This window comes from Klebsiella sp. SWET4, assembly GCF_024296565.1.
GTDB lineage: Bacteria > Pseudomonadota > Gammaproteobacteria > Enterobacterales > Enterobacteriaceae > Klebsiella > Klebsiella variicola.
In genome coordinates, this window is record NZ_JANCOB010000002.1 from 328,513 (window position 1) to 442,468 (window position 113,956).

Annotated in this window: 106 protein-coding genes, 1 tRNA gene and 2 pseudogenes; 61 read left to right on the forward strand and 48 right to left on the reverse strand. The window is 58.0% G+C overall.

The window, feature by feature from the left end; all coding sequences use genetic code 11:
- Positions 1–214: 214 nt before the first annotated feature.
- Entirely contained in the window at positions 215–1,198 is a 984-nt protein-coding gene (ygfZ, locus tag NKJ21_RS08410; RefSeq protein ID WP_008806428.1) for a tRNA-modifying protein YgfZ, read from the reverse strand.
- Positions 1,199–1,443: 245 nt separating this feature from the next.
- On the opposite strand from ygfZ, the gene sdhE reads away from it, so the two are divergent.
- Both sdhE and NKJ21_RS08420 read left to right on the forward strand, forming a co-directional pair.
- On the forward strand, positions 1,444–1,710 hold the full coding sequence (gene sdhE, locus NKJ21_RS08415) for an FAD assembly factor SdhE (RefSeq protein WP_002916312.1): 267 nt from the start codon (positions 1,444–1,446) through the stop codon (positions 1,708–1,710).
- The gene (locus tag NKJ21_RS08420) at positions 1,691–2,101 is read left to right on the forward strand and encodes a protein YgfX (RefSeq protein WP_002916310.1); all 411 of its coding nucleotides are present in this window, start codon (positions 1,691–1,693) and stop codon (positions 2,099–2,101) included. The genes sdhE and NKJ21_RS08420 overlap by 20 nt, the downstream gene beginning before the upstream one ends.
- A gap of 6 nt (positions 2,102–2,107) precedes the next feature.
- On the opposite strand, the gene fldB is transcribed toward NKJ21_RS08420, so the two are convergent.
- A complete protein-coding gene (fldB, locus tag NKJ21_RS08425; protein ID WP_008806427.1) occupies positions 2,108–2,629 on the reverse strand; it encodes a flavodoxin FldB in 522 nt (173 codons plus the stop codon).
- Between the two features lie 100 nt (positions 2,630–2,729).
- Between fldB and xerD the strand changes: the two genes are divergently transcribed.
- From xerD to lysS, 5 genes are all read left to right on the forward strand, one after another.
- The gene (xerD, locus tag NKJ21_RS08430) at positions 2,730–3,626 is read left to right on the forward strand and encodes a site-specific tyrosine recombinase XerD (protein WP_008806426.1); all 897 of its coding nucleotides are present in this window, start codon (positions 2,730–2,732) and stop codon (positions 3,624–3,626) included.
- Between the two features lie 22 nt (positions 3,627–3,648).
- Positions 3,649–4,362 carry a bifunctional protein-disulfide isomerase/oxidoreductase DsbC gene (gene dsbC / locus NKJ21_RS08435; protein ID WP_008806425.1) on the forward strand — a complete coding sequence of 238 codons (714 nt, stop codon included), beginning with the start codon at positions 3,649–3,651 and terminating at the stop codon, positions 4,360–4,362.
- A gap of 5 nt (positions 4,363–4,367) precedes the next feature.
- Positions 4,368–6,101: a single-stranded-DNA-specific exonuclease RecJ gene (recJ, locus tag NKJ21_RS08440; RefSeq protein ID WP_111460188.1), complete on the forward strand. Its 1,734-nt coding sequence runs from the start codon at positions 4,368–4,370 to the stop codon at positions 6,099–6,101.
- An 85-nt stretch (positions 6,102–6,186) separates the two neighbouring features.
- A protein-coding gene (prfB, locus tag NKJ21_RS08445; protein ID WP_012540595.1) for a peptide chain release factor 2 occupies positions 6,187–7,285 on the forward strand; the annotation gives its coding sequence in 2 pieces (ribosomal slippage) (positions 6,187–6,261 and positions 6,263–7,285; 1,098 coding nt in all).
- A 9-nt stretch (positions 7,286–7,294) separates the two neighbouring features.
- A complete protein-coding gene (gene lysS / locus NKJ21_RS08450) occupies positions 7,295–8,812 on the forward strand; it encodes a lysine--tRNA ligase (RefSeq protein WP_008806422.1) in 1,518 nt (505 codons plus the stop codon).
- Positions 8,813–9,047: 235 nt separating this feature from the next.
- Here the strand turns inward: lysS and idi are convergent, their stop codons facing one another.
- Entirely contained in the window at positions 9,048–9,602 is a 555-nt protein-coding gene (gene idi / locus NKJ21_RS08455; protein ID WP_032733796.1) for an isopentenyl-diphosphate Delta-isomerase, read from the reverse strand.
- Positions 9,603–9,915: 313 nt separating this feature from the next.
- Between idi and actS the strand changes: the two genes are divergently transcribed.
- Positions 9,916–10,629 (forward strand): amidase activator ActS, encoded by a 714-nt coding sequence (actS, locus tag NKJ21_RS08460; protein ID WP_072125660.1) that lies wholly within the window; start codon positions 9,916–9,918, stop codon positions 10,627–10,629.
- An 80-nt stretch (positions 10,630–10,709) separates the two neighbouring features.
- A tRNA-Gly gene (locus NKJ21_RS08465) sits at positions 10,710–10,783 on the forward strand.
- A 167-nt stretch (positions 10,784–10,950) separates the two neighbouring features.
- Here the strand turns inward: NKJ21_RS08465 and NKJ21_RS08470 are convergent.
- A complete protein-coding gene (locus tag NKJ21_RS08470) occupies positions 10,951–12,339 on the reverse strand; it encodes an MFS transporter (RefSeq protein ID WP_254732861.1) in 1,389 nt (462 codons plus the stop codon).
- 129 nt (positions 12,340–12,468) lie between these two features.
- Between NKJ21_RS08470 and NKJ21_RS08475 the strand changes: the two genes are divergently transcribed.
- The gene (locus NKJ21_RS08475; protein WP_110197622.1) at positions 12,469–13,398 is read left to right on the forward strand and encodes a LysR family transcriptional regulator; all 930 of its coding nucleotides are present in this window, start codon (positions 12,469–12,471) and stop codon (positions 13,396–13,398) included.
- 360 nt (positions 13,399–13,758) lie between these two features.
- On the opposite strand, the gene NKJ21_RS08480 is transcribed toward NKJ21_RS08475, so the two are convergent.
- From NKJ21_RS08480 to NKJ21_RS08495, 4 genes are read right to left on the reverse strand one after another with little or no spacing between them, the layout of a single operon-like run.
- Positions 13,759–14,562 carry a carboxymuconolactone decarboxylase family protein gene (locus NKJ21_RS08480; RefSeq protein WP_094917347.1) on the reverse strand — a complete coding sequence of 268 codons (804 nt, stop codon included), beginning with the start codon at positions 14,560–14,562 and terminating at the stop codon, positions 13,759–13,761.
- A gap of 32 nt (positions 14,563–14,594) precedes the next feature.
- Positions 14,595–15,614, reverse strand: a complete 1,020-nt coding sequence (locus NKJ21_RS08485) for an aldo/keto reductase (RefSeq protein WP_008806403.1) — start codon at positions 15,612–15,614, stop codon at positions 14,595–14,597.
- Between the two features lie 20 nt (positions 15,615–15,634).
- Positions 15,635–16,198: an NAD(P)H-dependent oxidoreductase gene (locus tag NKJ21_RS08490; protein WP_022064931.1), complete on the reverse strand. Its 564-nt coding sequence runs from the start codon at positions 16,196–16,198 to the stop codon at positions 15,635–15,637.
- A 2-nt stretch (positions 16,199–16,200) separates the two neighbouring features.
- Positions 16,201–16,509, reverse strand: a complete 309-nt coding sequence (locus NKJ21_RS08495; RefSeq protein ID WP_004151785.1) for a superoxide dismutase — start codon at positions 16,507–16,509, stop codon at positions 16,201–16,203.
- A gap of 138 nt (positions 16,510–16,647) precedes the next feature.
- Between NKJ21_RS08495 and NKJ21_RS08500 the strand changes: the two genes are divergently transcribed.
- On the forward strand, positions 16,648–17,547 hold the full coding sequence (locus NKJ21_RS08500) for a LysR family transcriptional regulator (RefSeq protein ID WP_086631382.1): 900 nt from the start codon (positions 16,648–16,650) through the stop codon (positions 17,545–17,547).
- Positions 17,548–17,716: 169 nt separating this feature from the next.
- Complete coding sequence (locus NKJ21_RS08505) at positions 17,717–17,992, forward strand: hypothetical protein (protein ID WP_008806400.1); 276 nt, start codon at positions 17,717–17,719, stop codon at positions 17,990–17,992.
- A gap of 3 nt (positions 17,993–17,995) precedes the next feature.
- Here the strand turns inward: NKJ21_RS08505 and NKJ21_RS08510 are convergent, their stop codons facing one another.
- Together NKJ21_RS08510 and NKJ21_RS08515 are read right to left on the reverse strand one after the other, a co-directional pair.
- Positions 17,996–18,568, reverse strand: a complete 573-nt coding sequence (locus NKJ21_RS08510) for a DUF1349 domain-containing protein (RefSeq protein ID WP_254732836.1) — start codon at positions 18,566–18,568, stop codon at positions 17,996–17,998.
- A gap of 18 nt (positions 18,569–18,586) precedes the next feature.
- Positions 18,587–18,880, reverse strand: coding sequence for a YciI family protein (locus tag NKJ21_RS08515; RefSeq protein ID WP_012967252.1), 294 nt, complete (start codon positions 18,878–18,880; stop codon positions 18,587–18,589).
- A gap of 219 nt (positions 18,881–19,099) precedes the next feature.
- On the opposite strand from NKJ21_RS08515, the gene NKJ21_RS08520 reads away from it, so the two are divergent.
- From NKJ21_RS08520 to NKJ21_RS08540, 5 genes are all read left to right on the forward strand, one after another.
- Positions 19,100–19,429, forward strand: a complete 330-nt coding sequence (locus NKJ21_RS08520; protein ID WP_008806397.1) for a metalloregulator ArsR/SmtB family transcription factor — start codon at positions 19,100–19,102, stop codon at positions 19,427–19,429.
- 52 nt (positions 19,430–19,481) lie between these two features.
- Positions 19,482–20,774: an arsenic transporter gene (locus tag NKJ21_RS08525; protein ID WP_008806396.1), complete on the forward strand. Its 1,293-nt coding sequence runs from the start codon at positions 19,482–19,484 to the stop codon at positions 20,772–20,774.
- A 9-nt stretch (positions 20,775–20,783) separates the two neighbouring features.
- On the forward strand, positions 20,784–21,206 hold the full coding sequence (gene arsC / locus NKJ21_RS08530; RefSeq protein WP_072125665.1) for a glutaredoxin-dependent arsenate reductase: 423 nt from the start codon (positions 20,784–20,786) through the stop codon (positions 21,204–21,206).
- 476 nt (positions 21,207–21,682) lie between these two features.
- On the forward strand, positions 21,683–23,236 hold the full coding sequence (locus NKJ21_RS08535) for a peptide MFS transporter (protein WP_008806394.1): 1,554 nt from the start codon (positions 21,683–21,685) through the stop codon (positions 23,234–23,236).
- Positions 23,237–23,419: 183 nt separating this feature from the next.
- Positions 23,420–23,719, forward strand: coding sequence for a DUF1889 family protein (locus NKJ21_RS08540; RefSeq protein ID WP_008806393.1), 300 nt, complete (start codon positions 23,420–23,422; stop codon positions 23,717–23,719).
- Positions 23,720–23,781: 62 nt separating this feature from the next.
- Here NKJ21_RS08540 and NKJ21_RS08545 read toward each other — a convergent pair whose 3' ends face one another.
- The 4 genes from NKJ21_RS08545 to NKJ21_RS08560 are packed head-to-tail and all read right to left on the reverse strand — an operon-like array spanning position 23,782 to position 28,481.
- Positions 23,782–25,230, reverse strand: coding sequence for an MdtP family multidrug efflux transporter outer membrane subunit (locus tag NKJ21_RS08545; protein ID WP_254732838.1), 1,449 nt, complete (start codon positions 25,228–25,230; stop codon positions 23,782–23,784).
- The gene (gene mdtO / locus NKJ21_RS08550) at positions 25,227–27,164 is read right to left on the reverse strand and encodes a multidrug efflux transporter permease subunit MdtO (RefSeq protein ID WP_032736393.1); all 1,938 of its coding nucleotides are present in this window, start codon (positions 27,162–27,164) and stop codon (positions 25,227–25,229) included. The genes NKJ21_RS08545 and mdtO overlap by 4 nt, the downstream gene beginning before the upstream one ends.
- Positions 27,165–27,176: 12 nt before the next feature.
- A complete protein-coding gene (gene mdtN, locus NKJ21_RS08555; RefSeq protein WP_008806390.1) occupies positions 27,177–28,202 on the reverse strand; it encodes a multidrug transporter subunit MdtN in 1,026 nt (341 codons plus the stop codon).
- Positions 28,203–28,208: 6 nt separating this feature from the next.
- A complete protein-coding gene (locus NKJ21_RS08560; protein WP_008806389.1) occupies positions 28,209–28,481 on the reverse strand; it encodes a YtcA family lipoprotein in 273 nt (90 codons plus the stop codon).
- A 206-nt stretch (positions 28,482–28,687) separates the two neighbouring features.
- On the opposite strand from NKJ21_RS08560, the gene yjdI reads away from it, so the two are divergent.
- Positions 28,688–28,918, forward strand: a complete 231-nt coding sequence (gene yjdI / locus NKJ21_RS08565) for a 4Fe-4S mono-cluster protein YjdI (protein WP_012540613.1) — start codon at positions 28,688–28,690, stop codon at positions 28,916–28,918.
- Positions 28,919–28,929: 11 nt separating this feature from the next.
- Positions 28,930–29,202 carry a GNAT family N-acetyltransferase gene (locus NKJ21_RS08570; RefSeq protein WP_008806388.1) on the forward strand — a complete coding sequence of 91 codons (273 nt, stop codon included), beginning with the start codon at positions 28,930–28,932 and terminating at the stop codon, positions 29,200–29,202.
- A 42-nt stretch (positions 29,203–29,244) separates the two neighbouring features.
- On the opposite strand, the pseudogene NKJ21_RS08575 reads toward NKJ21_RS08570, so the two are convergent.
- The 10 genes and pseudogenes from NKJ21_RS08575 to fimB form a co-directional block, all read right to left on the reverse strand.
- Positions 29,245–30,657, reverse strand: a pseudogene (locus NKJ21_RS08575) (cyclic diguanylate phosphodiesterase).
- Positions 30,654–31,559, reverse strand: a complete 906-nt coding sequence (locus NKJ21_RS08580) for a fimbrial protein (RefSeq protein ID WP_012540615.1) — start codon at positions 31,557–31,559, stop codon at positions 30,654–30,656. The pseudogene NKJ21_RS08575 and the gene NKJ21_RS08580 overlap by 4 nt, the downstream one beginning before the upstream one ends.
- A 17-nt stretch (positions 31,560–31,576) precedes the next feature.
- Positions 31,577–32,062, reverse strand: a complete 486-nt coding sequence (locus NKJ21_RS08585; RefSeq protein ID WP_074194464.1) for a fimbrial protein — start codon at positions 32,060–32,062, stop codon at positions 31,577–31,579.
- Between the two features lie 27 nt (positions 32,063–32,089).
- Positions 32,090–32,617: a fimbrial protein gene (locus NKJ21_RS08590; RefSeq protein ID WP_040968854.1), complete on the reverse strand. Its 528-nt coding sequence runs from the start codon at positions 32,615–32,617 to the stop codon at positions 32,090–32,092.
- Between the two features lie 10 nt (positions 32,618–32,627).
- The gene (locus tag NKJ21_RS08595; RefSeq protein WP_254732840.1) at positions 32,628–35,243 is read right to left on the reverse strand and encodes a fimbrial biogenesis usher protein; all 2,616 of its coding nucleotides are present in this window, start codon (positions 35,241–35,243) and stop codon (positions 32,628–32,630) included.
- An 80-nt stretch (positions 35,244–35,323) separates the two neighbouring features.
- Entirely contained in the window at positions 35,324–36,028 is a 705-nt protein-coding gene (locus tag NKJ21_RS08600) for a fimbria/pilus periplasmic chaperone (RefSeq protein WP_012540619.1), read from the reverse strand.
- A gap of 49 nt (positions 36,029–36,077) precedes the next feature.
- Positions 36,078–36,614, reverse strand: a complete 537-nt coding sequence (locus NKJ21_RS08605) for a fimbrial protein (protein WP_012967260.1) — start codon at positions 36,612–36,614, stop codon at positions 36,078–36,080.
- A 70-nt stretch (positions 36,615–36,684) separates the two neighbouring features.
- Complete coding sequence (fimA, locus tag NKJ21_RS08610) at positions 36,685–37,233, reverse strand: type 1 fimbrial major subunit FimA (protein ID WP_008806380.1); 549 nt, start codon at positions 37,231–37,233, stop codon at positions 36,685–36,687.
- A 480-nt stretch (positions 37,234–37,713) separates the two neighbouring features.
- Positions 37,714–38,322, reverse strand: coding sequence for a type 1 fimbria switch DNA invertase FimE (gene fimE / locus NKJ21_RS08615; RefSeq protein WP_012540621.1), 609 nt, complete (start codon positions 38,320–38,322; stop codon positions 37,714–37,716).
- A 463-nt stretch (positions 38,323–38,785) separates the two neighbouring features.
- Positions 38,786–39,391, reverse strand: coding sequence for a type 1 fimbria switch DNA invertase FimB (gene fimB / locus NKJ21_RS08620; RefSeq protein WP_012967261.1), 606 nt, complete (start codon positions 39,389–39,391; stop codon positions 38,786–38,788).
- A gap of 244 nt (positions 39,392–39,635) precedes the next feature.
- Between fimB and NKJ21_RS08625 the strand changes: the two genes are divergently transcribed.
- Complete coding sequence (locus NKJ21_RS08625) at positions 39,636–39,833, forward strand: hypothetical protein (protein ID WP_153242724.1); 198 nt, start codon at positions 39,636–39,638, stop codon at positions 39,831–39,833.
- 409 nt (positions 39,834–40,242) lie between these two features.
- Here NKJ21_RS08625 and NKJ21_RS08630 read toward each other — a convergent pair whose 3' ends face one another.
- Entirely contained in the window at positions 40,243–40,488 is a 246-nt protein-coding gene (locus NKJ21_RS08630) for a hypothetical protein (protein WP_008806377.1), read from the reverse strand.
- A 349-nt stretch (positions 40,489–40,837) separates the two neighbouring features.
- On the opposite strand from NKJ21_RS08630, the gene yehD reads away from it, so the two are divergent.
- The 5 genes from yehD (at position 40,838) to NKJ21_RS08655 (ending at position 46,714) form a co-directional block, all read left to right on the forward strand.
- Positions 40,838–41,380 carry a fimbrial protein YehD gene (gene yehD, locus NKJ21_RS08635; RefSeq protein ID WP_008806376.1) on the forward strand — a complete coding sequence of 181 codons (543 nt, stop codon included), beginning with the start codon at positions 40,838–40,840 and terminating at the stop codon, positions 41,378–41,380.
- Between the two features lie 61 nt (positions 41,381–41,441).
- Positions 41,442–42,125: a fimbria/pilus periplasmic chaperone gene (locus NKJ21_RS08640; RefSeq protein ID WP_254732842.1), complete on the forward strand. Its 684-nt coding sequence runs from the start codon at positions 41,442–41,444 to the stop codon at positions 42,123–42,125.
- A gap of 12 nt (positions 42,126–42,137) precedes the next feature.
- Positions 42,138–44,618: a fimbrial biogenesis outer membrane usher protein gene (locus NKJ21_RS08645; RefSeq protein ID WP_254732844.1), complete on the forward strand. Its 2,481-nt coding sequence runs from the start codon at positions 42,138–42,140 to the stop codon at positions 44,616–44,618.
- A 12-nt stretch (positions 44,619–44,630) separates the two neighbouring features.
- Positions 44,631–45,620, forward strand: coding sequence for a fimbrial protein (locus NKJ21_RS08650; protein WP_012967263.1), 990 nt, complete (start codon positions 44,631–44,633; stop codon positions 45,618–45,620).
- Between the two features lie 137 nt (positions 45,621–45,757).
- Positions 45,758–46,714: a nickel/cobalt transporter gene (locus NKJ21_RS08655; RefSeq protein ID WP_032691458.1), complete on the forward strand. Its 957-nt coding sequence runs from the start codon at positions 45,758–45,760 to the stop codon at positions 46,712–46,714.
- On the opposite strand, the gene NKJ21_RS08660 is transcribed toward NKJ21_RS08655, so the two are convergent.
- Positions 46,711–47,217 (reverse strand): MarR family winged helix-turn-helix transcriptional regulator, encoded by a 507-nt coding sequence (locus NKJ21_RS08660; RefSeq protein ID WP_012540630.1) that lies wholly within the window; start codon positions 47,215–47,217, stop codon positions 46,711–46,713. The genes NKJ21_RS08655 and NKJ21_RS08660 overlap by 4 nt on opposite strands.
- 81 nt (positions 47,218–47,298) lie before the next feature.
- Between NKJ21_RS08660 and NKJ21_RS08665 the strand changes: the two genes are divergently transcribed.
- Positions 47,299–48,195: an EamA family transporter gene (locus NKJ21_RS08665; RefSeq protein WP_012540631.1), complete on the forward strand. Its 897-nt coding sequence runs from the start codon at positions 47,299–47,301 to the stop codon at positions 48,193–48,195.
- A 95-nt stretch (positions 48,196–48,290) separates the two neighbouring features.
- Here the strand turns inward: NKJ21_RS08665 and NKJ21_RS08670 are convergent, their stop codons facing one another.
- Positions 48,291–48,500 (reverse strand): DUF1471 domain-containing protein, encoded by a 210-nt coding sequence (locus NKJ21_RS08670; protein WP_002916131.1) that lies wholly within the window; start codon positions 48,498–48,500, stop codon positions 48,291–48,293.
- Positions 48,501–49,205: 705 nt separating this feature from the next.
- On the opposite strand from NKJ21_RS08670, the gene mrkA reads away from it, so the two are divergent.
- The 5 genes from mrkA to mrkF all read left to right on the forward strand — a co-directional run bounded on the left by mrkA (position 49,206) and on the right by mrkF (position 54,744).
- Complete coding sequence (gene mrkA, locus NKJ21_RS08675; RefSeq protein WP_008806369.1) at positions 49,206–49,814, forward strand: type 3 fimbria major subunit MrkA; 609 nt, start codon at positions 49,206–49,208, stop codon at positions 49,812–49,814.
- Positions 49,815–49,909: 95 nt separating this feature from the next.
- The gene (gene mrkB, locus NKJ21_RS08680) at positions 49,910–50,611 is read left to right on the forward strand and encodes a type 3 fimbria chaperone MrkB (protein WP_012967265.1); all 702 of its coding nucleotides are present in this window, start codon (positions 49,910–49,912) and stop codon (positions 50,609–50,611) included.
- An 11-nt stretch (positions 50,612–50,622) separates the two neighbouring features.
- Entirely contained in the window at positions 50,623–53,109 is a 2,487-nt protein-coding gene (mrkC, locus tag NKJ21_RS08685; RefSeq protein ID WP_218809487.1) for a type 3 fimbria usher protein MrkC, read from the forward strand.
- Positions 53,100–54,095, forward strand: coding sequence for a type 3 fimbria adhesin subunit MrkD (gene mrkD / locus NKJ21_RS08690; RefSeq protein ID WP_012540632.1), 996 nt, complete (start codon positions 53,100–53,102; stop codon positions 54,093–54,095). Before mrkC ends, mrkD begins: the two co-directional genes overlap by 10 nt.
- A 13-nt stretch (positions 54,096–54,108) precedes the next feature.
- Positions 54,109–54,744, forward strand: a complete 636-nt coding sequence (mrkF, locus tag NKJ21_RS08695) for a type 3 fimbria minor subunit MrkF (RefSeq protein ID WP_012540633.1) — start codon at positions 54,109–54,111, stop codon at positions 54,742–54,744.
- Between the two features lie 35 nt (positions 54,745–54,779).
- Here the strand turns inward: mrkF and NKJ21_RS08700 are convergent, their stop codons facing one another.
- The 6 genes from NKJ21_RS08700 to NKJ21_RS08725 form a co-directional block, all read right to left on the reverse strand.
- On the reverse strand, positions 54,780–55,496 hold the full coding sequence (locus NKJ21_RS08700) for an EAL domain-containing protein (protein WP_022064923.1): 717 nt from the start codon (positions 55,494–55,496) through the stop codon (positions 54,780–54,782).
- Positions 55,497–55,639: 143 nt separating this feature from the next.
- Positions 55,640–56,212 (reverse strand): LuxR C-terminal-related transcriptional regulator, encoded by a 573-nt coding sequence (locus tag NKJ21_RS08705; RefSeq protein ID WP_171004555.1) that lies wholly within the window; start codon positions 56,210–56,212, stop codon positions 55,640–55,642.
- A gap of 17 nt (positions 56,213–56,229) precedes the next feature.
- Complete coding sequence (mrkH, locus tag NKJ21_RS08710; protein ID WP_008806362.1) at positions 56,230–56,934, reverse strand: transcriptional activator MrkH; 705 nt, start codon at positions 56,932–56,934, stop codon at positions 56,230–56,232.
- 382 nt (positions 56,935–57,316) lie between these two features.
- Positions 57,317–58,195: an aldo/keto reductase family oxidoreductase gene (locus tag NKJ21_RS08715; RefSeq protein ID WP_032733782.1), complete on the reverse strand. Its 879-nt coding sequence runs from the start codon at positions 58,193–58,195 to the stop codon at positions 57,317–57,319.
- Between the two features lie 119 nt (positions 58,196–58,314).
- Positions 58,315–59,544, reverse strand: a complete 1,230-nt coding sequence (locus NKJ21_RS08720; RefSeq protein WP_254732846.1) for an amino acid permease — start codon at positions 59,542–59,544, stop codon at positions 58,315–58,317.
- A gap of 124 nt (positions 59,545–59,668) precedes the next feature.
- A complete protein-coding gene (locus tag NKJ21_RS08725) occupies positions 59,669–60,127 on the reverse strand; it encodes a multidrug/biocide efflux PACE transporter (protein WP_043876102.1) in 459 nt (152 codons plus the stop codon).
- A gap of 102 nt (positions 60,128–60,229) precedes the next feature.
- Between NKJ21_RS08725 and NKJ21_RS08730 the strand changes: the two genes are divergently transcribed.
- From NKJ21_RS08730 to ompK26, 3 genes are all read left to right on the forward strand, one after another.
- Complete coding sequence (locus NKJ21_RS08730; RefSeq protein ID WP_008806358.1) at positions 60,230–61,099, forward strand: LysR family transcriptional regulator; 870 nt, start codon at positions 60,230–60,232, stop codon at positions 61,097–61,099.
- A gap of 118 nt (positions 61,100–61,217) precedes the next feature.
- Positions 61,218–62,396 (forward strand): acetyl-CoA C-acetyltransferase, encoded by a 1,179-nt coding sequence (locus NKJ21_RS08735; protein ID WP_008806357.1) that lies wholly within the window; start codon positions 61,218–61,220, stop codon positions 62,394–62,396.
- A 249-nt stretch (positions 62,397–62,645) separates the two neighbouring features.
- Positions 62,646–63,341, forward strand: coding sequence for a KdgM family porin OmpK26 (ompK26, locus tag NKJ21_RS08740; RefSeq protein WP_012967271.1), 696 nt, complete (start codon positions 62,646–62,648; stop codon positions 63,339–63,341).
- 134 nt (positions 63,342–63,475) lie between these two features.
- Here the strand turns inward: ompK26 and NKJ21_RS08745 are convergent, their stop codons facing one another.
- Complete coding sequence (locus tag NKJ21_RS08745) at positions 63,476–64,651, reverse strand: oligogalacturonate lyase family protein (protein WP_008806355.1); 1,176 nt, start codon at positions 64,649–64,651, stop codon at positions 63,476–63,478.
- Positions 64,652–65,138: 487 nt separating this feature from the next.
- Between NKJ21_RS08745 and kduD the strand changes: the two genes are divergently transcribed.
- Positions 65,139–65,900: a 2-dehydro-3-deoxy-D-gluconate 5-dehydrogenase KduD gene (gene kduD / locus NKJ21_RS08750; RefSeq protein ID WP_012540639.1), complete on the forward strand. Its 762-nt coding sequence runs from the start codon at positions 65,139–65,141 to the stop codon at positions 65,898–65,900.
- Between the two features lie 298 nt (positions 65,901–66,198).
- Positions 66,199–67,620: a sugar porter family MFS transporter gene (locus tag NKJ21_RS08755; protein ID WP_008806353.1), complete on the forward strand. Its 1,422-nt coding sequence runs from the start codon at positions 66,199–66,201 to the stop codon at positions 67,618–67,620.
- Here the strand turns inward: NKJ21_RS08755 and NKJ21_RS08760 are convergent.
- Positions 67,617–68,612, reverse strand: coding sequence for a LacI family DNA-binding transcriptional regulator (locus NKJ21_RS08760; protein WP_008806352.1), 996 nt, complete (start codon positions 68,610–68,612; stop codon positions 67,617–67,619). The two genes, NKJ21_RS08755 and NKJ21_RS08760, sit on opposite strands and share 4 nt — an antisense overlap.
- Positions 68,613–68,706: 94 nt before the next feature.
- Here NKJ21_RS08760 and NKJ21_RS08765 point away from each other — a divergent pair, with 94 nt between their 5' ends.
- The 4 genes from NKJ21_RS08765 (at position 68,707) to NKJ21_RS08780 (ending at position 73,013) form a co-directional block, all read left to right on the forward strand.
- The gene (locus NKJ21_RS08765; RefSeq protein WP_046621754.1) at positions 68,707–68,841 is read left to right on the forward strand and encodes a hypothetical protein; all 135 of its coding nucleotides are present in this window, start codon (positions 68,707–68,709) and stop codon (positions 68,839–68,841) included.
- A gap of 12 nt (positions 68,842–68,853) precedes the next feature.
- Positions 68,854–70,095, forward strand: coding sequence for an MFS transporter (locus tag NKJ21_RS08770; protein WP_012540640.1), 1,242 nt, complete (start codon positions 68,854–68,856; stop codon positions 70,093–70,095).
- A 19-nt stretch (positions 70,096–70,114) separates the two neighbouring features.
- The gene (locus NKJ21_RS08775; RefSeq protein ID WP_254732863.1) at positions 70,115–71,548 is read left to right on the forward strand and encodes a glycoside hydrolase family 32 protein; all 1,434 of its coding nucleotides are present in this window, start codon (positions 70,115–70,117) and stop codon (positions 71,546–71,548) included.
- Positions 71,549–71,669: 121 nt separating this feature from the next.
- A complete protein-coding gene (locus NKJ21_RS08780) occupies positions 71,670–73,013 on the forward strand; it encodes a carbohydrate porin (RefSeq protein ID WP_022064921.1) in 1,344 nt (447 codons plus the stop codon).
- A 59-nt stretch (positions 73,014–73,072) separates the two neighbouring features.
- On the opposite strand, the gene NKJ21_RS08785 is transcribed toward NKJ21_RS08780, so the two are convergent.
- The 5 genes from NKJ21_RS08785 to NKJ21_RS08805 all read right to left on the reverse strand — a co-directional run bounded on the left by NKJ21_RS08785 (position 73,073) and on the right by NKJ21_RS08805 (position 78,081).
- The gene (locus NKJ21_RS08785) at positions 73,073–74,359 is read right to left on the reverse strand and encodes an ABC transporter substrate-binding protein (protein ID WP_008806348.1); all 1,287 of its coding nucleotides are present in this window, start codon (positions 74,357–74,359) and stop codon (positions 73,073–73,075) included.
- A 16-nt stretch (positions 74,360–74,375) separates the two neighbouring features.
- Positions 74,376–75,503 carry an ABC transporter ATP-binding protein gene (locus tag NKJ21_RS08790; protein WP_008806347.1) on the reverse strand — a complete coding sequence of 376 codons (1,128 nt, stop codon included), beginning with the start codon at positions 75,501–75,503 and terminating at the stop codon, positions 74,376–74,378.
- Between the two features lie 12 nt (positions 75,504–75,515).
- Positions 75,516–76,418, reverse strand: a complete 903-nt coding sequence (locus tag NKJ21_RS08795) for a carbohydrate ABC transporter permease (RefSeq protein ID WP_008806346.1) — start codon at positions 76,416–76,418, stop codon at positions 75,516–75,518.
- Positions 76,411–77,301 (reverse strand): carbohydrate ABC transporter permease, encoded by an 891-nt coding sequence (locus NKJ21_RS08800; protein WP_254732848.1) that lies wholly within the window; start codon positions 77,299–77,301, stop codon positions 76,411–76,413. Before NKJ21_RS08800 ends, NKJ21_RS08795 begins: the two co-directional genes overlap by 8 nt.
- A gap of 453 nt (positions 77,302–77,754) precedes the next feature.
- Complete coding sequence (locus NKJ21_RS08805) at positions 77,755–78,081, reverse strand: cupin domain-containing protein (RefSeq protein ID WP_012540645.1); 327 nt, start codon at positions 78,079–78,081, stop codon at positions 77,755–77,757.
- Between the two features lie 139 nt (positions 78,082–78,220).
- On the opposite strand from NKJ21_RS08805, the gene NKJ21_RS08810 reads away from it, so the two are divergent.
- Positions 78,221–78,934 (forward strand): aspartate/glutamate racemase, encoded by a 714-nt coding sequence (locus tag NKJ21_RS08810; protein ID WP_008806343.1) that lies wholly within the window; start codon positions 78,221–78,223, stop codon positions 78,932–78,934.
- On the opposite strand, the gene NKJ21_RS08815 is transcribed toward NKJ21_RS08810, so the two are convergent.
- Positions 78,900–79,826, reverse strand: a complete 927-nt coding sequence (locus tag NKJ21_RS08815) for a LysR family transcriptional regulator (RefSeq protein ID WP_008806342.1) — start codon at positions 79,824–79,826, stop codon at positions 78,900–78,902. The two genes, NKJ21_RS08810 and NKJ21_RS08815, sit on opposite strands and share 35 nt — an antisense overlap.
- A 137-nt stretch (positions 79,827–79,963) precedes the next feature.
- Between NKJ21_RS08815 and lysA the strand changes: the two genes are divergently transcribed.
- Positions 79,964–81,226 (forward strand): diaminopimelate decarboxylase, encoded by a 1,263-nt coding sequence (gene lysA / locus NKJ21_RS08820; protein ID WP_008806341.1) that lies wholly within the window; start codon positions 79,964–79,966, stop codon positions 81,224–81,226.
- Here lysA and NKJ21_RS08825 read toward each other — a convergent pair.
- Positions 81,212–82,219, reverse strand: a complete 1,008-nt coding sequence (locus NKJ21_RS08825) for a LacI family DNA-binding transcriptional regulator (RefSeq protein WP_162708846.1) — start codon at positions 82,217–82,219, stop codon at positions 81,212–81,214. The two genes, lysA and NKJ21_RS08825, sit on opposite strands and share 15 nt — an antisense overlap.
- 299 nt (positions 82,220–82,518) lie before the next feature.
- Here NKJ21_RS08825 and NKJ21_RS08830 point away from each other — a divergent pair, with 299 nt between their 5' ends.
- The 4 genes from NKJ21_RS08830 to NKJ21_RS08845 all read left to right on the forward strand — a co-directional run bounded on the left by NKJ21_RS08830 (position 82,519) and on the right by NKJ21_RS08845 (position 86,608).
- Entirely contained in the window at positions 82,519–83,856 is a 1,338-nt protein-coding gene (locus NKJ21_RS08830) for a PTS sugar transporter subunit IIC (RefSeq protein ID WP_094285025.1), read from the forward strand.
- A 7-nt stretch (positions 83,857–83,863) separates the two neighbouring features.
- Positions 83,864–85,291, forward strand: a complete 1,428-nt coding sequence (locus NKJ21_RS08835; protein ID WP_254732850.1) for a glycoside hydrolase family 1 protein — start codon at positions 83,864–83,866, stop codon at positions 85,289–85,291.
- A 67-nt stretch (positions 85,292–85,358) separates the two neighbouring features.
- Complete coding sequence (locus NKJ21_RS08840) at positions 85,359–86,132, forward strand: GntR family transcriptional regulator (protein ID WP_063266656.1); 774 nt, start codon at positions 85,359–85,361, stop codon at positions 86,130–86,132.
- Positions 86,129–86,608, forward strand: a complete 480-nt coding sequence (locus NKJ21_RS08845; RefSeq protein ID WP_012540650.1) for a GNAT family N-acetyltransferase — start codon at positions 86,129–86,131, stop codon at positions 86,606–86,608. The genes NKJ21_RS08840 and NKJ21_RS08845 overlap by 4 nt, the downstream gene beginning before the upstream one ends.
- On the opposite strand, the gene galR is transcribed toward NKJ21_RS08845, so the two are convergent.
- Positions 86,569–87,585: an HTH-type transcriptional regulator GalR gene (gene galR, locus NKJ21_RS08850; RefSeq protein WP_008806335.1), complete on the reverse strand. Its 1,017-nt coding sequence runs from the start codon at positions 87,583–87,585 to the stop codon at positions 86,569–86,571. The genes NKJ21_RS08845 and galR overlap by 40 nt on opposite strands.
- 93 nt (positions 87,586–87,678) lie before the next feature.
- Between galR and NKJ21_RS08855 the strand changes: the two are divergent.
- The 3 genes and pseudogenes from NKJ21_RS08855 (at position 87,679) to lplT (ending at position 91,551) form a co-directional block, all read left to right on the forward strand.
- Positions 87,679–87,943 (forward strand): annotated as a pseudogene (locus NKJ21_RS08855) (hypothetical protein).
- Positions 87,944–88,205: 262 nt separating this feature from the next.
- Complete coding sequence (gene aas, locus NKJ21_RS08860; RefSeq protein WP_063105718.1) at positions 88,206–90,365, forward strand: bifunctional acyl-ACP--phospholipid O-acyltransferase/long-chain-fatty-acid--ACP ligase; 2,160 nt, start codon at positions 88,206–88,208, stop codon at positions 90,363–90,365.
- On the forward strand, positions 90,358–91,551 hold the full coding sequence (gene lplT / locus NKJ21_RS08865; protein WP_039102525.1) for a lysophospholipid transporter LplT: 1,194 nt from the start codon (positions 90,358–90,360) through the stop codon (positions 91,549–91,551). Before aas ends, lplT begins: the two co-directional genes overlap by 8 nt.
- A gap of 103 nt (positions 91,552–91,654) precedes the next feature.
- On the opposite strand, the gene NKJ21_RS08870 is transcribed toward lplT, so the two are convergent.
- From NKJ21_RS08870 to NKJ21_RS27775, 5 genes are all read right to left on the reverse strand, one after another.
- Positions 91,655–92,695, reverse strand: a complete 1,041-nt coding sequence (locus NKJ21_RS08870) for an NADP(H)-dependent aldo-keto reductase (RefSeq protein WP_002915975.1) — start codon at positions 92,693–92,695, stop codon at positions 91,655–91,657.
- A 220-nt stretch (positions 92,696–92,915) separates the two neighbouring features.
- A complete protein-coding gene (locus NKJ21_RS08875) occupies positions 92,916–93,134 on the reverse strand; it encodes a YgdI/YgdR family lipoprotein (RefSeq protein WP_002915974.1) in 219 nt (72 codons plus the stop codon).
- A gap of 123 nt (positions 93,135–93,257) precedes the next feature.
- Entirely contained in the window at positions 93,258–93,971 is a 714-nt protein-coding gene (locus tag NKJ21_RS08880) for a TerC family protein (protein WP_004205441.1), read from the reverse strand.
- A 63-nt stretch (positions 93,972–94,034) separates the two neighbouring features.
- Positions 94,035–94,730, reverse strand: a complete 696-nt coding sequence (gene mutH, locus NKJ21_RS08885) for a DNA mismatch repair endonuclease MutH (RefSeq protein WP_008806331.1) — start codon at positions 94,728–94,730, stop codon at positions 94,035–94,037.
- 85 nt (positions 94,731–94,815) lie between these two features.
- The gene (locus NKJ21_RS27775; RefSeq protein ID WP_012540652.1) at positions 94,816–94,959 is read right to left on the reverse strand and encodes a hypothetical protein; all 144 of its coding nucleotides are present in this window, start codon (positions 94,957–94,959) and stop codon (positions 94,816–94,818) included.
- A gap of 453 nt (positions 94,960–95,412) precedes the next feature.
- Here NKJ21_RS27775 and rppH point away from each other — a divergent pair, with 453 nt between their 5' ends.
- The 12 genes from rppH (at position 95,413) to recD (ending at position 113,900) form a co-directional block, all read left to right on the forward strand.
- Positions 95,413–95,943 (forward strand): RNA pyrophosphohydrolase, encoded by a 531-nt coding sequence (rppH, locus tag NKJ21_RS08890; protein WP_004205443.1) that lies wholly within the window; start codon positions 95,413–95,415, stop codon positions 95,941–95,943.
- A 12-nt stretch (positions 95,944–95,955) separates the two neighbouring features.
- Positions 95,956–98,202, forward strand: coding sequence for a phosphoenolpyruvate--protein phosphotransferase (gene ptsP, locus NKJ21_RS08895; RefSeq protein WP_008806330.1), 2,247 nt, complete (start codon positions 95,956–95,958; stop codon positions 98,200–98,202).
- Positions 98,203–98,447: 245 nt separating this feature from the next.
- Positions 98,448–99,323, forward strand: coding sequence for a prolipoprotein diacylglyceryl transferase (gene lgt, locus NKJ21_RS08900; RefSeq protein ID WP_002915934.1), 876 nt, complete (start codon positions 98,448–98,450; stop codon positions 99,321–99,323).
- A gap of 6 nt (positions 99,324–99,329) precedes the next feature.
- Positions 99,330–100,124, forward strand: a complete 795-nt coding sequence (gene thyA, locus NKJ21_RS08905; RefSeq protein ID WP_008806329.1) for a thymidylate synthase — start codon at positions 99,330–99,332, stop codon at positions 100,122–100,124.
- A gap of 188 nt (positions 100,125–100,312) precedes the next feature.
- Positions 100,313–100,864 carry a prepilin peptidase-dependent protein gene (locus tag NKJ21_RS08910; RefSeq protein WP_016161770.1) on the forward strand — a complete coding sequence of 184 codons (552 nt, stop codon included), beginning with the start codon at positions 100,313–100,315 and terminating at the stop codon, positions 100,862–100,864.
- The gene (locus NKJ21_RS08915; protein WP_023298179.1) at positions 100,861–101,418 is read left to right on the forward strand and encodes a prepilin peptidase-dependent protein; all 558 of its coding nucleotides are present in this window, start codon (positions 100,861–100,863) and stop codon (positions 101,416–101,418) included. The genes NKJ21_RS08910 and NKJ21_RS08915 overlap by 4 nt, the downstream gene beginning before the upstream one ends.
- Positions 101,415–101,822 (forward strand): DUF2509 family protein, encoded by a 408-nt coding sequence (locus NKJ21_RS08920; protein ID WP_012967286.1) that lies wholly within the window; start codon positions 101,415–101,417, stop codon positions 101,820–101,822. Before NKJ21_RS08915 ends, NKJ21_RS08920 begins: the two co-directional genes overlap by 4 nt.
- Positions 101,807–102,130, forward strand: a complete 324-nt coding sequence (locus tag NKJ21_RS08925; protein ID WP_008806325.1) for a prepilin-type N-terminal cleavage/methylation domain-containing protein — start codon at positions 101,807–101,809, stop codon at positions 102,128–102,130. The genes NKJ21_RS08920 and NKJ21_RS08925 overlap by 16 nt, the downstream gene beginning before the upstream one ends.
- A 12-nt stretch (positions 102,131–102,142) precedes the next feature.
- Positions 102,143–105,520, forward strand: a complete 3,378-nt coding sequence (recC, locus tag NKJ21_RS08930) for an exodeoxyribonuclease V subunit gamma (RefSeq protein ID WP_040968848.1) — start codon at positions 102,143–102,145, stop codon at positions 105,518–105,520.
- 120 nt (positions 105,521–105,640) lie between these two features.
- Positions 105,641–108,526, forward strand: coding sequence for a pitrilysin (ptrA, locus tag NKJ21_RS08935; protein ID WP_008806323.1), 2,886 nt, complete (start codon positions 105,641–105,643; stop codon positions 108,524–108,526).
- Positions 108,523–112,059, forward strand: a complete 3,537-nt coding sequence (recB, locus tag NKJ21_RS08940) for an exodeoxyribonuclease V subunit beta (protein ID WP_131002436.1) — start codon at positions 108,523–108,525, stop codon at positions 112,057–112,059. Before ptrA ends, recB begins: the two co-directional genes overlap by 4 nt.
- Positions 112,056–113,900, forward strand: a complete 1,845-nt coding sequence (gene recD / locus NKJ21_RS08945; protein ID WP_008806321.1) for an exodeoxyribonuclease V subunit alpha — start codon at positions 112,056–112,058, stop codon at positions 113,898–113,900. The genes recB and recD overlap by 4 nt, the downstream gene beginning before the upstream one ends.
- Positions 113,901–113,956 lie beyond the last annotated feature (56 nt).

Sequence of the window (113,956 nt, forward strand, 5' to 3'; positions counted from 1 at the left end):
TGCCGCCTGGAAATCCCACGGTGGCGCTGCGCTTACTGTGGCTACGGTTATCTGCCGCCTGGAAATCCCACGGTGGCGCTGCGCTTACTGTGGCTACGGTTATCTGCGGCCTGGAAATCCCACGGTGGCGCTACGCTTACCGTGGCTACGGTATTTGCAGTCAAGTAGCCCGGCTAAGGCGCGAGCGCCGCAAGCCGGGAGTCATAACGCTTTATTACACGTCTTCCAGCGAATAGGGCAGCGGTTCGATGCGCAGGCTTCCGGCATCGTCGCGCACGCGGAAGATGCTGTCCGGCTCCATATCGTTATTCATCACCACCTGCACCAGCAACTGGCCATCATCCAGCTGAACCGCCGCAAGCACCGTCCCGGTGCGGCGCCAGTTGTCGCCCATTTTCAGCTCCAGATCTTCCCCCGCTTCCGGCACCCGGCTGGCGGTCCCTGACAGCGTCCACAGCGCACGCTTATTGGCGCCGCGGAATTTCGCCCGCGCCACCATCTCCTGACCGGTGTAGCAGCCTTTCCTGAAGCTGATACCGCCCAGCGCCTGCAGGTTGGTCGCCTGCGGAATGAACTGCCCGCTGTTGGCGCTGTCGATAACCGGCAGACCGGCTTCAATATTCAGCGCCAGCCACTGCTGGCTGTTATTGAGCTGCGCTTCGCCGCGCAGCGCATCGGTAACGCGATTGGCGGTGTCGACATCAGTCACCAGCAGGAAGCGTTCACCTGGATGTTCAAACCACAGCAGGCTGGTGGCGCCTTCGCTGACCACCGGGGCGGCCGCGTCGGGCAGGGCAGCGAACAGCGGCGCCAGCGCGGCGCGCGCCTGGAAGCCGGCCACCCCCAACAGAACCAGATCGTCGTTGGCGGCGATGGTGACTTTAGAGAAGACGGCATATTTTTTCAGTTCGGTCAGCTGTACGTCGCGCAGGCTGCGGCGCTCGATCCATGCGAAGCCGCCGTCGCGGCGGAATACGCGCAGATTGCTCCACATCTTGCCTTTGGCGTCACAGTGGGCGGCAAGCAGATGCTGAGCATCGGTGAGATTGCTCACATCGGCGGTAATCTGCCCCTGCAGATATTTTTCGCTATCCGGCCCGCTAATCGTCGCCAGCGCCCAGTCATCCAGGGTCATCAGCGTTAACGGCAGACGAGCGGAAGAGGAAGGCTGACGCGGAGGAAAAGGTGTAAAAGCCATAGTCATATCCTGAATCGCTTAACGCAGTGTGTGTGACCAATGGTAAAAGAGCTATAGTGCATTGCAAGTGCTTTCAACAGGCCATTTGTGCGCTGGCGTGAGACAGCCGCCTGACGCAGGGAATCAATAAGCCCATCATTATTTTATGGTTTTTATGGAAGGATGCTCGCATTCAGCGATATTCCTGTAAAGTTACGGCAGAAAACGGGTTAAACTAACCTATATTTTGCTGCTGGAAGGTCAACATGGACATTAACAATAAAGCACGTATCCACTGGGCATGCCGCCGCGGGATGCGCGAACTCGACATCTCCATCATGCCGTTCTTTGAGTATGAGTACGATACCCTCAGCGACGCTGACAAACAGCTGTTCATTCGCCTGCTGGAAAACGACGATCCGGATCTGTTCAACTGGCTGATGAACCACGGCAAACCGGCCGATGCGGAGCTGCAGCGGATGGTAACCTTAATTCAGACACGGAATCGGGAACGTGGTCCTGTGGCAATCTGATCTCCGTATCTCCTGGCGCGCGCAGTGGTTTTCCCTGCTGCTCCACGGCGTTGTGGCGGCGCTGGTGCTGTTGGTTCCCTGGCCGCTAAGCTACACCCCGATCTGGCTGCTGCTGTTGTCGCTGGTAGTGTTTGACTGCGTACGCAGCCAGCGGCGGATCCATGCCCGTCGCGGAGAGATAAAACTGCTCACCGATTCCCGTCTTCGCTGGCAAAACGCCGAATGGGAGATCCTCGGGACGCCGTGGGTCATCAATAGCGGTATGCTGCTGCGTTTACGCCATGTCGATACCCGGCGCGGGCAGCATCTGTGGCTGGCGGCGGATAGCATGGATGCCGGAGAATGGCGCGATCTGCGCCGGCTGGTGCTGCAAAAACCGGCGCAGGAGTAAGCGGCGTCAGGAGAAGTGTTCGGCCATTTCGCCGAGGATCTGCTCGCACCAGCTCTGGATGCGCTCGTCGCTCAGGTCGTACTGATTGGTTTCATCCAGCGCCAGGCCAACGAACAGTTGGCCATCGGCGATAACCGGTTTTGGACTGGTGAACTCATAGCCTTCGGTTGGCCAGTAGCCGACAAACTTCACGCCTTTGGTCGCCAGCTTGTCGTGCAGCATGCCCAGTGCGTCAAGGAACCATTCGCCATAGCCCAGCTGATCGCCCATGCCGTACAGTGCGACGATTTTGCCTTCCAGGTCCAGGGTATCCAGTTGCTCCCAGACCGCCTCCCAGTCTTCCTGAATTTCGCCGAAATCCCAGGTCGGGATGCCGAGGATCAGTACGTCGTACTGGCTCATCAGCGCGGGGGAATCGTCTTTCAGATTGTGCAGCGTCACCAGCTCAGGGCCGATGATATCGCGGATTTTCTCCGCAGCCATTTCGGTATAGCAGGTACTGGAGCCGTAAAAAAGACCTATATTCATCGCGTAAACGTCTCAATTCTTGCCGTGAATTGCGCCTAGTGTACCAGAAAGGCGGCCTCTTAAGGCATAATGAGACCCTATAACGAACAAAGAGGCCGATGTGAAACAGGATCTGGCACAAATCGAACAGTTTCTCGATGCCCTTTGGCTGGAGCGGAATCTGGCGGAGAATACGCTCAGCGCTTACCGTCGCGATCTGACGATGTTAGTCGAGTGGCTGCACCATCGCGGCCTGTCGCTGGCCAGCGTCGGCAGCGACGATCTGCAGGCGCTGCTGGCTGAGCGGCAAACCGGCGGCTACAAAGCAACGAGCACCGCACGTCTGCTCAGCGCCGTGCGCCGGTTCTTCCAGCATCTGTACCGGGAAAAAATTCGCCCGGACGATCCCAGCGCGCTGCTGGCTTCGCCGAAGCTACCGCAGCGGTTGCCGAAGGATCTCAGCGAGGCGCAGGTTGAACGTCTGCTGCAGGCGCCGCTGGTGGAGCAGCCGCTGGAGTTACGCGATAAGGCGATGCTGGAAGTGCTGTATGCCACCGGCCTGCGCGTCTCGGAACTGGTTGGCCTGACGATGAGCGATATCAGCCTGCGTCAGGGCGTGTTACGGGTCATTGGTAAAGGCAACAAAGAACGGCTGGTGCCGCTGGGTGAAGAGGCGGTAATGTGGGTAGAAAATTACCTCGAATATGGTCGCCCGTGGCTACTGAATGGCGTGGCGTCGGATGTCTTATTTCCCAGCCAGCGCGCACAGCAGATGACGCGTCAGACCTTCTGGCACCGCATTAAACACTATGCCGTCCTGGCGGGGATCGACAGCGCGAAACTCTCCCCGCACGTATTACGCCATGCCTTCGCCACGCATTTGCTCAATCACGGCGCCGACCTGCGCGTGGTGCAGATGCTGTTAGGACACAGCGATCTCTCCACCACGCAGATCTACACCCACGTGGCGACCGAGCGTCTGCGACAACTTCATCAACAGCACCACCCGCGGGCGTGAGTGCTGAACAAAAGGACTGAGTATGAAAAAAGGTTTATTGATGTTCACTCTGCTGGCAGCCTCGCTTTCCGGCGCGGCGCATGCCGATAGCGCGGCGATCAAACAGTCGCTGGCGAAGCTGGGTGTGCAGAGTACCGATATCCAACCGTCGCCGGTTTCCGGGATGAGCACGGTGCTGACCGACAGCGGCGTCCTGTACGTTACCGACGATGGCAAACACATCATCCAGGGGCCGATGTACGATGTGAGCGGCGCGCAGCCGGTCAACGTCACCAACCAGTTGCTGGTCGGTAAGCTGAACGCGCTGAGCAACGAGATGATTGTCTATAAAGCGCCGAAGGAGCAGCACGTCATCACCGTCTTCACCGATATCACCTGCGGCTACTGCCATAAATTGCACGAGCAGATGAGCGACTACAACGCGCTGGGCATCACCGTGCGCTATCTGGCCTTCCCGCGCCAGGGGCTGCAGAGCCAGGCCGAGCAGGACATGAAGGCCATCTGGTGTGCGAAAGATCGCAACAAAGCGCTGGATGACGCCATGAACGGCAAAGGCGTGCAGCCGGCAAGCTGCAATGTGGATATCGCCAAACATTACACCCTCGGCGTGCAAATGGGCGTCAACGGCACCCCGGCGATGGTTCTCAGCAACGGTATGGTGTTGCCGGGCTATCAGGGGCCGAAAGAGCTGAAAGCGTTCCTCGACGAGCATAAAAAACAGACAAGCGGTAACTGATTCGCGTGAAACAACAGATACAACTACGCCGCCGCGAGGCGGTTGACGGCGTCGATCTCCCTGCCGACCTGCCGCCGCTGCTGCAGCGGCTGTATGCCAACCGCGGCGTGCGCAGCGCGCAGGAGCTGGAGCGCAGCGTCAAAGGCATGCTGCCGTGGACGCAGCTCACCGGCGTTGAAAAAGCGGTTGAAATGCTGCATGAGGCTTTCGAGAAAGGGTTACATATTGTGGTGGTCGGCGATTTTGATGCCGACGGCGCCACCAGTACCGCCCTTAGCGTGCTGGCGCTACGCGCGCTGGGCTACGGTAACGTCTCCTATCTGGTGCCCAACCGTTTTGAAGACGGCTACGGTTTAAGCCCGGAAGTGGTCGATCAGGCGCACGCTCGCGGCGCGCAGATGATCATGACCGTTGATAACGGCATTTCGTCACATGCCGGTGTCGATCACGCCCATGCGTTGGGCATTCCGGTGCTGGTGACCGATCACCACCTGCCGGGCGAGACGCTACCGGCGGCCGAGGCCATCGTTAACCCTAACCTGCGCGATTGTGACTTCCCGTCGAAATCACTGGCCGGGGTGGGGGTGGCGTTTTATCTGATGCTGGCGCTGCGTACTTTCCTGCGCGATAAAGGCTGGTTCGACGCCCGCGGCATAGCCGCGCCGAACCTTGCCGAGCTGCTGGATCTGGTGGCGCTGGGCACCGTCGCGGACGTCGTGCCGCTGGATGCCAACAACCGCATCCTGACCTGGCAGGGGTTAAGCCGCATTCGCGCCGGCAAATGTCGGCCAGGCATTAAAGCGCTGCTGGAAATTGCCAACCGTGACCCGCAAAAACTGGCGGCCAGCGACCTCGGTTTCGCCCTTGGGCCGCGCCTCAATGCGGCGGGGCGGCTGGATGATATGTCCGTCGGCGTGGCGCTGCTGCTGTGCGATAACATCGGCGAAGCGCGCGTGTTAGCCAATGAGCTTGATGCGCTCAACCAGACGCGTAAAGAGATTGAACAGGGGATGCAGGCCGAAGCGTTGACCCTGTGTCAGCAACTGGAACGTAGCAGCGACACCCTGCCTGGCGGGCTGGCGATGTACCATCCGCAGTGGCATCAGGGGGTGGTCGGCATTCTGGCATCACGCATTAAGGAGCGCTTCCATCGCCCGGTTATCGCTTTTGCGCCGACCGGCGACGGCACGCTGAAAGGTTCCGGCCGCTCTATTCAGGGGCTGCACATGCGCGATGCGCTGGAGCGCCTGGATACGCTCTATCCGGGACTGATCCTGAAGTTCGGCGGCCATGCTATGGCGGCGGGTTTATCGCTGGAAGAGGCGCGCTTTGAGGAGTTTCAACAGCGCTTCGGCGAACTGGTGACTGAGTGGCTGGATCCCGCATTATTGCAGGGCGAGGTGGTCTCCGACGGCCCGCTGGCGGCGACGGAGATGAGCATGGAAGTGGCGCAGATGCTGCGCGATGCCGGACCATGGGGGCAGATGTTCCCGGAACCGTTGTTTGATGGCCGTTTTCGCCTGCTGCAGCAGCGGCTGGTGGGCGAGCGTCACCTGAAAGTGATGGTCGAACCGGTTGGCGGCGGCCCGCTGCTGGACGGTATTGCTTTCAACGTTGATACTTCCATTTGGCCGGACAACGGCGTGCGCGAAGTGCAGTTAGCCTACAAGCTCGACATCAACGAGTTCCGCGGCAACCGCAGCCTGCAGCTGATCATCGATCACCTCTGGCCAAATTGACAACAGTGTATGAATAAGGGCGCGAATCCGGTAGAATTCCGCTCTTATCACCGCATTTTGACAAATCCATTAAAAGAAACCGACCATGTTTGAAATAAATCCGGTAAAAAACCGCATTCAGGACCTCACGGAGCGCTCCGACGTTCTTAGGGGGTATCTTTGACTACGATGCCAAGAAAGAGCGTCTCGAAGAAGTAAACGCCGAGCTGGAACAGCCGGACGTCTGGAACGAACCTGAACGCGCCCAGGCGCTGGGTAAAGAGCGTTCTTCTCTGGAAGCCATTGTGGATACCCTGGATCAGATGTCCCAGGGGCTGGAAGACGTGGCTGGTCTGCTGGAGCTGGCGGTTGAAGCCGAAGACGAAGAGACCTTCAACGAAGCGGTTGCTGAGCTGGACGGGCTGGAAGAGAAGCTGGCACAGCTTGAGTTCCGCCGCATGTTCTCCGGCGAATACGACAGCGCCGACTGCTACCTCGATATTCAGGCCGGTTCCGGCGGCACCGAAGCCCAGGACTGGGCCAGCATGCTGATGCGCATGTACCTGCGCTGGGCGGAAGCCCGCGGCTTTAAGACCGAAATCATCGAAGAATCCGAAGGTGAAGTTGCGGGCATTAAATCCGTGACCATCAAAATCATTGGCGATTACGCCTACGGCTGGCTGCGTACGGAAACCGGCGTTCACCGCCTGGTGCGTAAGAGCCCGTTCGATTCCGGTGGCCGTCGTCATACCTCCTTTAGCTCGGCGTTCGTTTATCCGGAAGTGGATGACGATATCGATATCGAAATTAACCCGGCCGATCTGCGTATCGACGTTTATCGCGCATCCGGCGCCGGTGGACAGCACGTTAACCGTACGGAATCCGCGGTGCGTATTACCCACATTCCGACCGGGTTGGTGACACAGTGCCAGAACGACCGTTCGCAGCACAAGAACAAAGACCAGGCCATGAAGCAGATGAAAGCGAAGCTTTATGAGCTGGAAATGCAGAAGAAAAATGCCGAGAAGCAGGCGATGGAAGACAACAAGTCCGACATCGGCTGGGGCAGCCAGATCCGCTCTTACGTGCTGGACGACTCGCGTATTAAAGATCTGCGTACCGGGGTGGAAACCCGCAACACTCAGGCGGTGCTCGACGGCAGCCTGGACCAATTTATCGAAGCAAGTTTGAAAGCAGGGTTATGAGGAACCAACATGTCTGAACAACAAGCACAGGGCGCTGACGCGGCAATTGACCTTAATAATGAACTGAAAACCCGCCGTGAGAAGCTGGCCGCGCTGCGTGAGCAGGGCGTCGCTTTCCCGAACGATTTCCGTCGTGACCATACCTCTGACCAACTGCACGCTGACTTCGATGCGAAAGAAAACGAAGAGCTGGAAGCGCTGAACGTTGAAGTGGCCGTTGCTGGCCGCATGATGACCCGTCGTATTATGGGTAAAGCGTCTTTCGTTACCCTGCAGGACGTTGGCGGCCGCATTCAGCTATACGTCGCGCGTGATGACCTGGCGGAAGGCGTTTATAACGACCAGTTCAAAAAATGGGATCTTGGCGACATCATCGCCGCCCGCGGTAAGCTGTTCAAGACTAAAACCGGCGAGCTGTCCATCCACTGCACCGAGCTGCGTCTGCTGACCAAAGCCCTGCGTCCGCTGCCGGACAAATTCCACGGCCTGCAGGATCAGGAAGCGCGCTATCGTCAGCGTTACCTCGATCTGATCTCCAACGATGAATCTCGCAACACTTTCAAAGTGCGTTCGCAGATCCTGGCGGGTATTCGTCAGTTCATGGTTGGCCGCGGCTTTATGGAAGTGGAAACCCCGATGATGCAGGTGATCCCGGGCGGTGCTTCCGCGCGTCCGTTCATCACCCATCACAATGCGCTGGATCTGGACATGTACCTGCGTATCGCGCCGGAACTGTACCTCAAGCGTCTGGTGGTTGGCGGCTTCGAACGCGTCTTCGAGATCAACCGTAACTTCCGTAACGAAGGGATCTCCGTTCGTCATAACCCAGAGTTCACCATGATGGAACTCTATATGGCATACGCGGATTACAAAGATCTGATCGAGCTGACCGAATCCCTGTTCCGCACCCTGGCGCAGGACATCCTCGGCAACACTGAAGTGCCTTACGGCGACCAGGTGTTCGACTTCGGCAAGCCGTTTGAAAAACTGACCATGCGTGAAGCTATCAAGAAATACCGTCCGGAAACCGAGATGGCGGATCTGGATAACTTCGATTCCGCGAAAGCGATCGCTGAGTCCATCGGCATAAAAGTTGAGAAGAGCTGGGGTCTGGGCCGTATCGTGACCGAGATCTTCGAAGAAGTGGCGGAAGCGCATCTGATTCAGCCGACCTTCATCACCGAATACCCGGCGGAAGTTTCTCCGCTGGCGCGCCGTAACGACGTGAATCCGGAAATCACCGACCGTTTCGAGTTCTTTATCGGCGGCCGTGAAATCGGTAACGGCTTTAGCGAGCTGAACGACGCTGAAGATCAGGCGCAGCGCTTCCAGGATCAGGTTGATGCGAAAGCCGCCGGCGACGACGAAGCGATGTTCTACGACGAAGACTACGTCACCGCGCTGGAACACGGCCTGCCGCCGACCGCTGGTCTGGGTATCGGTATCGACCGTATGGTCATGCTGTTCACTAACAGCCACACCATCCGCGACGTGATCCTGTTCCCGGCGATGCGTCCGCAGAAATAATCGCCCTTCGCGAAATACAAAAAACCCGGCTTGCCGGGTTTTTTTATGTCTGATGTGAGGGCCGAAGCCTGACGTAGTCCGGCTCAGTGCAGCGCAAGCCAGGGGATCCCGGATAGCGGTATAAACGCCTTATCCGGGCTACGCAATGGCGCAGAACCGTAGGCCTGTGCAAGCGTAGCGCCGCCAGGCATTAATGACAGGCACAGGGCTGCGCCTGGCCTGGAGAATAGTCAGCTTACCCGCGCAGACGCGCAACGAAATCGATCAGCGCCTGGCGGGCGTCCTGGTTTTCCGCTTCCAGTACCATCCACGGGCTAAACGCCCACGGCGTGGCGGCCAGCGCGCTTAACATCGTTGCCAGGTCAACCCACTGATAATCCATGACTTCATCGTCGTTAGGCTGCACTTGGCTGACCACGCGCGCGGCATACACCGGGCACACTTCGTTCTCAACGATGCCGTTGGGGGCGACCGCCCGGTAGCGGAAGGCCGGGTGAACCGGCGCGATATCGGCGATCTCCACGCCGAGCTCGAAGCGGCAGCGGCGCGTGACGGCCTGCTCGAAGGTCTCGCCCTGCTGGGGGTGTCCGCAGACCGAGTTAGTCCACACCCCGGGCCAGGCTTTTTTGCCCAGCGAACGACGGGTGACCAGAAACTGACCCTGCTGATTAAACAACCAGCAGGAAAACGCGAGATGTAAAGGGGTATCAAGCGTGTGGGCGGCATACTTCTCCAGCATACCGGCAGGTTGATCCTGCTCATCCAGTAAAATGACGTGTTCCCCGGCCATGACGACTCCTGAAAATAAAAAATGACCCGGCACAAACCCGCCGGGTCATGTACTCAGGCCACTAGGGTAGCCCATAAATGGGAGAAAGGCATTACCAAAACAAGCCCTGGAGGCTGGTCTGCGAGCGGCAGCCTGGGACTGCGGGGCGTGCCCTCCACGACGTGCGGTATGAACGTGAATCTTTCCGTCGCTGGCCGAACGTGATGCCAGAGGGTCATCTGTTAGCCTTCAGGGATGACGCCCTGCGCCGCGGGCTGGTATGATATTCGCCCTGATTGCGAGGTAAGTGGTTGTGTTAAGTGCAGGATGCCTGATGATGAAACGCTTTTATATGACACTGATGCTGGCGACAAGCCTGGTGCTGGCCGGTTGCTCCAGCACCTCCGACTCCGGTGCCACCTACACCGTCAAACGTGGCGATACCCTGTACGGCATCTCGCGCACCACCGGCACCAGCGTTCGCGATCTGGCTCGTCTGAATAACATCTCCCCGCCTTACACCATCGAAGTGGGGCAGAAGCTGAAGCTTAACGGCAGCAGTTCGTCAAAGACGACGAAGAAAAAATCTTCCTCTACGCGCACGGCGGCGGTCACCCCTTCATCTGCGGTACCTCAATCCTCCTGGCCGCCGGTGGGACAGCGCTGCTGGCGCTGGCCGACCAGTGGCAAAGTGGTCCTGCCTTATTCCACCGCCGATGGCGGCAATAAGGGCATTGATATTGCCGGGACCCGCGGGCAGCCGGTGTATGCCGCCGGGGCGGGCAAGGTGGTGTATGTCGGCAACCAGCTGCGCGGCTATGGCAACCTGATCATGATTAAGCACAGCGAGGATTACATCACCGCCTACGCCCACAACGATAAGCTGATGGTGAATAATGGCCAGAGCGTGAAGGCCGGCCAGCAAATTGCCACCATGGGCAGTACGGATGCCGACTCTGTGCGCCTGCATTTCCAGATCCGCTATCGGGCCACGGCCATCGATCCGCTGCGCTATCTGCCGCCGCAGGGCAGTAAACCTAAGTGCTAAAAGGTTATTTTATCGCCAGTCAGCATCTGGCAGGCTTGTCACAGGGTGCGTAAGGGCTATAATGCTTCTCGCACCTCTTCGCGGGCGTAGTTCAATGGTAGAACGAGAGCTTCCCAAGCTCTATACGAGGGTTCGATTCCCTTCGCCCGCTCCAAACTCCAGTCTCCTGAAGTCTACCCAACTCAATTTTCCCTTGAAAAATCAGCGGTTATAGCTTTCTGTCAGTCTATTGAACTCCGACGGAGGACTCCACTTTGGTTGCGGGATCAGCGTTTTGCGCTGCTGGCGCTGGAGTAGTCGCGTTTAGTGATATTTTCGCATTTATCCTGTTTCCGCAGGATGAGTAATTTTACGCAACCGGCTCGCGCTGACGATGACCGATACCGCAGAGGCCGCGGCAGCGCTCCACAGCGCAACATGAATTGACCTTTCATCTGCTGCCAGCAGAACGGCTACGGCGGCGGCTCCCAGGCACTGCCCGAAAGTGCGCATAATGGATAAAACACCGGACGCATAACTCGCGTGCTCACGAATAACGTTTGAGAGCATTTCCCGGTTATTGGGACTCTGAAAGCAGCCAAACCCTATTCCGCACACCAGACTTCGCAGGCATATATCCCACATTGAAGGGCCGGCGGGTAACGTCGCCAGCAGGATCAAACCGACGACAAAAATCACCAGCCCCAGGGTGGATATCGCCGGGGCTGATATCGTGTCCGCCCAACGGCCTGCATGCGGCGCAATCAGCACGATCCCTAACGGCCACGGCGTAAACAGCAGGGCAGACACTACCGGACTGTAGCCGTATTCGCTCTGAAACAGGAAGGGCAGCGCAATAAAGGTGATCCCCTGGCTGACAAAAGCAATCATCGACGTGAAGGCCGCGAGGGTAAAACGTTCATTTTTAAACATGGTCGGCGGCAGTAAGGGATGATCCGTGCGGCGGATTTGCCAGATAAAAGCCATGCCGCTCAGCGCAGCGAGAGCCATCCAGCAAAGGCTGCCGAATTGATAAGTAGCGTCCTGTAGGCTGTTCGCCGCCATGATCGTCGAACCCAACAGCAGCGCCGACAATATGGCGCCCACGGTGTCGAAGGGCGCCTGCATACGGATCGCATCCCGCGGCAGCGCTCTGACCGCCAGCAGTAAGGCGAGGGTGCCGGGAAGAACGTTTATCGCAAACAGCCATTGCCAGCTAAGGGTGTGAAGGATCGTACCGCCCAAAACCGGGCCGATAGCGGAGCTGGAGGCAATGAGCAGGGCATGGAACCCCAGAATGCGGCCAAGTAATCGTCCGGGAAATACGGACCTGAGTATTGCGGGGGCAATACTCAGCGTCGCCGCGCCGCCGATCCCCTGAAGCACGCGCATACCGATAAGCACTTCGGGCTTATTCGCCAGCGCGCAACCCAGTGATGTCAGGGTAAAGGTCGTCAGGCCCGCCAGAAATACGGGGCGATAACCCAGACGGGCCGCAAGCGCCGCGAATATCGCCAGCGTCATCGCAGCCGCCAGCAGATACCCGTTGGCGAACCAGACGGCAATACTGGCAGGTACCTGCATCTCCTGAGCCATTGAGGGCAGGGCAATGTTGATCATGGTGCCATCAAACACGCCCATTAAGGTGGTGGTCATTATTGCGGCCATCACCCGTGCACGCGCCGGGCCAGGCAGTCCTTCGTCGCCGGGTTGGCTGGAAAAGAGCGTCATCATTTGTCCTCTGAGAAGAGTGTATGGATGACAAAACTATAAAGATGGCTTTTACTGGGCGGAAGGCGCACTACTTTCACTTTATTGTTGCATCAAACGCCTTATCTTAATGTGCTGGGAGGAAGGGTAATGTCTGATCCCGATTTTAATTTGCTGGTAGCACTCGACATATTGCTGAGTGAAGCGAGTGTCGCAGGTGCGGCACGTCGTCTGAACCTCAGCACCTCGGCCATGAGCCGGACGTTAAGCAGGTTACGCGATGTCACAGGAGACCCGATCCTGGTGCGCGCCGGGCGTAACATGGTACTGACCCCGTGGGCCGAAGCGACCCGGGATCGCGCCAGGCGTGCAGTGCACGAGGCCAGGGCGGTATTGCAGCCCTCAATGGAAACGTTCAGCGCGAGAAGTCTGGCGCGTCTTTTTACCATCAGGGCAAACGATGGTTTTGTGGTGGCGTTTGGGCCTGCGCTCATAGCAGCGGTTGCCGACGCCGCGCCGGACGTCTGTATACGCTTCGCGCCTAAGCCGGAAAAAACGTCGCGCTATCTTCGGGAAGGGCTGGTTGATCTGGAGATTGGCGTTCAGAGTAATATGGGGCCAGAAATACGGCTGCAACGACTGTTTGAGGATCGGTTTGTTGGCGTCGTGCGTAAAGGGCACCCGCTGGCTAAGCAGGCAGAAATAGGCGTGGGTGATTATGTCGCCTGGGGCCATGTGGTAGCGTCACCCGATGGCGCGTTGCACGGATCCGTCGACGATGCGCTGGCCGAACTGGGGACAAAACGTAAAATTGCGAGCGTCGTACCGGGATTTCCGACAGCCCTGTCCGTGGCGCTGGAATCGGATCTTATCGCCATGATACCCGCACTCTATTTACTCAATCAGCAGGTAACGGACCAGGTACATGTTTTCGAGCTGCCGTTCAAAAGCCGTCGTATTACGGTATCGCAGATGTGGCACCCCAGAATGGAACGCGACCCCGGTCACCGCTGGCTGAGAGAGCAAATTCTTGCGATATGCGGTGTGGGGAGGTCAGTCATGACTAAGGAGCCTGTATAGCGATTGCTATAACATCAATTTATATTAAATGAATAATTCAAATTATTGATATTTAATATAAAAAATAAAGCGAAGTAGCGGTGTAGTAGCTAAATTGAGATGTCCATCTCTGACCAAATAGACATGTCCGCGCTACCGTCTCGCCACAGCGATCGCTGCTTTCAAAGGATGAGACTCATGACGGCATACGGAACGGAAATTTTCTCAATGAGCGATGTGAACAGACTCACTATCGAAGTCTCCATACTTCGATAGACCGTTTATGTTCTTTCCGCGAGACCTAATCGAAAGCCCTCCTGGTACCTTTAAATTAACAGTTAACGATAAATAAAGGACAGCTTCCCTGTCCTTTATTCTTTTTTATTCAGTTTTGCTTTCGCGCGATCGCAATACCTCGCCGACCACCGGGGCGGCGGTAAACGCATTTGGCCATCCCGCGTAGAACGCCGCCTGGGCGACTACTTCTCCGGCCTCTTCAGCCGAAAGCCCATTATCCATGGCTCTGTTCAGGTGGTAGCCAATCTGCGCGCTCTGTCCGGCGGCGATTAACGCGCTGACCGTCACCAGACTTCTGTCGCGGGGCGTAAGCGCGGGCCGTTGCCAGAGGTCGAGAAACAGCGGGTCGGCGGTAAATTTAACCAGGCCAGGCGAAATGGGGCCGACATTTTTTTCCACGGTCTCTGCACGCTGTTTCTCTACCTGTTCATTGAGTGGCAGCAGCGTTGGCGAGGCGGCGGGCAGGGCCTCTGCCGTGATGCCGCGGGCTGCAAAGATCGCTTTGGTCACGCTGACGGCTGACATTGCATTGGGCCAACCTGAGTAGAACGCCAGATGGGTAATGATCTCTGATACTTCCGCTGGCGTCACGCCGCTATCGAGAGCGACTTCAATATAGTGCTTCAGCTCGCCTGGCTGGTTGCGGGCAATCAGCATGGCCACAGTCACGATGCTGCGGTCGCGGGTGGACAGGGCGTCACGTTGCCAGAGGTCGTTGCTGATGGCCTCGCGGCCGAAGCGCGCCAGCGCCGGTGAGACCGCGTGAATATCAGCGTCCACAAGGGTGGAGGGGGGAATTTTCATCATAGCTTCATCTCTTTGTTCGTTGGCATAAGTAAAATCAGACAGCACAAGCGACAAGGCTGCCGCGGCAATCACGTTTTTCATGTTTTATTCTCCCTGCTGAACAGGACAGAGGGTTACCGCGTCCACACCTGAGGATGGTCTTTGGCTTGCGGCGTGTTTTGCGCCATCACGCCTGTGAGAACGTGCGGCTGGTAGGCCTCTTCCAGATAGCGGATCTCCTCAGAACTGAGCCGCAGGTTCACGGCGCTGACCGCACCGTCAACATGGTGCTTTTGCGTGGCGCCGACCACCGGGGCGGTGACTTTAGTCAGCAGCCAGGCCAGCGAGATTTCGGTCATGGAGACCTGATGCCGTTCGGCAAGTTCGGCGACGCGGGCAATAATGATCCGGTCCTGTTCTGCCGTGCCGTCGTATTTGCCCCGGGCATAATCATCTTCCACCGCTCGCCGCGTGTAGCCTTCTAAACGCGAGAGACGGCCGCTGGCCAGCGCGCTATAGGGGGTCATGGCGATATTATCTTCTGCGCACAGCCCGAAGAGTTCTCGTTCGTCTTCACGCATAATCAGGTTGTAATGGCTTTGCATGGAGACAAAGGGCGTCAGCCCTTCGCGTTCAGCAAGGGCGTTCGCCTTCGCCAGCTGCCAGGCATAGCAATTGGAAATGCCAATCGCGCGCACCTTGCCGGCGGTCACGGCGGTGTGCAGCGCCTCCAGCACGTCGATAACCGGGGTGTTGTGATCCCAGATGTGGTAGATGTAGAGGTCGATGTAGTCCATCCCGAGGTTTCGCAGGCTCTGGTCGAGCGAGCGGGCTATCGCCTCTTTTCCGCTGATCCCCTCGGCTATCTGGGCAGCGGTTCGTGGCAGAAACTTGGTGGCCAGCACCACCTCCTCGCGTTTTGCCATCTCCCGCAGCGCCCGGCCAACGTACCGCTCACTGGAGCCGTTCTGATAGGCGATAGCGGTATCGTAAAAATTGATGCCCTTTTCGAGGCCGTAGCGAATGATGTCCCGGCTTGCTGTTTCGTCCAGCGTCCAGCGATGCTGACCCGTCAACGGATCGCCAAACCCCATACATCCCATGCAGATGCGGGAGACCAGTAAGTCACTTTTACCGAGCCGGGTATACTGCATCGTTATTTTCTCCCTTTGGATTATTCCACCAGAGTTTTCAGCTGCGCGATCAGTCTGGCCGCGTGCTCCCGGGCACGCGCTTTTTGCTGGGCGATTTTGTCGGCATCCCGGTCGGCGTAGCTGATGCCGCAGGTATAAACTGGCGCCAGCAGCTCAAGATTGCACAGCCTGGCCGTGGTCTCGAAAGGAAGGAGGTACTCTTCAATGGCGTGGCCAAAGAAACCGTCAGTGGTGTAGAGCGCTTGCGGCGCCCCGGTGGTGAAAGAGAGAAGCAGTTTTTTACCGCCCAGTTTCGCCGTTGAGCCGTGAGCGAAGCCGTGAACAAAGACCTCGTCCAGCCATTGTTTCATTAACCCGGGCAGCCCATACCAGGAAAAAGGGAACTGCCAGACAATCACATCGGCCCTGAGCAGGCTTTCCTGCTCTGCGCTGATGTTGATGTTGCCGTGCGGATAGAGCCTGTCCAGACGGCGGATTTCCGCGTCGGGCAGGGCGGTCTCTACCTCGTCGAGGATGGTGGCGTTGGCGATGGAATGGTTGAGGTCCGGATGTCCGGAAACGATAAGGATATGAGGCGTTCCCATCGTTACTCCTGATGTTTAAATTCGGCTGAGAAGAGATTTTCCCAGCTAATAAACGAGCCGAGTGGAATACACTCGAAGGTTAATAAGCCCGCTTTTGCCAGCGGAAATTCGGCCATGACGTTATTCGCCTCTTCCACGGTGTCGCATTCGAGGAAAATAGCGACGCCGGGTCGGTCCTGACGGAAATAGATGTCGCGGATAAAGCCAGACTTATACAGTCCCCAGGCATGCAGGGCTTCCGCGGTAAGGTGCGGCGCATAGTGTTCCAGCGTCGCGCCGGGCGCAGGGATATCCAGACATAAAATTCGCATCGTTGTCTCCGGAAAGTCGTTATCAGCGGGAAGAGACAAAAGTATACGAGCCCCTGGTGGCGAAGATTAGGCGGTCATTGACTTAAGAATATTTAGCCTGTACTTAATAATCAGGCGAGGTTGGCTTAAGGAGATGCTATGAATAACGCGCTTTATAATCAGATACGCATTTTTCAGAGCATTGCGCGCGAAGGCACTATCTCGGCCGCCGCAAGGAAATTAGAAATCACACCGCCGTCGGTCAGCAATGCGCTCAAGCTGCTGGAAGAGCACATTGGTCATCCGCTTTTTGTGCGTACGACCCGGCGAATCGAGCTGACGGAAACCGGGCAACAGCTGCTGGAGCAGACTGCGGCGGCGGTGGAGGTTCTGGAAACATCGCTGGAGAGCCTCCGCGACCAGAATCAGGAACCCTCCGGAGCAGTGAGAATAACCCTCTCGCGCTTTGCCTACCTGCTTATTTTGAAACCGGCGATGGCGGCATTTTGTCAGCAATATCCGGGGATCCAGCTGGAAATATCGGTCTATGACGGTACCGTCAATATTATTGAAGAACGATTCGACCTGGGGATCCGCTTTGGCGATATTCTCGAAGGCGGAGTGGTCGCCCGCCCGTTAATGAAGCCGTTTCGGGAAGGGTTATATGCCTCCTCAGCCTATCTGGCCGAATATGGCGTGCCTGCGGTGCCCGCCGATCTTAACCATCACCGGTTGATTGGCTATCGCTTTATTACCAACAACCGCATCCTGCCGCTGATCCTCAATGACCACGGCGAGCAGCTCACCGTCGAGATGCCGGGGCAGTTAATCAGCAATGATATTGACGTCATGGCCGACGGTATCCGCCATGGACTGGGGATTGGCCGCTTGTTTGAACCCATCTGGCGGCTACAGCCCGATCGTGAACAGTTTCTACCGGTGATGGAGGACTACTGGAAAACCTATCCGCCGGTTTATCTCTATTACCCGAAAAACGCGGGCAGAACGAAAAGGGTGAAAGCCATGATTGATTTTCTGATAGCGCATACCGCGGAATAGAGGTTATTTGCGTGCGAAATGTCTGAAGGCACCGGCCCTGTCTTTCTCTCAGCCTTAATCCTATACTCCCTGCGGATAACGCGTTTTTATCGCGGTGCATTTTGCCGTGCAACGGCTCATCCCATCGTCAACGCGATGGACGGGGAATATCAATAAGGGAGAGGCAGCAATGGGCAGACGCTTCATGGTCTGTATGTTCGCGCTGGTGGCGTTTTCGGCCAGTGCAGCGCAGGGCGTTCACGGTGGCCATAACGGGCAGTCGGTAATAGCTGGCGCCGACGGCGGCAACGGTTCGAACGGCGGCGATAGCGATAATTCCTCGGGTCGGGCAGGGTGCCCGGGCGGCACCGATCCTGATAAGCACGGCCATTTTTACCTGCCCGGCACCCGCGAACCCTGCAATCCTGGCCCTCAGGATGCAGAGAAAGTCGGGTCTTCCCGCTAGCATTCAGCTCAGATCGTGCAGCGCTTTGTCTGATGGCGGGGAAAGCTGAATATCCTGAAACTCAACCGCCAGTCCCCCGCACTCCGGTGAGCAGCACATGACGCCCGCTTTCACCGGGCCTGGCGGAAAGTAGCCGAGCCGCAGCAGCGGCCAGCGCTCGCCGTCGGTCGAATACTGCAGCCTTAACGCATCGCCCTTGCGGGTCAGCCGCAGCCAGAAGGTGCGCGGGTCGCCGGGAAAAAGCCCGGTGGCCCAGTCGGAGTGGGTTAGCGTCAGTACGCTGCCGATGGCCGGGGCATCGTCATTGAATTCAATCCCCGCCTTCAGCCAGGTCTGCTCGTCCGCCATCATCATTAGTCCAGCCTGGTCGTAAAGCGTGGTGAAATCGGCACATATTTTTGCCTGCAGGGTAAAATCACCTTCCACCTCAGTAGCATAAAGATGCCCAGAGAAACGCTCGAAGCCATACCAGGTATGGCGCCAGAAGTCGGTATGCTTATCGGTGACCACCGTCAGGCCGTCAGTATCGCGGCGCCACTCGGCAGGTTCATTGATCCAGTGAAAGGACGGCTGCATTTTTCCTCCGGGATACGCTTATAACAGCGACTGCAGTACGGGTGACGCCATGCTGGCCTCAAAGGGAATAATCTCGGTACGGGCGAGACCCAACTGCTGGAAGGGATCCTGACTCAGACGCGATTCCAGCATTTCCTGGCTGGCGCATTTCGCCAGAATCACCCCGCCGGTGCGGGGAAGGCGGCGGCCGGAGGCGAGAAAGAGGCCGTCAGCATAGCCTTTTTTGAGCCATTCGACGTGGGCGGGAATGGCGTCGTCCACCTCTTCGAGCGGTTTTATATACGTTAAAACAACCACATAAATCGTACTCATCCTGAAAACCCTGTCAATCCGATGGGATAGCCAGCCTGACACATTTCGATGAGGGATAAAAGAAAGCGCGGCATTTTTCCGTGCTATTGCGCAAGGGAGGGCGTGTAGCCACTCAACGGGGGCTTATCGCAGGCGTGAAATAACACATATGTTTTTACGAATGTATATTGATCTTTATTGGTGGTTCCGTATGCTGTCCGTCACGCTTGAGGAGAAATCATGTCTTTATTGCCCCTGCAACTGTTCAAAAACCTCGCCGATGAAACCCGGCTGGGGATCGTATTGCTGCTCAAGGCGCGTGGAGAGCTGTGTGTTTGCGATCTCTGTACGGCGCTCGCCCAGTCCCAGCCCAAGATCTCCCGCCATCTGGCGATGCTGCGGGAAAGCGGGCTGCTGCTGGATCGTAAACAGGGTAAATGGGTCCATTACCGCCTCTCTCCGCAGATGCCGGCCTGGGCGGCGCAGGTGATTGAGCAGGCCTGGCTCAGTCAGCAGGACGATGTGCGGATGATGGTTTGCAGACTGGCTGACGGGGCGGGTTGTCAGTAAAAATTTTATCTAAACATATCTGTTTTTTCGAATGTGATTGACGGGGGTAATCATGTTGCTGGCAGGCGCGATTTTTGTCCTGACCCTGGTGCTGGTGATCTGGCAGCCGCGGGGTTTAGGGATCGGCTGGAGCGCGGCCTTTGGCGCGGCGCTGGCGCTGGCCACCGGTGGAGTACAACTAGCCGATATCCCGGTGGTGTGGCATATCGTCTGGAATGCGACCGCCACCTTTATCGCCGTTATCATTATCAGCCTGCTGCTTGATGAGTCTGGCTTTTTTGAATGGGCCGCGCTGCACGTTTCCCGCTGGGGAAGAGGGCGGGGTCGTCTGCTATTTACCTGGATTATCCTGCTCGGCGCCGCGGTGGCGGCGCTGTTTGCCAACGACGGCGCGGCGCTGATCCTCACCCCCATCGTGATTGCCATGCTGCGAGCGCTGGGATTCAGCAAGGGAACGATGCTGGCCTTTGTCATGGCCGCCGGATTTATTGCCGATACCGCCAGCCTGCCGCTGGTGGTGTCGAATCTGGTGAATATCGTTTCGGCAGATTTCTTTGCCATCGGCTTCAGGGAGTACGCTTCGGTGATGGTGCCGGTCGATCTCGCGGCGATCCTCACCACCCTGGCGATGCTGCACCTGTTCTTTCGCCGGGATATCCCGCCGGCCTGGGATATGGCGTTACTGAAAGCGCCGGTCACGGCGATAAAAGATCCGGCGACGTTCCGCACCGGCTGGGGCGTGCTGCTGCTGTTGCTGGTCGGCTTTTTCGTTCTTGACCCGCTGGGGATCCCGGTCAGCGCCATCGCGGCGCCGGGAGCGGGGATCCTGTTTGCTGTCGCGAAGCGCGGGCGGGTGATTAACACCGGCAAGGTGCTGCGCGGCGCCCCGTGGCAGATCGTGATCTTCTCGCTGGGAATGTATCTGGTGGTGTATGGCCTGCGAAACGCCGGGTTAACGGATTATCTGACCACGGTGCTGAACATGCTGGCGGAGCGCGGGCTTTGGGCCGCGACGCTGGGCACCGGTATCCTGTCGGCCTTCCTCTCTTCAATAATGAATAATATGCCCAGCGTACTGGTCGGCGCCCTGTCGATTGATGGCAGCGCGGCAACAGGGACGATCAAAGAGGCCATGATTTATGCCAACGTCATCGGCTGCGATCTGGGGCCCAAGATCACGCCAATTGGTAGCCTGGCCACGCTGCTCTGGCTGCATGTGCTGGCGCAGAAGCACATCACCATCGGTTGGGGGTATTATTTCCGCTGTGGCATTACCATGACCCTGCCGGTGCTGCTTGTGACGCTGGCCGCGCTGGCGCTGCGTCTCTCCTTCAACCAGCCATGAGAACGTACTATGAGCATCACCATTTACCATAACCCTGACTGCGGCACTTCGCGTAATACCCTGGCGCTGATCCGCAACAGCGGCGCTGAGCCCACCATTATCTATTATCTGGAGACGCCGCCATCGCGCGATGAGCTGCGCCAGCTGATCGCCGCGATGGCGATCCCGGTACGTTCCCTGCTACGGAAAAACGTTGAACCCTACGACGCGCTGGGGCTGGCGGAAGACCGGTTTACTGACGATCAGTTAATCGACTTTATGCTTCAGCATCCGATCCTGATTAACCGTCCGATCGTGACAACGCCGCGGGGCACCCGACTCTGCCGCCCGTCAGAGGTGGTGCTGGAGATCCTGACGGCGTCGCAAAAAGGCGCGTTCGTGAAGGAAGACGGTGAGCCAGTCATTGATGCTGCAGGGCAGCGTGTGAAATAACTCGCGAAAGGCGCCGGCTTTGACTCCCGGCTGCCTCACTTCCCCTCCCGTCATCCTCCGCGACAAACACCGTGGGCCAGGATAGTCCCTGATAGAGAAATATTGCCACTTAGCGTGGTTTCTACATCATTCCACCTGTTTTCCTTACTTTTTCTGTCGTTATCCTGGCAGCCGAACTGAGCCGCTATAGATCCTCGTCTTAGTGTTAACTTTCTGTTTTTTAATAAAAATAATCGGATTTTCTGCACTAATATAAAGTCAATGCTGTTTATCTTTTTATGAACGTTAAATCTGCAAAACTAGATGTTTGTCGACTTTTCATCTAAAAAGGGAAGGTAAGGGGCTGGACAAAACCATTGTGTGGTTATCAAATGGTTAAAAATGCTCGCGTTTGATGTTAATGCAAACAAATTATAAATCGTCAGCCTGCTTTATACGGTTAACTTGCGCTGCGGCGCACCTTACCTGGAGAATTTATGCATTCCTCTGTTAATAAAAATGAAAGCCGTACCTTTTTCGGCCATCCTTATCCGCTGGGCTCCCTGTTCTTCACTGAAATGTGGGAGCGCTTCTCGTTTTACGGGATCCGTCCCTTACTGATCCTGTTTATGGCGGCAACGGTGTACGACGGCGGGATGGGACTGGCGCGGGAGAACGCCTCGGCGATCGTCGGGATTTTTGCCGGCAGTATGTATCTGGCGGCTCTGCCGGGCGGCTGGCTGGCGGATAACTGGCTTGGCCAGCAGCGGGCCGTCTGGTACGGTTCTATCCTGATCGCCCTGGGGCACCTGTCGATCGCCCTGTCGGCATGGCTGGGCAACGACCTGTTCTTTATCGGTCTGATGTTTATCGTCCTGGGTTCCGGGTTGTTTAAAACCTGTATCTCAGTGATGGTCGGCACCCTGTATAAAAAAGGCGACGCGCGCCGCGACGGCGGTTTTTCGCTGTTCTACATGGGGATCAACATCGGCTCGTTTATCGCGCCCTTGATCTCCGGTTGGCTGATTAAATCGCATGGCTGGCACTGGGGCTTCGGTATCGGGGGGATCGGGATGCTGGTGGCGCTGGTCATTTTCCGCGTCTTTGCCGTGCCGTCAATGAAGCGCTATGACGCGGAGGTCGGCCTCGATTCCACCTGGAACAGCCCGGTGGCGAAAAAGAATGGCGTCGGAGCGTGGCTGCTGGCGCTGGCCCTGGGAGTGGCGGTGCTGGTCACGCTCATTAGCCTGGGCACGATCGTGATTAACCCGGTGGCGGTGGCCAGCGTGCTGGTCTATGTGATTGCCGCCTCCGTGGCGCTCTATTTCATCTGGCTGTTCGTCTTCGCTGGGCTGAACCGTAAAGAGCGGGCGCGCCTGCTGGTGTGCTTTATTTTGCTGGTCTCGGCGGCCTTTTTCTGGTCCGCGTTTGAACAGAAACCGACCTCCTTTAACCTGTTTGCTAACGACTACACCAACCGGATGATCGGCGACTTTGAGATCCCCGCGGTCTGGTTCCAGTCGATTAACGCCTTGTTTATCATTCTGCTCGCGCCGGTATTCAGCTGGGCGTGGCCTGCGCTGGCGCGTAAAAACGTGCGTCCGGGCAGTATGACCAAATTCGTGATTGGCATCCTGTGCGCAGCGGCGGGCTTTGGCCTGATGATGCTGGCGGCGCAGAACGTCCTGAGCAACGGCGGGGCCGGTGTGTCGCCGCTGTGGCTGGTGGGCAGCATCCTGATGCTGACCCTCGGTGAGCTGTGCCTGAGTCCGATTGGTCTGGCGACCATGACTTTGCTGGCGCCGGAGAGAATGCGCGGCCAGATGATGGGCCTGTGGTTCTGCGCCAGCGCGCTGGGTAACCTGGCGGCGGGCCTGATTGGCGGTCACGTGAAGGCCGATCAGCTGTCGCTGCTGCCGGACCTCTTCGCCCGCTGCTCCATCGCATTGCTGATCTGCGCCGCCGTGCTGGCCGTGCTGATTGTCCCGGTCCGCCGGATGCTGGAGAACAGTCGGTCCAGCGCCGGGCAAACATCCGTCAGCAACGCCTGACGCGATCCTCAGGCCGGCCCTACGGGGCCGGCTTATTTTTGTACGAAACCCGCCTCAGCAGAACAAAATCCCTTTTTCACAATGCGCGATGTCCCATAACGTGAGCGTGTTCTTTGAAATCACGTCACTTTCCGGTCCATAGTGTAGTCAGGTTTACTATGTGGTTAATATAAGGACACACCTATGCCAGCAGTCATTGATAAAGCATTGGATTTCATCGGTGGTATGAATACGTCTGAGCCAGTACCACAGTCTATGGATGAAAGTACCGCGAAGGGAATTCTCAAATATTTGAAAGAGCTGGGCGTGCCCGCCACCCCGGCCGACGTCGCTGAACGCGGGCAGCAGCAGGGCTGGAGCGCCGGGTTTACCGACAAAGTGGCGGATTGGGCTGAACGGATCGCCGCCGGCGAGCGGATGGTCATCAAGCATCCGGAATTCTTTTCCACCTATATGCAGGAGGAGCTGCGCGCCCTGGTGTAATCGCCGCGCAGCCACCCCGCCTCTTCTGTTAAATGCCTTCCCCATCCGGGAAGGCATTTTTGTTACTGCCCGCGATAGCCGCCGCCCAGGGCTTTGATCAGGGTAATGTCGGTGCTTAGCCGCTGGGACTCAATGTCCAGCAGCAACAGCTGCTGGGCGAGGACCGCCCGGCGAGCTTCTTCGGCGGCGTAGCGGCTGAGCAGGCCGCGCTGATAATGGGCGCGAGCGCTGTCGGTAGTGGTCTGCGCCGCGGTGACCTTTAGCTGCTGCAGCGCGCGCTGTTGGTTCAGATCGTTAAGCTGGCTGGAGCTGATGGCGACATCGCGCACCGCGTCCAGCACCGCCTGGTTGTACTGTTTGATCAGGATGTTGCTGGCGGTGCGCACCGACTGCAGATTAGCGTTCAGACGACCGCCGTCGAAGATTGGCAGATACAGCCCGGGCAGCAGGTTGATCTGCTGGAAAGAGGACTTAAACAGATCCCCGACGCTCAGGGCGTTATATCCCCAGAACGCTTTGATATCAAAATGAGGATAGAAGGCCGCTTTCGCCGCATCGACCTGGCTCAGGGAGGCAGTCACGTAGCCGCGCAGCGCCTGCAGGTCCGGGCGGCGGGCCAGCAGCTCGAAAGAGAGCGATGGCGGCAGCGTCTCCTGGAGCGCCGGCAGCGCCACCGGATGGATGGCCGGCATGCTCTGCGCATCGGCGCCGATCAGCGCCCGCAGGGTTTCACGATACTGGGTCAGCATCCCCTCGGCGCTAATGATCTGCTGGCGGGCGGCGAGCTGCTCAGCCCGGGCATTGGCCACATCCACACTGTCTTCCACGCCGCGTTGGGTCCGGTGTTCGTGGGCTGCCACCGAGAACTGGGCAATGCCCTCCAGCTCCTGCAGCAGCGCGATTTTCTGGAACGTCGCCTGCATGGCGAAATAGAGCTGCGCCACGCTGCTGGCGATGTCGAGCTCAATGCCGGCGGTTTCCGCCAGCCGGGCATTTTTCTCGCCAATGGCGGCGGCGACCCGGGCGCGATCGGCTCCCCAGAGATCGATATTCAGCTGCGCCCCGACGCCAACGGTATTCAGCGTATACCAGGGACCGTTCTTATCCACCGGCAGGGAGTACGAGTAGGGCCAGCTAAAGGATTTGTCGGTGATCCGCAGGCGGTTTTGCGCCGCGACGGCGGTGGCCTGCAGGCCCATCGCCGAGCGGGCGAGCTCCACCGTGGACTGCGACTGGGAGATACGCAGTCGGGCGGCCTGCATGGTCGGCGAGTTCTGCAGCGCCCGGTTGATCAACATGTTGAGCTGAGGATCATCATAGGCCTCCCACCAGCGGGCTGCCGGCCAGTCGCTGTTCGCCAGGTGGATCACCTGCGCCAGCTGGGCCTGCTGCGGATTGACGATGGCGACCTGGGAAGGCTCATCCTGGATCAGCGCGCAGCCGCTGAGCAGCGTCAGCGTCAGGGTAAAGAGAGTGCCGCGCAGGCGCGCGGGGAAAGGAAGCATCATCATGACGTTTTAGCCTGTTGCTCAGTCGCTATCGGTGTCGGGCCCCAGTCGGGCAGGGCGGCCAGCGCGGTAGCCAGCGCCGGGCCAAAGGGGTTGCGGAGATCGGCGGCCAGCGTCCCGTCAGGCGCTGCCGCCTCCTGTTCGATACGTTCGGCGTAGCGCCGCAGCTGTTCGGCGCAGCGGGCCAGCGTCGGGTCTCCCGGCGCGGCGTTGAGCCGGTAGCCTTCGCTGAGGCGGGCGATCTCCTCGGCCTGGGCGAGGGTGGCGCGCATCGGCCAGCCTTTCGCCTGGGGCCAGGGATGGGCCCAGGTGCCCAGCGGTTCAGCGCGAACCCGATGGAGCAGCGCTTCGCTGTCGGTGAAGGCGACAAACAGGGGAGCCAGCGGCACCGCCTCCTTCGGGGCGGCGAGACAGTCCGCCAGCCGGCGATAAAGCGCCGCAAGACAGGATTTCAGCTGCGGCGCTTCGCTGTCCGGCCAGAGATACAAATGGACAATGGAGGAGACCAGCACCCCGAGCAGGATGCCGAGCACCCGATCCCGCAGCTCGGTGAGGTTCGTCAGCGGGCCAAACCAGCTGAGGAAGGCCAGCGCAAAGGTGAAACCAATCTGGATCCCGGCGTAGGCGATACGCTCCGAGCCGGCGGCAATCCACGCCGCCAGCGCCAGCACCGGCAGGGACATCGCCAGCAGGCCCGACAGCGAATCGGTCCAGGGCTGAACAAAGACGATTAACAGCAGCGCCAGCAGGGTGGCGAGCAGCGCCCCGCCGATACGCAGCCATGTCTTTTGCATCGTGGCGCCCAGCCCGGGCTGGGCGACAATGACGCAGCTCAGCATAATGGTGTGCAGCCCTTGCCAGTCGGCAGCGGTATAGAAGACATAGCAGATTAGCGTCGCCAGCAGGGTCTTGAGCGCAAAATGGAGATAAGCCGGGTTGCGCCAGGCGTCCGGCGCCAGCAGGGGCGCCTTCTCCACCTCACCCTGCGGCAGGGCGACGGGCTCACCCTGCGCCAGCTGCTGCAGGAGGGTAGCCATCTCCTGCAGAACCGCGTGATTAATGCCACGACCGCTGAGCGCCAGGGGAGGAATGGCGCCGTCAAACTGTTCCTCGCTGAGGGCACTCTTCAGCTTCAGTACCGCCTGCGACAGCTGCTGGCGATCTTCGCTATCTGCCTCGTCTGCTTGCAGCAGCGCCGCCAGCTGATAGCAGCGCAGGGTGGCGGCCAGCCGCGAGCGCCAGGCCTGCGGTTCGGCGGCTATCTCCGGCGTGGCCCGGCTGGCCTGGGCGAACAGCGACTGCAGCTGGTTGAACTGCGCGGCGGTCTCGCCGAAGGTCGGTGGCGCTTCATCGCCAGGAGCCGTCAGCCGCCGGGCGACCTCGTGCAGCATCCCCGCCAGGCGCGCCTTAAACTGGTTGCCGGGAAAGGCCTGCTGAAAACAGGCGTTGACCAGCAAAGTGACGAGGATCGCGGTGTTAATCGCCACCCACAGCCAGAGCAGCAGCCGCACCAGGATCTCGCTCTGACTGGTCATTGACGGGAAGGTCTGAGCGTAAATCACCGCCAGCGCCACCACGAAAAAAGCCAGTCCCAGCTTACCCAGCACCCGCATCAGGTAGATGGCGCAGAAAAAGAGCGCCACGGAGGCCGCCAGGCGGATCAGCGGGTAGTCATAGGTCCACTTGATGATCAGCAGCACGCCGCCGAGCGCCACGGTGACGGTGACAAAAAAGACCACGCTGACCAGCTTGATCATCAACACGTTAGGCTGACTGACGTAGAACACGACGATCAGCGCAACGGCCAGGAAGGGGATCTGCAGGGTCATAAACAGGGTGATGAGCACCGCGCAGCTCAGCGTCAGGCGCAGTGTGTAGCTGGCGCGTCCCGGCGCGTCGCGCAGCTCCTGGCGTAAAAAATGGGCGAGAGGAAACATCGCGTCCCCCGGCTACGGCTGCAGCACGGCGCTGGCCGAGGCGCCCATGCGGAACAGCGCCGGATCGGGATCGCTGACGGCGATTTTCACCGGGAAGCGCTGCGAGACGTGAACCCAGTTAATGCTTTTTTGGATCAGCGGCAGCCCTTCGATGACGCTCCCGCCTTCGGGCAGGACCCCGGAGCCGACCGAATCGACCACCCCGTTAAAGGTCCGGTTGTGGTTGGTCATCACGGTGATCCGCGCCGCCACGCCGGGGCGCACGTTGTTCAGATCGGTCTCGCGGAAGTTAGCGATCACATACCAGCGGTCGTCATCCAGCAGGGTAAAGACCGGCTTCAGCGCCGAGGCGTACTGGCCGACGGTGGTTTTCAGCGCCACCACCACGCCGTTGAAGGGCGCACGCACTTCGGTAAATTCCAGATGCAGTTCGGCGAGGGCGATTTGCGCCAGGATCCCGGCGCGTTGCGCCACCATGGCATCCACGCCGGTCACGGCCGCCGAGGCCTGTCTGGCCTGCAGCAGCGTGGCCTCCAGCTCCGCCCGCGCCGCTTTCTCAGCGGTGCGCGCCTGATCGAGATCTTCCTGGGAGGCAAACCCCTGCGGCACCAGCGGCTCAAGGCGGGTGCGCGTGGAGGTGGTCTGCTTGACCAGCGCTCTGGCGCGCTCGACGGCGGCCGCCACCGACTGGGCGTTATACTCCTGCGCTTTGATGGTGCGCTGGGTCAGCATGATCTGCGCGTCGAGGGTCGTCAGCCGCGCTTTCGCGTCATCGAGCATCGCCTGATAGGGACGGGGGTCGATGCGGAACAGCAGATCGCCTTTTTTCACCCGCTGGTTATCGCGAATGGGCATCTCCACGATGCGTCCGCTGACCTCGGGCACCACATCGATGGTATCGGCATAGACATAGGCGTCATTGGTCTCCGGCGAGGTTTGCAACTGCCAGATAACCAGGATCAGCGCCAGGATAGCGGCAAGGACCAGCGCCAGCAGAGGCCACTTTTTGCGTAACAGGGGAGTGCGGGAAGTTGTCATAAGCGATCAGTGAACAAAAAACAGAAACCACAGCAGCGTGGCGAACAGGAACATCAGCGCGACATAGCTGAAGACCAGAGGAGAAAAGCGCGGCTGCCAGCCTTTACGGGTAATCAGGATATGGCAGGGGATCAGTAAAAACGCACCGCCCAATAAGCAGAAAAACCAGCCGGGGAACGCGGCGCCCAATACCGGGATCGCGGGCGAAAGTGAGCAGCCGGAAAGCGGCAAGACGAGCAGTAACCGCGCCGGGCGGGCGATGGTGGCAATATGATTCAATAGAGCATCCCTGAGTGATCATACCAGTGTGTGATGAGTGTAATCGCCTCGTTGCGGGAATGAAAGTCAACGGATCGCCGACTGCGGGATCCTTACCCGATGGGAAAGCATGATGTGAGGCGCCAATTCCCACGCTTACGCGTAGTCAGCCGCGACGTGTAGGACTATGCTTAGCCTGAAACATAAAAAAAGAACGAGGCAATGTCATGGATAAGGAATTACTGGAAGCGGGCTACCGGGCCTACACCGGAGAGAAAATCGACGTCTATTTTAATACGGCGATCTGTCAGCATTCGGGGAACTGCGTGCGCGGCAGCGCGAAGCTTTTTAACCTGAAGCGTAAACCGTGGATTATCCCGGATGAAGTGGATGTGGCGACGGTGGTAAAAGTGATCGATACCTGCCCGAGCGGCGCCCTGCACTATCGTCATAAATAAGCGAGGAGAAGATGGAAATACTGGAAGGGCACAACAAGTTTTATGTTAACGACGCGCAGGGAAACCAGGTGGCGGAAATTGTTTTTGTTCCCACCGGCGACCACCTCAGCATTATCGAACATACCGATGTTGATCCCAGCCTGAAAGGCCAGGGCGTGGGGAAACAGCTGGTGGCGAAGGTGGTGGAAAAAATGCGCCAGGAGCAGCGGAAGATCATCCCTCTCTGCCCGTTTGCCAAACATGAATTCGATAACACCCGCGAATACGACGATATTCGCGCCTGACGTACCGGCACCGGTGCCAACCGGTGCGCTTTTCTCGCGCCATCAACGATCCGCCGGATCGCGCTGATGGGAAAAGCGGCGGATCAGATCCGGGAGATGCTCGCGCCGCATCGGCGGTGAAAACAGATAGCCCTGGAAACGGTCAATACCCAGCGATTTTAACTGCGTAAACTTCGCCAGCGAATCCACCCCTTCCGCCACGCAGCGGCTGCCGCTCAACTGGCAGTAGTAGGCCAGGCTTTTTATCAGCGCAAGCGCCTTCTGATCGTGCTGAGCGTCGTTGACGATACTCATATCCAGTTTATAGGCATTGAAGTGCAGGCGACGCGCCGGAAAGATGACGCTCCCCTGAGAAAAGCAGTCGTCCAGCATCACCCGCACGCCAGCACGTTGCAGTTCCTCCACCTGGGCGGTGGAGCGGCTCTGACGGCGAAAATCGATGGTTTCAGCATATTCCAGCACCAGCCTTTCCACGCCCTCTGGCTGCCGGAGCTGCTGGCGAGCGGCTTCCACCATCCGCAGCAGGCTATCGCTGGCGGCGAGCTAGGAAGGAATATTGACCGAAAAATAGAAAGTACCCGGATGCTCATTAATATTCTGCACGGCCTCCTGCAGGACAAAGGCCGTGAGCAGCAGCCAGGCGTAGTCGGCGCGGAACTGCGGCAAAAAAGCCTGCGGATGGAGAACCTGGCCGCGGTGGCGCCAGCGGATCAGGATCTCCACCCCCTGTAGCTGTGAGCGACTATCGACGATAGGTTGAAAAACCGGGAAGACCTGGCGATCGTGGATCGCTTGTACCCATTCCTGTTCAAACGCCGACAGTGAGCTGGCGGATGAGCGCGGTAGCAGCGTACGCGGAAAGCGGGGGGCCAGATGCGGGTGATATTCCACCAGCTTTTTCACCCCGGCCAGCCGCTGGGTGTAGAGCGTTTTCTGGCTCAATCGGAGACGCCGGGCCTGCTCGCCTATCGTCTGCCCTTGCAGCAGGGCGAGGATCACTTTGAACTCGGCATGGCTCAATCCGGCGGCTCGTTTGTCGTGGAGCAGGGCGGCTTCACTGGCAAGCCGCTCAAGTCGCGGTGCGTTCTCCAGCCGATCGGCCAGCTCCGTGCAGGACAGATCGGCGGGGGCGGTATGGACGTTACGCAGACGATCCGGATGGCTCACCTGATAAAGCAGCGTTTGCCACAGCCAGATGGCCGGGCTGCGGCCCAGAATCAACATCGGTAACGGCTGCAAGGCCTGGTCGAGCAGCCTTGCCGCCTGGCGCAGCGTGGTGAGCATCCACAGGGGATCGTCAGGGAGAAACACCACGATCCGCTTCACGGCGGTCAGCTCCCGCAGGGACACGCCCTCGACCGGCAGCTCAACGGGCCGCTTCGCGGCGTTCACCATCAGCTGGCTCAACCCGCGGGCGGCCAGCGAGCAGGGTGAGAGGATATAGTCGGTCATCATTGATAGACAAAGGTGATGCCGATGATCGACTGCACGTTGCCGGCAGTGACCTGGCCTGTGGTCCGGGCATAGGTTGCCGTCAGACCGAGATTAACTGGCGAGGTACTGACGGTGCCCAGCGAGACCGTGCTGTTCGCCGGCACGGCGCTGCCGTTGCGGGTCAGCTGAACGCCTATCCCCTGCGCCGGCGAGGCGGAGGCGGTATTGGTGAAGATCGCGTTGGCGCTATCCGCGGTGGTGCCGGAGAGGTAATACCCCAGCTGCTGGCTTTGCGCGCAGTGCACGGTGAGCGGCACGGCCATCGATCCCGGGTAGTCGGGGAGGGTGACGGTGACATCGCGGGCGGAGACATCGCAGCCGCCGGTGGGGACCACCACGTCGTTGTTGGCGTAAATGTTCCAGATGAACTGGAAGGAGTCGCTATTATAGTTGTTGGTCTGATGCAGGATCAGCACCGCGATTAACGATCCTGCGGTGATCGCCACCCCACCGGCGGTGCTGACCGGCGTCAGATACAGGACGGTGGGCCAGGGCTTATCGGTCCGTGAATCGTAAACCACCCGCGCCGTTTCCGTGGTGGTCGGGAAGGGGTAAGAGGTGCCGTTATATTTCACGGTGCCGGAGAAACTCGACAGCACGCCGCCGTAGGCGGATCCGCGCTGCAGGGTGACGTAGTCAGTGATCGTTTCCGGATAGTCGTTATGGCAAAAAATCTGCGTGGAGAGGTCGACCACCAGGTTTTGCCCGACGTTAACCGCCGGTGTCAGATTTACGTAGACGTTGGCTGACCCGCCGCCGATGGGGATCGTCGCCCCGGTGGCCGTTTTGCAGGCAAAGGACCAGGCGTTCATCGACCAGCCCAACAGCAGCAGGGTGGTGAACAGGGGGATAATTTTTTTCATCATAATGCTCTCCTGGCTCAGGCGTAGGTATAGGTGACGTTAATCACCGCCTGAATGGTGCCTTGCGTGGCGCCGCCGTTGACGGACAGGGCTCTAACCTGCAGCGGGAAGCGAGCGGACTGGCTGGCCTCATCCACCTGTACCGACTGGCTGCTGCCATTGTTCAGCGTGGTGCCGTCCTCGCTCTGCAGTTCGAGCTGAATATTGCCCGCCGTTCCCTGGTTTTTGTAATAGCCGGTGCTGTCCGCCGTCCCGCTGAAGGTGGCCTTCACCCGTGAAGTACCCACGGGGCAGTTACTGAGATCCAGCGCCACGCTGTGCCAGGCCGATGCCGAGCCCGCGCCGATCAGGCTAAAGGTATAGAGATCGCCCAGCTCGACGGTGGCATTGACGGTGGAAACCGTGCAGGGTCTGGCCACCACCTTCCCGTTGACGGTGAGGGTGACGTCGGCCGCCCGCAGGGAAGCGCTCGCGGTTAACAGGCCGGCCAGCAGCCAGCCCACGTGGGTCCATTTCATTTCAGCCTCCGCTTACTGAAATTCCAGCGTGAATGTCGCTGTCGCATTGACATGCCCGGCGGTGACGGGCACCTGAGTGGCCATCAGACGGGCGTAAAAGTTGAGAATGTTGGTCTGGCCCGGCGTCAGCGTGGTCCAGGACATGGCTGACGACGGCGCATTGACCGGCAGCCGGGACTGCTGCTGATCGAGAATTTCCACCCCCATTCCCGCCGCCGCCGAGGCGCCGGCATCGAGTTTTAACAGGCTGGTGTTGACGCTGTCCGCCACGCCGGTGAAACCGACCTTCACCGCGGTGACGGAAGTGCCACAGGGCGACAGCACGATGCGGAACGGCACCGGCGGCGTCGTCGCCCCGACGGCATAAAACTGCTTCGCGGCGTTGTCCTGAAAATCGACGGTGAAATCCTTCGACTCGCCGGCCACTGCGCAGGCGTTGTCGCGCACATAGCCGCTGATGGTGATCGTGCTATCGGCAGCGAAGGCAAACGGCGTCACCAGGGTGAGCAGGGCGCCCAGCAGATACTGCAGTTTTTTCATCATGATCTCCTTAGCGGCACGCGGCCGACAGCTGGCTGAGCGCCTGCTGCTGACTCTCCGGCGGCAGACGATAATCGGCCACGCACTGAGCGTCCGGGCCATCGCCCCATTTCACTCGCACCTTGCCCGCCAGCGGCATCCCGCTCAGGTAGACCTGGCCGTTATCCGCGACGATGCTGCCGCTCTGGTTGCTGTCGCCGGTGGCGAGGGCGCCAAACGGCACCGGTTTGCCGCGATGGGTCAGCGTCATCAGGATCTTCATTCCCACCTGCGCGTTAAAGTTGGCGCGGACGATCGCCCCATGGGTCGGCACCACGCTGACCACTGCATCATCAAGGTCGACATTGTCTGCCAGGGTGTTGGTGTCCAGCGCGATCCGGTTTTCGCGATACTCGGTGGCATAGGGCAGGACGGCATACCCGCGCCAGTCGGTGCGTACCCCGGTCTGGTTTTCCACCTTCACGCCGCCGGCGCCGGGGGCTTTCACCAGCACCACGGTATCGTTCAACGGCTGGCTCAGGGTGATGCCGTTGGCGTGCGCCAGCACGCCGCCGCTGACCCCGTAGTAGAGCTGTTTAAAGCCGTCGCTGCGGCTGTAGCCGACGTTGGCGTTGCCGTAGCCGCCGCGGTAGTTGAGCGCCGTATAGCCTGTGCTCCCGCTGTCGCCGTTGCCGCCGCCGGCATAGCCGGTCTGCACGCTATAGCTGAGGTTGTTGTCTTCCAGCAGGGTGCCGTACAGGCCCGCCAGGTTAGTCATGCGGCCATTGAGATCGTGCGACAGGCTGTAGCTGGCGCTGGCGTGCCGCCAGACTGAGCGGCTATCGGAACGCAGCCAGTGGCTGAAGGGGATATTGACGTTGACCGCCAGCATCTGATCGCGCCCTTGCTGCCAGGCGTTTTTGGTCAGGCTGTAACTTAGCGACCAGTTGATATCGTCTACGGCGGCGATGAGGCCGGCCTGCAGCTGCTCATCGGCATCGTCGGTGCCCCAGTAGGTCTGGTGGCTGCCGCTGAGATAGAGGGTGGCGGTGCGCCCCAGCTGCTGGGTCACGCTCAGTTGCACCTTGCCGCGCTTGCTGTAAGCCAGATTGTAGTAGTCGGTAAATTTGGGTTTCACCTGGATAACGCCGTCCTGAGTTTCCACACTGTAGCCGCTCATCCGGCGGTAGGTGGTATCGGCAAAGTTATAGTAGCCGCGGGTGGAGTAGCGGTAGCCCACCAGCTGCAGGTTAGTCCCGGTCTCATCCAGGGATTTGTTATAGAGGAAACGCACCGACTGTCCCTGATGCTCGCTGTCGTCCGCCAGCGTGGCGTTGGCCTGGGTGATATCCAGCGACAGGGCGCCGAAATAGCCCATGTTTTTCCCCACCCCAAGGTTAAAGGCGCGATAGCGGTCCGCCAGCTGAGTGCCGCCGTACAGGGTCCAGCCGGCCGGCAGGCCATGCATGGCCGTGCTCTGGAAAAAATCGGGCGTTTCCTGTTGGCTGTTGCCGCTGCGGTACTCTCCGGCAGTGAGGGCGAAGCGGGTATGGCCTTCGCGCTGCAGCACCGGCACCGTTGACCAGGGCACGCTGAAGACCTGGCGGGAGCCATCCGCTTCTTTAATCGTGACCTGCAGATCGCCGCCATTGCCCGCGGCGTAGAGATCGTCGATGGTAAACGGCCCCGGCGGCACTGTGCTCTGGTAGATTTCATAGCCGTTTTGTTTGATTGACACCTGCGCCGTGCCGCGGGCGATCCCGTGGATCACCGGCGCGAAGCCTTTCTGGCTGTCCGGTAGCATATTGTCGTCCGAGGCCAGCTGGGCGCCGCGGAAGTTGATCCCGTCGAAGACATCGCCGTTGGTATAGCTGTCCCCGAGGGTCAGCCGCGAACGCAGAGGCGTGATGTCCCGCTCAAGCCAGCTGTTAACGTGCTGCCAGCGGTTTTCACTGGAGGAAGCGCTGCCGCTGCCGCTACTGTAGCTCCACGTGCTGTTATCGCGCAGACGCCAGGCGCCAACGTTCAGGCCGCTCTGCAGATTCAGATAGGCGTAACGGCTGCTGCCACCCGTGGTGTTATGGACGTTATTGCCCGTGAAGTTATAGTTAATCAGCCCGGCGGTGATACCGTTATCCCACAGCTCCGGCGGAATATAGCCGCGCGCGCGGGTGCCCATAAATGCCTGAGGCACGGTGAGATACAGACGCTGTTGGCCGACGTCGAAGCGCGTAGTGGCTTCGCTGATAAGCGTCGTTAGCGGCACGCAGGCTGCGCTGTCCAGCGTCGCCATGCCCGGCACCCGACCGGTATCCACGCCCATGCTCGCCAGCTGGCCGCGCGTCAGACAGGGCGACAAGCCATGGCCCTGCGCGTCGGCCTGGAAAGTGACGTCCCGGGTGGTCATAAAACCATTGTTGAGATAAATATCGACGCGATAGGTGCCTGGCGGCACCTCCTGGCCTTTTTCAAATCCCGACAGGTCAGCCACCGCCGCCGGATCGTCAGCTAAGAAGCGGGGGTTAAAATAGAGGTCCGCCCGCGCGGCAAACGGCTGTGAGCAGAGCCACAGCGTCAGCGCCGGCGTAATCAGGCGCCGGGCGCTTCGGCAACCCCAATGGTCCAGTCCATATTTTCGATGTGACATAATCCCTCCGGTCCGACGTTGCCCGGCTGTCAGTGCTTCTGGTCATGCGCAGCGTGGCCCGCGCGGCGGGGTACTCTGGGTTAACGCAGTACGCCATTCATTTTCGGCGTCAGCGCGCCGTAATCGTTAATCGTGCGATAGGTGATGGTGCTCCCGGCATCCGCGGGCAGCTTGACGCTGGTTTTGCCCATCGGCGGCACGAGGGCGTTTTCCAGAATGCGCGTCCCGGCGTTCAGTTCGGTCACCGTCAGGTAATAAGGGGTGGGGTTCGTCAGCGTCAGCGACGATCCGCTGCGGCTAAAGGTCAGCTTTTCCGCCGCCTGATCCGGGGGCAGGGCCAGTTTTCCCGGACGGTAGTAGAGCTTGATGCGGCTGATAATCGCCAGCTGCAGGGTATTGTCGCTGAGCTTGGATTTATCCATCGAGGGGATCGCCTTCACGTTCATCCAGAACAGGCTTTCCCGATCCTGTGGCAGCTGGTTATTGGTGGCGTCGATAATGCGCAGGGTGTTCTCTTTTTTGCCCTGCATGGCAAACAGCGGGGGAGTGATGACAAACCGGCCGTCTCGCTGACCATCGGCATTTTCCACCCATGACTGTATAAGCCAGGTGCTGTTGTCGTCATTATTGGTCACCGCGAGCTGGACCTGCTTCTGTCCCGCCGGGTAGATAACCCGGGTCGCGCCCAGCGCGACGCCCGCCTGCGCGCTGGCGCTCAACGCACCGGCGACGAAAAGTAAACATCCCGCCAGTATGCCGCGTGTCGTCGTTGCCATTTTTCTCACGTTATCTCCTTGTCTGCTCACCGTGTTGTCCTGTTTGTCTGCGGATTAATTACTGATAGGTCAATGAGAACCAGGCCTGGGCGTTGGCCGCGCCGCCGGTGACCTGGCGTCCGGTCGCCCGATATTTGGCGACAAAATTGAGCGTCGTCGGTCCGCGGTAGAGCGGCACCCAGCGGTCGGGCGGACGATTGAGCGGCAGCTGCTGGCCCTGACTGTCGAACAGCGCAATGCCAATCCCGCTGGCGATCCCCGGGCCTTCGCCCACCGAGAGCACATCGGGATTTTTACCATCAGCCACGCCGTGAAATGCCACCCCCACATGCTGGCTGACTGCGGTACTGCAATCCTGTAAATGAATCGCGAAAGGGATCGGGTTACTGTCTTCCCCGACATCATGAAATCGGTTACTGCTGATCTGCCCCAGATTGACCGTCATCTGCCGATCGCCCGCTTCGACGCGACAGGAACTCGCCATAATCAGGCCCTGAAAACGCATGCTGCCCCCAGGCAGCGTGACGTTCCACTGATTACCGGCCAGGGCCAGCGGGGGTAGTAGCAGCAGCAGACCTGATTTCATTCCCTGCATCGTTTCACTCCAGTTGGAAATAGAGAGCGGGCCCTCCTGGCCCTGATTGCCTCCCTGCGTGGATCGGGCCTTACTCGTATTGCACTTTGAACGTGGCATCCGCGTTCGCCGTACCGGCGGTCGCTGCGCCGGTCGCGTAGTAACGCGCCTGGAACGGGATGATGTTGGTGCCGTCATTCAGCGTGGTCGCGGCACTGAAGGTGGCCCCGTCCAGCGCCAGCGGCGTGCCGGTGCTGTCGAGGATCTGCACGCCAACGTTGGTTGCGCCGCCGGCGGCAGAGTTTTGCAGTGCCAGAACGGTGGTGTTGCTGCTGTCGATAGCGGTACCGGAGAATGCGACAGAAGCTTTGGTCGCCACTGTGGTGTCGCAGTCATCCAGCTGAATGTTGAAACCGACGGAGGAACTGGTGCTACCTGCGGTGGCAAGTTTCGCGGAACGCACCTGACCTAACTGGACGGTTTGATCGATAGAGCCGGCATCTACCGCACAGGCCGCATTGACGACTTCCCCTTTAAAATGCACTGTCCCGCCGTTGACCGTGGTGGTATCGGCCAGCGCCGCCGCGGAGCTCAGGGACAGGGCTGACACAACAACCATTGCCAGTGTTTTGATTTTCATACTGTTTTCCTTTGAACGATGTCGAAATAACGAACCGGATTGGCAGCCGATGTGCCTTCCAGGCATGTCAGATTTCAGCCGAGTAGTCAGGCTGCCGGCTCTGCACAGTTTTTACCCAACTGATGAGACAATTGGGGCCATTTTGACTCGTTGGGATAAATGATCTGTTTTTGGTTTTTGAATGGTTTATTTGTGGTTTTAAATTCTGTTTATTTGGCTTTTTGTGGGTATATAATCTGGAGTGGTGGGCGGGAGTGCAAAAGGAATAGCGATGGCGCTGGCGAAGGATCGCCGGTGCAACGGGAGTATGGTGGGAGAAAAGTGAGTGATTGCGTGATTAAAAATATATAATAATCAATAAACTATGATTTTTTCTGCAGAAATATAGCGCGGTGAGTTGCAAAACATTACAAAACATTTTTATGATATAAACAGTTTGGCCCCAATTGACCTGTTAGCAATTGATTTTATTGTATTAAATCAATCGCTTAAATCATTTTCCTTTGACAGGCCTTTTTCCTCTAAAAGATTATTTCTTTCCCAAATCCCGGCAAAACGCGCCGCATTGCTGGCAGTGTAGCGTACCGTGTGACGAATATTACGATGTCCCAGATAATCCTGTATCAAACGGGTATCTGTACCTCTTTCCGCCAGTTCATAGCCGCAGGCGTGACGCAGCATATGAGGGTGCGTGTGCGTAACGGTGCCCGCATTTTCACCGGCGGATCGAATAATACGATATGCCTGCTGGCGTGAGAGCGGCGTACCGCGACGAGAGATAAACAGCGCGTCGGTTTTTGCCGCCGCTTTCCAGCCGGCGCGGACCTGACTCCAGCGTTCGATTGCCTCGCGCTCATCAAAGCGCAGCGGATGAATAGTCGAAAAACCGTTCTTAAGCCGCCGCACATTGACCCGTCCTTCATGCAGATCCAGATCGTGATAGTGCAGATCCAGCAGTTCGCTGATGCGCATGCCGTGGCGAAAGGCAAGCAGGATGAGGCAGTAATCCCGTTCACCGGTTGGGCCCTGGCGAGCGGCCTGCATCATTGCCTGAACTTCTTTGGCGGTAAGAAAACGACGTCGGTTCACAATATTAGCTCCTGAAAAAAGGATGAATGACCGTCACGGCGAAACCTTACGCCATGACGAAAAGAATGCGTAATGCTAAAACGTTGTAGGGTGAAGTTGATTAACCACGAATAGATAGCACATTACATTGACTGATACTAAAAATATCGCCGGGCGATAATTCTTAATTTTAAAGATTTTAATCGTTGTCTCAATAGCATCTCCAGATGTTATCGCCAGGTGCATAAAATAAAAGGATTTTTTTCTGGCGCACGTTGTCATTAAAAAAACGGTGCGGAAATTTTACTCGAGCAATAAATAATTCGGTCAAATCCAGAATGAACGCAGGGTTAAATTGACGCGGAGCTGGCAGGGATAAATAAGAACTTGCGGGAACAGTAATCATAATTAACGCAGGGTTAATGATAATAAATGTTATAATTTGCGAGCAGGTTGCGAGACAACGCCATCCTTGGCGTCAAGGTTATTGGATCAAAGACGATCGCTGTTTGTCGCGCGTATTGTCCCAGATGCCATAGAAACGTCCCGCGTTGCTGGCGGTATACCAGACGGTATGGCGGATATTGCGATGCCCAAGGTAATCCTGGATCAAACGGGTATCGATCCCCATATTGGCCAGCGCAAAGCCACAGGAGTGACGCAGCATGTGTGGGTGGATCTCCAGCGGTAATCCCGCCAGATCCCCTGATGAGGCGATAATCTGATAAAACTGCTGGCGAGAAAGGGGATTACCTTTGCGGGAGAGAAACAGCCATTCGCTGGCTGCCTGCGGCCAGCTGCTGCGAATGGCCAGCCATCGCTTTAGGGCGTGGATCTCTTTCTCCAGCAACGGATGGGTAGTTGAAAACCCCTTTTTGAGTCGATGGATGTAAACGCAGCGGGCAGCAAGGTCGATATCCGATATTCGTAGACGGCAGATCTCGCTGGCTCGCAGACCGTGAATGAAGCACAGTAATGTCAGGCAATAATTCCGTGCGGCATAGAGACCGGTATCGGCGGCTTTAAGTAAAGACTCGATCTCATTCTGAGTCAGGAAGTTCCTTTTTTTTATATCGGCGTTATTCGTCATGGTTTTCCCTTTTATTGCAGGCATATTTTTCTCTTTCCAGGCCTGCGTCAGGTCATTGTTAAATTCGACTGCCTTTTTATTTTGAAACGGCGTGCTGATAACGTTTTAATCTCATACGAAAGCGTTTCACCTGGTGAAGGCAAAATCTGAATGCTATCGCTGAGTGAGCGTGCGGTATCATAGGCTATCTCCATCGCCACCGATAAGGCGCCGCAAGCTGAAGGGTAAAGAAAGGGTTAGCGGGTTGAAGTGGCGTCGCTTTCCTGGTGGTTTCCACGTCCTGTACATCCCTGATCCTCTTGATGATGCCCGCATGATGATGAAGGCGCGGGCTTCCGGCCGCGGCAAGGCGGCCATCAATGCCGTCATGATTTATTGCCTGCCTGCTGGACATCATTGCGCCAGCAAACCAACCTCCCGCGCCAACAACCTTCGGGAATAGCATGAGAAATTTCTCAGACAGAATACAACTCTGCATCGTCTGGATAGCATTCACTGCAAAACTACAACAGTGATTAAACCATACTGCAAAAAGCCTGGGGATAATAGCCATTGTCTGTATGAGGGCACTTTACGCTGTATTTCAGTAATTCAGTTTAATCTAAAGCATGTGGTCGAAGTGGAGTGGTATCAGGCACGGTAAGCGCTAGTGGCGGCGATATTAGTGGGCTGGAAAAAAGGGGGATATGATGAGGACCGGGATACGGTCTGAGGGGGCGCGGGAATATTCTGCGCTATGCTAAGAATAAGGCGCATGCCACAAACGTCAGCCAGACAACTGAAGTATGAGGGGGCGTTAAAGGCTCCGGCGGCGGGAGGAATGACGTCCTGAAGACGCCGAAGCCTCAGTTTCACCATTTTTCGTCACGTGCTTCCTGGCGACCTTCGCGGCGGTTTTCCCGTTTATCGTGACGGCAGCTGGCGTTGCTTTGATTGTTATTGCGGACGCATTCCTGCTTGGTATCACGACCTTGCTCGCGGCTATCCTGTCGGATATCGCGGGCGTCCTGGCGTTTGTCGCCACGCCAGGTCGCCTGCGCCGAAAACGATGGCGCCAGCAGCGCGACGCAGACCAGGGCAAGTAAGCCTCTTTTCATGGAGATGGCCTTCTGTTTTTATAAACACAATAAATAATTAGCAGGTAATTATAAAATTATCATATAGCTTAAGTGAGGATAGCACAAAATGCGTCGCTGCCAGCGATAACGTTGTTTTTTATTAAATGAATTCGTCGTTTCTGATGTCTATGTTTTTATTGTGTTTTAATGCGATATAAGCAACATAACTTTTGGATGAGTCGTAGATATAATGAATTATTTGGCTTGATATTAGTCAAGTGAATTAAATACGTCTGTTGTGAATGATTAAGTCGCGTGCAATATTTACCGCATGAGTTTTTTCTCATCTCATAAGCCAAATGGATAAACAAATAAAAGGAACTATATTATGAAGCGTTTAACTGTTGCTGCAGCAGTCCTGTCCACCGTATTTATGAGTGCCGGTGCTTTTGCGGATACTGACCAGGGTGAAGTTATTATCACCGGACGCGTTGTGGGAACCACGTGTCAGTTTCTTGATGGCAACAACTCTACCACTATTACGATGAACCAGGTCGGGCAGGAAAGTCTTGCAAGTCTGGGTGCCGGCGCCACCTATACCGGCATTAAAAACAGCACCACGGTGCCATTAAAATTAAAATGTACCGGTGCTGCGCCGAAAATCAGCCTGGCACGTAACCAGTTTGATACCACTTACCCGAACATTACGAAAAATACCGTAGCGGGTGGCGCATCCGGCGTCGGCTTTGTGGTGACAGCGAATGACGCCGAACTAAACGCCAACTCGCTGATTCCTCTTAATGGGGATCCTGATGAAAACGGTGTATATACCATTGATTTTTCAGCACAGTATGCGGTGGTGGCCGCAGGTAACGCAGTCACCCAGGGCGATGTTGAGTCAACCCTTACGCTGACCGTGGTAACCGAGTGATGCTGTCACCCGGCGAGACGCAGGGCGTTCGCCGGGTCTCTGTTTACATGGAGTGAAAGAGATGAAAGGATTCATTCTGCTGCTACTGACCTTTTTCATTATCCCCGCGCAGGCGGGTATTGTGATCTATGGGACGCGCGTTATTTATCCGGCCGGTAAAAATGAGGTGATGGTGCAGTTAATGAATCGCGGCGATCGCGGCGCCCTGGTACAGGCGTGGATCGACGACGGTAATACTTCCATTGCCCCGGAAAATATCCGCGTACCTTTTCTTATTTCACCGCCGGTGGTGCGCGTCAGAGCCAATACCGGTCAGCAGCTTAAAATAAAAGCATTATCCAATACGTTACCGCAAAATCAGGAAAGTTTATTTTATTTGAATGTCCTCGATATCCCACCCAATGCCAGCGTGAATGATGGTAAAAATGTGGTGAAATTTGCGATCCAAAATCGAATTAAGTTGTTTTATCGCCCGGAAGGTGTCGCTGGCGTTACGCAGGTCAGTTTTCATCATTTAGACCTGCAGCAAAAAGGTAAAAATGTACTGCTTAAAAATAACAGCGCAAACTGGATAACGATCCCTGAAATTAAAGTGAATAATGTGAAAGGAAACAGTAAAGCCATTATGCTGGCGCCATTTTCACAGCAAATGATCACCCTCAGCGGCAGCGTTGCCAGACAGTACAAAATAACTCTTATTGATGATTATGGAAATTATATTAGTGATAGCATCAGCGTAAAATAAAAAGAGGTGGTTATGTTAAGGATGACATCACTGGCCCTGGCAATTATTGCATCATTATTTGCTGAAGCCCTGGCGGCAGAAGAGACCTTTGATACCAACTTTATGTTCGGCGGGATGAAAGGGGTCAAAGACAGTCACTATCAGTTTACAGATGACGCACCGATTGCGGGTGAATATAACCTGGATGTGTATGTCAATAACAAGTGGCGTGGGAAATATGACCTGACAGTGAAGGAGCAGCCAGGGGAAAGCTGCTTGTCACACTCCCAGCTGCAGCAGCTCGGTATTAAAGCCGAGAGGCTGGACAAAAAGGATCTGGCGCAATGCATCACGCTACGCGAGGCTGTGCAGGGGGGGAAATATCATTTTGATATCTCCACCCTGACCCTCGAGCTCACTGTCCCGCAGGCGTTTGTTAATGAGCTGGAGGCGGGCTATGCTTCCCCGGAAAGCTGGGACCGCGGGGTCAACGCCTTCTATACGTCCTATTATGCCAGTCAGTATTACAGCGATTATAAAAGCGCCGGGAATAACAAGAGTACCTTTGCCCGTTTTACCAGCGGTTTAAATCTCCTGGGATGGCAACTGCACTCTGACGCCAGCTATAACAATAATGATTCTGGCGCCGGTGAGTGGAAAAGTAACACCCTTTATCTGGAGCGAGGCTTCGGCGAGATAGAGAGTACGCTGCGCGCTGGCGATATGTACACATCAGGCGATATATTCGACACTGTGCGCTTTCGCGGGGTGCGCTTATATCGCGATATGCAGATGTTGCCCACCTCCAGACGCAACTTTACGCCGATCGTCCAGGGGATTGCGCAAAGCAATGCCCTGGTCACTATTGAGCAAAATGGCTTTGTCATTTATCAGAAAGAGGTGCCGCCCGGTCCCTTTGCCATCGCTGATTTACAGATGGCCGGCGGCGGGGCCGATCTTGACGTGAGCATCAGAGAAGCAGACGGGACGGTCACCAGCTATCTGGTTCCCTTTTCTTCCGTTCCCAATATGCTGCAGGCAGGCGTCTCGAAATACGATCTTGCTGCCGGACGCAGCCATATTGAGGGGGCCGATCGGCAGGCTGATTTTATCCAGGGGACCTATCAGTATGGTCTGAACAATCTGCTGACGCTGTATGGTGGTTCGATGCTGTCGAATCACTATTCGGCTTTTACCCTCGGGACGGGCTGGAATACCTGGCTCGGCGCTATTTCCGTCGATGCCACCCAGTCGCACAGCGAGCAGGATAACGGCACCTATGATGGACAAAGCTATCAGGTGGCTTACAGTAAATTCCTCACCCCAACCCAGACCCGTTTTGGCCTCGCGGCCTACCGCTATTCCAGCCGCGATTACCGCACCTTTAACGATCACGTGTGGGCGAAGAACAGAACCCACTATCACCGCGACGAAAATGATGTCTACGATATTGCCGATTATTATCAATATGATTTCGGCAGGAAAAATTCCCTGTCGGCCAGTTTGAGTCAGGCGCTTCCGGCGGGCTATGGCGCGATTTCCCTGAGCGCCCTGTGGCGCGACTACTGGGGAAAAAGCGGCAGCAATAAAGATTATCAGCTCGGCTACTCGAATACCTGGCAGCGGCTGACCTATACGCTATCGGCCAGCCAAACCTATGACGAATATCATCACCAGGATAAGCGATTTAATCTTTATTTCTCCATTCCGTTCAGTTGGGGGGACGACCTGACCGCGCCGCGCCGTCGGTTGAATCTGTCTAACTCCACCACCTTCGATAACAGTGGCTTTGCATCCAATAACACCGGACTGAACGGCATTGCCGGCTCCCGCGATCAGTTCAGCTACGGCGTTAATCTCAGTCATCAGCAGCAAAATAATGAAACCGCTGCCGGGGCCAACCTTACCTGGAATGCCCCGCTGGCCACACTGAGCGGAAGTTACAGCCAGTCGTCAAACTACACCCAGGCCAGCGGAAGCCTGTCCGGGGGCATGGTGCTCTGGTCCGGGGGCGTGAACCTGGCGAATCGGTTATCAGACACCTTCGCGATTTTGCAGGCGCCGGGGCTGGAGGGGGCTTATGTCAATGGTCAGAAATACCGCACCACCAACGGGAAAGGGATCGTGCTCTACGACAACCTCACGCCGTTCCGTGAAAACGCCCTGATGCTGGATGTGTCGGATTCCCACAGTACGACGGAACTGAAAGGCAACCGGAAAATGGTGGCTCTGTATCGGGGGGCTGTGGTGGTCAGCCACTTTGATACCGACCAGCGTAAGCCGTGGTTGATTCATGCCCGACAAGCCGCGGGTGAGCCGCTGCCGTTTGGTTATGAAATCGAGGATAACCGGGGGCAGAATGTCGGGGTCGTGGGCCAGGGCAGCTTATTATACATCCGCACGGATACTGTTCCGTCGACGCTGAAAGTGGCTGTTGATAAAGCAAATAATCAGTACTGCACGATCACCTTTAAACAAACCATTGATGAAGAGCAGACCTATGTCTGCCGGTAAAGGAATATTACGATGAGATGGCTACTGTTTCTGCTATTCACCTTCAGTACCTTTGGCGCCTGGGCGGGGAACTGCGACCTGAACACCAGTCATATCCAGAAAGGGATTGAGGGGTACGGTACCTATATTTTCAAACCCGTCACCCTCTCCGGTACTCTGGCGTTACGCGAAGGCACCTTTACCAATGATGACTGGCTGTTTGTTTGTCAGTCATTACAGAACGTCGTGATTACCCTGACAGGAGAAGCGCAGCACAGCACCGAGTATAATTTCCTGGTGGGCCACGAAAAATATAAAATTAAATTCGACCTGTCGCCGCATAATATTTCCGGCACCGATTTGACCGAAAAAATTCACTATAAATTGTCTGACATTTTTAATGATACCGCCTCGATTAGCTATGCCATCAGTAAGGGAGAGGTCGCAGGCAGGCCGGTGATCACCCCCGGTCAGCCCTTTACGGTAAGTTATAAACTCAATCTAAGATATTGTCAGAATAAGGATAAAGAGTGCACCGATATCCCCATTACCTATATTTATCATATCATTTTGCAAATCAACGTGATGACCTGTGGTTTTGAGAATCCGACGACGGAAATCAACATGGGTGAATATAATTTCATCGATATTAAACAGGGAACCGTAGCGTACCGCCCGGAGGTGATCTATATCGACTGCCGCCAGGGAGAGTCCGGTGTACTGGAACTGACGCCGGGCAAGATTGAGTACTCGTTCAGGAGCGCATCGGGACTGAAAAACGGCCAGGTGTTAGCCAACGATGAGGAATTATCTGCCACCGGCGCCGGTGAGGTCGGGTTCCATATTCAGGATGCCAGCGGGGCGGATATCCAGTATGACAATGGCTACCTGTACGAAACGCCTCAGGAAGCCGTGCACGGCAAAAACCCAATTACCCTTAATATCAAGCCAATGAAGTATGGCGAGAATATACGTACCGGGGAGATGAAAAGCCGGGTCATCATCGTGGTCAACAATAACTAACCCCGCTTTGCCTGTCGACGCCAGCCCAGGCTAATGTTATCTCTATCTGTCAGGGGGCATACCGCTTCCCCTGGCCGACAGGGCAGGCAAACGGTTCGCCGCCCGGTGAGATAAACTCTTTACGCAATGGCATAATGATGAATACTCCGATTGCGCAGCGCGACTGGCGCCTGCTGGCGGCCGGGAGCGGCGGGCTCCTTCTGCTGGTGGCCGGCATCATGTTGCACAGCCACTGGGGCGATTTTCTCCAGTGGTGCCTCGCCACCCAAATAACCTTACATCGCTATCTGGTGATGTATCTTTTACTGCTGAATAATCACCAGTACAGCGGCGGCGTCTGGCTGTTAGTGGGCGCCTTTCTCTACGGCGTGCTGCACGCCATCGGGCCGGGTCACGGCAAGTTTATCGTCACGACTTACCTGAGCACCAATCCGGAGAGCCTGATGGCGGCGCGGGTGGTGCCCTTTCTCGGCAGCCTGTTGCAGGGCGTCAGCGCCATCCTCTTTGTCTTTATTCTCGCGGTAGGACTGAATCTGGCCGCCGGCGATCTCAGCGCCAGCCGCTGGTACGTTGAGAAGATCAGCGCCCTGACCATCGGCGCCTTTGGAATTTACATTATCTTTCGCGCGCTGCAGAACCTGGGGCCGGGCAAGAGAGTGATTCGCGCCATGACGCCGGTGCATCAGCATGATGCCTCGTGCGGCTGCGGGCACCACGGCGTGGGGCACAACCTGCACGGCGCCGACTGGAAAACACGCCTTGGCGTGGTGCTGGCCATCGGCGCCCGCCCCTGCAGCGGGGCAATCATGATCTTGCTGTTCGCCAACGCGCTGGGGATTGTCAGCTGGGGCATCGCCGCGGTGATGACCATGGCGCTGGGCACCGGACTTTCGATCCTCGGTCTGTCACTGACGGTGCACTATGCCCGTCACCGTATGGCCAACAGGCTGACGGTGGGGAGTCGTCCGCGGCCCTGGCTGGTGCCGCTGGTGAAGATCCTCGGCGGGCTGGCGCTGATCCTCTTTGCCGCCGGGTTGTTTTTCACCGTGGTGCCGATCAGCGCCAACGGCGACTTTATCGCCGCCGGCTGTTAACGACTTTCCAGCAGGTGCATCAATACCCGCAGCGCCTGATCCAGTTGCAGGCGTTCGCTGTCACTGAGTCCTGCCAGCAGCTGCCGTTCATTATCGACATGCGTTTCCACCGCCTCATCGATCCGCTCACGCCCGACAGGAGTCAGGGCGACCAGCATACTGCGGGCATCCTCCGGGTTCGGCAGGCGGGTAATAAATCCGCGTTTCTCCAGCGCCTTCAGGCGATGAGTCATGGTGCCGGAGGTGATCATCAGCGTGGAGAAGAGCTGGGTCGGCGAAAGAGTGAAAGGGGGGCCGGCGCGGCGCAGCGTCGCCAGCATATCAAACTCCCAGCGCACCAGATCGTGGCGCGTAAAGGCCACTTCCACCTGCGGCTCCAGCAGCATGGCGCATCGTTTCAGGCGGCCTATCGGTCCCATTGGGCTGCAGTCCAGATCCGGTCGCTCCCGCTGCCACTGGGCGAGAATGCGATCCACGGCGTCGATCGCGGGTGATTTGTCCATCAGTGCTCACTTGTCTTGATATCAAGATACTTGTCGGTACATACTTCAGTCACCAATTTAGCTTGAAGTGAAGATAAAATCATGGCTTTTCTCTCACGTAGTCTGATGATCGACTTACTGCTCACCGCGCTGGCGCCCGCTATCTGGGGGACGACCTATATCGTCACCTCCCAGTTCCTTCCTCCCGATCGGCCATTTATCGCTGCGCTGCTGAGGGTGTTGCCGGCAGGCATCGCCCTGCTGATCTGGAGCCGTCGTTTCCCGCAGCGCGGCGAGTGGGCAAAGCTTATCGTTACCGGCATTTTAAATATCGGCGCTTTCCAGGCGCTGCTGTTTATCGCTGCCTATCGCTTACCCGGTGGACTGGCGGCGGTGATTGGCGCGATCCAGCCGCTGCTGGTGATGCTCCTCGCCTGGTGCGTTGATCGGCAGCGCTCGCCCTGGCTGGCGGTGTTCTCCGCCATCGCCGGTATACTCGGTATGGCCATGCTGCTGCTGTCGCCGCACACCGTCCTCGACCCGCTGGGGATCGGCGCGGCGTTTCTCGGCGCGATCAGTATGGCGCTGGGCACCTGGCTCTCCCGCCGCTGGGCGCTCTCCTTGCCGATTGTCGCGTTGACCGGCTGGCAGCTGGCGATTGGGGGAGTGGTGCTGGCCCCGGTGGCGCTGATCGTTGACCCCCCTCTGCATCAGGTGACAGCGCTGCAGGTCGCAGGCTATCTGTGGCTGTGCGTCGCGGGCGCCATGCTGGCCTATGGCCTGTGGTTCCGGGGGATTGGCCGCCTCTCGCCGGTGGCGGTGTCGGCGATGAGTCTGCTGAGCCCGGTGACCGCCGTGGTGCTGGGATGGATTTTCCTTGGACAAAAGATCCAGGGGATGGCGCTGGTGGGGTTGATCGTGGTGCTGGCGAGCGTGCTGTCTATCCAGCGCGCGCTGGCGCGCCAGGCGGCGGGAGCAAAAACGAAAAAAGCCCCATAACGGGGCTCGACATTGCTGCGTGCGGGGGGGGCGGCGGGAGCCAGACCAGCCACCCGCAGGCGGCCTGTCCGGCAGCTCCCTCTGCAACCATTCGCTTATTTAGACAGCTCGGCGGTCATATGGACCTGGTTGCCGGTGTACGCTTCGGTGATGTGGTAGGAAGCGCCTTGTTCTTTCGCAATGGTCGCGATTTTCGCTTCTGCGCTGTCCAGGGTGTCGGCAGTCACGCTCACCGGATGCGCGAAGCTAGCAAAAGAAACCAGGGAGAGCATACCGGCAGCGGCGAGTAATTTTACGTTTTTCATGGTGTTTGTCCTTTTAACTTTTATGGTGGAAAGCGTGTTTGCTTTCGATGGACTTATAATAAGCCTGCTAACTATAACGTGCGTTGCAAAAAGTGCGATTTAGATCACATTTTTATGGCGGTTTGATGGCGGAAATATGATTGTTTATCGATTTTTTAATTTAAAAACAATGGATTAATGATTTGTTTCTGGAAGGGGATATCACATGGGCTGCCCTTGTTCAGGGAGAGGAATGCGCCTCATTCATGCTTTCATCATTCGTTGTATGAATGGTGTGGTGCTGTTTTCACCACCGCAAAGGCAGATTCAGACTTATCGCGATGGCCTTCCGAGGGCTTTTTCTGCATGCTGTTGCGGTCACTTTCTCTCGCACTGGCGTTAGGCTTGCTGCGCTGTAAACAACCACCCTCTCGTTTTCATCTATCAATGACTGTTTATTAATAGTTGATGGTTATCTGTTATATAACTTAATGAAACGTGAACAAATGTATATTTGTCGGCGAATAAATAGCATTCTTTGACGCCGATAGCACCAGCGAACTGATATTTTTAAGTTCGTTACCTGACGCCTTAAATATTGCGGCTCCCGGTCAGTCGAAGATTCTATTAGCAGTGGCATAAATCAGCATCGCCTGATGTTTCTGGTTCTATGCGAATTCACAGTGTGCTCATTGATTCGTAATTCACTCTGACAAGGAAATGGCAATGAAAAAGGTTCTTCTCTCTGCAGCAATGGCAACCGCGTTTTTTGGTATGACTGCTGCCCATGCAGCTGATACCAATGTTGGCGGCGGCCAGGTTAATTTCTTCGGTAAAGTTACCGATGTATCCTGTACTGTTTCTGTTAACGGCCAGGGCAGCGATGCGAACGTTTACCTGTCTCCGGTAACCCTGACTGAAGTTAAAGCGGCAGCAGCGGATACTTATCTGAAACCGAAATCTTTCACCATTGACGTCTCTAACTGCCAGGCTGCTGACGGCACCAAACAGGATGACGTAACCAAACTGGGCGTGAACTGGACCGGCGGTAACCTGCTGGCTGGCGCAACCAGCAAACAGCAGGGTTACCTGGCGAACACCGAAGCTTCCGGTGCCCAGAACATCCAGCTGGTGCTGTCTACTGACAACGCCACCGCGCTGACCAACAAAATCATCCCGGGTGACAGCACTCAGCCGAAAGCAAAAGGCGATGCTGCTGCTGTAGCCGATGGCGCGCGCTTCACCTACTACGTTGGTTATGCGACCAGCGCACCGACCACAGTAACTACCGGTGTGGTCAACAGCTACGCGACTTACGAAATTACCTATCAGTAATTCCGCCAGAAAATAAAACTGCCCCGCTCCGGGGCAGTTAATAACAATAATAAAGCGGCGATGTCCGCCGCTTGTATTTTTATTCTGAGGTCAGCATGAAGCGTATTGCCCTTTTTTTCTGTTTCATTTTTAGTTTTGCGGCCCATGCCAACAACATTATTGTTAACGGTACCCGCTTTATTTATCCAGGAAATGAAAAAGAAATAACGGTACAGCTTTCAAATAACGCCGACCGTCCGGCACTGGCGCAGGCCTGGCTGGATAATGGCGATGCCGATGCCACACCGGATACCATTACCACCCCGTTTATTATCACCCCGCCGATCTCGCGCGTTGACGCCAAAAGTGGCCAGACGCTGCGTATTAAGCTCGGCAGCAGCGCCGGTCTGGCGAAAGATAAAGAGACACTGTGGTGGCTGAATCTGCTGGAAATTCCACCGGTAGTGGCCAATCAGAAAAATGAAGGCCAGAACGTGCTGCAGCTGGCGATCCGTTCCCGCTTTAAATTTATTTACCGCCCTGCCGGACTGGGCAACCGCGATGCGGCGGCCGAGAAGCTGACGCTGACTGCCAACGGCAGCAGTCTCGCCATCAATAACCCGACGCCGTTCTACATTACCGTCAGCCGTATTTCCCGCGACGGCGGTAAAGCCCTGAACAGCAAAACCGTGATGCTGGCGCCGCAGTCCAGCCAGACGGTAGCACTCTCCTCCGCCGTCAACCGCGGCGAAACCCTGACCGTTAACAACATTAATGACTATGGCGCCGATGTCGCAGTGAAAGTGGCCGTTAAATAAGGGAAAAGCTAATGAAGCAGAGGTCATTCTGCCCGGGAAGATTAAGCACCGCGATAGCCATCGCGCTGTGCTGCTTTCCGCCATTTTCCAGCGGACAGGAAAACCCGGGAACGGTATATCAATTTAACGACGGCTTTATTGTCGGTAGCCGCGAGAAGGTCGATCTGTCTCGCTTTTCGACCAGCGCGATTACCGAAGGCACTTACTCCCTTGACGTCTACACCAACGACGAGTGGAAAGGGCGCTACGACCTGCGCATCGCGCGCGACAAAGACGGTAACCTTGGCGTTTGCTACACCAAAGCGATGCTGACGCAGTACGGCATCGCGGCGGAAAAGCTTAACCCAAAGCTCAGCGAACAGGAGGGGTACTGTGGTAGCCTCAAATCCTGGCGTAACGAAGAAAACGTCAAAGACAACCTGGTCCAGTCCTCCCTGCGGTTGAACATTTCGGTGCCGCAGATCTATGAAGATCAACGTCTGAAAAACTATGTCAGCCCGGAGTTCTGGGACAAAGGCATTACTGCGCTCAATTTGGGCTGGATGGCCAACGCCTGGAACAGCCACACCTCTTCGGTCGGCGGCTCGGATAACAGCAGCGCCTATCTTGGCGTCAACGCCGGCCTGTCGTGGGACGGCTGGCTGCTGAAGCACATCGGCAACCTGAACTGGCAACAGCAGCAGGGTAAAGCGCACTGGAACAGCAACCAGACCTATCTCCAGCGCCCCATTCCGCAGCTCAACTCCATCGTCAGCGGCGGGCAGATTTTTACCAATGGTGAATTTTTCGACACCATCGGTCTGCGTGGGGTCAACCTTTCCACCGATGACAATATGTTCCCGGATGGCATGCGCTCGTATGCCCCGGAAATTCGCGGCGTGGCGCAGAGCAACGCCCTCGTCACCGTGCGCCAGGGCAGCAACATTATCTATCAGACCACCGTTCCGCCCGGGCCGTTTACCCTGCAGGATGTCTATCCTTCCGGCTATGGCAGCGACCTTGAGGTCTCGGTGAAAGAGGCGGATGGCTCGGTGGAAGTGTTTAGCGTGCCTTACGCTTCCGTCGCCCAACTGTTGCGCCCGGGAATGACCCGCTACGCGCTCTCCGTCGGTAAAGTGGACGACAGTTCTCTGCGTAACAAGCCGATGCTCTATCAGGCCACCTGGCAGCACGGTATCAACAACCTGCTGACCGGCTATACCGGGGTCACGGGTTTCGACGACTATCAGGCCTTCCTGGTGGGGACCGGGATGAACACCGGCATCGGCGCGCTCTCCTTTGACGTGACCCATTCGCGGCTGAAGAGTGATACCCATGATGATTCGGGGCAGAGCTATCGCGCCACCTTTAACCGCATGTTTACCGATACCCAGACCAGCATCGTGCTGGCGGCGTATCGTTACTCGACGAAAGGTTATTACAACCTCAACGACGCGCTGTATGCCGTCGATCAGGAAAAAAACAGCCGCAGCAACTACACCCTGTGGCGGCAGAAAAACGGCATGACCTTCACCGTGAACCAGAACCTGCCGGACGGCTGGGGCGGGTTTTATCTGAGCGGTCGTATCTCCGACTACTGGAACCGCTCCGGGACCGAGAAGCAGTATCAGGTCAGCTACAACAACTCATTTGGTCGTCTCTCCTGGTCGGCGAGCGCGCAGCGCGTTTACACGCCAGACAGCTCCGGTCATCGCCGCGACGATCGCATTTCACTTAACTTCAGCTACCCGCTGTGGTTTGGCGATAACCGCACTGCCAACCTGACGTCGAACACCTCGTTCAACAACTCGCGCTTTGCCAGCTCGCAGATTGGTATCAACGGTTCGCTGGACAGTGAAAACAACCTTAACTACGGCGTGTCGACCACCACGGCCACCGGCGGCCAGCACGACGTGGCGCTCAACGGCAGCTACCGTACGCCATGGACCACGCTCAACGGCAGCTACAGCCAGGGCGAAGGCTATCGTCAGAGCGGCCTGGGCGCCAGCGGGACGATGATCGCCCATAGCGGCGGCGTGGTGCTCTCGCCGGAAAGCGGCTCGACGATGGCGCTGATTGAAGCCAAAGACGCTGCCGGCGCCATGCTCCCGGGGTCGCCGGGCACCCGTGTGGACAGCAATGGTTACGCCATCCTGCCGTATCTGCGCCCGTACCGGATTAACGCCGTCGAGATCGACCCGAAAGGTAGCCTTGACGATGTCGCCTTCGATCGCACCGTGGCGCAGGTTGTGCCGTGGGAAGGCAGCGTGGTTAAGGTGGCGTTCGGCACCACGGTGCAGAACAACCTCACGCTGCAGGTGCGCCAGGCGAACCATGAGCCGCTGCCGTTTGCGGCGAGTATTTTCTCTCCTGATGGTAAGGAGATCGGCGTTGTCGGCCAGGGCAGCATGATGTTTATCAGCGATGCGAATGCCAAACGCGCGATTGTGAAGTGGAGCGGCGGGCAGTGTTCGGTGGATCTGGGACCGCAAACAACAAAGGATAGCGTATGTCGCTGAGGAAATTACTAACGCTTTTTATCGTCTTAATGGCGCTGGGAACCACCTCGTCCTGGGCCGTCTGTACGCGCCTTTCTTCGCCAACGGTGATGCTGGACATGGTGGTGGGCAGGGTGGTGGTGCCTCCGGATCTGCCGGTGGGGTCGGTGATCCTCACCCGCGACTGGACGATGAGCGCCCCCGGCGGCGCGAGCTATCGCTGTACCTCCGGCACCAACCGCTTCGCGGCAAAGATTGTTGCGCCAGGGGCCACGGACCTCGGGAATAAAATCTATTCCACCAACGTGCCGGGTATCGGCATGCGTTTCAGCCGCGGCGGCGCGACAGTCAATATCGTCTATCCCGACGTCTTTTCGTCTCGGGTATCGGGTACCACCAACTATTCGCTGGAGGGATCGCGCTTTACCCTGGAGATAATCAAAACCGCGGCAACCACCGGCAGCGGCACCCTGGCAACAGGGAAATACACCTCCTATGACTGGGAGAGCGGCGGCAACCCGATCCTCGAAACCTATCTGAGCGCCAACGCCATCACCGTGGTCTCGCCCTCCTGTACGGTGATGAGCGGGAAGAATATGAATGTCGATGTGGGCTCCATCCGGCGCAGTGACCTGAAAGGGGTGGGCACTACCGCGGGCGGGAAAGATTTTAATATCGATCTGCAGTGCAGCGGCGGCCTGAGCGAAACCGGGTATGCCAACATCAGCACCTCGTTTTCCGGAACGTTGGCTACCAGCACGACGGCGACTATGGGCGCGTTGCTCAATGAAAAGGCCGGTAGCGGTATGGCAAAAGGCGTCGGTATTCAGGTACTGAAGGATGGATCGCCGCTGCAGTTTAATAAGAAATACACCGTTGGCCGCTTGAATAATCAGGAGATCCGCTACATCACCATACCGCTGCACGCGCGCTTTTATCAGTATGGCCCGACGACCAGCACCGGCGAGGTGGAGTCGCATATGATCTTTAACCTGACGTACGATTAATACGGGAGGGGGAATGAAGGGATTGCCGAAACACACTATCGCGTGGCTGCTATTCTGCGGCAGCCTCGCCGCCCCCTCGGCGTGGGGTTTCGAGACTAATTATGACCGCGGACGGGTCGAATTTGCCGGGCGGGTGACGGATATCTCCTGCAGCGTCGCGCTGAATGGCGGTCAGCATGCCGGCAATGGCAACGTCTGGCTGGCGCCGGTCAGTCTGGCGGAAGTACACGATCGCGGGGCCGGGGCGTTTATGAAGCCGCAGCCATTTACCCTGGCGCTGTCAAACTGTCAGTTGCGCCATGACGGTGGGGCCGCCTCGCAGGACGAAGTGCGACGGGTCAGCGTTCGCTGGATTGACGGTTTTTTACTGACGGCGGTCGGGAATGAGAATGCGGGCTATCTGGCCAATACCTTGCCAGATGGGGCGCAGAATATTTATCTGGCGTTGTCGACCAATGATAATAATACGCTGGATAAAAGTAATAAAATTGTCCCGGCGGACCCGCAGCAAAATCAGGTGCATTTGCAGGAAAACGCGGTCAGCGGTGGGCTGTTCACCTATTACGTGGGCTACGTTTCGCCAACGCCAAAAAGCGCCACCAGTGGGCCGATTACCAGTTGGGCAACGTGGGAATTAGTTTATAATTAAGCAATGCAAAAAAGCCGGAGAATCCCCGGCTTTTTTTATCGGGTAATATCGTCAGCAACCAGTTGTTCAATACTGACTTCCTGCCAGTAATGGCCCTGAATGGCAAACCATTCCATTCCCTGCAACCATTTTTTATGGTCTTCGCTTTCCACCCCCTCAATAATCACGTTGTGATGATTGCGGGATAAAAAGGTCACCAGGGCATCCATTAACTGGCGGCCTGACTCTTTGCGCATCAGATGCCAGAAAAAATCTTTATCAATTTTGACATAGTCAAAATGATACCCTCTGATGGCGTTAATCCCCGCATAGCCTGAGCCGAAGTCATCGAGCCACAGCGAGGTATCTTGCGGGTTTTGCCAGGCGGCCAGGGAATTATTGAGAAGGTTCTCGGCGTTTTCGGTCACTTCGAAATGGACGCAGGCGAGTGCGGCAATTTTATCTTTTATTTCCTTATGACGCAGCAGATTCAGGATATGGTCATCGACGTTAATGGTGGCGGAAATGTTGTTGCGTAAAAACCAATCTTTATGTTTTTCAATCAATGCCAGTTGCTCGAGAAAAATACGCTCACGAACCGCCGCGGTAGCATGACGAAAAAAATACTCAGGAGAGACGGTAAGATTATCGAAGCGGCTCAGGCATTCAACCGCGACTAAGGTACCTTGTGGGGAAAACATTTTCTGAAAGACGTAGCGTACAGCGATATCATTACGAGATAAAATGTTGTCTTCGGTTATTTTAGTGTTCATTATCCCTCATCACGAGGTTAGTCAGACAATAGGCAGAGGATACACTAATTATAGGCTACCTGATGGTTAATGGGAATGGCAGGAAATGTAAATCAACAGCGAATAAGTACGCTTTATCCGCTATTGATTTACTGGAGCATAATTTAACATTGATGGAGTGCGGCAATACGCTGGTTCATGGCGCGGGAATTATCAATGCCCAGCTTTTGCATGATATGGATACGATGGCTGTGAACCGTTTTATGGGCAATGCCGAGCAGGGCGGCAATACGCTTGTTATTATTGTTGGCAATCAGCAGTTCGAGGATCTGGCACTCCCGTGGCGACAGCTGTTTGCGCAACCTTCGCGGTGGCAGTTCGCTGGCACCCTCTGCGCGCTTGACGATAGAGGAAAAAAGAGATAATGGAGATTTTTCGCTAATAATCATGGCATTATCAATAGTTATCAACTCTCTGCACAGGGCGACAATGTCGCTTTTCACCACCAGTACCGGCTGTTGGCAGCGCTGCAGAGAAAGGCGAAGCGCGTTCAGCAGGTCGACGATTCTGATGGCAGAAATATCCTTATTAATTAAATTGAAAATAACTGTCTGAGCCAGTGGTAGATGTCTCTCATGGATAACGTCGCCATAACCAAGACGGGTGATATTTTCATGGCTATCAATAAGGTAGTGATAGATTGAGTGACCAATGAGATTATCATTGGTGTACAGCAATATACTGTCCAAGGGTATCAGATTCTCTTTTTGCGCTTGGCTTCTAAGATCAGGTCCAGCAGTATCTTCTCTATTCTGCGCTGGTCATCGAGATGGCGGAACTTAAACTGGCAGGATATCTGATAGTAGCTTTCACTCTCTTCATTGGCGTCATCAAGGGTAATAACAATGACATTCTTTACCACCAGGTCAATGGTGATCTCACCATATTCCGCGAGCATCAGTACAGCATTTTTCAGTAAGGCGTTATGGCTGAGAAATTTCAGGTTCGGCGTCCTGGTCATCAATGCGCAACCGCCATCTGAAATGTCTTTGATGTCGAAAAGATAGTTTTCGCCATTTTTATGGCGACCGCGGCAATAAAAATCATGTTCGTGGCGTAAACGAAAACGGGGATCGCGGCGGCGCTGTACGACCTGCAGACATTCAGGCAAAGAAAAGGCGTAGCGGATACCTTTATCCACACCGCTATTGTCATGTTTTGTCAGGGGTGCATTAAACTCTATTTTCCCTGAATCACTATGCAGGAGAAAGCGAATTTTATGCCCCGGCGGGATTTTGCGGTGAGTCTGAATATGGAACTCGGCAAAATCCACACGTGTCAGTTGGGTTACGATACTCGTGTTGTTAAAAAATATTTCAATTTCAGTACGTTTGCGCAACTCCTCTCTGAAAATAGCAATAATTTCATACTTACTGGTCTTTATCGTTCCCTCTGTCATGTGCTTCCCTTGTAAATAGTTGTCGTGAGGCGTTTGATTTTTCTTATAGCAATAGCAACATTCTGATTGGGTTAATCAGATGTTTTTATGAGCGTTTGATGTTATTGGCTATCTTTGCAGCCAGATTGATATGTATAAACTTGGAATTCGATATTGTGTTTCCTGTAATCAAGAGTTTCAAATTTTGGTCATGACAAAAACGACAACGGCCTCCATGCTGGAGACCGGTCGAAGGATAAAAACAGTAGTTTGATTAACGGGGATAATGAGAAAACGATCGTCGATCACACCCCATTTGTAAGATCTATAGTGCCAGCAGTGTTGAGGTTTTTCCAGGCAAATATTAAGGATAGCTGTCGTTCCCCCCATTTCTCCCCACGGGTCAGGGGCGTGCGCGGGTGGCGATATTATCGAGGATGCGCAGGGCGTCGCCCGGCAGGGCCAGCTGCGCGGCGGCAATATTTTCCGCCAGGTGCGTGCGGGAAGACGTGCCGGGGATCAGCAGAATATTCGGCGAACGCTGAAGCAGCCAGGCCAGGGCGACCTGCATCGGCGTCGCCTCAAGCGAGGCCGCGACCTCGTTCAGCTCCTGCGCCTGGAGTGGCGTAAAACCACCCAACGGGAAGAAGGGCACCCACGCGATGTGCTGCGCGGCGAGCGTATCGACCAGCGCGTCGTCGGCGCGATGGGCAATGTTATAGAGGTTTTGCACGCAGACGATGGGCGTCATTTTCTGCGCATCCGCGACCTGTTTTGCCGTCACGTTGCTGAGGCCGATATGGCGGATCAATCCCCGCGCTTTGAGCTCCAGCAGGGTAGTGAGCGGCGCCTCCAGCGAGCCTTCCACCGGGCCGTGAGGGCTGAGCATACTGCGCAGGTTCACCACCTCCAGCACGTCGAGCCCCAGGTTACGCAAATTATCCTCGACGGCCTGGGTCAGTTCGGCAGGCGACATGGCCGGCAGCCAGTTGCCCTTCTCGTCGCGGCGGGCGCTAACCTTGGTGACAATACACAGGTCGTCAGGATAGGGATGGAGCGCTTTGCGGATCAATTGATTGGTCACATGCGGACCGTAAAAATCAGAGGTATCGATATGGTTTACCCCGGCCTCGACGGCAGCCTGCAGGACGCGCACCGCCTCCTCGGGATCTTTCGGCGGGCCGAAGACGCCGGGGCCGGCCAGCTGCATCGCGCCATAACCCAACCGATAAACCTGGCGATCGCCGAGCGTGCCGCGACCGGATAAGGTGACACTGGACATACGAACTCTCCTTACGGTGGCTAAGCCGTAAGTGTAATCCGCTCAGGGGAAAGGGAAGGGCGAGAATGTTGTCAGAATGTGCGGCAGCGGCTCAGGTAAGCCGCTGCCGCCAGAGGCGATTAGCCAAAGAACATCACTGAAACGCAGAGCAGGCCGACCACCAGCGTAATGGCGTTACCCACCGAGCGGTACGGTTTAAGCGCCGGAATAAGCCAGGTGGACAGCGTGGGCATGATAAACAGGATCATGGCGATAAGCGGCCCGCTGATAGCGTAGATCATCGAAATGGCATTCGGGTTGATAAAGCACACCGCAAAGGTGAAGGCGGAGACCAGCAGGATCGACATCGCCCGGTTGAAGGCGCGGCTCTTACGCACGCCGACCAGCCCCAGCGAACTCTTGACGATTTCACTGGCGCCTTCAATCACCCCGAAGTAGGTGCCAAGGAAGGATTTCGACATGGCGACCACGGCAACGATGATGCCGGTTACCGCCAGCCAGCCGGGCGCGCCCGGCACCATCGACAGGGCGGAAAGGATGGTCACCCCCTGATCGCGGGCGCTTTCAATATAGGTCGCCGGGATCGCCAGCAGACAGCTGAAGACGAAAAACAGCACGCTGGCGCAGATGATGGTGTAGGCCACCTTCATGATTTTTTTGCATTTACCCATGGCCAGGTCGCCATGTTTCTCCTGCTGGTCGATAGCAAAAGTAGAAATGATCGGCGTATGGCTAAAAGCGAAAACCATCACGGGAATGGAGATCCAGATCTGATGGAGCGTGTGCGTGCTGAACTGTATCTGGCTGGTGAGGTGCTCAGGATGCCAGTCGCGGATTAAATAGAGGGAGAGAAACAGGAAGCAGGCGATAAGCGGGAAGACCAGAAAGCCCATCACCTTGATGGTGACCTGCCGACCCATGAGAAAGATCAGGTTGAGGACCAGCACAACGCCCAGGCTCAGCAGCGCGCGCAGCGTGGGGGTCACCGGCGTACGATGCGCCACCTGCTCGGCCAGCGAGTTGGTGATGGCCACGGCATAGATGAGCACCACGACGAAGAAGGCGAGGAAATAGAGGCCGGTGATCAGGTTGCCGATTTTCTTACCATAGTAGTGATTGACTGCGCCGGTGATCCCGGTTCCCGGCGCGATATTGGCCGAGAGAATAAACTGGCTTAGCGCTTTGTGAGGCCAGTAGGTGAGCGGCCAGGCGACCAGCGCGGTGATGAACAGGACAATGGCGCCAGCCGAACCCAGCTGGATCGGTAGAAATAGCGTCCCAGCGCCTACTGCAGTGCCATATAAGGCAAAACTCCATAGAGTTTCTTCTTTAGACCAAATTTTAGACATTATGCGACTTTATCAACCGGTAAACCAAAAAAAAGGAGTGCAATTTACCATATTTATGGTTCGTCTGTTGCGATAGTTTTTGGTGATAAAGTCGCGGCGGATCGTGGAGGATCCGCCCGGGGTACTACCCGCGCGCCGGCTGGCGTGGGCGGCGGCGGATAACGCGCTCGCGCAGGGTGTCCCATGCCCAGTTAAACGCCATGGTGTAGGGCAGGAAGAAGAGCATGAAGCCGATCTCCAGCATAAACGCCTGCAAGAGCGATACGCCCAGCACGATCGCCACCATGGTGACGCCAATGATGATGAATCCGGTCTCAAAGCCCAGCGCGTGCAGCGCACGCACTTTCAGCTGGCGGGGAAAGCGGGAGACCGGCCACAGGCGATCGAACATCGCGTTATAGATGATGTTCCATACCATCGCCAGGGTAGCGAGCAGAATACTCAGCCCGCCCATCTCCACGACCGAGCGCTGCATCAGCCAGGCGGCGGTAGGGGCGAGGATCAGCGTCGCCAGTCCTTCGAAGGTGATGGCGTGGATAACGCGTTCCGTAAGCGTCTTGCGCTGATGAGGGATCTGTTGCATGGCGAGCGACCTCCAGTTTTAGCCTGAACAGGAAATTACCCGGCATTTTATGGAAAAATATGATAAACAAAAGATAGAAACCATCGATAAAGTAGATAGATTATGCGTTATTCCCCGGAAGCGTTAACCGCCTTTGTGGAGGCGGTTGACTGCGGATCGTTTTCCGCTGCCGCCCGTCGCCTGCGTAAAAGCCAGTCGACGATCAGTACCGCTATCGCCAACCTGGAGGCCGATCTCGGCGTGACCCTCTTTGACAGGGCAACGCGGCAGCCGACGCTGACGCCGCAGGGGGAGCAGGTGCTAAGCTATGTCAAAGCGATCCTCGCCGCCAGCGAGCGGTTGGATGAGCTGGCGGTGTCGCTCGCCGGTGAGACGGAACCGCGACTGACCTTCGTGCTCTCGGACACCCTGCACCCGGACGTGCTGGAAGATCTGCTGGTGCAGTTTGACCGCCGCTTTCCCCATACCGAGTTTGAGTGTTTGATTGGCGAAGACGAGGATGTGATCGATCTCCTGCAAAAAGCCCGCGCCCAGGTGGGGCTGATTGAGGCCAGAGATCGCTACCCGACCGACATCGGCAGCACCCGCCTGCCGCTGCAGACGGCGATGGGCATTTACGTGGCGCCTGACCATCCGCTGGCGGCGCAGGGCAAGGTCGTCTGGGATGAGCTGCGCAGCTGGCGTGAGCTGCGGTTGAGCACCTTTCTGGCCAGCGCCACCGAACCTGCCGCAGGTCAGGTCTGGTCGGCGCCAAACTACCTGCTGCTGCTCAGCATGGCAGTGCAGGGATTCGGCTGGTGCATTCTGCCCTGTGCGCTGGTGGCGGAGTTTGCGCCGCAGGGCGGGCTGGTGGCGCTTGATATTCCCGGCTGGCCGCGGGCGATTTCGGTCGATCTGCTGTGGAATAAGAAAGCGCCGCCGGGGGCGGCCGGCAGCTGGCTGCGTGAGCATCTGCAGCGGCGTGAACGTTAATAAAAAGCGGTTTCTTTGTGATTGGCTTCACTTTTTTTAAACAATTACAAAGTTTTTTGATAACAATTATCTAGTATATCGCTGTTTCTTTGCGCAAAAGCATGGGCAGGGGTAGAGGATGAAGGATGTCGTGATCGTCGGGGCGCTGCGAACGCCGATTGGCTGCTTTCAGGGTGCCTTATCGCGCCATTCAGCCGTCGAGCTGGGGAGTGTGGTATTGAAAGCGCTGGTTGAGCAGACAGGGATCGATCCGCAGAGTGTGGATGAGGTGATCCTCGGCCAGGTGCTGACCGCCGGTACCGGGCAAAACCCCGCGCGGCAGTCCGCAATTCGCGGCGGGCTGCCTAACACTGTATCGGCCATTACCATAAACGACGTCTGCGGCTCCGGCCTGAAGGCTTTGCACCTCGCCACCCAGGCGATTCAGTGTGGGGAAGCGGATGTGGTGATCGCCGGCGGCCAGGAGAATATGAGCCGCGCTCCGCATGTACTCACCGACAGCCGCACCGGCGCCCAGTTGGGCAACAGCCAGCTGATTGACAGCCTGGTGCATGACGGACTGTGGGATGCCTTCAACGATTATCATATGGGCGTTACGGCGGAAAACCTCGCCCGGGAATACGGCATCAGCCGCGAGTTGCAGGACGCCTGGGCGCTCAGCTCACAGCATAAGGCGCGCAAGGCGATTGATTCCGGCCGCTTTCGCGACGAGATTGTCCCGGTTATTACCGAGCATAACGGCGCGGCGCGCACCGTGGATACCGATGAACAACCGCGGGTGGATGCCAGCGCGGAAGGGTTGGCCAGCCTGCAGCCTACCTTCGACCGCCTCGGGTCGGTGACCGCCGGCAACGCCTCCAGCATCAACGACGGCGCGGCGGCGGTGATGATGATGAGTGAAGCCAAAGCTCTTGAACTGGGGCTGCCGATCCTCGCGCGGATCCGCGCCTTCGCCAGCGTCGGGGTCGATCCGGCGCTGATGGGCATTGCCCCGGTGCACGCCACCCGTCGCTGTCTGGAGCGGGCCGGCTGGCGGCTGGACGACGTCGATCTGATCGAAGCCAATGAGGCCTTTGCCGCTCAGGCGATCTCGGTTGGCCGGGTACTGGAGTGGGATGAACGGCGGGTCAACGTCAACGGCGGCGCTATCGCCCTCGGTCACCCCATCGGCGCCTCCGGCTGCCGGATCCTGGTATCGCTGGTGCATGAAATGATCAAGCGTGATGCCCGTAAAGGGCTGGCGACGCTGTGCATCGGCGGCGGTCAGGGCGTGGCGCTGGCGGTAGAGCGCGCCTGACGCTCTGTCTCGATCTACATGGCCTCCTGCGGGAGGCCTTTTTTATGCGCCGCGCTTTGCCGAACCCTGCTTTTTCTCGCGTATTTCACTTCCCCCCTGGCGAATTTATTGAGCTCCGTCACGTCTTGTTGTGCCACATTTTTTGAAACAAATAACTACGATCCTGGTCACTAAAACTAAGGTGCTTAAAAAATAAAATAACGTTTCATAAAAACGAAATGACATTTTATTTATTATAAGGGGTACCCTATGTTAAAACGATCTCTGGTTCTGGCCGCCCTCTGTGGTATGTCTTTTGCGGCGACTGCGGTAACGATAGATTTACGTCATGAATTTATAGATGGCGGCAAGAGCGATAAAAGTAACGCCGACCGCGTCTCCGTTTCCCACCGTTTTGCCAACGGGCTAGGCTTTACCGTCGAGGCCAAATGGCGCTCGGGTGGCGACAACGGTTCGCAGCCCTATTCAGACGTGGTGGGTAATGGACATGAAGACACCATCAGCTGGCGCTGGAAAGCAACGTCGAACTTTTTCCTCACCCCCGGGTTTACCATTGAGAGCAACGACAGCCGCTCCATCTACAAGCCGCACCTCCACGTGCAATACAGCTTCGACAACGGCTTCTATGTCGCCGCTCGCTATCGCTATGAATACACCCGTTATCCGAACAACGCCGGTAAAGATGATGACAAAGTTAACCGCGGCGACGCGTGGGCCGGGTTTGCGCTTGGTGACTGGCGTACAGAGCTGAACTATGTCTATGCCCGCAGTTCCGAAGGGGTCAGCCGCAACGACAACAAACCCTACTCGCAGGAATATAACGTGAAGGTGGCTTATAAGCTGGATAACAACTGGTCACCGTATGGTGAAATTGGCAACGTCGGGGTGAACGACCGCAGCGATCGTCAGACCCGCTTCCGCGTTGGGGTAGCCTACTCGTTCTGACAGACCATTCAGCCCTCATCGTTTGTTTTCCCCGGCGCCGTCAGCCGGGGTTTTTTATGGGTGAAAGAGAAGGGACAAAAAAAGCCCTCCGCGAAGGAGGGCAAGGCCAGTGACAGAAAGACGTGTGGCGTGGATCAGGCGCTTAGCATTGGCGGATGCTCGGGTAATTTCGCGATATAGATGGCCGGTTTACCGTCTTTATCGGAGCTGAACAGAATGGCGCTGTCGTCCGGGGTAAACGAGGGGTGTGGGTGAGTCACCTGACGGCTGTTGGCCACCGTCGCCCACGAGGTATCATGACGTGCGACGCGGAAGTAGCGTTTTTGCGCCACGTTAAAGACATACAGATAAGGATCGTTATCAATGGAGTAGCCGCCGGTATCTTTGACATCCACCGGGGTCCCTGAGCCATCGCCCACCAGCAGCGTGCCGTCGAAATTGCTCATCAGATGCGAGCAGGCCGGCATCGTCATCAGGGCCTCGTTGACGCCGCTTTCGGGATCAAAGCGATAGATCGTCCGCCCCTGCTGACCTTTCAGATAGGAGACGTAGATCAGCGCCGAACCGTCCGGTACCCAGAATTCATGGGTGCAGCTTTCGCCCGGGGCATGCGTTTTCACTTTGCGGACGTGGCTGCCATCTTCATTGACCAGCCACATGCGGGCGTCCACCAGATCGTGCGGCCCTTCATGGCAGAAGGCGACGGTGTGGTCGTCGAAGGGACGATAGATTGGGTGTCCCAGCCAGATTTTTTCCTCATGGATCACCTGGCTCTCACCGCTGTGCAGATCGACGCGCAGCAGGCGGCAGTGTGGTCCTTTGTGAAAGAAGTCATGAAAAATCTGCCAGTCGTTGAGCGGCGTCCAGTCGCTTTTCGCAATCTCAATGCCCACCAGTTTGCTGCAATCGCTGTTTGCCACCCAGGTGCCGTAGCCGACCCAGTCATCGCTGACGCGATAAACTTCGCGCTCAACGAGGGTGGTCAGATTCACCTCCAGCAGGGTGCGGTCATTTTTCACGTAATAAAGCGACTTATCGTCCGGGGAGAGGAAGCCGCCGAAGGTGTTATCCCCGGCGCCTTCCGTCAGCTGGATGGCCTCGGCGCTGGCGATATTCAGCAGATAGTAGTTCCAGTGGCCGTCAAACTCGCCGGCGAACAGTAAATGGCTGCCATCGTTAAAAAAACACTTCTGATAGAAGTAGTTGCGATGACAGGTGACCTCCGGAGGGGTTAAGCGGGTAACTTCCGCTCCGGTATCCGGATCGTGGCTGACCTGATAATTCAGTTTGACCCGCATGCCTTTAGCCATGTAGTGCTCCTTTCTTTCCTGCGATGCCGCTGGACCAGAGGCGTGTCGCTGAGTGATGTGTTTTAAAAGATGAGTGTTAATTTATCAAAACATCGTTTCATTATTTGTGATGCTTCACGCAGTTCAGCGTAATTCCCGCATTTTCAGCGGCCTGTTGGCCTGTCTTCTGCCGTCTCTCCAGACAACCGATTGAATCATCAACCTTTTAAAATCGCTTCCGACCCGGCGCGTGCCGCCAGGTGCCTTCGCTTTTTCTTTTTTTGTAATCGCCATCATAAAAAATGAAACATCGTTTTAAATATTATTGAAAATGACAGGGGGCAGGGCTAAGATGGCACCCATCAGCAAAAACGGAACTCTGTTTTATTTTCATTATGGTGGGCTATGCCCGAGAGTTCACCCCACGCTCAGCTCCGCCATCGGCGTGGGCAGGGCCGAGAGAACCTTGCCTGCACGCAGCAGGCTCTGAACGATTAAGGAACACATTATGATTCTTGATGCATTCTCCCTGCAGGGAAAAGTAGCCGTCGTGAGCGGATGCGATACCGGTTTAGGTCAGGGAATGGCCCTCGGGCTAGCGGAAGCAGGATGCGATATTGTTGGTATCAATATCGTCGAGCCAGTGGAAACCATCGAGCGGGTGACGGCGCTGGGACGCCGCTTTCTCAGCCTGACCGCCGACCTGCGCCAGATCGACGGTATCCCCCAGCTGCTGGAGCGTGCGGTGGCGGAGTTCGGCCATATTGATATTCTGGTCAATAACGCCGGGCTGATCCGCCGCGAGGACGCGCTGGCGTTCAGCGAAAAGGACTGGGACGACGTCATGAACCTGAACATCAAGAGCGTATTTTTCATGTCCCAGGCGGCGGCGAAGCACTTTATCGCCCAGGGCAGCGGCGGGAAGATCATTAACATCGCCTCCATGCTGTCTTTCCAGGGCGGGATCCGCGTGCCATCGTATACGGCGTCCAAAAGCGCGGTGATGGGCGTGACCCGCCTGCTGGCGAACGAATGGGCCAAACACAATATCAACGTCAACGCCATCGCTCCGGGGTATATGGCGACCAATAACACCCAGCAGCTGCGCGCTGACGAACAGCGTAGCAGCGAAATTCTCGACCGCATTCCCGCCGGGCGCTGGGGCCTGCCGGCCGATCTGATGGGGCCGGTGGTATTCCTTGCCTCCCCAGCTTCCGATTACATCAATGGCTACACGGTGGCGGTGGACGGCGGCTGGCTGGCGCGCTAACCCCCTCCGCGACGGCCGGGGCGGTGAGTATCGCACCGGCCGAGTGAGCAATTATTGTCCATATCAATAAGTGATAATCGTCCATATTCTATATCGCCTGATTAATGTTACTGCCCTGTATGGACAGGGTTATTCACTATGACAAACGCATTTTTTGTTCCTTAGAAAGTTTAATGTCCATCACAAAACCTCTCCTGCCAGCAAAATAGTCCATATCTTTGGCTTATCCAGCCTGACAAACTCCTCCGCCAGTCACGTACTTTCGTCCTATGTCTTTCTCTGTGTGGCAGGAATAAAAATGACTTCAATCAGTAACGACTCTGCATTAACGCCGCGGACACAACGTGACACCCGGCGGATGAACTGGTTTGTTTCTATCGCTGCGGCGGTAGCGGGGTTGCTCTTTGGCCTGGATATCGGCGTGATATCCGGGGCGCTGCCCTTTATTACCGACCACTTCACCTTATCCAGCCAGCTTCAGGAGTGGGTGGTCAGCAGTATGATGTTGGGGGCGGCGATCGGTGCGCTGTTTAACGGCTGGCTGTCGTTCCGCCTCGGCCGTAAATACAGCCTGATGGCGGGGGCTGTGCTCTTTGTTGCCGGCTCTATCGGCTCCGCTTTTGCCGCCAGCGTGGAGGTGCTGCTGATAGCCCGCGTGGTGTTGGGGGTGGCCGTCGGGATCGCTTCCTATACCGCGCCGTTGTACCTCTCCGAGATGGCCAGTGAGAACGTGCGCGGGAAAATGATCAGTATGTACCAGCTGATGGTGACCCTCGGCATTGTGCTGGCGTTTCTTTCCGATACCGCCTTTAGCTACAGCGGTAACTGGCGCGCCATGTTAGGCGTGCTGGCGCTGCCGGCGGTGATCCTGATTATTCTGGTCGTCTTTTTGCCGAACAGCCCGCGCTGGCTGGCGGAGAAAGGACGCCATATCGAAGCGGAAGAGGTGCTGCGGATGCTGCGCGATACCTCGGAAAAGGCGCGCGACGAGCTTAACGAGATCCGTGAGAGCCTGAAGCTGAAGCAGGGCGGCTGGGCGTTGTTTAAGGTCAATCGTAACGTGCGCCGGGCGGTGTTCCTTGGCATGCTGCTGCAGGCGATGCAGCAGTTCACCGGCATGAACATCATCATGTACTACGCGCCGCGTATCTTTAAAATGGCGGGCTTTACCACTACCGAACAGCAGATGATCGCCACTCTGGTGGTGGGCCTGACCTTTATGTTTGCCACCTTTATTGCGGTGTTCACGGTGGATAAAGCGGGTCGTAAGCCGGCGCTAAAAATCGGCTTTAGCGTGATGGCGCTGGGCACCCTGGTGCTGGGTTACTGCCTGATGCAGTTCGACAATGGCACCGCCTCCAGCGGTCTCTCCTGGCTTTCCGTCGGCATGACCATGATGTGTATTGCCGGGTATGCGATGAGCGCGGCGCCGGTGGTGTGGATCCTCTGCTCCGAGATCCAGCCGCTGAAATGCCGCGACTTCGGTATCACCTGCTCGACCACCACCAACTGGGTGTCGAACATGATCATCGGCGCCACCTTCCTGACGCTGCTTGACGCGATTGGCGCCGCCGGCACCTTCTGGCTCTACACGGTGCTCAACGTGGCCTTTATCGGCGTCACCTTCTGGCTGATCCCGGAAACCAAGAATGTCACCCTCGAGCACATTGAGCGCAACCTGATGGCGGGCGAGAAGCTTCGCAACATCGGTAACCGTTAATGTGAGGCGCGCGGCAACCACGGGCTGGCGACTTTGCGCGTCTCCCGATGGTTGTCGCCGTGAATGATATGCAGGGCGCTCAGGCGCCCGATGTCGTAGTGCGGCAGCTGCACCGTGGAGAGCGGAGGCAGAAACAGATCGCCAATGCCCACCATATTGTCGTATCCCACCACCGCCACGTCCTGGGGAATGCGTAACCCCTGACCCAGCAGCGTCTGATAGACCATAAACGCGATGCGATCGTTGCCGCAGATCACCGAGTCAAAGCCAGGTTTACCCTCGCGGATATGCGCCAGCACCACCGCCGGGATATCGTGGTAATGCTCATCGCCCTGGCCCATATACGAATGGATCAGATGGTCCGGTTCGATACCCGCCTCCCGGCAGGCGCGCTCCAGCCCCTGGCGGCGGCGGATCGTCGCCAGCTGGCTGGCGGGTAAGTGCAGGCACAGCGGATGACGATAGCCAGCGGCAAGCAGGGCTTTCACCGCGTCGTACTGGCCCTGTTCATCGTCCGGGATATAGCTGGCCACCGGCTGGCTGAGGCTTTCGCAGTTGGCCAGCACGCAGGGCAGAGTCAGCAGTTTGTCCGGCAGCGGCACCTGGCGCAGCCCCATGGTGGTAAAGATAATGCCGTCCGGACGGTGGGAGAGGAGCAGGTCGACCACCGCTTCCGGACTATCGTCCGAAAACATGTTGACCACAAAGCTGTTCCAGCCGTGGGCGCGGGCGGTCTCTTCGATCGAGAGGGTGATCTCCACCGAAAAGGGCGTGGTGACGGTATCCAGCGCCAGCACGCCGATGGTGCTGGGGGTGGCGCGCGCCCCGCGGATCTTCTTCGCCGACAGGTCGGGGACGTAGTTGGTCTCGGCGATGGCGGCCTGCACGCGGGCCAGGGTCTCCGGCTTGAGCCGCTCCGGGGTGTTCAGCGCCCGCGAGACGGTCATCAGAGATACATTCGCCAGTTTTGCTACATCTTTCAGGGACGCCATTTTTTCCTCCGCCGTGGCTGCAGAGTACAGGCTATACAACTAAGTCGCTGATGTAAAAGAGTGAAACGATTTTCTGCTATCGCCGTCCTGAACGCTGCCGCGGTTAATATTTGATCGCGATCGCATCTTCATTATGTTAACGTTAACTTTTGTGATTAACATCATGTATCGCAGCGAATCCCCCTGCGTTTTGTTTTTTGTTAACGTTACCATAATTGCATTCCTCTAACACGAGAATGTCATGATGAAAGCGCATCACTCACACAGCTACCCGTTGCTCAGTGCCTTACTGTTTTTCTTTTTCGTGACCTGGTCGTCATCCGGCTCCTTGCTCTCTATCTGGCTTCACCAGGAGGTTGGGTTAAAGGCTGGCGATACCGGTATTATCTATGCCGTACTGTCGGTTTCCGCGCTGTTTGCGCAAGTTTGCTATGGCTTCATTCAGGACAAACTGGGGCTGCGCAAACATCTGCTCTGGTATATCACCGCGCTGCTGATCCTCTCCGGTCCGGCGTATCTGCTGTTCGGCCACCTGCTGAAGATTAACGTCCTGTTGGGCAGCATCTTCGGCGGGATCTACATCGGCCTGACCTTTAACGGCGGCATTGGCGTGCTGGAATCCTACACCGAGCGCGTGGCGCGTCAGAGCCAGTTTGAATTCGGCAGGGCACGGATGTGGGGCTCGCTCGGCTGGGCGGTGGCCACCTTCTTCGCCGGCCTGCTGTTTAATATCAATCCGCAGCTTAACTTCCTCGTCGCCAGTTGCTCAGGGCTGGTGTTCTTTATCCTGCTGGCGCGGCTGCGGGTCTCCTCGGCGCCGCATGCGATGCAGGAGGCGGTATCGGGCGGTAAGGTGACGCTGGAAGATGCGCTGCGCCTGCTGACGCTGCCTCGGTTCTGGGCGCTGGTCTTTTTCGTCATCGGCACCTGCATCTACGGCGTCTATGACCAGCAGTTCCCGGTCTATTTCTCATCGCAGTTCGCGACCCTGCAGGAAGGCAATGAGATGTATGGTTATCTCAACTCCTTCCAGGTGTTCCTCGAGGCGGCCGGCATGTTCTGCGCGCCGTGGCTGGTGAACCGTATCGGCGCCAAGAACGGTCTGATTTTCGCCGGCATGGTGATGGCGATGCGCATGGTGGCCTCTGGCCTGGTGGAGGGGCCGCTGCTGATCTCCATTACCAAACTGCTGCACGCGGTGGAGCTGCCGATACTGCTGGTGGCTATCTTTAAGTACAACAGCATCAACTTTGATAAACGCCTCTCCTCCACCCTCTATCTGGTGGGTTTCGCCTGCACCAGCTCGATCATTGCCAGCGTCTTGTCGCCGCTGGCGGGCTACAGCTATGAAAAATATGGCTTCGCCCAGTCCTATCTGATCATGGGCCTGCTGGTGTTCTGCACCACCTTTATCTCCATCTTCTTGTTGCGCTCCGGTAAATCCTCGGCCGATCCGCTGGTGTCGCAACCTACCGCTATCTGAATCAAAAAGAGTGAAAATGATGACTTACACAATCTCCCGGGCTGAACAGGTACTCCAGACACAACGCCAGGCGCTCAATCTGCGCTGGTATCCACACTATCACCTGGCGGCCCGCGCCGGGTGGATCAACGACCCTAACGGTCTGGTGTGGTTCGACGGCTGGTACCATGCCTTTTATCAGCATCACCCGTATTCCACCCAGTGGGGGCCGATGCACTGGGGGCACGCGCGCAGTAAGGATCTGGTGCACTGGGAGCACCTGCCGGTGGCGCTGGCGCCGGAGGGGCCGGAAGATAAAGACGGCTGCTTCTCCGGTTCGGCCGTGGTCGATGGTGATACCCTGGCGCTGATTTACACCGGGCATAAGTTCCACGGCGATCCTGGCGACGAAGCCAATCTGTATCAGGTGCAGTGTCTGGCCACCAGCCGCGACGGGATCCACTTTGAGCGCCAGGGGATGGTGGTCGACACCCCTCCAGGCATGCACCACTTCCGCGATCCGAAGGTCTGGCGGGAAGGGGATAGCTGGTACATGATCGTCGGCGCGCGTGAAGGCGATACCGGCCAGGTACGGCTGTACCGTTCAACCGATCTGCGCCAGTGGCAGGATGCGGGCGTGCTGGATGAAGCGGAAAGCACCATGGGCTACATGTGGGAGTGCCCGGACTTCTTCACCCTCAACGGCAAGCGCGTCCTGATGTTTTCCCCACAGGGGATGCAGGCCGAAGGATTCCGCAACCGCAATCTGTTCCAGAGCGGCTATCTGATCGGCGAGTGGCAGCCGGGGCAGCGTTTTATTCGCCACGGCGAATTCAGGGAGATGGACCACGGCCACGATTTCTATGCCCCGCAAAGCTTCGCCACCCCCGATGGCCGGCGGATCGTGATTGGCTGGCTGGATATGTGGGAATCGCCGCTACCGGAGCAGCAGGACGGCTGGGCGGGCATGCTCTCCCTGCCGCGCGAGCTGAGCCTGAGCGCCGATAACCGCCTGCAGATGCGCCCGGCGAAAGAAGTGGAGAGCCTGCGCGGCGTTTGGTTCCCGTGGCCGGTCAGCACCCTGAACAACCAGCAGACGACGATGGTCGACAACTGCGAGGCGATGGAGGTGCACCTGCGCTGGGACTGCGCCCGCAGCAGCGCTGAGCAGTATGGTCTGCGCTTTGGCGATGGCCTGCGCATCTACGTGGATGCCCAACAGCAGCGTCTGGTGGTGGAGCGGTATTATCCGCAGTTTGGCCTGTGCGGGACGCGCAGCGTGCCGTTGACCGCCGGGGCGGATCTCAACCTGCGGATATTTATCGATAGCTCTTCGGTTGAGGTTTTCGTCAATGATGGCGAAGCCTGCCTGAGCAGTCGTATCTATCCGCAGGTCCCTTGCCGTGAATTAGCGTTATTTGCCTGGAGCGGCTCAGCTGCATTAACTGAAGCCGGCGCCTGGCAGCTCGAATAATAATAAGGCTGTTGTCGTTAATAACCCGTCTTTGACGATGGGCGGGTTATTATTGCCTGCATCGTCGTGCGTTACCCATTAATAACATATTCAGTTCATTCCATAATAAAAGGGTTTACCGATGAATAAAATCTGGGTCGGGTGTTTTCTCACGTCTCTGTATCTGCCATCCGTTATGGCGCAGGCGCCGTTATCGCTGGAGGAGCGACTGGCGCAAATGGAGCAGCGGTTAAAGGCAACGGAGGCGCGCGCCGCCAGCGCAGAGGCGGAAATTAAGACACTGAAAGGCCAGCAGCAGGCCACGACGGTCGCCCGCGCGGCGCCGGCTACGCCGCGCCTGCAGCTAAACGACAATGGCGAATTAAAATTTTATGGCGACGTCGAATTTAACCTCGATGGCGCCAGCCGCACCGGCAGTCTGACGTCGGTCAAAACCAGCGCGAATAAAAGCTGGGCGCCGGGCGATAAAGAACGCTGGGATATTAATGGTCGTATTCTGCTGGGGATTGACGGCAGGCGTAATGGCGCTGACGGGAAATATGCCGGATTCAGCGTGCAGCCGCTGGCGGATATGGATGGCAAAATGAATCTCGACGATGCGGTATTTTTCTTTGGTCAGCAGGATGACTGGAAAATAAAAATAGGCCGCTTTGAAGCCTGGGATATGTTCCCCCTGAATCAGGACACCTTTATTGAATATTCAGGCAATACCGCCAACGATCTCTATTCCGACGGCTATGGCTATATTTACATGATGAAAGAGGGGCGCGGGCGCAGCAGCAGCGGCGGCAACCTTCTGTTCAGCAAAACGGTGGATAACTGGTATTTCGAGGTTAATACCCTGGTGGAGGACGGCAGTTCGCTGTTTGTCGATCAGAACTATCACGGTAACGCGCTGGAAAACCGCAAAAATGTGGTGTACGTGCGGCCGGTGGCGGTGTGGCAGTCCGGCGCCTGGTCGGCGGCCGCGGCGATAGAGAGCAATCTCGTCAACAATGCTTACGGCTATCAGAACCAGAGCGGACGCTGGGTCGACCAGTCAAATCGCACCGGCTACGGGCTGACCATGAGCTGGAACACCCTGAAAAGCGACCCGCAGGATGGGGCGGTGGTCAATCTGAGTACCGCCCTGCTGGACGCGGCGGACGAAACCGACTTCAGCGCCGGAATTAACGCCCTGTGGCATCGCGTGGAGCTGGGCTATATCTACGCGCATAACAAAATCGACCAGTTCAATATGGCCGGGGTGACCAGCGAATGTGATGGCGACTGCGCAATTCTCGCGCCGGGGCGCTATGACATCCATACTCTGCACACCTCCTGGCAGTTGCCGAATATTATGGCGATGCCGAACTTCAATATTTACCTTGGCGCCTATGCTTCGTGGCTCGATTCCACGGCAGCGAAGAGCGGGAATCCCGATGAACGCTACGGCGCTCGGGTGCGTTTTAAATATTTTTTCTGACAGGATACTCAGGCAGACTCTCCCGCGGCGGACGCCGCGGGAGAGTTCAGACGGGCAGGTTAGCGCATCGCGCGGCGCAGAATGCGGTCGGTCTGGCGCTGGAAGTCCTCGGCCGCTTCTTCCACCGACTTTTTACCGTAGTCGATGTACTGCAGGGTAGTGCCGAACTGGGCGACAATCTGCGGGTCGTCGAAGTACGGGGAGACCGGCAGGGTCGTGGGCAGGGATTGTGCCAGTTTCAGGCCAGACACCGCCGGATCGTCGGCTTTGATGATCCCGTCCTCGGTCAGGTAGTTGACCGCCGCTTTACTCAGTGGTACCCCACGCTCCAGTCCGAGAATATCCACCCCTTCTTTACTGTTCAGCAGGAAGTTAATCACTTTCGCCGCCGCCTGCGGGTTTTTCGTCGATTTGCCAATCGACAACATTTGCGCGGGCTTGAAGAACAGTCCGGCGTCGGTGGCGCCCGGCAGCATCGGGTATTCCCCCAGCACCAGCTTCGCCGGCGGCTTCAGGTTATCGGAATATTTGTTGATGGTGGAGTTCCACATGTAGGTGCCGCCCCATTCACCCTGGATCCACGGCTTCATCTCGTACATGTTGCTCTTGCCGAACGAGGCATAGTAGCGGGTGTCCGGCATCACATGGTTGTCGATAAGCTTCTTATACATACCGAAGAAATCTGCCCACTGCGCTTTGCTGTAGGAAAATTTGCGCCCCTTCTCATCGATGGCCGGCTGATTGTATTTTTGCACCATATAAGAGTTGAGCAGCGCCAGCACGTCCTGGTGTTCGAGCACGACCGGGTAGTACTGTTTCCCGAGCTTGCTTTCGAAGGTTTTGCCCGCCGCCATAAGCTCATCCCAGGTTTTCGGGAAGGCGATGCCCGCCTTTTTCCACGCTTCGTCGTTAAAGTAGAAGACGCGGGCGGTGACGGAAATGGGAATACCGTTAAGCTTGCCGTTGACCGTGGTGGACTGCAGCTCTTTGGCATCGAACTGGCTGAGGTCGATCTCGTCTTTCAGGGTATTGAGATCGTAAAAGCCCTCGCCATTTTTCGAAAAGATCGGCAACCAGTTCCAGTTGGTCTGCATCACGTCCGGCTCAGTGCCGCCGGCAATCTGGGTGGTCAGGCGCGAAAGATGGCCGTCCCAGCCGGTGTATTCTGCTTTGACGTTAATGTCGGGATGTTGTTTGTGGAATTCCTCCAGCGCCTTGAGGGTGACCTGATGGCGGCCGTTGCCCCCCCACCAGGACATACGAAGGTCGACATCCTTCGCCATTGACGGTAATGCGGTAAGGCCCAGAGTGGCGGAGATGACGGCGCTTAAAAGCACGTTTTTCATTTTAATACTCCAGTGTTCACAGAGAGAGGTTCTGTTCGGTTTTCGCGTCAAAGATGTGACACTTATTGAGATCAAATTTGAAATACACCTTGCGATGAAGGCCCTTCTCGAGCATGGGTTTCGCTTCATCGGACGGCACGCGGGCGGTCAGCTCATAATCAGCAACCTTCAGATAAACAAAGAATTCATGTCCCATGTTTTCCACACGTACCATTTCACCCGTGCAGGAACCCTCGGCAAAGGGTTCATCGGAGAGAGAGACAAACTCCGGGCGCACGCCAAAGAAAACCTGCTGATTCTTATGGGTCTCAACTTTGCTTTGCAGCAGGTCGTTGAGCGGCAGTCGCTGATCGCCCAGCGTCAGATGCAGGCGACCGTCGTGCTCAACCAGCTGGCTGGGGCGAATATTCATCTCCGGCGCGCCGATGAACCCGGCGACAAACATATTTTTCGGCTGGTGGTAGAGATTGTCTGGCGTATCAACCTGCATAATGTGGCCGAGCTTCATCACGCAGATGCGGTCGCCCATGGTCATCGCTTCCGTCTGATCGTGGGTGACGTAGACGGTGGTCGCCGGTTTGCCGGATTTTTTCAACTGCTTATGCAGATCGGAAATGCGGATCCGCATCGAGGCGCGCAGTTTGGCGTCAAGGTTGGAGAGCGGTTCGTCGAACAGGAAAACGTCCGGTTTTTTGACGATCGCCCGACCCACCGCCACGCGCTGCGCCTGGCCGCCGGAGAGCTGGCGCGGCAGGCGATCGAGCAGTTCTTCCAGTTCGAGAATTTTCGCCGCTTCTTCCACCTGTCTGTCGATTTGCGCCTTCGGCAGCTTGCTCAGCTTCAGGCCGAAGGCGAGGTTTTCGCGCACCGTCATATGCGGATAGAGGGCGTAGTTCTGGAACACCATCGCGATGCCACGTGATTTTGGCGCCAGGTTGTTGACGATTTTGTCCCCAATCCGCACCTCGCCGCCGCTGATGGTTTCCAGACCCGCCAGCATGCGCAGGGTGGTCGATTTGGCGCAGCCGGAGGGGCCGACGATCACCATAAATTCGCCATCGGCAATCTTCAGGTCGATACCATGCACCGCTTTAAACCCGTTGGAGTAAACTTTTTCCAGTTTGTTGAAAATGACTTCAGCCATGATATTTCCCTCTTAACCTTTGATTCCGCTGCTGGTCACGCCCTGCACGAAGTAGCGTTGAGCCAGGAAGAAGACAATGATGGACGGCAGAATGGAGATACTCGCCATTGCCAGAATTTCGTTCCACGGCGCGCCTTCCGTGACGTCGATGGACATTTTTAGCGCCAGCGCGATGGGATACTTATCGACGCTGTAGACGTAGATCAGCGGGCCGATAAAGTCGTTCATCGACCACATGAACTGGAACAGCGCCACCGAGATAATGGCCGGCTTGAGGATCGGCACGACCACGTACCACAGCACCTGGATGGAGTTGCAGCCGTCGATCTGCGCCGCCTCTTCCATATCGCGTGGGACGCCGCGCAGAAACTGGATCAGCATGAAGACAAAGAATCCCTGGGTGGCGAAGGCCAGCGGCAGGTACAGCGGCAGATAGCTGTTCAGCATCCCCATTTCACGGAACATCAGGTACTGCGGGATCAGCAGGACGGTGCTCGGCAGCAGCATGGTGGTGATGAGCGTTGCGAACCAGAACTTCTTCCACGGGATCTCAAAGCGTGCAAAGCCGTACGCCACGATGGTGGAGGAGATGATCGTTAACACCACCTTCGGGATCACATATTTAAAGGTGTTAAGCATATAGTGGCCGAAATGGTATTCGGTGCCGGTCTTCCAGCCATTGATAAACCCGTCCCAGGTCGCGTGGGCAGGCCACAGTCCGAGGGTGGTGAAGATCTCATGGTTCGGCTTGAACGAGGCGGAGAACATCCACGCCAGCGGGTAGAGCATCAGCAGGCCGACGAATATCAACACGACGTAGCGTACCACCCGACTCACCTTTTCCCGACGCAGCGTACGAGCGACCTCACGATCGGCGTTGCTCATTACCGGCGCCATCTGTTGAATATCAGCCATTTTTGCCTCCCTTATCGGCGGAGTAGAAGACCCAGTATTTCGATGACTTAAAGGCTATCGATGCAAAGACCGAGACGACGAGGAACAACACCCATGCCAGCGCGGCGCCATAGCCCATGTCGAAGTACTTAAAGGCGGTATCGTAGATATAGAGTGAGAACAGGTAGGTGTAATAGGTCGGGCCGCCGCCGGTTATCACGTACGGGCCGGTAAACTCCTGGAACGCCTGGGTGGTCTGCATAATAAAGTTGAAGAAAATGACCGGAGTGATCAGCGGCACGGTGACCTTCATGAACATCTGCCACTTTGAGGCGCCGTCGATCATCGCCGCCTCATACTGCGACTGCGGAACGTTCTGCAGCGCGGCGAGGAAGATGACCATCGCGGAGCCAAACTGCCAGACGCGCAGCAGGGTGACCGACATCAGCGCCAGCGAAGGCTCCCCCAGCCAGTTGACGGCATCGATGCCAAAGACGGCGAGGAGGCTATTCAGCAGGCCGTCAATGGCGAACAGGGCGCGCCACAGTACCGCAATAGCCACCGAGCTGCCGAGAATCGACGGAATGTAGTAGGCGGTACGGAAAAAGCCGATGCCGCGCAGTTTGAAATTGAGCACAAAAGCAATGCCGAGGGCGAAAGCCAGTTTTAAGGGAATAGTTAAAAAAACGTAGGCAAAGGTCACGCCCATCGATTTCCAGAACAGGCTGTCCTCGGTCAACATATAGCGATAGTTTTCGATGCCGTTAAATACCGGCGGGCTCATCAAGTCGTACTCAGTAAAACTGAGAAAGAAAGATGAAACAAAGGGAAAAGCGGTAAAGACGATCAGCCCGATGATATAGGGTGATATCCATGCCAATCCCAGCAGCTTGTTTTCATTCATACATACCTACCTGGCTTACGAGTTGTAATACGGATTCGGTGACGCGGCGCTGTCGGCCTTTTCGCCTGACAACGCAAAAATGTCTGAACGCTTCCTCTGATTAACATGTCCTTGTTAATGAATGGGTTAGTAATTAAGTGAGCCAGCAAGTGGCGTGCTGTCAGGCTCGCTTTTATGCTGCTCTATTTTTTATAAAACACCGTTTTAATTTCATTTTATTGCGATTTATTTCTGCGTCATGCAGATCAGGATGGAAATGTGATCAAAGTCGAAACGATGTTTCAAAAAGGTGAGGTGGTAAGCATTTTAGGGGGCTGCGGGAGCCTGAAAAGAATGAAGGTTCAGCGTTAACTGAGTGAAAAATATTATTACCAGGATAATGATTGTGACGGCATCTTTTTTAATGCCTGCAGTAACACGTAAACCGGGGGCGGTAAACGCCCCCATCATGGATCAGCGTGAGAGAAAATCTTCGCGGACCGGCGTGAAGGTATCGAGCAGCGTGCCGGGCTGCAGGCAGACGCAGCCGTGCATGATCCCTGGCTGCTTATACAACGTATCGCCGGCACTGACGACGCGCGTCTCCTCGCCGATGGTGAATTCAAACTCACCGGAGAGCACATAGGTGAGCTGTTCGTGGGGATGGTTATGCATCGGGCCGACGGCGCCGGCGGCAAAATTCACCTCCACGGCCATCATTTTTCCGTCGTGGGCCAGAATGCGGCGGGTTACGCCATTGCCGAGGTCTTCAAGGGTGGTGTCTTTATGGAAAATAAACATCGGGCGGTCCTGTTGTTAAAGTGAAACATTGTTTCATTTAACTTATCCCACTCTTCATGAAAAAGAAATACGCGGCCAGAGAAGTGGAAAGTTGATCACAAGTTTGCTTCACTGGCAGAAACGACATAAGGAGCAGAAGATGAAAACCATTGGCCTGTTAGGCGGCATGAGCTGGGAGTCCACGATCCCCTATTATCGGTTGATCAATGAGGGCGTTAAGGCGCGACTGGGCGGCCTGCACTCTGCCAGCCTGGTGCTGCACAGCGTCGATTTTCACGACATCGAAGCCTGCCAGTCCGCCGGCGACTGGGATCGCGCCGGGGAGATCCTTGCTGAAGCCGCGGTTGGGCTGCAGCAGGCGGGGGCCGAAGGCATTGTCCTGTGCACCAACACTATGCATAAAGTCGCGGATGCCATCGCCGCCCGCTGCCAGGTTCCCTTCCTGCATATTGCCGATGCCACCGGGCGGGCGATTGCCGCCAAAGGCCAGCGCCGGGTCGCGCTGCTGGGCACCCGCTATACCATGGAGCAGACCTTTTACCGCGGTCGTCTGCTGGAGCAGTTTGCCATCGAGACGTTGATCCCCGAGGCTGACGATCGGGCGCGGATCAATCAGATCATCTTCGACGAACTCTGTCTCGGCACTTTCAGCGAGGCGTCGCGGGATTATTATCTGCAGGTGATCGCCGCCCTGGCGGAGCAGGGGGCGGAAGGGGTTATTTTCGGCTGTACGGAAATTGGCCTGCTGGTGCCTGCCGAGCTCAGCCCGCTGCCGGTCTTTGACACTGCGGCGATCCACGCAGAAGACGCGGTCAACTTTATGCTCTCTGCAGGACCGACGCCAGCGGCGTGAGGATCTGCGGCAGACTCTCCTGCAGGTGTGCAACAAAGGCGTCGACCAGCGCCGATCGCGGGCGGTGGAGGGGGCGGATCAGGCTGACGGTAAACGGCACCTCGACGCTAAAGCGGCGCACCACCACGCCGCTATCGGCATAGTCCAGAGCGGTCAAGGGATTCACCACCGAGATCCCGGCGCCGGCGCGCACCATGGCGCAGATCGAGGCCGCGCTGTGGGTTTCGACCACCATCCGCCGTTTAACCTGATGCTCAAGGAACAGGGCGTCAAGCAGCTGGCGATAGCTGTCGGTGCGCGACAGGCTGATGTAGTTTTCGCCCTGAAAATCGGCGGGGGTCAGCGTCGTCTGCACCGCCAGCGGATGGCCGGCAGGCAGCACGCAGACTTCATTCAGCGTCAGCAGTGGGGTGCGTTCGGTGCCCGCCGGGGTATGCAGGGTCTCCGTCAGGCCGAGGTCATGGCGCTGGGCGGAGAGCCACTCCTCCAGCAGCGGCGACTCCTGGGGGACGATCTGCAGGCTGACCTCCGGGTAGCGAGCGAGAAACGGCGGCAACAGCAGCGGCAGAAAGGACTGGGAAAAGACCGGCAGGCAGGCGATCGACAGCTCGCCCTGGCGGAACTCGCGCAGGCTCTCGGCGGCGCTGACGATGCGGTCCAGGCCGTACCAGGAACGCTGAACCTCCTCAAACAAACGCAGGCCCTGCACCGTCGGCTGCAGGCGACCGCGGGTCCGTTCAAACAGCTTCAGGCCGAGCACTTTCTCAAAGCGCGCCAGCTCGCGGCTGACCGTGGGTTGCGAGGTGTGCAGCATCCGCGCCGCTTCGGTCAGATTGCCGGTGGTCATCACCGCGTGAAAGATTTCGATATGACGCAAATTAACGGCTGGCATGCGGTCTCCATGAGGCTCGGCTGTAACCATATCATTTTTGCATAGAGTCGCGATAAAACGATATTTTTTATTCGTCCGCCACTGTGGCGTAATCGAAAAAAAACAGCGACCAACACACGCACTGCACCGGAGTTCTTATGCCACACTCGCTTTACGCCACCGATACTGACCTGACCGCGGATAACCTGCTGCGCCTGCCCGCGGAATTTGGCTGTCCAGTCTGGGTCTATGATGCGCAGATTATTCGCCGCCAGATTGCCCAGCTCAGCCAGTTTGACGTGGTACGTTTTGCGCAAAAAGCCTGCTCTAACATTCATATTCTGCGTCTGATGCGTGAGCAGGGGGTGAAGGTGGACTCGGTGTCGCTGGGGGAGATCGAGCGGGCGCTGGCGGCGGGCTACGATCCGCAGCAGAATCCAGAGGATATCGTCTTTACCGCCGATCTGATCGACGACGCCACCCTCGATCGGGTGAAAGCGTTACAGATCCCGGTGAACGCCGGCTCGATCGACATGCTGAGCCAGCTGGGCGAGGTGTCGCCGGGCCATCGCGTCTGGCTGCGCGTCAACCCGGGCTTTGGTCACGGCCACAGCCAGAAAACCAATACCGGCGGGGAGAACAGCAAGCATGGTATCTGGTACAGCCACCTGCCGGCGGCGCTGGAAGTGATGCGTCGCTATCAGCTGCAGCTGGTCGGGATCCATATGCATATTGGCTCTGGCGTTGACTACGGTCATCTGGAGCAGGTGTGCGGCGCGATGGTGCGTCAGGTCGTCGACTTTGGCCAGGATCTGCAGGCCATCTCCGCCGGCGGCGGTCTGTCGATTCCTTACCGCGAAGGCGAAGAGGCCATCGACACCGCCCACTATTATGGCCTGTGGAACCGCGCCAGGGAGCAGATCGCGGCCCATCTGGGGCACCCGGTGAAACTGGAGATTGAACCCGGACGCTTCCTGGTGGCCGAGTCCGGCGTGCTGGTGTCGCAGGTGCGCAGCGTGAAAGAGATGGGCAGCCGTCACTTTGTGCTGATTGACGCCGGCTTTAACGACCTGATGCGCCCGGCAATGTACGGTAGCTATCACCATATCACCGCTCTGGCGGCGGATGGTCGCGATCTCAGCGCCGCGCCGCAGGTGGAAACCGTGGTGGCCGGGCCGCTGTGCGAATCCGGGGACGTCTTTACCCAGCAGGAAGGGGGCAAAGTCGAGACCCGCCTGCTGCCGGCGGTGGTGCCTGGGGACTATCTGGTGCTCCATGACACCGGCGCCTACGGGGCTTCGATGTCATCCAACTATAACAGCCGTCCGCTGCTGCCGGAGGTGCTGTTTGATGGCGGCAAGGCACGGCTGATCCGCCGTCGCCAGACCATTCAGGAGCTGCTGGCCTTAGAGCTTATTTAAAAAAGGTCCCGTCGTTACCGACTCGCGCAACACCAGCGTGCCGGTAAACGGCGGGATCGTTTCTATCGGCTGCTGGTTAGCAAGCTTGATCGCCTGATCGATAGCCGTGGTGATCATGTTGTCGATCGGCAGATAGACCGTCGACAGCCCCGGCTCCAGCCATTTCGCGCTTGGCGCATCGTCGAAGCCAAACAGCGACACATCCTGCGGAATACGCAGCCCCGCCTGATGCAGCGCCTTTGACGCCCCCAGCGCCATATCATCGTTACAGGAAAACAGCGCGCTGAAGCGGGCTTTCTCGTCCAGCAGTTCCCGGCACAGTTCGTAGCCGCGGGTCATCGTCGAGTCCCCGTACTTCACCCGGCTCGGATCCCACTCAATACCATGTTTTATCAGCGCGTTGCGGTAGCCCTGCAGGCGAGCCTGGCCGGTAGGGGTGTGCATCGGGACGGTCATGCAGGCGATATCGCGGTGGCCCTGGGTAATCAGATACTCCACGGCCTGAAAGGCGGCTTCCTGCTGCTCGAAGAACACGCAGCGTTCGCGGGCCTGCGCCACATCGCGGTTAATCACCACCAGCGGCATGGCGATCGAGTTAATCAGCGACATGATCGCCTTTTCGCTCATGTGCCGGGTATAGAGGATGATCGCATCGCACTGCCGGTCGGCGAGCATCTGCACCGCTTCCTCTTCGCGCTCCGGCGTATCATGGCCGTCGGTGACGATAAGCTGCTTTCCCCAGGCTTCCGTCTGGCGTGAAGCCTGCTGCAGCAGACGGCCAAAGTAGAAGCCGTCGAAGGTGGAGACGACCAGCCCGATACTATTGCTGGTCTGATTGGCCAGCGAGCGTGCGAGAAAATTCGGCCGGTAGCCCAGCTCTTCCATCGCTTTAAAGACCTGTTGGCGGGTGCTCTCTTTCACCTGACCTGTGCCGTTCAACACGCGGGAAACCGTCGCTTTCGAGACGCCTGCGCGAATTGAGACATCCAGCATTGTAGCCATTCATCGATTCCTGATTTCACGTGGTAAAGCGCAGTTTATCACAGACCGAAAAGGGACATATCGACGGGGCGGGGCGGAAAAACCATCGCGATCACGCTTTTGGCAGGAACTGACGAGCCGGCATAGTCTGGTATGCCAATGTCGATTCTATCGGATATTTGGGATACCACAGTGCGCGTTGCGAGCGCTGTCACAGAACTATTTTTGCCTGGAGACTATGTTTTGGTATGCCAAAAGTCTCTGGCTGTTCACCTGGCCGCAATAAGCCCTTTACTCTGAGGTACTCTTTTATGGCATTACAGGACAAACTGATCGACGCGCTGGGGCGTTTCGCGACGACATTCAACAGCTATCGCTACATTATGGCGATCAAATCGGCGTTTATTACTCTGATGCCGGTGATCATCGTCGGGGCCTTTTCGGTACTGATCTCCAATATGGTGCTGGATCCGAAGAATGGGCTCGCCAGCTTTTCCTCGCTCTCCTTTCTTGCGGCGCTGAAGCCGATCACCAGCGCGCTTAACTACGCCACGCTCAACTTCCTCAATATCGGCGCCGTGTTTCTGATCGGTATTGAGCTGGGGCGGATCAACGGCATCAAAAGCCTGTTTCCCGGCCTGCTGGCGGTGATCTGCTTTATCTGCGTCACGCCGACGACGGTGGAGATGATGGTCGATGGCCAGATGCACGTGGTGAAAGATGTCCTGCTGCGCCAGTTCTCCGATACCCGCAGCCTGTTCCTCGGGATGTTCATCGCCATTCTGTCAGTGGAGATTTACTGCTGGCTGGAGGGGCGCAAGGGACTGAAAATTAAAATGCCGGATACCGTGCCGCCGAACGTTTCCGCCTCTTTTTCGGCGCTGATCCCGGCGATCATCACCACCACCGCGATCGCCACCCTGGGTTTTCTCTTTCACCAACTGACGGGAATGTATCTGTACGATGCGGTCTACCAGGTGGTGCAGCAGCCGCTGGAGCGGGTGGTGCAGAGCCTGCCGGGGATCCTGCTGCTGATGTTCGTCGCCCAGCTGTTCTGGGTGATCGGCATTCACGGCAACCAGATGATCAAGCCGATCCGCGAGCCGCTGCTTCTGGGGGCGATCACCGTCAATATGAGCGCTTTTGAGCAGGGAAAAGAGGTACCGAACATTATCACGATGCCCTTCTGGGACGTCTACATGAGCATCGGCGGCTCCGGGCTGACCATCGGCCTGCTGATTGCGGTGATGATCGCCACGAAGCGTAAAGAGATGAAAGAGATCGCCAAGCTGTCGATAGGCCCGGGGCTGTTCAATATTAACGAGCCGGTGATCTTCGGGATGCCGATCATGCTCAACCCGATCCTCGCTATCCCGTTTATCATCACCCCGCTGGTGACCGGCAGCATCGGCTATTTCGCCACCCTGACTGGCTTCGCCGGCAAGGCGGTGGTGATGGTGCCCTGGACCACGCCGCCGCTGATCAACGCCTGGCTCTCCACCGCCGGCTCGATGGGGGCGGTGGTGACCCAGCTTATCTGCATCGTGACCGCGGTGCTTATCTATCTGCCTTTCGTCAAAATCGCCTCCCGCCGTGCCGATGCCGTACAGCGTCAGGCCGACAATCAACAGACCGCCAACCCTGTCTGAGGAGCCTATGACTACCGTACGGATGACCATTCCCGATGATTTTATCCTTGGCGCGGCGGCTTCCGCCTGGCAGACCGAGGGCTGGAGCGGGAAAAAACCGGGGCAGGACTCCTGGCCCGATCTCTGGTACAAAAACGACCGTTACGTCTGGCATAACGGCTATGGCCCGGCGGTGGCCACCGATTTTATCAACCGCTTTCAGGAAGATGTGCAGTTGATGAAGCTGGCCGGGCTGACCCACTACCGCACCTCAATCAACTGGTCGCGCTTTCTGACCGACTATGAAAACGTCACGGTGGATGAGGAGTATGCGGCCTATTACGACCAGCTGTTCGATGCGCTGCTGGCCAACGGCATCACGCCGATGATCTGCCTTGAGCATTATGAATTGCCCGGCTATCTGCTGGAAAAGTATGGCGGCTGGGGGGCGAAAACGGTGGTCGAGCTGTTTGTGCGCTACGCGGAGCAGGTCTTTGCCCGCTACCACCCGAAGGTGACCCGCTGGTTTACCTTTAATGAGCCAATTGTGGTACAGACCCGGGTCTATCTGGATGCCCTGCGCTGGCCCTATGAGCAGAACACCAGCACCTGGATGCAGTGGAACTATCATAAGGTGCTGGCGACCGCCAGCGTCGTGAAGCGGTTTCGCGAGCTCGGCTATCCCGGGACCGTCGGCTGCATCCTCAATCCGGAGGTGACCTACCCACGCTCACGCGCCCCCCATGACCTGCGCGCGGCGGAGATCTACGATCTGTTCTACAACCGCATGTTCCTCGACCCGCTGGTGCACGGGGTCTGGCCGCCGGAGCTTCTTGCACTGCTCGAACGGCATCAGGTGACGTGGGACGCCAGCGAGGAGGATCTGGCGATTATTCGCGAGCACACCGTCGATGAGCTGGGGATTAATCTTTACTACCCGCACCGGGTCAAAGCCCCGTCGCGGGCCTGGCATCCGCATACCCCGTTTCATCCGGCCTGGTATTATGAGCCGTTTGAGCTGCCCGGCCGGCGAATGAACGCCTCCCGCGGCTGGGAAATCTACCCGCAAATCATCTTTGATATGGCGATGCGGATAAAAAATGACTATCGCAACATCCCCTGGTTCGTGGCGGAGAGCGGGATGGGGGTGGAAAACGAAGACCAGTTCCGTAACCGCGAAGGCACCATCGATGACAGTTACCGCATCCGTTTTATCAGCGAACATCTGTGGCACACCCTGCGCGCCCGCGAGGCAGGGGCCAACTGCCAGGGCTATATGCTGTGGGCGTTTACCGACAACGTATCGCCGATGAATGCTTTTAAAAACCGCTACGGGCTTATCGAAATCGACCTGCAAAACCATCGCGCCCGGCGACCCAAAGCCTCGGCGCACTGGTTTCGTCAGCTGGGCGAACGGCGTGAACTGGTGCTGGATATCGATGATGAATACCGCTAGCCGGGGGCAATATTTGCTAAGATAGCGGCGTATTTGACTCGCAGGCATGTAACGCACAGGTGATTTTGTGGAAAAAGCGATAATTCCGCCGGAAAAGAAGCCCTATCAGGAGATTGGTGATGACTTACGCGCCCAGATCGCGCATGGGCGCTACCCGGTCGGGTCGCGTTTGCCGCCGGAACGCCATATTGCCGAAACCTACGGCGTCAGCCGGACCATCGTGCGCGAAGCGCTGCTGATGCTGGAGCTGCAGGGGACGGTGGATATTCGTCAGGGATCCGGGGTGTACGTCATGCGTATTCCCCACGAGAACGACAGCGAAGAGGAGCAACTGCTCAGCAGCGACGTCGGTCCGTTTGAAATTCTGCAGGCGCGCCAGCTGCTGGAGAGCAATATCGCCGCCTTTGCCGCGAAAATGGCCACCCGCGCCGATATCGACAATCTGAAGCGGATTATCGAGCAGGAGCAGCGGGCTATCGCCCTCAACGACACCGCGCAGGATAACGCTCGTCTGTTCCATCTGGTGCTGGCCGGGGCGACGCAGAACCAGATGCTGCTGGCGACGGTAGAGCGGATCTGGCTGCAGATGGACAGCAGCCCGCTGTGGCAGCAGTTCAATGTGCATATTGCCAGCCGCGCCTGGCGGCTGAAGTGGCTCGGTGACCGACAGACGCTGCTCGCCGCGCTGCGGCGTCGCGATGTGATGGGCGCCTGGCAGGCGATGTGGCAGCATCTGGAAAACGTCAAAAACAGTCTGCTGGAGCTGTCCGATGAAGACGCCCCCGACTTTGACGGCTATCTGTTCGACTCGGTGCCGATTTTTCAGGGGAAGCTGGTATGACGATCCTGCCGCTGTACGCTGCGCCGCAGTACGCCCCGCAGGTAACCGACTGGCTGTGGCACGCCTTTGGCGGCGAGACGCTGCCGCGGGAGTTTTTCGCCAGCATTGTGCAGCATAGCCAGACGGCGGAGGCGCTGCCATTGACCTTTATTGCCGTGGAAGGCGAGCAGTTGCTCGGCACGATTGGCCTCTGGCGCTGCGACTTGATCAGCCGCCAGGATCTGTTTCCCTGGCTGGCGGCGCTGTACGTCGCGCCCGCCGCCCGCGGTCAGGGGCTGGCCGGAAAACTGCAGCGGCATGTGATCGATTATGCCCGCCGCGCGGGCTTTCGGGAGCTCTATCTCTACTCCGCCTGCCGGGATTTCTATGAACGCTTCGGCTGGCGCTACATCGGCGAGGGGCTGGATTACCCGGCCACCGCCGTGCATCTCTATCGCTACGATTTATCGCCTTCCAGCGGGGCGACCACCGAGTGACGGCGCACCAGCGTCGGGCTGAACAGGTGGGTGATCTCCGGGGCCGGGCGGTACTCCGCCAGGGCTAAGGCCAGCTCGGCCGCCTGGGTCGCCATGGTGACGATCGGGTAGCGGACAGTGGTCAGCCGCGGACGGACATAGCGCGAAATCAGGACATCGTCGAAACCAATCAGCGAAATTTCCCGCGGGACGTCGATGCCGTTGTCGTTGAGTACGCCCATCGCGCCGGCGGCCATCGAGTCGTTATAGCAGGCGACGGCGCTAAAGTGGCGGCCGCGGCCAAGCAGTTCGGTCATTGCCAGTTCGCCGCCGCTTTCATCCGGTTCAGCAAAGGCGACCAGCCGGTCATTGCACGGCAGGCCGCTCTCTTCCAGCGCCGCGTAGTACCCCTGCAGTCGATCTTCCGCATCGGAGATATGGTGGTTTGAGCACAGATAGCCGATACGCGTGTGCCCCTGCTGGATCAAATGGCGGGTCGCCAGCCAGGCGCCATAGCGGTCGTCCAGCGCCACGCAGCGGGTTTCATACCCGGGCAGGATGCGGTTGATCAGCACCATGCCGGGGATCTGCTTCATTAACCCCGCCAGTTCCTCATCGGGGATCATTTTGGCGTGCACCACCAGCGCCGCGCAGCGGTGGCGGATCAACTGCTCTATCGCCTGGCGTTCCTTCTGCACGTTGTGGTAGCCATTGCCAATCAGCAAAAAGTTGCCGGTGCGGTAAGCCACCTGTTCGACGGCTTTGACCATCGCGCCGAAGAAGGGGTCGGAGACATCACCCACCACCAGGCCGACGGTTTCCGTTGACTGCTGGGCTAGCGCCCGGGCGTTCGCGTTGGGATGATAGTTCAGGGTTTCCATCGCCGCGCCCACGGACTGACGCGAGGCTTCGCTGGCTTTGGGAGAGTTATTGATGACGCGGGAGACGGTAGCGACGGAGACTCCTGCGAGTCGGGCTACATCCTTAATTGTCGCCATACCATGCCTTTTATAGGGTAAGCGTTTACATACTGCTATGTTACGGGAAAGAGCGGCAGATTCAAGGCGCGGCGGCGAAGGAATGGCGCAAATGTGATTCAGACCGGGCTTATGGGTAACCTGTTTACATTGACGTCATCGCTAATTGAAACCGACGCAGGGAAATACAAACCTTTGCTTACACTTTGCGATGCGCTGTTGCGAATGTTCGCTGGTTTGTTCGCGGATCCGGTTGATATTCTGGCTATCCCAGAGGTATTGATAGGTGGAGTCAACGTCACGTTGACCACTTTACTTACACCAGCCTGCGCAGATGCGCAGGTTTTTTTTTGCCCGCCATCGGCGTTGTTACAGATAGCGAAAATCGTAATACCTGGTTGCACTTAGGCTCACTCCCTTGCGTTTTCCCGCTGGCCCGTTACGGTCGAAAAACGCGACAATCGAGATCCCAGAGGTATTGATAGGTGAGTTTCTTAGGTACGCTCTTCGTACTGAACGTCTTACACCGACCTGCGCGGATGCGCAGGTTTTTTTTATTCCGAAAATCTCCCCGCTGCACTGCTTTCCCATGCCTTCTCGTGTAACCTGCTTTGACTCATCACCGGTCACATGGAGTTGTTATGCTTTTGGGATTTTTCAGACTGCTGTTCAAGGGGTTATACCGGGTCAGACTGACCGGCGACACGCAGGCTTTATACCAGCAAAAGGTCTTAATTACCCCGAACCACGTCTCTTTCCTCGACGGCATTCTGCTGGCGCTGTTTTTGCCGGTCCGACCGGTTTTTGCGGTCTATACCTCAATCAGCCAGCGCTGGTTTATGCGCGCGCTGACGCCGATTATCGATTTTGTACCGCTGGACCCGACTAAACCGATGTCGATCAAACATCTGGTGCGGCTGATTGAACAGGGGCGACCGGTGGTTATCTTCCCGGAAGGGCGAATTTCGGTTAGCGGCTCGCTGATGAAAATTTATGACGGCGCCGCCTTTGTCGCCGCCAAATCGCAGGCGACCATCGTGCCGCTACGCATTGACGGCGCCGAACTGACGCCCTTCAGCCGGCTGAAGGGGCTGGTGAAGCGTCGCCTGTTCCCGCGTATTCAGCTGCATCTGCTGCCGCCCACCCATCTGCCGATGCCCGAGGCGCCGCGCGCCCGCGACCGGCGGAAAATCGCCGGGGAAATGCTGCATCAAATCATGATGGAAGCCCGGATGGCAGTGCGTCCGCGGGAAACCCTGTATGAGTCGCTGCTGGCGGCGCAGGACCGCTTCGGCGCGCGCAAACCCTGCGTGGAGGATATCAACTTCCAGCCGGATACCTATCGCAAGCTGCTGACCAAAACCCTGTTTGTCGCCCGTATTCTGGAAAAATACAGCCAGCGGGGCGAAAAGATTGGCCTGATGCTGCCTAACGCCGGCATCAGCGCGGCGGTGATTTTCGGCGCTATCGCCCGCGGGCGTATTCCGGCGATGATGAACTATACCGCCGGGGTGAAAGGGCTCAGCAGCGCGATAGCCGCCGCGGAAATCAACACTATTTTTACCTCACGTACCTTCCTCGATAAAGGCAAACTCTGGCATCTGCCGGAGCAACTGACCCAGGTGCGCTGGGTATTCCTCGAAGATCTTAAAGGTGATATCACCCTCGCTGACAAACTATGGATTTTCGGACATCTGCTGGCGCCGCGTCTGGCGCAGGTTAAACAGCAGCCGGAAGACGCGGCGATGATCCTCTTCACCTCCGGCTCGGAGGGCAATCCGAAAGGGGTGGTGCACAGCCATAAGAGCCTGCTGGCCAACGTTGAGCAGATCAAAACTATCGCCGACTTTACCGCCAACGACCGCTTTATGTCGGCGCTGCCGCTGTTCCACTCCTTTGGCCTCACCGTCGGCCTGTTGACGCCGCTGTTTACCGGGGCAGAAGTGTTTCTCTATCCCAGCCCGCTGCACTATCGTGTGGTGCCGGAGCTGGTCTACGATCGCAACTGCACGGTGCTGTTCGGTACCTCGACCTTCCTCGCCAACTATGCCCGCTTCGCTAATCCGTATGATTTCTACCGCCTGCGCTATGTGGTCGCCGGGGCGGAGAAGCTGCAGGAGAGCACCAAACAGCTGTGGCAGGATAAATTCGGCCTGCGCATTCTCGAAGGCTATGGCGTGACCGAGTGCGCGCCGGTGGTATCGATTAACGTACCGATGGCGGCGAAGGTCGGCACCGTGGGCCGTATCCTGCCGGGGATGGACGCCCGCCTGCTGGCGATGCCAGGCATTGAGCAAGGGGGGCGGCTGCAGCTAAAAGGGCCGAACATCATGAAAGGCTACCTGCGGGTGGAAAACCCCGGGGTACTGGAAACGCCGGCGGCGGAAAACCAGCACGGTGAGAAGGAAGCGGGCTGGTATGACACCGGCGATATCGTCACCTTCGACGAGCAGGGCTATGTTCGCATCCAGGGACGCGCTAAGCGCTTTGCCAAAATCGCCGGCGAGATGATCTCCCTCGAGATGGTGGAGCAGGTGGCCCTCGGCGCGTCGCCGGACAAAATGCACGCCACGGCGATTAAGCAGGACGCCAGCAAAGGTGAGGCGCTGGTGCTGTTTACCACCGATAATGAACTGACTCGCGAAGCCCTGCTGCGCTACGCTCGCCAGCACGGAGTACCGGAGCTGGCGGTACCGCGAGATATACGCTGGCTGAAGCAACTGCCGGTGCTGGGCAGCGGCAAGCCAGACTATGTCACCCTGAAAAACATGGTCGACGAGGCGGAAACAACCCATGAGTGAGTCAGTACATACTAACCCTTCGCTGTACTCGAAAGGGATGCTGGCGGTGATCTGCGCCCAGTTCCTGTCGGCCTTCGGCGACAATGCGCTTCTCTTCGCCACCCTGGCGCTGATGAAGCAGCTCTATTATCCGGAGTGGAGCCAGCCGGTCCTGCAGATGTTGTTTGTGGGCGCTTACATTCTTTTTGCTCCTTTTGTCGGCCAGTTTGCTGATAGCTTTGCCAAAGGCCGGGTGATGATGGTGGCTAACGGTCTGAAGCTGCTCGGCGCCGGCTGCATCTGCTTCGGTGTCAATCCGTTTATCGGCTATACGCTGGTGGGGATTGGCGCCGCCGCCTATTCGCCGGCCAAGTACGGCATTCTCGGTGAACTGACTACCGGCGATAAGTTGGTGAAGGCTAACGGACTGATGGAGTCCTCGACCATCGCGGCGATCCTGCTGGGCTCCATGGCCGGCGGGATCCTCGCCGACTGGCACGTGCTGGCGGCGCTGATCGTCTGCGCGCTGGTCTACGGCGGGGCGGTAGTGGCTAACCTGTGGATACCCAGGCTGCCGGCGGCGCGCCCGGGGCAGTCGTGGCGTTTTAAGCCAATGACGCACAGCTTCTTCAGCGCCTGCTGCACGCTGTGGCGCAACGGCGAAACCCGCTTTTCGCTGATGGGGACCAGCCTGTTCTGGGGCGCTGGCGTGACCCTGCGCTTCCTGCTGGTGATCTGGGTGCCGGTGGCGCTGGGCATTACCAGCAACGCCATGCCTACCTATCTTAATGCGATGGTGGCGGTGGGGATTGTGCTGGGTGCCGGGGCGGCGGCGAAGCTGGTGACCCTGGAGACGGTGTCGCGCTGTATGCCGGCCGGGATTTTGATCGGTATCGCGGTGATAGCCTTTGCGGTGCAGCAGTCGCTGCTGCCGGCGTTCGGTCTGCTGTTACTGCTCGGGGTGTTCGGCGGGTTCTTTATCGTACCGCTGAATGCGCTGCTGCAGGAGCGTGGGAAACATTCGGTCGGGGCAGGTAACGCTATTGCGGTACAGAACCTCGGTGAGAACGTGGCGATGCTGCTGATGCTGGGGCTCTATTCCCTGGCGGTGAGCGTTGGCGTTCCGGCGGTCGCCGTGGGGATAGGCTTTGGCGCGGTATTCGCCGTGGCCATTGCCGCGCTGTGGGTCTGGGGGCGGCGTAAATAACCTCCCGGCTTGCGCTGCGCTTAACCGGGAGACGGGTTCACCAATATCTGCTCTTCGGTAGCCCGGGTAAGGCGTATACGCCGCTACCCGGGGCTTTGCTTTCTTACGGTGCCGGGTAGGTATAAACCTGATGCACCGCCTCAATCTCCGCTAATACCTCTTCGCTCAGCTCAAGCTGCAAACTTTCCACGTTGGCCTGCAGCTGCGTCATGGTCGTCGCCCCCAGCAGGGTGCTGGCGACAAACGGCTGCCGACGCACAAAGGCCAGCGCCATTTGCGCCGGATCGAGGCCGTGGCGTTTGGCGATATCCACATAGGCCGCTACCGCTTTCTGCGACTGCTCGCTGCTGTAGCGCGTAAAGCGGCTGAACAGCGTATTGCGCGCCCCCGCCGGCTTCGCGCCGTTGAGATACTTCCCGGTCAGTGTGCCGAAAGCCAGGCAGGAGTAGGCCAGCAGCTCCACGCCTTCGAACTGACTCACTTCCGCGAGGCCGACTTCAAAGCTGCGGTTCAGCAGGCTGTAAGGATTCTGAATGGTCACGATCCGCGGCAGGTCGTGCTTATCCGCCAGGTGCAGATAACGCATCACGCCGAAGGCGGTTTCGTTCGACACGCCGATGTAGCGGATCTTCCCGGCGCGCTGGAACTCGGTCAGCGCTTCGAGGGTATCCAGCAGGGTCACGGCGGGCGCGGCATCAGCCCAGGTATAGCCCAGCTTGCCAAAGCAGTTTGTTGGGCGCTGCGGCCAGTGTACCTGGTACAGGTCGAGGTAATCGGTCTGCAGCCGCTTCAGGCTGGCGTGCAGCGCCTCGCGGATATTTTTGCGGTCCAGGACGTGATTGGGCCGAATGCTGCTGTCGTTATTGCGCGCGGGCCCGCTAACTTTGGAGGCCAGCACCAGCTTTTCGCGATTGCCGCGTTTCGCCAGCCAGTTGCCGACGTAGGTTTCAGTCAGCCCCTGAGTTTCCGGGCGCGGCGGGACGGGGTACATTTCGGCGACATCGATCAGATTGATGCCGTTGGCGACCGCGTAATCGAGCTGCTGATGGGCATCAGCTTCGCTGTTCTGCTCGCCAAAGGTCATGGTCCCCAGCCCGAGGGTGCTGATTTCAAGTGAACTGTGTGGGATACGGTGATACTGCATAGCCAGCTTCCTTTTTATTTATAAGGTCAGGCATTCCCCGACAAAGGAGTATCAACATGGCAGAGGGTGAGAAAAAGAGGAAGTAAAAAATCAAAAAAGCCGGGTGACGAGGAGAGGCGGTGGGTGGAACCCGCGGCGTCCTGGTGTGTCCCGACTCTTCTCAAAAGACTGGTTGTCGGTAAGCGCAGCGTCAACAGAGGCTGGGGCCGACGGGGAAAGATTAACGCTTAATGATTTGCGAAACGTCGTCACGATTGATCTGCATTTTATTACCCTGCTGATCTTCGTAACTGATTAAACCGGTATCGTCATCCACGGTAGGTTTACCGTCGGTCAGGATCATTCGCCCATCTTTGGTCGCCATGACGTAATCGCTGCTGCAACCGGAAACCGAGAACGCCAGTCCTACGGCGGAAATCAATACTGCCCATTTTTTCATCGTCATCACCTCTTGAGTAGCTGCACCCCATACCCGTCTATTAATAGCCTGATTTGTGAGACATAAAAAGCAGTAAAGTCTGAAAAAGGGTTGCAGCCTGTGACCAGGCTGCAATTTTGTGGTTTACAGCGGGTTTTTCTTATTACGCAGCAGGTTAAGGCTCTCCACCGCAATAGAGAAGAACATGGCGAAATAGATGTATCCCTTCGGCACATGAACGTCGAAACTTTCCAGCATCAGGGTAAAGCCGACCAGGATCAGAAACGACAGCGCCAGCATTTTCACCGAAGGATGGCGGTCAACAAAATCGCCGATAGGTCGCGCGGCGAACATCATCACCCCCACCGCAATCACCACCGCCGCCATCATGATGAACAGATGATCCGACAGGCCGACGGCGGTGATCACTGAATCGAGGCTAAAGATGATATCCAGCAGCATGATCTGCACGATAGCGCCGAGAAAGGAGTGGACGTTGGTCTTCAGCCCCTCTTCTTCACCTTCGATAGATTCATGGATCTCTTTACTGGCTTTCCAGATAAGGAATAGCCCACCGAGCAGCAAGATCAGGTCGCGAAACGAAATCTCCTGACCGAGGACGGTGAAGAGCGGGTTGGTCAGTTTCACTACCCAGGCGATAGAGGCCAGCAGCGCCAGGCGCATGACCATCGCGCCCATCAAACCGATCCGTCGCGCGTGGGCGCGCTGGGCGGTGGGGAGCTTGGCCACGACCAGAGAGAGAAAAATAATATTATCGATCCCGAGCACGATCTCCAGCAGCGTCAACGTGCCCAGCGCCAGCCAGGCGTTAGGATCGGTTATCCATGCAAATAACATTGTTCAAAGTCCTGCAAAATAGAAAGCAGCAATTATATGCAAGCCCTAACGCAGAACAAAAAATTAATCGTGTTGTAACAAGAAATGGCGGGCGAGCAGGGCGGCGGTAAAATTCTTTTTCAGGTAAAAGCCGCGCGGCAGCGTCAGGATCGTCTCCCCGTGCGCGCCGATGGCCTCGGTCAGCGCCTTGCTGTTGGCGGCTTTCGGTCTTAACTGCAGCACCTCGCCGTGGCGGGCGGTAATGCGCTCAACTTCGCCCAGAACAATGAGATCCATCAGCTCCTCCCAGTCCATGCGCAGCTGGCGCTCCTCGTCTTCGTCCGGACTCCAGAGCAGTGGTGCGCCGACGCGCCGCGCCGCCAGCGGAATGGTGCGCTCACCCTCCACCGGGATCCACAGGACGCGCTGCAGCTTATGCCGCACATGGCTGCTCTCCCAGGTGACGCCGCTATTGCCGGTTAACGGGGCGACACAGACGAAGGTGGTCTCCAGCGGACGCCCCCGGCTGTCGATGGGGATCGTTTTGAGCTCGACCCCCAGCGCGGCGAAATCCTGCTCGGGTTTACTGCCTGCGCTGGCGCCCAGCCACAGCTCCAGCAGAATGCCCGTCCAGCCTTTATCGCGTTTCAGATCGCGCGGAATGGGGATCCCGGCCAGCGCCGCCAGCTCGCCCAGCGAATAGCCAGCCAGCTGACGGGCCTGGGCCAGCAACTGTTCCTGACTTTGCGGCGGCGAGGAGAGAGGGGCGATAGTGGGCATAGGGCGCTACCTTTGGCTAAAAAATGAGCGCTATTTTTGCGCGTTGTGGATAGAGTTTACCGTTTTCTGAGTAACTATACCAATGTCATGATTTATATGAGTTTTTAAACTTATTGCGCCGCGGGTGAAAACCGTGAAAACAGGTTTTCCAGAACTGGTCACTGACAATAAACAGGATCTTACACCATGTTATCCACAGAAAATTGGGATAACTGGGGAAAAGCCTCACTACTGGTTCGATTTACAGCCTTGACGTGCGACGAAAATCGAAATTTTAGAGAAAACCTGCCCGCGGTCTGCGCGTAATCTGTGGATAAAATCGACATTGCTCGATCTTTCATCAGTCAGCGGATCGCATATGTGATGATCGTCACGTTACGTTGTAATAAATGAAAGGAATATATTCTAACTTGATGAATATGCTATCATTATTTTAAGGTGTTAGCGGTGCGATGTTCAGATTACTCCGGGTTTTCCCGGGGTAATTCCGTACTTCTTCACAACTCTATCCACAGAAAAAGTGAATAAAATAGGGCCTAAGCCGCATTCGTTGTTTATAACTCTGGCCATTACTGTGAGTTATTCAAATGTTATCCGTTCTCAGTGTGCGAACAGAGTGGTTTACCGTTTCCGGCGAGTGTGAAACAATCATTCACATTGAAGCTTATCTTGAGGTAGTCCGGTGATTGATGACGATGGCTACCGCCCAAATGTCGGTATTGTAATCTGTAATCGTCAGGGCCAGGTCATGTGGGCCCGGCGCTATGGTCAGCACTCGTGGCAGTTCCCGCAAGGGGGCATAAATCCAGGAGAATCCGCAGAGCAGGCGATGTATCGGGAATTGTTTGAAGAGGTCGGGTTAAGCCGTAAAGATGTGCGGATCCTTGCCTCAACCCGTAACTGGCTGCGTTACAAGTTGCCTAAACGTTTGGTGCGTTGGGACACAAAGCCGGTTTGTATCGGCCAGAAACAAAAGTGGTTTCTTTTGCAGTTGATCGGCAACGATGCGGACATCAATATGCAAACCAGCAGTACACCAGAATTTGATGGTTGGCGCTGGGTGAGTTACTGGTACCCGGTCCGCCAGGTGGTGTCGTTCAAGCGCGACGTCTACCGCCGGGTGATGAAAGAGTTCGCCAGCGTGACCATGTCGCTGGCGGAGAGTGCACCTAAGCCGCAAAGCGCGCCTGCTTATCGACGTAAAAGAGGTTAAGCCACGCACATTATGCTCACTCGGTTGCGAGAAATAGTCGAGAAGGTCGCGAGTGCGCCGCGTTTAAACGAGGCGCTGGATATTCTGGTGACGGATGTCTGCCAGGCGATGGAGACGGAAGTCTGCTCGGTTTACCTGGCTGACAATGACCGACGCTGCTATTACCTGATGGCCACCCGCGGGTTAAAAAAACCTCGCGGGCGCACCGTTGCGCTGGCGTTCGATGAAGGCCTGGTGGGTCTGGTTGGCCGCCTGGCGGAGCCCATCAACCTCGCCGATGCGCAAAAACACCCCAGCTTCAAATATATCCCTGCCGTCAAAGAGGACCGCTTCCGCGCCTTCCTTGGCGTGCCGATCATTCAGCGCCGCCAGCTGTTGGGCGTGCTGGTGGTCCAGCAGCGCGAGCTGCGTCAGTTTGATGAAAGCGAAGAGTCTTTCCTCGTCACCCTCGCCACCCAGATGGCGGCGATCCTCTCCCAGTCCCAGCTGAACGCCCTGTTCGGCCAGTATCGTCAGACGCGCATTCGCGCCCTCCCGGCCTCTTCCGGGGTGGCGATCGCCGAGGGCTGGATGGACGTCAGCCTGCCGCTGATGGAGCAGGTGTATGAAGCCTCGACGCTGGACACCGCCTCGGAACGCGAACGCCTGACCGGCGCGCTGGAAGAGGCGGCTAACGAATTTCGTCGCTACAGCAAACGCTATGCTGCCGGCGCGCAAAAAGAGACGGCGGCAATCTTCGATCTCTACTCGCACCTCCTCTCCGACGCCCGCCTGCGTCGCGAGCTGTTTGCCGAAGTCGACAAAGGCGCGGTGGCCGAGTGGGCGGTCAAAAAGATCATTGAGAAGTTCGCCGAACAGTTTGCCGCGCTCAGCGACGGTTATCTGAAAGAGCGGGCCGGCGATCTGCGTACCCTGGGTCAGCGTCTGCTGTTCCATCTCGACGACAGCATTCAGGGGCCCAACACCTGGCCGGCGCGCATTATCCTCGTGGCAGACGAGCTGTCGGCCACCACCCTCGCCGAAGTGCCGCAGGATCGTCTGGTCGGTGTGGTGGTGCGCGATGGCGCCGCCAACTCCCATGCCGCCATTATGGTACGCGCCCTCGGGATCCCGACGGTGATGGGCGCCGATATCCAGCCCTCTCTGCTGCATGGCCATACGCTGATTGTCGATGGCTATCGCGGTGAGCTGCTGGTGGATCCCGAACCTGTCCTGTTGCAGGAATATCAGCGCCTTATTAGCGAAGAGAACGAGCTCAGCCGCCTGGCGGAGGACGATCTCCAGCGCGCGTCGGAGCTGAAAAGCGGCGAGCGGGTGAAAGTCATGCTCAACGCCGGCTTAAGCCCGGAGCACGAAGAGAAGCTCGGCAGCTTTGTTGACGGCATTGGCCTCTACCGTACCGAAATTCCCTTTATGCTGCAGAGCGGCTTCCCCTCTGAAGAGGAGCAGGTCGCCCAGTATCAGGGCATGCTGCAGATGTTTAACAGCAAACCGGTGACCCTGCGTACCCTGGACATCGGCGCGGATAAACAGCTGCCGTATATGCCGATCAGCGAAGAGAACCCGTGCCTCGGCTGGCGCGGGATCCGCATCACCCTCGATCAGCCGGAGATCTTTTTGATCCAAGTGCGGGCGATGCTGCGCGCCAACGCCGCCACCGGCAACCTCAGCATTTTGCTGCCTATGGTGACCAGTCTGGAGGAGGTGGATGAGGCCCGTCGGCTGATCGACCGCGCCAGCCGGGAAGTGGAAGAGATGATCGGCTACGCCATCCCACGTCCGCGCCTGGGGGTGATGCTGGAGGTCCCGTCGATGGTCTTTATGCTGCCGCAGCTGGCCAGTCGGATCGATTTTATCTCGGTAGGGACGAACGACCTGACCCAGTACCTGCTGGCCGTCGACCGTAACAATACCCGGGTCGCCAGCATGTATGACAGCCTGCATCCGGCGGTATTGCGGGCGCTAGCGATGATCGCCCATGACGCGGAGCGCTTTGGCATCGATCTGCGACTGTGCGGCGAGATGGCGGGCGACCCGATGTGCGTGACGATCCTTATCGGCCTCGGTTATCGCCATCTGTCGATGAACGGCCGCTCGGTGGCGAGGGTGAAATATCTGCTGCGCCGCATTGATATCGAAGAGGCGCAGGAGCTGTCGCGTCGCAGCCTTGATGCCCAGATGACCGCTGAGGTGCGCCATCAGGTGGCGGCCTTTATGGAGCGTCGCGGTCTCGGCGGCCTGATCCGCGGCGGGCGGTAGCGGTAGCCCGGGTGAGGCGTAAGCCGTAACCCGGGGATCCTCTGCTCGCACCATCCGGCAAAATAGGGTACCGCCGGGAAAACGGCATTCTGTTAGCATCCGTATACATATCTTTTACACGTTCGGCGCGGATCGCACTCCAGGCTTATGCTATGATTCGCCTCCTTCGGCGTGCCCGTTTTTATCGGGCATAGATCATCACCGCTGTCCACTTTCGGCGGAATAACAAGTCTTTATGGTGACAGATGAATAGTGGCTACCTGCATTTTCCGGAGTTCGATCCGGTCATTTTTTCTCTAGGCCCGGTCTCCCTCCACTGGTACGGTTTGATGTACCTGGTGGGCTTTGTCTTTGCGATGTGGCTGGCCACCCGTCGGGCGAATCGTCCGGGCAGCGGCTGGACGAAAAATGAAGTGGAAAACCTGCTCTACGCGGGCTTCCTCGGCGTCTTCCTGGGCGGCCGTATCGGCTACGTGCTGTTTTACAACCTGCCGGTATTTCTTGCCGATCCGCTGTATCTGTTCCGCGTCTGGGACGGCGGCATGTCGTTCCACGGCGGCCTGATCGGCGTGATCCTGGTGATGATTATCTTCGCCAGACGCACCAAACGCACCTTCTTCCAGGTCTCCGATTTTATCGCGCCGCTGATCCCGTTTGGCCTTGGCGCCGGGCGTCTGGGCAACTTCATCAACGGTGAGCTGTGGGGCCGCGTGGACCCGAGCTTCCACTACACGATGATTTTCCCGGGCTCCCGTGCCGAAGACCTGGCGCTGCTGCCGACGCATCCGGAATGGCAATCGCTGTTCGATACCTACGGCGCGCTGCCGCGTCACGCGTCGCAGCTGTACGAGCTGGCGCTGGAAGGCGTGGTGCTGTTCCTGATCCTGAACCTGTTTATCCGTAAACCGCGCCCGACCGGCTCCGTTTCCGGTCTGTTCCTGATTGGCTACGGCCTGTTCCGCATCATCGTGGAATTCTTCCGCCAGCCCGACGCCCAGTTCACCGGCGGCTGGGTGCAGTACATCAGCATGGGGCAGATTCTTTCGATCCCGATGGTGCTTGCGGGTATCATCATGATGGTTTGGGCTTACCGCCATCGTCCGCAGCAACAGAATTCTTGAGGAACCATGAAACAGTATCTTGATTTGATGCAGAAAGTGCTCACCGAGGGCACGCCAAAAAATGACCGCACCGGCACTGGCACGATCTCTATTTTCGGCCATCAGATGCGTTTTAACCTGCAGGAAGGCTTCCCGCTGGTGACCACCAAGCGCTGTCATTTACGCTCCATCATCCATGAACTGCTGTGGTTCCTGCAGGGCGACACCAACATCGCCTATCTGCACGACAACAACGTCACCATCTGGGACGAGTGGGCAGATGAAAATGGCGACCTGGGGCCGGTCTACGGCAAACAGTGGCGTTCCTGGCCTGCGCCGGACGGTCGTCATATCGACCAGATCACCACGGTGATGAACCAACTGAAAAACGACCCGGACTCCCGCCGGATCATCGTCTCGGCGTGGAACGTCGGCGAGCTGGATAAAATGGCGCTGGCGCCGTGCCACGCCTTCTTCCAGTTCTACGTCGCTGACGGCAAGCTCTCCTGCCAGCTGTATCAGCGCTCCTGCGACGTATTCCTCGGCCTGCCGTTCAATATCGCCAGCTACGCGCTGCTGGTGCATATGGTGGCGCAGCAGTGCGATCTGCAGGTCGGTGATTTCGTCTGGACCGGCGGCGACACCCATCTGTACAGCAACCATCTTGAGCAGACCAACCTGCAGTTGAGCCGCGAACCGCGTCCGCTGCCGAAGCTGGTCATCAAACGCAAACCGGCGTCGATTTTCGACTACCGTTTTGAAGACTTCGAGATTGAAGGTTACGATCCGCACCCGGGCATTAAAGCGCCGGTGGCGATTTAACCCCCCCTGCAGAGATGATCAACCGGCGCCCGATGGCGCCGGTTTTTTTATGCCTTTTGCACCATCAGAATGGAGGCTATCTCCATAGCCACAGGGATAAGGTCGCTTCAGCCTGCCCACTGCCCCCCCGGCGGTTGCGGTGGGCGAAGTTGGGTAGACGCTCGCAAAAAAATGTTCCTCTGTCGAGTATGCAAACCTTTTTTGCGTATCTGGCCGGGAAAGCTATTTTCCGTCGTCGCGCCAGGGTCAACCGCCGCGGCATACTCGACGCCATGAACAGAGAACATGGCTACACCCTGATGGAAACCCTGGTAACGCTGACACTGATGATGATCCTCAGCGTCGGCGGCCTGTACGGCTGGCAGCGCTGGCAGCAGCAGCAACAACTGTGGCAAACCGCCGTCCAGGTGCGGGATTTTCTGCTCTTTCTGCGCGATGACGCCAACGCGTACAACCGGGACCGCGTGCTTCGCGTCGGCCAGGACGAAGTGGGCTGGTGCCTGAGCGCGGAGGGGGAGGGGCCGGAATGCGCCTCGGGGACATCCTTCACGCTGCGCCCGCGCTGGCCGGGGATCACGCTGGCTGGCGTTACGCCTGGTCTGGGGTTTTATGGTCTGCGCAGCACCGCCTGGGCGGGGAATCTGCGGTTGCAGAGCGCGGCCGGCAGCTGGAGCATTGTGATCTCACACTGGGGGCGGATTCGTTTATGCCGCAGCGACAGCGCAGGAGGGTGTCAGTGAACAGTCGAGGATTTTCCCTGGCGGAGGCGCTTATCGCCATGGCCATCGGCTCGCTGCTGCTGATGGGGGCCTGCCGTTTTCTGCCTGCCCTGCAGCGTCATATTCTGCGCCAGGGCGAACAGCTGGCCCTGGAGAACGAGCTGTGGCAGCGCGTGCATGCCGTGGGAAAACATCTCCAGCGCGCCGGGTACTGCCGGGGAGCGTGCGGCGGAGCCGGGCTGGAGCTAGCCGCTGATGGCGAGTGTCTGATTGTGCGCTGGGATGCGAACAGCAACGGGAGATGGGAAACCTCCCCCGCGGCAGCGGCGGAGAGCACCGGCTTTCGCCTGCGCGACGGCGCGCTGGAGACCTTGCGCGGGGCCAGCGACTGCCGCGGGGGCGGATGGGAGAAAATCACCAACCCGGCCGCCATCGTGGTGACGCGCTTCTCGGTACAACGTCAGGTCACCTCGGGCTTCGCGCCGGAGCTGAGCGTGACGCTGGCGGCGCGCTCCGCGCAACAGAGGGGCCTGACGAGCGAGGTGGAGCAGCGGGTGACGGGGTATAACCTGTGATCCGTCAGCGTGGAATGTCGTCGCTGCTGATGGTGCTCCTGTTGCTGACCCTCGGCAGCCTGTTACTCGAGGGGCTTAACCTGCAGCAGCGGGCGCTGCTGGCGCAAACCGCCAGCGAAACGCAGGCGATCCGCGATACGGCGATAGCCCATTCGGCGCTGCAGTGGGGAAAACAACAGGCCTGGTCGGCGCAGCTGCCGCTGGCCTGCCGGGAGCAGACGCCGCAGGGCTGGCGCGCCTGCCTGCGTATCTTCGGCGACGGTTCACTGTTGCTCAGCAGCGCCAGCGGCGAGGTGCAGGTCTGGCAGTCCGGCGAGGTGCGCGGCGGGCAGGTGCGTTTTTCCGCCCACGGCTGGAGCGATTTTTGCCCGCTCAGGGAGGCGAGCTTATGTCAAATGCCCTGAAGCATCAACGGGGGTTTAGCCTGCCGGAGACCGTGCTGGCGATGGCGCTGATGGTGCTGACGGTCACCGCGCTGGGCGGCTATCAGCGCGGAATGGCGCAAGGAATTGTCCAGTTGAACCAGACCCGTCAGCTGTGGCGCGACGCGTGGCGCTATAGCCAGCTCTCCGCGCCGCCCTCGCCGGCACGCGGGCAGGTAAGCCGTATGCAGACATCGACGCAAAGATGTGTCAGCATCACGGTAACGATCAGTATGCCCGTTGCCAAGCGGGTGCAGATGACCCGGCTGCATTGCCCGGTCAGTCAGTAGTCAGGAGCAATTATGTTAAGGGTATACCACTCAAACCGGCTGGATGTTCTCGAGGCGTTGATGGAATTTATCGTCGAGCGCCAGCGGCTGGATGACCCTTTTCAGGCCGAAATGGTGCTGGTGCAGAGTACCGGTATGGCGCAGTGGCTGCAGATGACCCTGGCCTCGCGCTTCGGAATTGCCGCCAATATCGAGTTCCCGCTGCCGGCGAGCTTTATCTGGGACATGTTCGTGCGCGTCCTGAAAGATATTCCTGGCGAAAGCGCCTTCAGCAAGCAGAGCATGAGCTGGAAGCTGATGACCCTCCTGCCGCAGCACCTGGAGGAAGACGATTTTATCTTGCTGCGCCAGTATCTGAGCGATGACGGCGACAAGCGCAAGCTGTTTCAACTCGCCGCCCGGGTGGCGGACCTCTATGACCAGTACCTCGTCTATCGCCCGGAGTGGCTGATGCGCTGGGAGGCCGGCCAGCGGGTGGAAGGTCTCGGCGATGCCCAGCAGTGGCAGGCGCCGCTGTGGCAGGCGCTGGTGAGCTACACCGCCGAGCTGGGGCAACCGCAGTGGCACCGCGCCAATCTCTACCAGCGCTTTATCAGTACCCTGGAAAAAGCGGACGAACCGCCCGCCGGGCTGCCGTCGCGCGTCTTCATCTGCGGGATTTCCGCGCTGCCGCCGGTCTATCTTCAGGCGCTGCAGGCGTTGGGTAAGCATGTCGATGTCTATGTCTTGTTTACCAACCCCTGCCGCTACTACTGGGGAGACATTAAGGATCCGGCGTTCCTGGCGAAGCTGCTGTCGCGCCAGCGGCGCCATCACCGCGAGGCGCGCGCGCTACCCCTGTTTCGCGACACCGAGCAGGCGCCGGGGTTGTTTAATGACGCTGGGGAACAGGATGTCGGCAACCCGTTGCTCGCCTCCTGGGGCAAACTGGGGCGCGACTATATCTACCTGTTGGCGGGGCTGGAGCGCTATGAGGAGCTGGACGCCTTTGTCGATATTGCCCCCGATAACCTGTTGCATAACCTGCAATCGGATATCCTCGAACTGCGCAACGCGGCGGTGGCCGGGCAGAGCGCAGAGGCGTTCGCTCACAGTCGCGACAAACGTCCGCTGGCGCTGGATGACCGCAGTCTGAGCATTCACGTCTGCCACAGTCCGCAGCGCGAAGTGGAGGTTCTGCACGATAGGCTACTGGCGATGCTGGAGGCGGATCCGACGCTCACCCCGCGGGATATCATCGTCATGGTGGCGGATATCGACAGCTACAGTCCCTATATTCAGGCGGTGTTTGGCGCGGCCAGCGGCGATCGCTGGTTGCCGTGGGCGATCTCCGACCGTCGCGCCCGCGAGTCGCACCCGGTGCTGCAGGCGTTTATCACGCTGCTCTCGCTGCCGGACAGCCGCTTCGCCAGCGAAGATGTGCTGGCGCTGCTGGACGTGCCGGTGCTGGCGGCGCGCTTTAATATCACGGAAGAAGGGCTGCGCTACCTGCGCCAGTGGGTGAACGAGTCCGGCGTCCGCTGGGGAATGGATGACGACAACGTCCGCGAGCTGGACCTGCCGGCGACCGGGCAGCATACCTGGCGGTTCGGCCTCACCCGCATGCTGTTGGGCTACGCGATGGACAGCCGCGAGGGAGAGTGGCAGTCGGTGCTGCCGTATGACGAATCCAGCGGTTTGATCGCCGAACTGGTGGGCAACCTCGCGTCGCTGCTGATGCAGCTTAATCTGTGGCGACGCGGCCTTGCCCAGCAGCGGCCGCTGGCGGAGTGGCTGCCGGTCTGTCGCGATCTGCTGAATGACTTTTTCCTGCCGGACAGCGAGACCGAAGCGGCGCTGGCACTGATTGAGCAACAATGGCTGGCGGTTATTGATAGCGGTCTGGAAGCACAGTATGGCGACCAGGTGCCGCTGACGCTACTGCGCGATGAGCTGGCCCAGCGTCTCGATCAGCAGCGGATCAGCCAGCGCTTTCTTGCTGGCCCGGTCAACATCTGTACCCTGATGCCGATGCGTTCGATCCCCTTTAAGGTGGTGTGCCTGCTAGGGATGAATGACGGAGTCTATCCGCGAACGCTACCGCCGCTGGGCTTTGATTTAATGAGCCAGAAGCCGCAGCGCGGCGACCGCAGCCGGCGCGATGATGACCGCTATCTGTTCCTCGAAGCGCTGATGTCCGCCGAACAGACGCTGTATATCAGCTATATCGGACGTTCGATCCAGGACAACAGCGAGCGCTTTCCTTCGGTGCTGGTGCAGGAGCTGGTGGATTACATTGGCCAGAGCCACTGTCTTGCTGGCGACGAAGAGCTTGACTGCGACGCCAGCGAAGCCCGGGTCAAAGCCTATATCACCCATCTGCATACGCGCATGCCGTTCGACGTCGCTAATTTCCAGGAAGACGAGAACAAGAGCTACGCTCGTGAATGGCTGGCCGCCGCCGGCCAGCAGGGAGAGGCGCATAGCGATTTTATACAGCCGCTCACCGCGCCGCCGATTGACAGCCTGCCGTTCGAGCAGCTCTTACGCTTCTGGCAGCACCCGGTTCGCGCGTTCTTTCAGCAGCGTTTGCGGGTCAATTTCCGCGCCGAAGAGGACGATATTCCAGACGACGAGCCCTTCACTCTTGAAGGGCTGAGCCGTTATCAACTGAATCAGCAACTGCTCAATACGCTTATCGAGGAGCAGGACGACTCAGCCATGTTCCGCCGCTTCCGCGCCGCCGGCGAGCTGCCGTATGGCGCCTTTGGCGAGCTGGTCTGGGAGACGCAGCGCCTGGAGATGCAGGCTCTGGCCGAGCGGGTGATGGCCGAGCGCCAGCAGGCGCAGAGTATGGAGATCGATCTGCAGTGCGGCGGCGTGAACCTGACCGGCTGGCTGCAGCAGGTGCAGCCGGACGGTCTGCTGCGCTGGCGGCCTTCGCTGCTGAGCGTCTCCCAGGGGATGCAACTTTGGCTGGAACACCTTGTCTACTGTGCCAGCGGCGGCACCGGCGAGAGCCGGCTGTTTGTGCGGAAAGAGGGAGAGTGGCGCTTCCCGGCGCTGGCGCCCGCCGAGGCGCAGGCGTACCTTAATGCGCTGGTGGATGGCTATTTGCTGGGGATGTCGCAGCCGCTGCTGCTGCTGCCGGAAAGCGGTGGCGCCTGGCTGAAAGCCTGTTACGACGCCGAAAAGGATGTCATCTTAATGGACGAAGAGACGCAGCAGAAAGCGCGGAGCAAATTCCTGCAGACCTACGAAGGTAATATGGTGGTCAGCGGGGAGGGCGCCGATATCTGGTATCAACGCCTGTGGCGTTCGCTGGAGCCGGCGCATTACGAAGAAATTATTGCTCAGACGCAGCGTTATCTGTTACCGCTATATCGTTACCATCAGTCCACACAAATTTAAATAGTATAAAAATTGCGCAGTGAATGGCGGTTCATTTATTATGCGCAACGTATCACGGACTGATGGACATAAAAGGCTGCACGCTGTGCAGCGCAAGTTTGTTAATGATGAGGTTCGTGAATGCCCCGCAGTTTATGGTTCAAGGTTTTTGTTGTGCTGGCCGCCCTCTGGGCGCCGTTTAGTCAGGCCGACACCGGATGGCAGCCGATTCAGGAGACGATCCGCAAAAGCGAAAAAGATACGCGTCAGTATCAGGCGATCCGCCTTGATAACGACATGGTCGTGCTGCTGGTTTCCGATCCGCAGGCGGTGAAATCGCTGTCGGCGCTGGTGGTGCCGGTGGGATCCCTGCAGGATCCGGCCGATCATCAGGGGCTGGCGCATTTTCTGGAACATATGACGCTGATGGGGTCGCAAAAATATCCCCAGCCTGACAGCCTTGCAGAGTTTCTTAAACTGCACGGCGGCAGCCATAACGCCAGCACCGCGCCTTACCGCACCGCGTTTTATCTCGAAGTGGAAAATGATGCGCTGGACGGGGCCGTAGACCGCCTGGCCGACGCCATCGCCGCGCCGCTGCTGGATAAAAAATATGCCGACCGCGAACGTAACGCGGTCAACGCCGAGCTGACGATGGCCCGGACGCGAGACGGGATGCGCATGGCCCAGGTCAGCGCGGAGACCATCAACCCGGCCCACCCGGCGGCCCACTTCTCCGGTGGTAACCTCGAGACGCTCAGCGATAAGCCCGGCAGCCCGGTACTTGATGCGCTGCATACCTTCCGCGATAGCTGGTACTCCGCCAACCTGATGAAAGCGGTGATCTACAGCAACAAGCCGTTGCCGGCGCTGGCGCGGATGGCTGCTGACACCTTTGGCCGCGTGCCGAATCGTCAGATCAGCAGGCCGGAAATTACCGTCCCGGTGGTAACGGATGCGCAAAAAGGCATCATTATTCACTATGTGCCGGCGATGCCGCGCAAAGTGCTGCGCGTCGAGTTTCGCATCGACAACAACAGCGATCGCTTCCGCAGTAAAACCGATGAGCTGGTCACCTATCTTATCGGCAACCGCAGCCCGGGCACGCTCTCCGACTGGCTGCAAAAGCAGGGGCTGGCGGAAGGTATCCGCGCCGATTCCGATCCGGTGGTAAACGGCAACAGCGGCGTACTGGCGATCTCTGCCACCCTCACCGATAAAGGCCTGGCGCACCGCGACGAAGTGACGGCGGCCATTTTCAGCTATCTCGACCTCCTGCGTACTCAGGGCATCGACAAACGGTACTTCGATGAACTGGCGCATGTGCTGGCGCTGGATTTCCGCTATCCGTCGATCAACCGCGACATGGACTACGTGGAATGGCTGGCGGATACCATGATCCGGGTGCCGGTCGAGCATGCGCTGGACGTGGTGAATATTGCCGACCAGTACGACCCGCAGGCGATCAAAGACCGGCTGGCGATGATGACCCCACAGAACGCCCGTATCTGGTATATCAGCCCCCAGGAGCCGCATAACAAGACGGCCTATTTTGTCGATGCGCCGTATCAGGTGGATAAGATTAGCGAGCAGACGTTCGCTGACTGGCAGCAAAAATCGCAGGCCATCCAGCTGCAGCTGCCGGTGCTCAACCCCTATATTCCGGATGATTTCACCCTCATCAAAAGCGATAAAGCCTGGCCGCATCCGCAGCTGATCCTTGATGAACCGACGCTGCGGGTGGTGTATGCCCCGAGCCAGTATTTTGCCAGCGAGCCGAAGGCGGATATCTCCCTGGTGCTGCGTAATCCCCAGGCGATGGACAGCGCTCGCCGGCAGGTGATGTTTGCCCTCAACGATTATCTCGCCGGCATCGCCCTCGATCAGCTCAGTAACCAGGCGGCGGTCGGCGGCATTTCGTTCTCCACCGGCGCTAATAACGGATTAATGGTTAATGCCAACGGCTATACCCAGCACCTTCCGGCACTGTTCAGCGATCTGTTGCAGGGATACTTCAGCTATACGCCGACCGAGGAGCAGCTGGAGCAGGCCAAATCCTGGTATGCGCAGATGATGGACTCCGCCGAGAAAGGCAAAGCCTACGATCAGGCGATAATGCCGATCCAGATGGTCTCCCAGGTGCCGTACTTCCAGCGCGAAGTGCGCCGGGCGCTGCTGCCCTCCATCACTCTTAAAGAGGTGCTCGACTACCGCGCCAACCTGAAAACCAAGGGGCGTCCTGAACTGATGGTGATCGGCAATATGACCGCCGATGCCGCCACGACGCTGGCCCGCCAGATCCAGCAGCAGCTGGGCGCTGACGGCAACGAATGGTGCCGCAATAAAGACGTGGTGGTGAACCGGCAGCAACTGGCGATCTTCAACAAAGCGGGCAACAGCACCGACTCCGCGCTGGCCGCGGTGTTCGCGCCGCCCAACGTGGATGAGTTCAGCAGCACCGCCGCCAGCACCCTGCTGGGGCAGATTATTCAGCCGTGGTTCTACAACCAGCTGCGTACTGAAGAGCAGCTCGGCTATGCGGTCTTTGCCTTCCCGATGAACGTGGGGCGCCAGTGGGGCATGGGCTTCCTGCTGCAGAGTAGCGATAAGCAGCCGGCCTTCCTCTGGCAGCGGTTCCAGGCCTTCTTTCCCACCGCGGAGGCGAAGCTGCGGGCGATGAAGCCGGAAGAGTTTGCTCAGCTCCAGCAGGCGGTGATAAGCCAGATGCTGCAGGCGCCGCAGACGCTGGGCGATGAAGCCTCGAAACTGAGCAAAGATTTCGATCGCGGTAATATGCGTTTTGATTCACGTGATAAAGTAGTGGCTCAGATTAAACTGCTGACGCCGCAAAAACTTGCCGACTTCTTCCATCAGACGGTGGTGGATCCGCAGGGCATGACGATATTGTCCCAGATTTCCGGTAGCCAGAATGGCAAAGCGGACTATGCCCAGCCGAAAGGCGGCAAAGTGTGGGAAAACGTCAGCGCATTGCAGCAATCCTTACCCCTGATGCGAGAGAATGAATGACCGACACCGCTGAGTCTTTGGATCCCATGCGCTTGCCCCTGAGGGGCGAGCGCCTGATAGAAGCCTCTGCGGGCACCGGAAAAACCTTTACCATCGCCGCGCTGTATCTGCGGCTGCTGCTGGGGCTGGGCGGCGAGTCCGCCTATTCCCGCGCTATCAGCGTTGAAGAGCTGCTGGTGGTGACCTTTACCGAGGCGGCGACCGAAGAGCTGCGCGGGCGTATCCGCAGCAACATCCACGAACTGCGCATCGCCTGCCTGCGCGGCGAATCCGACAATCCGCTCTACAGCGCGCTGCTGGCGGAGATCGATGATAAAGACGACGCCGCGAAGACGCTGCTGCTGGCTGAACGGCAGATGGACGAGGCGGCGGTATTCACCATCCACGGCTTTTGCCAACGGATGCTGAGCCTTAACGCCTTCGAGTCGGGCATGCTGTTCGAGCAGCAACTGATCGAGGATGAATCCCGCCTGCGCTATCAGGCCTGCGCTGACTTCTGGCGCCGCCACTGCTATCCGCTGACCCGCGATATCGCGGCGGTGATCCACGACGTCTGGAAAGGGCCGCGCGATCTGCTGAAGTCTCTTGACCGCTGGCTGCAGGGCGAAGCGCCGCAGCTTAAGTCGCCGCCGGCCCCCGACGAGACGCTGGCCGAACGCCATCAGCAGATCATCGCCCGCATTGACTCGCTCAAGCAGCAGTGGCGCGAGCAGGTGGGCGAGATCGAAGGCGTGCTGGAAAATTCCGGGCTCGACCGGCGGAAATACAATCGTGGCAACCAGGGCAAATGGCTTGAGAAAGTGAACGCCTGGGCGCAGGAAGAGACGTTAAGCTACCAGCTGCCCGACGCGCTGGAGAAATTTGCCCAGTCGTTTCTGCTCGAGCGCACCAAAGCCGGTGGCGAACCACCGGTGCATCCCCTGTTTAGCGCCGTGGAGTCGCTGCTGGCCTCCTCGCTGACGCTCACCGATCTGGTGCTGGCGAGAGCGATGGTCGAGATCCGCGATGCGGTCGCCCGCGAAAAGCGCCGCCGCGGCGAGCTGGGGTTTGACGATATGCTCAGCCGGCTTGACGAGGCGCTGCGCGGCGACAGCGGCGAGACGCTGGCCAGCGCCATTCGCCAGCGTTTTCCGGTGGCGATGATCGATGAATTTCAGGACACCGACCCCCAGCAGTACCGGATTTTTCGCCGCATCTGGCGCCGGCAGCCGGAGACGGCGCTGCTGCTGATCGGCGATCCGAAGCAGGCCATCTACGCCTTTCGCGGCGCCGATATCTTTACCTATATGAAAGCGCGCGGCGACGTTGCCGCGCACTACACCCTCGATACCAACTGGCGCTCATCGCCGGGCATGGTGGGCAGCGTCAACCGGCTGTTCGGCCTCAGCGATAACCCCTTCATGTTTCGTGAGATCCCGTTCCTGCCGGTGAAGGCGGCGGCAAAGAATCAGGGGCTGCGCTTTACCGTTGACGCGGCGGACGTACCGGCGATGAACGTCTGGCTGATGCCCGGCGACACCGTCGGGTCTGGCGATTACCAAACGTTTATGGCGCAGCTCTGCGCCACGCAGATCCGCGACTGGCTGAGCGCCGGTCAGCAGGGGCGCGCGCTGCTGTGGCGCGGGGAAACCTCGCGCCCGGTGCAGGCCTCGGATATCACCGTGCTGGTGCGCAACCGGCTGGAGGCGGCGCAGGTGCGTGAAGCGCTGCAGACGCTGGGCATCCCCTCGGTCTACCTCTCCAACCGCGACAGCGTTTTCGAGACGCTGGAGGCCCAGGAGCTGCTCTGGCTGCTGCAGGCGGTGCTGGCCCCGGAGCGGGAAAATACCCTGCGCAGCGCGCTGGCGACCTCGATGTTTGGCCTGACCGCGCTGGATATTGAAAACCTGAACCAGGATGAGCAGGCGTGGGACGCGCTGGTGGAAGAGTTCAGCGAATACCGCCAGATCTGGCGTCAGCGCGGAGTGATGCCGATGCTGCGGGCGTTGATGACGGCCCGGCATATCGCCGAGAATCTGCTGGCGACCCGCGGCGGCGAGCGGCGCTTAACCGACATTCTGCATATCAGCGAACTGCTGCAGGAGGCGGCCAGCCAACTGGAAAGCGAGCATGCCCTGGTGCGCTGGCTGGCGCAGCATATCGCCGAGCCGGACAGCAACGCCGCCAGCCAGCAGATGCGTCTCGAAAGCGATAAGCACCTGGTGCAAATTGTCACCATTCACAAGTCAAAAGGGCTGGAATACCCCCTGGTCTGGCTGCCGTTTATCGCCCGGTTTCGTAAACAGGACCAGGCGTTCTACCACGATCGCGAGACGTTCGCGGCGGTACTGGATCTGGGCCAGGATGAGGCCAGCCTCGAGCTGGCGGAGGCGGAACGGCTGGCGGAAGATCTGCGCCTGCTGTACGTCGCCCTGACCCGTGCGGTCTGGCACTGCAGCCTCGGCGTGGCGCCGCTAAGCAGCCGGAAATCCGGCAACAGCGATTTCCACCTCAGCGCGCTGGGGCGGCTGTTGCAGGCGGGCGAAGCCATGGACGCCGCCGGGCTGGCCGCGCGGCTGGCGGACTTCTGTCATGGCGATATTGCATTGCAGAGACCGGGCGAGCTGGATCTGACCCCGTGGCAGGCGCCCGCGGCGACCATCCCCCCGCTGTCGGCGCGCGAGCTGCAGCGCCGCATCGCCGACGACTGGCGGGTGACCAGCTACTCCGGACTGCAACAGCATGGTTTCAGCGGCGGGCAGGATCTGCTGCCGCGTCTGGATGTCGATGCCGCCGGCGTCGGCGAAGTCGTGGAAGAGCCGCAGCTGACTCCGCACCAGTTTCCGCGCGGCGCCGCGCCGGGGACCTTCCTGCACAGCCTGTTTGAGGAGCTGGACTTCACCCAGCCGGTGCCGGACGGGTGGATGGCGGAGAAGCTGCAGCTGAGCGGGTTTGACGCGCAGTGGGCGCCGGTGCTGACCGACTGGCTGGGGGGCGTGCTGAAGACTCGCCTGCCGGGAGCGGATATTGCGCTCAATCAGCTTGCGGCGCGGGATAAACAGGTGGAGATGGCGTTTTATCTGCCTATCGCTCAGCTGCTGACGGCGGAGCGCCTTGACGCGCTTATCCGCCAGTACGATCCCCTCTCCGCCGACACGCCACCGCTGGATTTCCGCCAGGTGCGTGGCATGCTGAAGGGCTTTATCGATCTGGTCTTCCGCCACGAAGGCCGTTATTACCTGCTGGATTACAAATCCAACTGGCTGGGGGAAGACCGCGAGGCCTACACCCGGCCGGCAATGGAGCAGGCGATGCGTGCCCACCGCTACGATCTGCAGTATCAGTTGTACAGCCTGGCGCTGCACCGCTATCTGCGCCACCGGCTGGCCGATTATGACTATGACCGCCACTTCGGCGGCGTGATTTATCTTTTCCTGCGCGGCATGGACGGGCAGGAGGGGGGGCAGGGGATCTTCACCACCCGGCCGGTGAGACCGCTGATTGACGGTCTGGATCAGCTTTTTGCCGGAGAAACTCAGGAGGAGGCCTCATGACTTTCGAACAATTACTGCTGGCTGCGGTGGAGCAGCGTCTGCTGCGGCCGCTGGACGTCCAGTTTGCCCTGATGGTGGCGCAAAACGACCCGCCGGCGGTCATGCTGGCGGCGGCCTTGCTGAGCCGGGATGCTGGCGAGGGGCACGTTTGCCTGCCGCTCTCGCGGTTGAGCGGCGACGAGGCGCTGAGCGGAAAAGCGGGGGAGATCCGCGATCGGCTGCTGGCCGAAGCCGGCGCGCCGGAGGACTGGCCCGCGCTACTGCTCGCTTCATCGGCAGTGAGCTGCGGCGATGCTCCGGCGCCGATGATTTTATGCGGCGACCGGCTCTATCTGAACCGGATGTGGCGCAACGAGCTGACCGTCGCCCGCTTCTTTAACGAAGCCAACCGGGTGCTGGAGATGGATGAGGCGCGGCTGGCGTCAACGCTAAATGCGCTGTTTCCCGCCACTGGCGAAACCGACTGGCAAAAAGTGGCCGCGGCGGTGGCGCTGACCCGCCGTATCTCGGTGATCTCCGGTGGTCCCGGGACCGGGAAAACCACCACCGTGGCGAAGCTTCTGGCGGCGCTGATCCAGATTGACGACAGTCCACGCTGTCGTATTCGCCTGGCGGCACCGACGGGGAAAGCGGCGGCGCGCCTGACCGAATCGCTGGGCGCGGCGCTGAGAAAGCTGCCGCTGACCGATGCGCAGAAAGCGTTAATTCCCACCGAGGCCAGCACGCTGCATCGTCTGCTGGGCGCCCAGCCCGGCAGCCAGCGCATGCGCTATCACGCCGGCAACCCGCTGCATCTGGATGTGCTGGTCGTGGATGAAGCCTCGATGATTGACCTGCCGATGATGTCGCGGCTTATCGACGCGCTGCCGGCCCACGGGCGGGTGATTTTCCTCGGCGATCGCGACCAGCTGGCCTCCGTGGAAGCGGGGGCGGTGCTGGGGGATATCTGCGCCTGGGCGAGCTCGGGCTACACTGCCGCGCGGGCGCAGGAGCTGACCCGGCTGACCGGTTCGCCGGTGCCGGCGGGCGAGGGGGCTATCGCTGGCGCGCTGAGAGACAGCTTGTGCCTGCTGCAAAAGAGCTATCGCTTCGGCAGTCACTCCGGCATCGGGAGCCTGGCGCGGGCGGTGAATGCTGGCGCGCGCGCGGAGGTGAAGGCCACGCTGCGCCAGCCGTTTGACGATATCGCGCTTCATCCCCTCAGCACGACTGAAGAGTACGAGGCCATGCTCGGCGCGGCCCAGCAGGGCTATGAACGCTACCTGCAGCTGCGCCGCGAGCGGGCCGAACCGCAGGCCATGCTGGCCGCTTTCAGCGAATTCCAGCTGCTGTGCGCGCTGCGTGAAGGGCCGTACGGCGTGAGCGGCGTCAATGAGCGGCTGGAGCAGCGGCTCAACCGCCAGCGGGCGATCGCCCTGCCGCGCCACTCCCGCTGGTATGACGGCCGACCGATCATGATATCGCGCAACGATAGCGCGCTGGGGCTGTTTAACGGCGATATCGGCATAGCGCTGGAGCGCAACGGCGAGCTGCGGGTGTGGTTCCTGATGCCCGACGGCACCATCAAGTCGGTGCAACCGAGTCGCCTGCCGGAGCATGATACCGCCTGGGCGATGACCGTGCATAAATCGCAGGGCTCCGAGTTCGAACATGCGGCGCTGATCCTGCCGGCGCGCAGCGTCCCGCTGGTGACCCGCGAACTGGTCTACACGGCGATCACCCGTGCGAAACAGCGATTGTCGCTCTATGCCGACGAGCAGGTGCTCTCCCAGGCCATTGTGACGCGCACCGAGCGGCGCAGCGGCCTGGCGGAGATTTTCGCCGGGCGCGAAGCCCCCTGAGAGGCCGCATCCGGGCGATGGGAAAATAATGCAGCCCGTTGCCCGGACTGGCAGAA

Excerpts from the sequence above, each read along its gene's own strand:
- ygfZ (WP_008806428.1), bottom strand. The coding sequence starts at position 1,198 with ATGGCTTTTACACCTTTTCCTCCGCGTCAGCCTTCCTCTTCCGCTCGT.
- sdhE (WP_002916312.1), top strand. The coding sequence starts at position 1,444 with ATGGACATTAACAATAAAGCACGTATCCACTGGGCATGCCGCCGCGGG.
- fldB (WP_008806427.1), bottom strand. The coding sequence starts at position 2,629 with ATGAATATAGGTCTTTTTTACGGCTCCAGTACCTGCTATACCGAAATG.
- dsbC (WP_008806425.1), top strand. The coding sequence starts at position 3,649 with ATGAAAAAAGGTTTATTGATGTTCACTCTGCTGGCAGCCTCGCTTTCC.
- lysS (WP_008806422.1), top strand. The coding sequence starts at position 7,295 with ATGTCTGAACAACAAGCACAGGGCGCTGACGCGGCAATTGACCTTAAT.
- idi (WP_032733796.1), bottom strand. The coding sequence starts at position 9,602 with ATGGCCGGGGAACACGTCATTTTACTGGATGAGCAGGATCAACCTGCC.
- actS (WP_072125660.1), top strand. The coding sequence starts at position 9,916 with ATGATGAAACGCTTTTATATGACACTGATGCTGGCGACAAGCCTGGTG.
- NKJ21_RS08470 (WP_254732861.1), bottom strand. The coding sequence starts at position 12,339 with ATGACGCTCTTTTCCAGCCAACCCGGCGACGAAGGACTGCCTGGCCCG.
- NKJ21_RS08475 (WP_110197622.1), top strand. The coding sequence starts at position 12,469 with ATGTCTGATCCCGATTTTAATTTGCTGGTAGCACTCGACATATTGCTG.
- NKJ21_RS08480 (WP_094917347.1), bottom strand. The coding sequence starts at position 14,562 with ATGAAAAACGTGATTGCCGCGGCAGCCTTGTCGCTTGTGCTGTCTGAT.
- NKJ21_RS08485 (WP_008806403.1), bottom strand. The coding sequence starts at position 15,614 with ATGCAGTATACCCGGCTCGGTAAAAGTGACTTACTGGTCTCCCGCATC.
- NKJ21_RS08490 (WP_022064931.1), bottom strand. The coding sequence starts at position 16,198 with ATGGGAACGCCTCATATCCTTATCGTTTCCGGACATCCGGACCTCAAC.
- NKJ21_RS08495 (WP_004151785.1), bottom strand. The coding sequence starts at position 16,509 with ATGCGAATTTTATGTCTGGATATCCCTGCGCCCGGCGCGACGCTGGAA.
- NKJ21_RS08500 (WP_086631382.1), top strand. The coding sequence starts at position 16,648 with ATGAATAACGCGCTTTATAATCAGATACGCATTTTTCAGAGCATTGCG.
- NKJ21_RS08505 (WP_008806400.1), top strand. The coding sequence starts at position 17,717 with ATGGGCAGACGCTTCATGGTCTGTATGTTCGCGCTGGTGGCGTTTTCG.
- NKJ21_RS08510 (WP_254732836.1), bottom strand. The coding sequence starts at position 18,568 with ATGCAGCCGTCCTTTCACTGGATCAATGAACCTGCCGAGTGGCGCCGC.
- NKJ21_RS08515 (WP_012967252.1), bottom strand. The coding sequence starts at position 18,880 with ATGAGTACGATTTATGTGGTTGTTTTAACGTATATAAAACCGCTCGAA.
- NKJ21_RS08520 (WP_008806397.1), top strand. The coding sequence starts at position 19,100 with ATGTCTTTATTGCCCCTGCAACTGTTCAAAAACCTCGCCGATGAAACC.
- NKJ21_RS08525 (WP_008806396.1), top strand. The coding sequence starts at position 19,482 with ATGTTGCTGGCAGGCGCGATTTTTGTCCTGACCCTGGTGCTGGTGATC.
- arsC (WP_072125665.1), top strand. The coding sequence starts at position 20,784 with ATGAGCATCACCATTTACCATAACCCTGACTGCGGCACTTCGCGTAAT.
- NKJ21_RS08535 (WP_008806394.1), top strand. The coding sequence starts at position 21,683 with ATGCATTCCTCTGTTAATAAAAATGAAAGCCGTACCTTTTTCGGCCAT.
- NKJ21_RS08540 (WP_008806393.1), top strand. The coding sequence starts at position 23,420 with ATGCCAGCAGTCATTGATAAAGCATTGGATTTCATCGGTGGTATGAAT.
- NKJ21_RS08545 (WP_254732838.1), bottom strand. The coding sequence starts at position 25,230 with ATGATGATGCTTCCTTTCCCCGCGCGCCTGCGCGGCACTCTCTTTACC.
- mdtO (WP_032736393.1), bottom strand. The coding sequence starts at position 27,164 with ATGTTTCCTCTCGCCCATTTTTTACGCCAGGAGCTGCGCGACGCGCCG.
- mdtN (WP_008806390.1), bottom strand. The coding sequence starts at position 28,202 with ATGACAACTTCCCGCACTCCCCTGTTACGCAAAAAGTGGCCTCTGCTG.
- yjdI (WP_012540613.1), top strand. The coding sequence starts at position 28,688 with ATGGATAAGGAATTACTGGAAGCGGGCTACCGGGCCTACACCGGAGAG.
- NKJ21_RS08570 (WP_008806388.1), top strand. The coding sequence starts at position 28,930 with ATGGAAATACTGGAAGGGCACAACAAGTTTTATGTTAACGACGCGCAG.
- NKJ21_RS08580 (WP_012540615.1), bottom strand. The coding sequence starts at position 31,559 with ATGAAAAAAATTATCCCCCTGTTCACCACCCTGCTGCTGTTGGGCTGG.
- NKJ21_RS08590 (WP_040968854.1), bottom strand. The coding sequence starts at position 32,617 with ATGAAAAAACTGCAGTATCTGCTGGGCGCCCTGCTCACCCTGGTGACG.
- NKJ21_RS08595 (WP_254732840.1), bottom strand. The coding sequence starts at position 35,243 with ATGTCACATCGAAAATATGGACTGGACCATTGGGGTTGCCGAAGCGCC.
- NKJ21_RS08605 (WP_012967260.1), bottom strand. The coding sequence starts at position 36,614 with ATGCAGGGAATGAAATCAGGTCTGCTGCTGCTACTACCCCCGCTGGCC.
- fimA (WP_008806380.1), bottom strand. The coding sequence starts at position 37,233 with ATGAAAATCAAAACACTGGCAATGGTTGTTGTGTCAGCCCTGTCCCTG.
- fimB (WP_012967261.1), bottom strand. The coding sequence starts at position 39,391 with ATGACGAATAACGCCGATATAAAAAAAAGGAACTTCCTGACTCAGAAT.
- NKJ21_RS08630 (WP_008806377.1), bottom strand. The coding sequence starts at position 40,488 with ATGAAAAGAGGCTTACTTGCCCTGGTCTGCGTCGCGCTGCTGGCGCCA.
- yehD (WP_008806376.1), top strand. The coding sequence starts at position 40,838 with ATGAAGCGTTTAACTGTTGCTGCAGCAGTCCTGTCCACCGTATTTATG.
- NKJ21_RS08640 (WP_254732842.1), top strand. The coding sequence starts at position 41,442 with ATGAAAGGATTCATTCTGCTGCTACTGACCTTTTTCATTATCCCCGCG.
- NKJ21_RS08645 (WP_254732844.1), top strand. The coding sequence starts at position 42,138 with ATGTTAAGGATGACATCACTGGCCCTGGCAATTATTGCATCATTATTT.
- NKJ21_RS08650 (WP_012967263.1), top strand. The coding sequence starts at position 44,631 with ATGAGATGGCTACTGTTTCTGCTATTCACCTTCAGTACCTTTGGCGCC.
- NKJ21_RS08655 (WP_032691458.1), top strand. The coding sequence starts at position 45,758 with ATGAATACTCCGATTGCGCAGCGCGACTGGCGCCTGCTGGCGGCCGGG.
- NKJ21_RS08660 (WP_012540630.1), bottom strand. The coding sequence starts at position 47,217 with ATGGACAAATCACCCGCGATCGACGCCGTGGATCGCATTCTCGCCCAG.
- NKJ21_RS08665 (WP_012540631.1), top strand. The coding sequence starts at position 47,299 with ATGGCTTTTCTCTCACGTAGTCTGATGATCGACTTACTGCTCACCGCG.
- NKJ21_RS08670 (WP_002916131.1), bottom strand. The coding sequence starts at position 48,500 with ATGAAAAACGTAAAATTACTCGCCGCTGCCGGTATGCTCTCCCTGGTT.
- mrkA (WP_008806369.1), top strand. The coding sequence starts at position 49,206 with ATGAAAAAGGTTCTTCTCTCTGCAGCAATGGCAACCGCGTTTTTTGGT.
- mrkB (WP_012967265.1), top strand. The coding sequence starts at position 49,910 with ATGAAGCGTATTGCCCTTTTTTTCTGTTTCATTTTTAGTTTTGCGGCC.
- mrkC (WP_218809487.1), top strand. The coding sequence starts at position 50,623 with ATGAAGCAGAGGTCATTCTGCCCGGGAAGATTAAGCACCGCGATAGCC.
- mrkD (WP_012540632.1), top strand. The coding sequence starts at position 53,100 with ATGTCGCTGAGGAAATTACTAACGCTTTTTATCGTCTTAATGGCGCTG.
- mrkF (WP_012540633.1), top strand. The coding sequence starts at position 54,109 with ATGAAGGGATTGCCGAAACACACTATCGCGTGGCTGCTATTCTGCGGC.
- NKJ21_RS08700 (WP_022064923.1), bottom strand. The coding sequence starts at position 55,496 with ATGAACACTAAAATAACCGAAGACAACATTTTATCTCGTAATGATATC.
- mrkH (WP_008806362.1), bottom strand. The coding sequence starts at position 56,934 with ATGACAGAGGGAACGATAAAGACCAGTAAGTATGAAATTATTGCTATT.
- NKJ21_RS08715 (WP_032733782.1), bottom strand. The coding sequence starts at position 58,195 with ATGTCCAGTGTCACCTTATCCGGTCGCGGCACGCTCGGCGATCGCCAG.
- NKJ21_RS08720 (WP_254732846.1), bottom strand. The coding sequence starts at position 59,544 with ATGTCTAAAATTTGGTCTAAAGAAGAAACTCTATGGAGTTTTGCCTTA.
- NKJ21_RS08725 (WP_043876102.1), bottom strand. The coding sequence starts at position 60,127 with ATGCAACAGATCCCTCATCAGCGCAAGACGCTTACGGAACGCGTTATC.
- NKJ21_RS08730 (WP_008806358.1), top strand. The coding sequence starts at position 60,230 with ATGCGTTATTCCCCGGAAGCGTTAACCGCCTTTGTGGAGGCGGTTGAC.
- NKJ21_RS08735 (WP_008806357.1), top strand. The coding sequence starts at position 61,218 with ATGAAGGATGTCGTGATCGTCGGGGCGCTGCGAACGCCGATTGGCTGC.
- ompK26 (WP_012967271.1), top strand. The coding sequence starts at position 62,646 with ATGTTAAAACGATCTCTGGTTCTGGCCGCCCTCTGTGGTATGTCTTTT.
- NKJ21_RS08745 (WP_008806355.1), bottom strand. The coding sequence starts at position 64,651 with ATGGCTAAAGGCATGCGGGTCAAACTGAATTATCAGGTCAGCCACGAT.
- kduD (WP_012540639.1), top strand. The coding sequence starts at position 65,139 with ATGATTCTTGATGCATTCTCCCTGCAGGGAAAAGTAGCCGTCGTGAGC.
- NKJ21_RS08755 (WP_008806353.1), top strand. The coding sequence starts at position 66,199 with ATGACTTCAATCAGTAACGACTCTGCATTAACGCCGCGGACACAACGT.
- NKJ21_RS08760 (WP_008806352.1), bottom strand. The coding sequence starts at position 68,612 with ATGGCGTCCCTGAAAGATGTAGCAAAACTGGCGAATGTATCTCTGATG.
- NKJ21_RS08770 (WP_012540640.1), top strand. The coding sequence starts at position 68,854 with ATGATGAAAGCGCATCACTCACACAGCTACCCGTTGCTCAGTGCCTTA.
- NKJ21_RS08775 (WP_254732863.1), top strand. The coding sequence starts at position 70,115 with ATGACTTACACAATCTCCCGGGCTGAACAGGTACTCCAGACACAACGC.
- NKJ21_RS08780 (WP_022064921.1), top strand. The coding sequence starts at position 71,670 with ATGAATAAAATCTGGGTCGGGTGTTTTCTCACGTCTCTGTATCTGCCA.
- NKJ21_RS08785 (WP_008806348.1), bottom strand. The coding sequence starts at position 74,359 with ATGAAAAACGTGCTTTTAAGCGCCGTCATCTCCGCCACTCTGGGCCTT.
- NKJ21_RS08790 (WP_008806347.1), bottom strand. The coding sequence starts at position 75,503 with ATGGCTGAAGTCATTTTCAACAAACTGGAAAAAGTTTACTCCAACGGG.
- NKJ21_RS08795 (WP_008806346.1), bottom strand. The coding sequence starts at position 76,418 with ATGGCTGATATTCAACAGATGGCGCCGGTAATGAGCAACGCCGATCGT.
- NKJ21_RS08800 (WP_254732848.1), bottom strand. The coding sequence starts at position 77,301 with ATGAATGAAAACAAGCTGCTGGGATTGGCATGGATATCACCCTATATC.
- NKJ21_RS08805 (WP_012540645.1), bottom strand. The coding sequence starts at position 78,081 with ATGTTTATTTTCCATAAAGACACCACCCTTGAAGACCTCGGCAATGGC.
- NKJ21_RS08810 (WP_008806343.1), top strand. The coding sequence starts at position 78,221 with ATGAAAACCATTGGCCTGTTAGGCGGCATGAGCTGGGAGTCCACGATC.
- NKJ21_RS08815 (WP_008806342.1), bottom strand. The coding sequence starts at position 79,826 with ATGCCAGCCGTTAATTTGCGTCATATCGAAATCTTTCACGCGGTGATG.
- lysA (WP_008806341.1), top strand. The coding sequence starts at position 79,964 with ATGCCACACTCGCTTTACGCCACCGATACTGACCTGACCGCGGATAAC.
- NKJ21_RS08825 (WP_162708846.1), bottom strand. The coding sequence starts at position 82,219 with ATGCTGGATGTCTCAATTCGCGCAGGCGTCTCGAAAGCGACGGTTTCC.
- NKJ21_RS08830 (WP_094285025.1), top strand. The coding sequence starts at position 82,519 with ATGGCATTACAGGACAAACTGATCGACGCGCTGGGGCGTTTCGCGACG.
- NKJ21_RS08835 (WP_254732850.1), top strand. The coding sequence starts at position 83,864 with ATGACTACCGTACGGATGACCATTCCCGATGATTTTATCCTTGGCGCG.
- NKJ21_RS08845 (WP_012540650.1), top strand. The coding sequence starts at position 86,129 with ATGACGATCCTGCCGCTGTACGCTGCGCCGCAGTACGCCCCGCAGGTA.
- galR (WP_008806335.1), bottom strand. The coding sequence starts at position 87,585 with ATGGCGACAATTAAGGATGTAGCCCGACTCGCAGGAGTCTCCGTCGCT.
- aas (WP_063105718.1), top strand. The coding sequence starts at position 88,206 with ATGCTTTTGGGATTTTTCAGACTGCTGTTCAAGGGGTTATACCGGGTC.
- lplT (WP_039102525.1), top strand. The coding sequence starts at position 90,358 with ATGAGTGAGTCAGTACATACTAACCCTTCGCTGTACTCGAAAGGGATG.
- NKJ21_RS08870 (WP_002915975.1), bottom strand. The coding sequence starts at position 92,695 with ATGCAGTATCACCGTATCCCACACAGTTCACTTGAAATCAGCACCCTC.
- NKJ21_RS08875 (WP_002915974.1), bottom strand. The coding sequence starts at position 93,134 with ATGAAAAAATGGGCAGTATTGATTTCCGCCGTAGGACTGGCGTTCTCG.
- NKJ21_RS08880 (WP_004205441.1), bottom strand. The coding sequence starts at position 93,971 with ATGTTATTTGCATGGATAACCGATCCTAACGCCTGGCTGGCGCTGGGC.
- mutH (WP_008806331.1), bottom strand. The coding sequence starts at position 94,730 with ATGCCCACTATCGCCCCTCTCTCCTCGCCGCCGCAAAGTCAGGAACAG.
- ptsP (WP_008806330.1), top strand. The coding sequence starts at position 95,956 with ATGCTCACTCGGTTGCGAGAAATAGTCGAGAAGGTCGCGAGTGCGCCG.
- lgt (WP_002915934.1), top strand. The coding sequence starts at position 98,448 with ATGAATAGTGGCTACCTGCATTTTCCGGAGTTCGATCCGGTCATTTTT.
- thyA (WP_008806329.1), top strand. The coding sequence starts at position 99,330 with ATGAAACAGTATCTTGATTTGATGCAGAAAGTGCTCACCGAGGGCACG.
- NKJ21_RS08910 (WP_016161770.1), top strand. The coding sequence starts at position 100,313 with ATGCAAACCTTTTTTGCGTATCTGGCCGGGAAAGCTATTTTCCGTCGT.
- NKJ21_RS08925 (WP_008806325.1), top strand. The coding sequence starts at position 101,807 with ATGTCAAATGCCCTGAAGCATCAACGGGGGTTTAGCCTGCCGGAGACC.
- recC (WP_040968848.1), top strand. The coding sequence starts at position 102,143 with ATGTTAAGGGTATACCACTCAAACCGGCTGGATGTTCTCGAGGCGTTG.
- ptrA (WP_008806323.1), top strand. The coding sequence starts at position 105,641 with ATGCCCCGCAGTTTATGGTTCAAGGTTTTTGTTGTGCTGGCCGCCCTC.
- recB (WP_131002436.1), top strand. The coding sequence starts at position 108,523 with ATGACCGACACCGCTGAGTCTTTGGATCCCATGCGCTTGCCCCTGAGG.
- recD (WP_008806321.1), top strand. The coding sequence starts at position 112,056 with ATGACTTTCGAACAATTACTGCTGGCTGCGGTGGAGCAGCGTCTGCTG.